The organism is Streptomyces sp. NPDC057137, from assembly GCF_042670825.1.
GTDB lineage: Bacteria > Actinomycetota > Actinomycetes > Streptomycetales > Streptomycetaceae > Streptomyces.
This window is the reverse complement of sequence record NZ_JBHUUW010000022.1, coordinates 1-113,559: the sequence shown is the minus strand read 5'-3', so window position 1 is coordinate 113,559 and position 113,559 is coordinate 1. Positions and strand designations below refer to the sequence as shown.

Genomic DNA, 113,559 nt, shown 5'->3' with positions numbered 1-113,559 from the left:
CCGTGTTTTCCCGCCGCGGGGGGCTCTTTGGTTTTTCTGTTGTTTGTGCGCGGGGCCGCCAGATTGGTATCCGGGCCTGCCCCACTACTGAATCCGGACATCAATTCGTTCGGACTGATCACCCTGCCCGAGGAGAAGCAGGCGTCGTACCGCGTACGCGCGTTCGTCTACGGCGAGCAGTCCAACGTCGTTCATCTCACGACCGGTTCGGACCCGACGGTCTAGGCGTCGGCCTTGACGTCAACCTTGGCGTCGGTTGTCGCGCCGGTCTTGAGGTCAGCCTTCGCGGCCGTCTTCTCCCTGATCGGGGCGCCCGCGTCGTGCAGGCTCCGCAGGGCCTGGCTGTACGAGGTGATCAGGCCGGTCTCCAGATAGCTGACGCCCAGTTCCTCGCAGTGCTGCCGGACGATCGGCTGCGCCTCGCGCAGCTGCGGCGACGGCATGTTCGGGAACAGGTGGTGCTCGATCTGGTAGTTGAGGCCGCCGAGCGCGATGTCGATGAACCAACCGCCGCGCACATTGCGCGAGGTGAGCACCTGACGCCGCAGGAAGTCCGGGCGGTCGTCGCCGGTCAGGGTCGGCATTCCCTTGTGGTTGGGCGCGAAGATCGAGCCCAGGTAGAGACCGAACAGGCACTGGTGGACGGCGGGGAAGGCGATCGCCTTGCCGGGCGGCAGCACCACGAACAGCGCGCCGAGGTAGAGCGCGAAGTGCGTGAAGAGCAGAATGCCCTCCGAAGTGCGCTGCTTCAGTGAGCGGTTGGCCAGCGCGCGCACACCGGCGACATGCAGATTGAAGCCCTCAAGCGTGAGGAGCGGGAAGAACAGGAAGGCCTGCGAACGGCCGATGAAGCGAGGAAGCCCCTTGGCGGCCTTGGCCTGTCCCTGCGTCCATACGAGGATGTCGGGGACGACGTCCGGGTCCAACTCCGTGTGGTTGGGGTTGGCGTGGTGCCTGGAGTGCTTGTCCTGCCACCAGCCGTAACCCATGCCGATGCCGAGGTTCCCGGCGAGCTTGCCGGCGCGCATGCTGGCCTTGCGCAGCCGGAACACCTGACGGTGGCCCACGTCGTGCGTGACGAGCGCCACTTGACCGAAGACCACGGCGAGGAAGGCGGCGACGGCGAGCGTCCACCAGCTGTCGCCGACGAGCACGAAGGCGACCCAGCCGGCGGCGAAGAGGCCGGCGACAATGCCCGTCCGAAGGGCGTAGTACCAGGGCCGGCGTCGCATCAGACCGGCCGCGTTGATCTTCTTGGAGAGCCGGGCGAAGTCGCTGCCCGTCTCCCTGCACGCCTGTTCCGCGGCCTCACCCGCGAGATCGGCGCCTGGTTCCAGTACCGCGGAGTCCTCCACGGTACTGACGGTGTTGACTGACATGCGGCCACGCCTTTCGAATGTGTCACGACCGTGTGCCGGTGTATGACGGCTCGGCAGGCAGGGTGGCTGGTGAGGAACACAAGCCCAGGGGGACGTCGCTGCCGGTCGTGGACGGGTGGGCAACTGCGGCGGACAGCTCGATCGCTGCCTGCGGTTGGACGTGGTCCACTCCGGTGACGCGACAACTGGGTATGGCCGCTACGAATGCCGCTGACATCCTCACCGAGGACCAGTGCTGCTGCCCACACTCATGGGACAGCGGGAAGTCAGGGGCTGGGGCCTCCTAATCATCAGTGTAGCCTGCGCGCGAATTGCGCTGCTTACACTGCGCTGACAAGTGGCCGCAAACAGTTTCTGAACAGCGCGAATACCGTCACGGTGGTTGTTCAAAGGTCGTTGCGCGTTATTAATTTTGCAGAGCCTGCAGATTTGCATACCATGCAATGCGTGACGACCAAAGGTGCCGGAGCCGGACCAGGACTCCGTGAACGCAAGAAGCAAGCCACGCGCGCGGCGCTGGGCGAGGCGGCCGTACGGCTCGCCGCGGAGCACGGCGCGGAGAACGTCACCGTCGAGGCCATCAGCAACGCCGCCGGTGTCTCCGCGCGGACGTTCTTCAACTACTTCGACAGTCACGACGACGCGTTCGTCATGCTCGACACCCAGATCGGCGAACGGATCCGGTGCGCGGTACGGGACGCCCCGGCCGAGCTGTCCCCCCTCGACGCGGTACGCGAGGCCATGGCCGGCGAGCTGGCCGATGTCGAGGAGCGGCACGAGGTGTGGAGCCTGCGCGCCAAGGTCCTCCAGAAGTCCCCGCATCTGCTGGCCCGGGGCCTCGGTCTGCACATGGCCGAGGAGCGCGACCTGGCGCGGACGATCGCGTACCGGCTCACTCCCGGCGGCGGCGGTTCGGAGAGTGACCGCCGTGTCGGCCCCGACACGGGGACCGACACCGGCCCCTGCGACGACTCGGACATCGCGCTGTACCCGCGGCTGCTGGCCGCCGTCGCCGGCACGGCGGTACGGGTCTCCGTCGAGCACTGGTACTCCCAGTCCCCGCCGGTCGCGTTCCCCGACATCTTCCGGGACGTCTTCACGCAGCTGTCCGCCGGGCTGCCCCGGCCGACCCCACAGACCGACGACCGTCCGTCCGGCGGTCGTTCCACGGAATCATAAGAAGGCCACCTTGACCGCAATCGAGGCGCCCGACCAGGCGCCCACCTCCATGACCAACCGACAGATACTCCAGGCCATGTCGGGCCTTATGGCCGGCATGTTCGTCGCCATCCTGGCGGGCACCGTGGTGGCCAACGCGCTGCCGCGCATCATCGCCGACCTGGGCGGCAGCCAGTCCGCGTACACCTGGGTCGTCACCTCCGAACTGCTCGCGATGACCGCGACGGTGCCCCTGTGGGGCAAGCTCTCCGACCTCTACAACAAGAAGCTGCTGCTCCAGCTGTCGCTCGGCATGTTCGTCGTCGGGTCCCTGCTGGCCGGGTTCTCGCAGGGCATCGAACTGCTCATCTTCAGCCGGGTGATGCAGGGCATCGGCGCCGGCGGTCTGACCGCGCTCGCGCAGGTCGTGATGGCGGCCGTGATCCCGCCGCGCCGGCTCGGCAAGTACGCGGGCATGTTCGGCGCGGTGTTCGCCGTCGGCACCGTCGCGGGACCGCTGGTCGGTGGCGTCATGGTCGACACCTCGTGGCTCGGCTGGCGCTGGTGCTTCTTCATCGGTGTGCCGTTCGCGCTGATCGCGATCGCGCTGCTGCAGCGCACGCTGCACCTGCCGACCGTCCGCAGGGACGTGAAGATCGACTACCTGGGCGCCTTCCTGATCGTCGCCGGTGTCTCCTCGATCCTCATCTGGACCTCCCTGGCGGGCAACCAGTTCGACTGGGCGTCCTGGCAGACGGCCGCGCTGACCGGCGGTGGTGTGCTGCTGCTCGTCGCCGCGGTCTATGTGGAGGCGCGGGTGCCGGAACCGATCATCCCGCTCACCATCTTCCGCAACCGCACCGTCACGCTGACCACGATCGCGAGCCTGCTCGTCGGTGTCGCGATGTTCGGCGGCACCGTCTTCCTCTCGCAGTACTTCCAGATCGCGCTCGGCAAGTCGCCCACCGTGGCGGGGCTGATGGGGCTGCCGATGATTCTGGGTCTGCTCGTGTCGTCCACGGTCGCGGGCCAGATCATCAGCGCCACCGGCAAGTGGAAGGTCTATCTGGTCGCGGGCGGCGTCATCATGACCGCCGGTCTGGCCATGCTGGCCACCATCGACGCCAACACCGGCTTCGGACTGCTCAGCCTCTACATGGCCGTTCTCGGTGTCGGCGTGGGCCTGCTGATGCAGAACCTGGTCCTCGCGGCCCAGAACGACGTGCCCGCCTCCGAGTTGGGCGCCGCCACCTCCGTACTGTCGTTCTTCCGCAGCATGGGCGGCACGATCGGCACCAGCGTCCTGGGCGCGATCCTGGCCAACCGGGTGGCCTCGGAGATGGCCAAGAGCCTGGGCACGGACGCGTCCGCCGGCGGGTCGAGCGAATCCGTGCCGGACGTGACGAAGCTCCCCGCGCCGATGCGGGAGATCGTGGAGCACGCGTACGGGCTGGCGACGGCCGAACTGTTCCTGGTGGCCACCCCGTTCGCCGCGCTCGCGCTGGTGGCCGTGCTGTTCATCAAGGAGAAGCCGCTCAAGACGACCAGCGGCATGGAACGGCTCGCCGAGGAGGCCAAGCAGGCGGTGGCGGACGGCGACAAGCCGTCCTCGCCGACGCCGGTGAGCTGAGGCGGGGCAGTTGAGGCCGGGCAGTTGGGGCCGGTGAACTGACGCCAGTGAGCTGACGCCGGTCAACTGAGGCCGGCAGGACCGTACGAGGGCAGTCGTTGCCCCTGTCGCCGACGGGCGGCGGGGGGAACGGCTGCCCTCGCGCCATTCGGCCGGTGGCCGGGCGATCACGGGCCGAATGTCGTCTGGCGTCCGCCGCGTGGGGCGGGTTGGCTGATGACCGTAGGAACATCAGTTCGCCGCCCCCACCGCCAAGGACCTCAGATGACCACGGGTACGTCTTCCCCGACCGGCCATGACACGCCCGCACCGAGCCCCTCCGCCACGCCGGTGCCCGGCCCCCGGCAACTGCCCCTGATCGGCAATCTCCCGGCCTTCTCGCGCGACCCGCTCGGGTTCTTCGCCAAGCTGCGCGGCCACGGCGACGTCGTCTCCTGGCGGCTCGGCCCGCAGCGCGCGCTGTTCCTGTCGCAGCCGGAGCACATAGGGGAACTGCTCACCGGGGTCGAGACGCAGTACCGCCACCCCGAACTCGGCTGGGCGTTCAAGCTGGTGCTCGGCGAGGGCGTCGTCACCTCGGAAGGCGCCGCGTGGCGCCGTAAGCGCGCGCTGGTGCAGCCGGTGGTCCGGCCCCGCCAGGTCCGCGCCTACGCGGAGACCATGACCGACTGCGCGTCCTCGCTCGCGGAGACCTGGCAGCCGGGCCAGCACATCGACGTACGGCGGGAGATGCTGGGCCTCACCCAGCGCATCGCCGTACGGACCCTGTTCGGCACGGACACGGCGGGCCGCGAAGGCACGATCGGACCGGCCATGGACATCGCGCAGGCGGCCATCGGCGACGAGTTCCGGGGCCTCACCCTGTTCCTCCCGGCGTGGATACCGACCCCGGGGCGGCAGCGGCTCAAGAAGGCCGTCGCGGTCATCGACAGCGAGGTCAACCGGGTGACGGAGGAACGGCACCGCAACGGCGCGGACCGCGACGACCTCCTCAGCAGGCTGCTCGCCGCCCGCGACGAGCAGGGCGACCGGCTGACCGACAAGGAGATCCGGGACGAGGCGGTCACGCTCTACATCGGGGGCCACGAGACGACGGGTACGACGCTGACCTGGGCCTGGTATCTGCTCTCGCGCAACCCGGAGGCGCGGGAGCGTCTCGCCGAGGAGCTGACCACCGTCCTTCAGGGCCGTACGCCCGGCTTCGACGACTTCAAGGAGCTGCGCTGGACGGAGCAGATCATCAGGGAGACGCTGCGGCTCTACCCTCCCGTGTGGCTGATGACGGGCATCGCGAAGGAGGGCTCGACGCTGGGCGGCCGGCCGGTGGCGGAGGGGACGGTGCTGTGGGCGAGCCAGTGGAGCGCGCAGCGCGACGAACGCTGGTTCCCGGAGCCGGACGCGTTCCGCCCCGAGCGCTGGGACGAGGAGGCACGGCCGGTGCCGGACCACGCGTGGTTCCCGTTCGGCGGCGGCGCCAGGGCCTGCCTGGGCGCGCGCTTCGCGACGGTCGAGGCGGTTCTGGTCCTGGCCACGCTCGCGCAGCGGTTCCGGTTCGACCTGGACCCGGGTGAGATCCCGCCGAAGACGGGCCTGACACTCCAGCCGGGCCGCCCGGTGGAGGCGACGCTGCGGAGCGCGTGAGGCCGGGCCGGCCGGCGCGGTGTCCCGCCCCGCGGGCGGACGCCGCTGCTTTCCGGACACTCCCTTGGGGGTGTCTGGTGGATCAGGCCGGGTCAGGGAGCGCCCGCCGCGGCAGCGGCCTGGTGTCACGTTGGTGCGTGCGTGCGATCGCAAGGCGGAAGAGAGGGGGCATGGCGGAGCCATGCCGACCACGACAACGGAGGGGGCACCTCCCGTGCCCCCTCGGGGCTACGGGCCCCTAGCCCTGTCTTCAAAGTCCCGCCTGGCCCGCAACGCCTGGACGGCACCTCTCCCCCGTAGGCCCCGAGGGGGCCACGGGGGTGCCCCCTGCGTTGTCGGAATCGACCAAGTACGCCCAGCACGAAGGCGATCCTCCGCCTTGCGATGCACCGCACCAGACGCCGCAGGCCCCGCCCTACGGGCGGACGGCGCTACTTTGAAGACAGGCCCTAGGATCGGCCGCATGACGGACAGCGCAGGTGGGAGCCCGGACGACGAGGCGGCCCGAGGCGGCCGGGCCGGCGGCGACGGGGCCGGGCGGGTGTACTTCGACGCCGACCCGACCTCGCGGAGTCTGGGTATCGCGCTCGTGGGCACCGGGCCCGGCTGGGCCACCCTGCGGATGAGCGTGCGCGGGGACATGGTGAACGGGCACGGGACGGCCCACGGCGGCTATCTCTTCCTCCTCGCCGACAGCGCCTTCGCGTGCGCCTGCAACAGCCATGGACCCGTGACCGTCGCGGCGGGCGCCGACATCGACTTCGTACGGCCGGCGCACGAGGGGGACGTCCTGACCGCGACGGCGCGGGAGCGGACCCGGCTCGGGCGTGGCGGGATCTACGACGTCACGGTCACGCGCGGGGACGACGTACTGGCCGAGTTCCGCGGGCGCAGCCGCGCCCTCAGAACCTGACCGGGCCCGCACCCGGCGACGCGGGGTGCGGGCCCTTCCTGGGGGGTGTCTTGTCGATCAGGCCGGATCGGGGAGGGCCCCGCCGCGGCAGCGGCTGATGTCACGTAGGTGCCCTGGATCGCAAGGCATCGCAAGGCGGAGGAGAGAGGCATGGCGGGAGCCGTGCCTCCCCGACTCCACCGACAACGAGGGGGCGCACCTCCCGTAGCCCCCTCGGGGGCCACCCGCGACACCAGGACGTGCCAGGGACCGCGAGCCCGGCAAGATCGGCAGGACACCCCCAGGCCGTGTCAGACAATCCCGCCCGGCGCGCGACACCCGGCACGCCCTGGCACCGTACGTACCTACGCCGCGGGCCGGACCGCCGCGGCGATCCGGATCTCCGCCCGTCGCGTGACGCCGTTGACCGTCACCGTGACCGTGGCCGCGCCCCGGCGCAGCGCCGTCAGCGTCCCGGTGGCCGGGTCGAACGCCGCCACGTCGCGGCGGTTCGCCCTGCTCGGGTCACCGATGTGCACGTTCGGCGAGCCCGTCCAGTCCGCGCTCATCGGGAAGCCGACCGGCACCTCCCTGGTCCCCTGGGTGACGGTCGCCGAGACCGCCGCCTCCTCTCCGGGCGCCAGCGTGGCGGGCGCGTCGAGCGACAGTGCGTCGGTGTGCGCGCGTGTCTGTACGGAGACCCAGTCGGGCCCGCCCTCCCACGGCTCGCGCCGGGCCTCGGACTGCTCGTTCCTGGACACCTTGTCGACGCCGACGAGCGACCAGCCGGTGAACCCGCCCTCGTCGGCCGGGGCCGCCGGGTTCTTCCCGGAGTTGCCGTTGATCAGATACGGGACGCCGTCGACGCGCGAGGCGTCGAAGACCCCCACGTGGCTGCCGATGAAGCCGACGCCCTTGCCGCTCGTACGGCGGAAGCCGGCGAGCCAGTCCTCCAGCAGCGCCGCCTCCTTGCGGTCGCCGAGCTGGCTGCCCTTCTGCACGGTGGGATCGCGCGGCGGCACATGCTCGATGACCATCACCGAGCTGACGCGGGGGTCGTCGGCCGCGGCGTCCAACTGGGCGCGCAGGGCCTTGATCTGGGCGAAGCCGCCGCCGCGCAGGGAGAGGCTGGAGGTGTCGAGCGTGACGAAGCGTGTCCCGCCGTGGTCGAACACCCGTTGCGCGGGGCCGAATTCGCCGACGAAGTTGTCGATCTTCCCGCCCATCACCTCGTGGTTGCCCGGCACGTAGTACCAGGGCAGTTCGTCTCCCAGCTCCTCGGTGAGCACCTGCCGCGCGAAGGCGAGGTCCGCGGGCGAACCCTCGTCGACCAGGTCGCCGTTGACGACGAGGAAGTCGGGCTTCGCCGCCTTGATCTCGCGCAGCGTCCGGCGGGCCTGCCGCACGATCGCGCTGTCCGGCTCGCGGGCCACGAACTGCGCGTCGGACATCACGGCGAACTGCCAGTCCCGGCCCTCCGTCTCGGCGGCCGGGTCGATCAACGGGTCGGCGGCGGGCCGCTGTTCGGGCAGGTCGACGGTGGGCGGCACCTGCGCCGTCAGCCCGTCGATCACGATCTCCCCGGTGTACTGCTTGTCGGCCGCGGTCTCCGCGAGATAGAAGCGGAACACGGACAGCGGCATCGCGGCCCCCTGCGGCACCGCGAACGTCACCTGGCGCCAGCCGGTCCAGGTGACGTACGGCCCTCGGAGCAACTGGTCAGATCCGGCGGCGTCCTTGAGATGCAGCGTCGGCCAGGCCCCCTTCCCGTCGCCCTTGATCCACATCGTGAAGGACTGCGGCTGGCCGGGCACGGTGATCTGCTGCGGCGGGCTCGCGTAGGCCGCGCGGGTCGCCGTCGAGAGTCCGAAGTCGTACGTCAGCCTCAGGCCGGTGCCGGTCTGCCCCTCGGGTGTCGCCGCGACCGATCCCGCGGCGCGGGCGTGGCTGAACTTCCAGGCGGCGGCGTCGTCGAAGGTGGAGACCTGCTGCTCCTGGAGCCCGACGCTCACCGCGAGCGCGGTGGTGACGCCGTCGACGGTCGCCGTGATCCGTCCCGCGCCACCGCCGGTCCTGGAGGTGACGGTGAAGGCACCCTTGCCGTCGTCGGCGACGGCGAACAGGGCGCGGTCGTACTCCAGCTTCACGTCGCGCGGCTCCACGGGCGCGGACGCCCCGTGCGCGTCGAGGCCGACGATGCCGAAGGTGCCGGTCGCCCTGCCGTCGGCGAGGCCGACGCGGGTGGTGGTCGGCCGGATCCGCGCGAGGTCGTCGAGGACGGTCAACTCGATGGATCCGGCGGCTCGTCCGCGTTCCGCGCGGACCTCGGTGGTGCCGCTGCGGCGGGCGGTGAACAGCCCGTCGTCGTCGACCCGGCCGACCGAGGACCGTTCGGTCCGCCAGCGCGGGTCGCCCTGCGCGGGGCCGTACGTCTCGTCGTAACCGGCCGCCGTGAGGGCGCGGGTCAGTCCGGGGAAGACGCGTTCGGGGTGGCCGCCCTTGACGGGGTCGTCGCCGGGCGCGGCTCCGGCAGGCGTACGGGTCTCGACCCAGAAGCCGTCGAGGCGCCCGCTGCCGTCGGGCGCGGTGAGGGCGAGGCCGTTGGGGACGGTGCGCTCGCTGCCGTCGGACGGGGCGTTCTCCACCTGGAGCGCGTCGCTGCCGGGCTCGCGGGCGACGAGCGTCGAGGAGCCGCCGCCGTCGAGGTTGAGCGCGTTGTACGCGCCGGCCTGCTTCATCATCACGGCCAGCTCGGTGAGGGTGACACCACCGCTGTCGGCCTGCCGGCCGTCGACGGTGATCACCCGCATCTCGCTGCCGTCCTTGGAGAATCCGACGGCGGTGCGGGGCGCGGCGGTGTTGTTGCCCTGGCCCTCGTGGTTCTGCGCCACGCCGTCGACGACGAGGAGTTCGCGTCCGCCGACGGCGGTGCGCGGCACGGGCCCGCCGTTGGTGCGCGGGCTGTACTCGACGGCCACCGGGTCCCCGGGGCGCAGTGCCTGGAGCTGTACGGCGCCGGCCTCCCGCCCGATCAGAACGGTGGTGCCGGACTCGATCGGTCCGGTGCCGGGGGTGTCGGTGACGGTGACGACCTTGCCGTCCCGGACGGCCACCTCGGCCACGGGTCTCGCGGTGTCCACGGTGAGCGCCCGGTTGGCCTGGCCCCACGCGGCGGTGTACGCGCCGATGCCGCCGGCCGGTACGTTCGCGGCGTTGTAAGCGGCGAGGGGCCGCGGTCCGGTGGGCAGTGTCAGGGTGCCGTCGAAGTACAGCTCCAGGACGCGCCCGGCGTTCTCGGGGCCGATACCGACGGCCCTGTTGGCACCGGCGGCGGGCGACTGGGTCAGGGCGCCGTCCTTGATGCCGGGCCCCTGCGGCGCGCCGGTCTCGTTGATGTCGAAGAAGTCGGCGTTGATGGCGGCGACGGTGCGGCGGCCCTTGCCGGGGTCGTGCCCGGCGGCGAGTTCGGAGACGCTGCGGCGGTCGGCGACCTTGCCCGAGGAGAGGTAGTCGGCCCGGACGCCGCCGCCGTCGAGGTCGACGGACAGCGCGTCGACGCGCAGCCACTTGTCGGATTCGAGGCGGTCGTACGAGGTGAGGCTGACGCCCGGCGCGACGGGGCGGGAGCTGCGCGCGGTCTCGATGCCGTCGCCGTCGACGACAGATCTGGGGTCACCGGCCGGTCTGCTGGCCGGTGGTGGCGCGACGGGGCGCAGCACCTCGGCGGCGTTGCGCGGACGGGGGTCGGGGGTGGAGTCGGCGACGGACGGGGTGATGGCTCCCGTTGTCAGTGCGGTGACCGCCGCGAGCAGCACGACGGACCGGCGGGCAATACCTGGGCCCACAAGTTCTCCTGGAGTAAGGGGGGTTGGCGCGGGTAGTAAGCGCTGTCAGCCGCCCAGCATCGCCGTGTCTGCCCCGGTTCGCCAGAGGTTCACGGACACGTCGGGGAGAACAGGGGGCACCGTGGAAGTGACGTGGGATGGCCGCCGAAATGGCGGAGGCACCCGCCGAATTAGCTGATGATGCGTCAGAAAGAGGCGAGGGACGCTCAGATCGGTCGACGGTTCGTCATATGTCGCGGGGCGGGGGTTCCCTGCGCATGAGCAGCAGGGCCATGTCGTCACCGCCGCCGTGCTCCCCCACCAGGTCGCCGAGACGGTCCGCCAGTTCCTGGGTGTCCCGGGGGCCGTCCTGTACGGCCCGCGCGAGCCGGTCGAGACCCGCGTCGAGCGTGGCTCCCGGCCGCTCCACCAGCCCGTCGGTGTAGATGAGCAGGGTGTCGCCGGGAGCGAGAGTCGCCCGCGTGACCGGGTAGTCGGTGCCGCCGCGCCGATCGGGCCCGTTCACGATCCCGAGCGGCAGGCCGCCCTCGGTGTCGATGGTGACGCACCTGCCGTCGCGGCGGCGCACCATCGGTTCGAGGTGGCCCGCCCGGACGATCTGGAGTGCTCCTGTCGACAGGTCGACTTCCGCGTATGTGCAGGTGGCGAAGCGTTCGGTGTCCAGCTCGTGGAGGAAGGCGGAGGCGCGCGCCATCGCCGTGGCGGGCGAGTGCCCCTCGGAGACGTACGCCCACAGCCCTATCCTCAGCTGTCCCATCACGGCGGCGGCGTCCGTGTCGTGCCCCTGGACGTCACCGATCATCAGACCGACCCGGCCGCCGGGCAGCGGGATCACGTCGTACCAGTCGCCGCCGATGTCACGTCCGGCCCTGGCCGCGCGGTAGCGGACGGCGATCCGGGCGCCGGGGACCTCGGGGATACGGTGCGGCAGCATGGCCTGTTGCAGGCTCTCGGCGAGATCGTGCTCCTGCTCGAAGAGCATCGCGCGCTGGAGACTCTGGGCGATGCTGCTGCTGAGCGTGACCAGGAGGTTGCGTTCCTCGCCGGTGAAACCGCCGTGCCGGGCGTAGAGCAGTCCGAGGGCGCCGATGGTCCGGCCCTGGACGATCAGGGGCAGATAGGCGCCCGATGCCACCGGGAGGTGTTCGATGTGCTCCCAGAGCGGCGGGAAACAGCGCCGGAACTCCTCGCGTGAGGTGATGTAGCGGGGCCGTACCGTCCGGACGACCTCGCTCATCGGGAATGGCGCGTCGATCCGCGTGTACTGGAGTTCCGGGACGTACAGACCCAGCCGCCCCTCGGTGACCGTATGGACACGTCCGTTCTCGACGACGCCGAGCATGACGCTCACCGCGCCGAGGTTGCTCAGCGCCTCGGTGTCCTTCAGCGCGTCGGTGACGTCGTTCATGGTGGTCGCGCGGGCGAGCAGGGCGGTGACACGGCGGACCATGCTGGTGAGCCGGCGACGGGTCTCGACCAGTTCGGTGCGCAGGGCGGCGTCGTCCAGCTCGCGGGTGGCGTCGCGCACGATGCCGATGACCCGGTACGGGTCGCCTGTCGTACCGCGTACGAGACGGCCCTGGGTGTGGAGCCAGCGGGGCGATCCGTCGCGGCAGCGGATCCGGAAGTACGCCCCGTAGATCTCCCTGCCGCTCTCCAGCGCCCGCCGGATCAGCGTGTCCAGGCGCTCCAGCTCATCGGCGGGCACGCGGTTGGCGACCGCCATGTGGCCGTCGTACTCGTCGGGGCGCAGATCGAACGCGTCGAGGGCGCCGGGATCCAGATGCATGCGCTCGCTGCGGAGGTCGATGTCGAAGCTGCCCATGCGGTTGAACGCGAGGGTCAGGTCGGGGCCGGCGGGCCAGTCCGGTGCGAACGGACCGGGCTGATCGGACTGGTCGGGCCGGTCGGGGAGGGGGAGGCCGGGTGGCGGGTCGACACTCACGGGCCCCTCTTCCCAGTCGCGGGCACGGCAGGTCGGTTTGTTCCCTACCTTCTGCTGTCAATTGTGTGCGCGGCACCGGTACGGACCGCAAGCGGACGATATGGGCCGGTACGAAATGGTACGAGCCGGTGCCCGGTTCCGCGCGCGCTCAGTGACCGGTGATCAGCCGTTGGAGCGCGGGCGCGTAGAGGTCCGCCAGCTGTTCGGGGGTGGCGCGCTCACCGGCTCCGGGGCGGTGGAGGCTGAGGGTGGCACCGAGACCGAGGAGCTGGCCGGTGATCAGCTCCGCCCGCAGCTCACGCTGCTCCCCGCCGATGAGACCGGCCAGCCGTGCGGTGACCTGCTCGCGGAAGCGCTCGCGCAGCAGGGTCCGCTCGTCCATGTTGCCGAGCGAGAAGACGACGCGCAGGAGGGGGTCGGAGTGGTTCTCGCGCCGTAGCCGGACCATGGTCAGCACGAGGTGTCTGCCGAGGTCGGCGGGCGGCGCGGCGAAGAGTCTGTCCGCGGCGGGACCGAAGTCGGCGACGGTGTTGAAGAGGCGTTCCTTGGTGCCGAAGCGTTTGACGATGAGCGAGGCGCTGACGCCCGCGTCGGCGGCGATGCCCCGCATGGTCACCTCGGCGTACGGACGCTGGGTGAACGCGCGCCGCGCGGCCCGCAGAATCGCGAGACGACCGGTACCGGGTTCCGCGGCGGAGTCGTCTGCGGGGTCCGCGCCGTTCGACTTCGCCGCGCCGCTCTCCGTGCCGCTCTCCGCGCCGGACTCCTCGCCCGGGTCCGTCGTCTCGTCGGCCGCACGCCCGGTCGTCGTCATGCGCTCTCCTCGGCCAACGTACGGCTTGCTGTGTGCTCCTTGCCGACGGTACCCGGCTCGGCCGCCATCGCCCGGCCCGGCAGGCACAGGGTGACCGCCAGGGCGAGCAGGGCCGCGCCTGCGGCGATGAGAAAGACCAGCAGGTAAGCGTGGAGGGTCGGGGCGGTACGGCCGCCGGCCTGGAAGGTGATGTTGGCGAGCACGGCCGCGACCACCGCGCTGCAGAAGGCCTGCCCCACGGACCGCATCAGGGTGTTGAGGCCGTTGGCGGCGCCGGTCTCGCCCGCCGGCACCGCGCGCATGACGAGCGCGGGCAGGGCGGAGTAGGCGATGGCGGTGCCCGCCGCGACGACGGTCGCGCCACCGATGATCGGCCACAGGCTGTGACTGGTGAAGAAGCGCACCACGTACCCGACCGCCATCACGGCGGCGGCCAGCGCCAGCGCCGTCTTGGGGCCGTACTTCGCGGAGATCCTGGCCGACACCGGCGACAGCGCCACCATGGCGAGACCACCGGGCAGCAGACACAGCCCGCCGACGACGATGGACGCGCCGATTCCGTAGCCGGTACTTGTGGGCTCCTGCACCATCTGCGCGGTGACCAGGGAGTTCGCGTAGAAGGCGAAGCCGATGAGAAGGGCGGCGATGTTCGTCAGCAGCACGGCCGGGCGCGCGGACACCCGCAGGTCGACCATGGGGGACGTGGTGCGCAGCTCGTACGCCCCCCAGAGCAGACCGATGACGAGGGCCGCCACCAGCAGGCCGACGGTGCGCACGGAGGTCCAGCCCCAGTCCGCGCCCTGGGTGACGGCGAGCAGCAGGCTGACGAGGGTCGCGGAGAGGCCGAGCGTGCCGATGACGTCGAACCGGCCCCGGGAGTGGAGTGGGGACTCCGGAACGCAGCACAGGACGAGGACGATGTCGACCAGCCCCAGAACGGCCGAGGCCCAGAACATGGTGTGCCAGTCGAAGTTCTGTACGACGAGGGCGGCGACGGGCAGTCCCACGGCGGCGCCGATCCCGAGGGTCGAGCTCATGAGGGCGACGGAGGACAGCAGCCGCGCGGGCGGGAGTTCGTCGCGCATGATGCTGATGCCGAGCGGTACGACGGCGAGCGCCGCGCCCTGGAGGGCCCGGCCGGCGATCAGCACACCGATGTGGGAGCTGACGGCGCACAGGACCGAACCGGCGACGAGCACACCGAGCGAGGCGATGAGGACCCTGCGCTTGCCGTACATGTCGCCGACGCGGCCGAGTACGGGCGTGAAGACCGCGCCGGTCAGCAGTGTGATCGTGACGAGCCAGCTCGCCGCCGCCGGTGTGCTGCCCGTCAGGGCGGGGACATGCGGCAGGAGGGGCACGACCAGCGTCTGCATCACGGCGACCACGACGCCGCAGAAGGCCAGTACGGCGACGAGGCAGCGCCGGCGCTGCCCTTCCACGGGCTCCGGCTTCGGTATCTCTCCTGCGGGCATCTGGTCTCCGTTGTTCTGCCGCGGCCTCCGTGACCGCACATCGCGAAGGGGGTGCACAAGCGTTCACCCCGAGGGTAAACAGCCGTGCACCCCTTTGTCACATGCCGTTCTCTCACCGATTGGCTCAATTTCGTTACCGAGGGTGAGTTTGCGCGTTGAACGTGCGTGAAGGCCGCGCATCGTGCGGCTGTGCTCGAAACGTTCAAGGAGAAACTTGATGTCGCGTATTGCGAAGGCCGCTGCTGTTCTCGCCGGCACGGGCGCCGTGCTGGCCGGCGGTGCCGGTATGGCCTCTGCCAACGCCGGCGCCGAGGCCGCGGCCGTCGGTTCGCCCGGAGTCCTTTCCGGCAACCTGGTCCAGGTCCCCGTGCACATCCCGGTGAACCTCTGCGGCAACACCATCGACGTGATCGGCCTGCTCAACCCGGCGTTCGGCAACCAGTGCGTCAACGTCGACAGCAAGCACCACGAGGGTGGCTACGGCCGCTGAGCCTCCGTCACCCGGGGACGTACGTCCCCGGGTGTGACTGAGACATGAGGCAATGGCCTCCCGCATCTCATGCGGGAGGCCATTGTGCGTGGGAGCCGGGGACCCGCCCGACTCAGGCGTCGTAGCGGTAGAGACTCTGGTGGCTGAGCATCTCCGACGGCTTCGTCCCCCACGGCGGCATCGGCTCGTCCACGCTGATCGCCCGGCCGCGCTGTGGATCGTCGCCGCCCAGCTTGCGCTGCGGCTGATAGGCCGACTTCGGGTGCTTCTTCTGCCAGCGGTCCCAGAGAAGGTCGACAAAGGCGTGATGGAGCCAGAAGACCGGGTCATGGGGCGCGGTCGCACCCAGCATCTGGCCGCCCACCCACCGGTGGACACGGTTGTGGTTGCGCCACCGCGTCTTGTCGTTGCCCGCCGTCCAGCCTTCGAGGCGGTTGCGGAAACCGCGCGTGACGGTGGAGTCCCAGGGCGCGGCGTCGTAGACCGACTCGTCCATCGCCCAGGCCAGTTCGTCCTTGGTGGGCAGCGCGATCGGGGAGGTGGGGCGGCCGAAGGCCCGGACGAGGAACCTCCGCTCCAGCACCCCGTCATTGATGTTCCAGTTGCCCGCCCCGTAGGCGAACGCCCCTGTCGTGACCTGCCCGTCGGACGAACGGCCGTCGCCGCCGAGGAAGTCCTCGGACCAGAGGGACGCGGCCGGTGTGTTGTCGGTCGTCCAGTCCCAGTACGGCACCGTCACCTTGGGGTCGACGCGCTGAAGCGCCCGCTCGAACTCCAGGAGGTACTTGCGGTGCCACGGCAGGAACGAGGGCGCCATATGTCCGGACCGGAGCCCGTCGTCGCCGTCGGCCCGGTAGTACTGGACATGCTGGCGGACGAAGCCGTCGTAGTCCCCCTGGCGTTTGAGTTCCAGGACTGCGGCGACGAAGCGCTTCTTCTCCGCGCTGGTGAGATTCCGCTGATTCTTTCTGATGTGCACCGTGGAGGGTCCTCCCTGCGGTCAGTGAAGTGCCGGTCCGGCGAGCGAGAGCTGGGCACCGCCGAGGTCGTCGACCGCCGCGCGGGCGGTCGCGAGCGCCGTCGGGAACGACTCGAAGTGATTGACCACGCTGACGTAGCTGCTGTCGGCGCGGCGCATGAGATGCAGGGGCCGGCCGTCGATACGGACGTCGGCCTCCGTCCCCTGGATGTGCCGGCCGCCGTACATCTCGTCGAAGCGCTCCCCGGGCGGTGGGCCGTCGGCAGCCGCGCCATCCGTGGCCGGTGCGGCCGGTGCGGCGGTCCTGCGGGGGTCGGCCCGGAAGATGGGCGTCAGGGCCGCGGCCGTTCCGCCGATCGCCCCGAGGGCGAATGCCGCGCGCAGGAAGAGACGCCGGGTGCGGCTGGGCGGAGGCGGGGGCGAGGGCTGTGGCATCGGTGACGCGGGCGGCTCATGGGGCTGGTGCGACTGGGGTGGCACGAGGGCCAGGGACTCCGCGGGCCGTGCCCCAACGGGCCCCGGCTCCAGCTTGGTACCGCCTGCCATGGCGAACCTCCACTCGTCGGCCGTGCCCCGCCACACGTACGCGGCGGGGCACGGACACTGATCTGGTTCGGGGCAGATGGGCCTCTGCCCCGAACCAGTCAACGAGGAGGTCGCAGAACAGTTCTCTGAACTACGTCCGATTGTCGTAGTGACGCTCCGGACTCAGCAGCTGAGGTTGCCGCCGGGCGTGGTGCCGAGGATCTGGACGAAACTCTGGTACTTGGCGATCCGGCTCTGGACCTGACCGGGGTTGCCCCCGTTGCATTCGAGACTTCCGTTGATGCTGCGGATGGTCTCGCCGAATCCACGGCTGTTGACCATCGCGTTGTGCGGGGTCATGGTGCCGGGGCCGTTCTGGGTGTTCCAGTACCAGAGGCCGGTCTTCCAGGCGACGGCCGCGTCGTTCTGGACGAGCCAGGGGTTGTTCAGCAGGTCGATGCCGAGGGCGTCACCCGCGGCCTTGTAGTTGAAGTTCCAGCTGAGCTGGATCGGGCCGCGGCCGTAGTACGCGGCCTGGCCGGCCGGGCAGCCGTACGACTGCGAAGTGTCGCAGTAGTGCGGGTAGTTGGCCGTGTTCTGCTCCACGATGTGGACGAGGCCGCCGGTCTCGTGGCTGACGTTGGCGAGGAAGGCCGCGGCCTCCTGGCGCTTGATGGTGTCGCTGCCGGTGTTCGCGAAGGCCGGGTAGGCGCTCAGCGCGGCCTTGAGACCGTTGTAGGTGTAGAAGGAATTCCGGCTCGGGAACATCTGGTTGAACTGCGACTCGCTGACCACGAAGCCACCCGTGGGCGGCGGGTCCGTCGGGCCGCCACCACAGGCGCCGTTGTCGGCCCAGACGTCAACCGTGCCGGGTCTCTCGTTCTGGGTCCACCACTTCGCCGTCCAATTGCGGCCGTTGTACGACGCGGTGTCGCCGCCCCAGTAGACGGTGGACGCGTTCCAGCCGGTGGTACACGCGGCGGCCGAGGTGGCTGCCGCCGAGGTCGAGGCGGGTAGGAACACCGCGAGGGCCATGGCCGAGACCAGTGCGGTGAACAGTGCAAGGATTCGCTGTCGCAAGCGACTCACTCCTTCGCGCGGCCGTCGTTGAGCGACGGCCGCCATGGGGGTGAGGGAACCAAACCGGAATCGCTACTACCTGTCAAGGTCTAGACCAACTGACGATTTTCGGCCGGTCCGCTCGCGAATCGGCCGACGCGCGCCGCCTGTTCGATATCGGTGAGCAGGGCATGTCCGCCACGCCGGTCACCGTGAGGCGGAACCGCGTCCTTCAACTGACCCTCACCGCAAGGGGAGTTGGCTGGGTCGCGCCACGGATGTGACGCGATCTCGCCCCTGGCCGGCAGGCGGCGCCGGATGTACGACTGCCCGCCGTCAGTGAGCGGCCGGGTCCGACTCCCCCGCAGGCGCCGGGATGGCGCTGCCGCCCGGTTCGGGATACCAGCAGTAGCGGACGTCCGGTTCGTTCTCCTCGTTGCCCCTGCCGTCGGTCTTCTCGACCGGGACGAAGCCGTGGCGCTCGTAGAAGCGCCGGGCCGGGCCGTTGATCTGGAACGTCCACAGGGACAGTCCGTCCGGCCGGCGCCGCTTCGCCAGGTCGATCAGGCGGGCGCCGATGCCGCAGCCCCGGTGGTCCGGATCGAGATACAGCTGGTCGACATCGCCGCCCTCGATCACCATCATGCCGACGACCGCCTCCCCGGCGGTCGCCACCCAGGTCTCCTGGGTCGGCAGGACGATGTCTCGGATCCAGGCGTGCACCTGCTGCTCGCTGTGGGGGCGTGTGACGCTCGGGAGGGCGGCCGCGAAGGATCTCAGCCACAGTCCGGAGATGTCGGACGCGTCGGCGGTCACCGCGCGACGGACGACAAGTGTGTTGGTCTGCACAGCGAGCCATCCTGTCATCAATCGGGAATCAGGGAACGATCGAGTCGATGTATCCACCGTCGACACGGACCGCGGCCCCGGTGGTCGCCGACGCGAAAGGCGAGCTGAGGTAGACGACCATGTTCGCGATCTCCTCCGGCTCGATGAGGCGTTGGAGCAGCGACTGCGGCCGGTGCTTGAGCATGAACTCGCGCTGGGCCTCCTCCCAGGGAAGGGACTTGTCGACGAGTTCGTAGACGAAGTCCTCGACGCCGCCGGTGTGGGTGGGCCCCGCGAGTACGGAGTTCACTGTGACGCCGCTCCCCGCCGCCGCCTTCGCGAAGCCTCGCGAGACCCCGAGCAGGGCGGTCTTGGAGACTCCGTAGTGGATCATCTCGGCGGGGACGACGATCGCGGAGTCGCTCGCGATGTACTGGATCCGCCCCCAGCCGCGTTCGGTCATCCCGCCGAGGCAGGCGCGCGTGAGGCGGACGGCGGCGAGGACATTGACCTCGAAGTAGCGCCGCCACTCGTCGTCACTGATCTCCAGCGCGGGCCGGGAACCGAAGATGCCCAGATTGTTGATGAGGATGTCCACTTGTGGCACGGCTTCGAGGACCTGCTCGGCGCCGCTCTCTGTGGAGACGTCACCGGGTGCGGCCAGGAACTCGGCGTCGGGGGACGCGGCGCGCTGTTTGTCGAGGGCGGCGGCCACGGACTTCTCGGAGCGTCCGTTCACCGCGACGCGCGCTCCGGCGCGGGCGAGCCCGGTCGCGATGGCCGCCCCGATGCCCTGGGTGGAGCCGGTGACCAGAGCGGTCTTGCCTGCGAGGTCGATCTGCACGTTCAGTTCCTTCCGGCTGTCTGGTGGGCCAAGGTCATTGTGCGCGGGGGCCCGTGTGCGGCACGGTCGGTGGGGCCGTGGTGGAGTGTCGGCCTCCGTTGAGTTCGGATTACGACTGGCACTGCCTCTTGAAGTGAACCCGACAGTGTGTCATATATGTCTAGACCATTGCCCCTTGCTTTCGACGGAGGAGACGATCGTGCGACGGACCCCCACCCAGGTCGCGCTCGTTACCGCTACCGCCCTCACTCTCGTCGCCTGCGGCGGCGGTGACGACAAGGACTCGCAGGCGCCATCGGCACCGACCGGCCTCAGCGTTCAGGCCGGCAGCGCGCTGTCCGCACACGTCATGTGGGCCCAGGCCAAGGACAATGTCGCGGTCAGTGGCTACGTCGTCTACCGCGGGAAGGACAAGGTCAAGGACGTTCCCGCCGACACGACGATGATCGATGTCACGGGCCTCAAGCCGTCCACCGCCTACTCGTTCTCCGTGCGGGCCAAGGACGCAGCCGGCAACCTCTCGCCGCACAGCCAGAAGAAACCCGTCACCACGCCCGCGGTGACCGCCGAGGACAAGAAGGCTCCGGCGAAACCGGTGAAGCTGCGCGGCAAGCACGACGGTTCGAAGGGCGCCGAGCTGACCTGGAGCGCACCGGGCAAGGGCCAGGGCATCACCTCGTACGACATCCTTCAGGGCGGCTCGAAAATCCACAGCGTGAGCGGCGGTGAGACCAGGGCCAAGGTCACGGGGCTACGCCCGGGCACCGCCTACTCCTTCACCCTCCAGGCCCGCGACGCCGCCGACAACACCTCGCCGGCCAGCGACCCGGTGAAGATCAGCACCCCGAAGGGGCCGGGCGACGACCCCGACACCGCACCGCTCAGCTTCAAGGTCGCGCGCCACAAGAACGTCAAGGAGGGCGCGTATTACCTCGATCTGTCGTGGCTGCCGCCCGAGGTCGACGGTGAGGTGCCCTCGTACGAGATCCATCTCAACGGGAAGCTGACCACCACACTGGTCTGGGGCAACAAGCCGCCCGTGGGAAAGACGACCGAGAGCGTCTTCGCGGGCAAGAAGCCCGGCGTCAGCTACAAGGTGAAGATCCGCGCGAAGCTGCCGGACGGAGAGTGGGGCAGCTTCTCCCCTGAACTCACCATGGTCACCGGCGAGAAAGCCAAGTCCTGACCGAGCGGGACCGAACCAGTCGGGTCGGGTCGATTCAGTTCGGGTCGGGCTGGGCCTCACCCGTCGGCGTTGCCGCCGCGAAGCACGGCGGCAGCCTCCCGGTCCCGGTTCCGCCTGATCCTCAGCCGGGTCAGCAACGGACGCCCCCGCCCGCCACTATGCAGGACCGGTTCAACTGTCCGTACCGGCACGGAAGCCGGTGCCGGTGCGGATGCCCGTACCGGTTCGGGCGTTCGTGCCGGCTCGGACGTCGTGCCGCTCGGGCGTGGCGCCTCCCGGTCCCGCCGGGCGTCGGCCAGCAGCGCCGTCAGGCTGGACCGGTGCCAGCTGATCTCGTCCGGATCATCGGCGGTCAGCAGCCGTTGTACGGCCTCGCGCCCCGCCTCCGATCCCGGACGGCCCGGCGCGAGGTCCGGCCGCAGACGGTTCAGAGACGCGCGCTCGTACGGATCCGGTACCAGCTCGGCGAGTTGGACCGGATCGAGCACGGAACCGACGATCGCCGCACGCTCCCACCGGTCGTCGCTCTCGTGCAGCAGAAGACCGATGCGACGGCCACGCCAGTTGCGCGGACGACAGTCCTCCCCCGCCGTCGCCTCGGCCGGTTCAGCCGCATCGATGTCGGCGTCGGAACCGCCGGTCGGCGTCCGTGGCTCCGAGCGCGCTCGTGAGTGCGTCTTCCCCTGTGGCAACCGGCCCGTCAGCAGACCCGGTTCACTGCTCGCGAGTGCCCGCAGCTCCTCGGCCAGATAGAGCCAGACGACCGCTCGATACCGATTGAGATAGAAGCGCACCGGCACCAGATACCCCGCACGCGCGAGCCGGGTGAAGCGGCCGGGGCTGATGTCCATCAGCTCCGCCCCCTCGGCCGTACCCACCGTCCGCACCCGCTCGCGCAGCGCGTCGGGGAAGCCCGCCGCCCGCCGAAGCCGCTCGACCTCACCCCGCGCGACCCTGCGCCGGCCGCTCACGGACCCACCGACGGTACGGACATGGCCCAACTGCGTGGCCAGTTCGAACTCGCCCCGCCTCAGGCGTAGTTCCTGCGCCGCCCGGCCGGCGGCGAGTGTTTCCGAGATTTCCATGACAGACATCGACGTCTCCCCCGCGAGTGATTGACTACTCTCGGTGACGATCGTATCTCCGCGTCAAGAATCCCGCTTGCCCTGTGGATAACTTCCCCGCAGCGCTCAGGCGTCCGTGACCGTCGTGTGCGTGGGCCCCGACTGCCGCACCGCGATACCGAGATGCTCACCGACGCGATTCACCATCAGAGTCATCTCGTAGGCGATCTGGCCGACATCGGCGTCCGCGTCGCTCAGCACGCACAAGCAACTGCCGTCCCCGGCGGCCGTGACGAACAGCAGCGCGTCATCGAACTCGATCATGGTCTGCCGCGCCCTGCCCGCGTTGAAGTGCCGACCGGATCCCCGCGCGAGGCTGTGCAGACCGGACGAGACCGCCGCCAGGTGCTCGGCGTCCTCACGCGCCAGACCGGAACTGCTCCCGGTCACCAGCCCGTCGTTGGACAGCACGAGCGCGTGTCGTATCGGCTCGACCCGACCGGTCAGATCCTCCAGAAGCCAGTCAAGTCCGTCTTCCAACGCCATTCGTGACCACTCTCCCCGTTCAGACAGGTACCGCGCCCTGTGCCCCGTATCTCCCCCGTCGGTCGCCCAGCCTCGCGCACCGACTGCTCACGGGCAAGCGGTCCAGGGACCTCGGAGCGTCAGACGGAACCGGCCGTTCCCGTCGGTCGGAACGATCATCACCGGGCCCGGCTGTATGCCTTCGCAACTCCTCGCCCCACCACCGACGACAGACCGCTCCCCCTCCGCAGCCTCCGGCGCCAAGGCGCCGCTTCCGCCAATTCACCACCGCAACGCCGTCCCTCGATCGGGCCACTTGTCACACGGGAGTGAAGCGAACACAGGATTACGGCCACTTTCACGCACGTCTGTTCATCTCTGCGGTCAACGCGAGATTTCCGTCGAGAATTCGCACCACTCCCCCCGTTACGGCCACTTGATCAGCAGCGTTCATCCAACGCCCCGCACATCGACGTCGCTCCCGGAGGAACCATGAAGCTCACTTCCCTGCCTTTCGACGTTCACCGCGCGTTCGAGAGACGGTCGCGCTCCGCCCGGCCCGCGATGCGTCAGGTTGACGCCGGGGGTGGCGCGTCATGAGGCTGCTGAAGCGTCCCAGGCCCGCCGAGAGCGCGGTGTCGGACAGCGAACGCGAGCTGTTCGGCGGACCACTCCGCTACGACACCGGCTGGGCCGACCACGAGTGGGCCTATCTCGAAGTCAGCATGCTGTCCGCCGTTCGCTCGATGCCGAGAATGGTCGCGGGCACCCTGCGGCTCGCGTGGCGGACGGACCGGCCGGCGCTGGTGACCGTCGGTGTCGCCGAGGCCGGCCAGGGGCTGACGGCCGCGCTGGGTCTGCTGGTGGTCAACTCCGTACTCGGCTCGCTCCTGGCCGGCGGAAGCGCCGCCGACCGTGTCTCCGACGCGGTGCCCGCCCTGATCGTGGGCGCGGTGGTCGCGGTGGCGGGCGCGCTCCTGGCGTCGTGGTCGACGTCGGCGGCCGGCCGGCTGGAGCCCAAGGTGGAACGAGCCGCGAACGAGCAGTACTTACGCGCCGCGGCCCGGGTGGAGCTGGAGGCGATCGAGGACGGCGAGTTCCGCCGCCTGATCGACACCGCGCAGCACGGTCCGCCGTCGGCGAGGCGGATGGTCGGTGCCTGCGTCGCCACCATGAACGGCGTCATCTCGCTGCTCGCCGTCGGCGGTGTGCTGACCGTGCTGCACCCGCTGTTGCTGCCGATGCTCCTGCTGATCGCGGCGCCGCGCGGCTGGGGCGCGATGCGGGTGTCCCAGCGGCGGTATCTGTCGGTGATGTCCTGGGTGGAGCATCTGCGCGCCAGCCGTCTCATCGCCGGCCTCCTCATCTCCCGCTCCGCCGCGCACGAGGTACGGGTGCACGGTGTGGGGCGCTTCCTCCTGCGGCACTACCGCAACATGGCCGAGAGCGCGGAGACCGAGGCGACGCGGCTGGCCAAGGACAAGGCCGCCACCGAACTGCTCGCCGCGGCACTGTCGGGCGTGGCCGCGCTCATCACGTACGGGGCGATGGCCGCGCTCATCATGTCGGGGCGGATGGAGCTGGCCGTCGCGGGCACCGCCGTGATCGCCGTCCGCTCGGGTTCGGCGAGCCTGGGCGCTCTCGTGCTGACCACGAACTCGCTGCACGAGGAGTCTCTGTACGTACGTGACATGGAACGGTTCCTCGCGGAAGCGGGCAACAGGTCCATCCCGTCCGGCGGCCTCCCGATCCCCGAGCCCACGACGGTGATCACCCTGGAAGGGGTGTCCTTCAGCTATCCGGACCGGGAGACACCCGCGCTCACCGAGCTGTCCCTCACGATCCCGATGGGCTCGGTGGTCGCCCTGGTCGGTGAGAACGGTTCCGGGAAGAGCACGCTCGTGAAGCTCCTCGCCGGGCTGCACCTCCCCGACAGCGGACGGTTGGCGTGGGACGGCGTGGACGTCGCCGAGGCGGACCGCGAGCAGATCTTCGACCGGGTGTCACTGCTCACCCAGGACTTCGAGCGCTGGCCGGTGACCGCCGGGGCGAACATCGAGATCGGCCGGCCCGACGCCGCCGACGGCGACCTGGCCGCGGCGGCGCGGTACTCGGGGGCGGACCGGATCGCCGAGAGTCTGCCGAAGGGCTTCCACACCCTGCTGGCCCGCGTGTTCCGCGGGGCGTCCGAGCTGTCCGGCGGGCAGTGGCAGAAGTTCGGCCTGGCCCGTGCCCACTACCGGGACGCCCAGGTGATCGTGGTGGACGAGCCCACGTCGGCCCTCGATCCGGGCTCGGAGATCGCGGCCTTCGACCGGATCCGGGGGCTGGCCGACGAGCGGAGGGCCGTCGTGCTCGTCACGCACCGCATGTCCGGGGTGCGGTACGCGGACCTCATCTACGTGCTGCACGAGGGCCGGCTGGTCGAACAGGGCGACCACGAGAGCCTGTTGGCGACCGGTGGCCGATACGCCTCGATGTTCCACATGCAGGCGGAGCAGTACGGCCACGGGGAAGGCGCCGGACCCGGTGTCCCGCACCAGGGCGGATCCGCCGCGAAACCGTCCTGACCCGCCGGTTCGTCCTTGGGCGCCGCACGGTCGGCGCTCAGGGACGAACCGGCCACCACACGGCAGCGGCGGACCGACGCCCGTCGCCGGCCTACGCGGCGTCCCGCAGCACATCCCTACGGATGCGCGCGCAGGAGTCGTTGATCAGCCGGGAGACGTGCATCTGTGAGATCCCCAGGTCCTCGGCGATGCTGCTCTGGGTCATCCCGCGGAAGAACCTCAGATAGAGGATCTTCTTCTCCCGGTCGGGCAGCCTGCGCAGCCGCGGCTTGACCGACTCGCGGTCGATCACCGCGTCCAGCGCCTCGTCCCAGGCGCCGAGGGAGTCACCGAGTGTGGGGCCCTCGTCCGCGGCGGCGGACAGGCTCGCGTCGAGCGACAGCACGCTGAAGCAGTCCATCGCCTCCACACCCATGACCACTTCGCCCTCGGTCATCCCCGTGTGGAAGGCGATCTCCTCGACCGTCGGTGCCATGATCCCGTGCCGCTGGGCCAGTTCGTCGCGGGCGTCACGCACGCGGCTCCGCAACTCCTGCACCCGCCGGGGCACATGGACGGACCAGAGCCGGTCCCGGAAGTGCCGCTTGAGTTCCCCGGTGATCGTGGGAACGGCGAAACTCTCGAACGCGGTGCCCCGATGCGGGTCGTACCGTTCCACGGCCTTCACCAGTCCGATCGCGGCGACCTGCCGCAGATCCTCCAGGGCTTCGCCCCGGTGCCGGAACCTGCCTGCCAGCCGGTCGGCCATCGGGAGCCAGGCGCAGACGATCTCCCCGCGCGTCCGGTCCTTCTCGGGGCCGTCCGGCAGTCCGGCGGCCCGCTCGAAGGCCTCGGAGGTGTCCGGCACGTCCTCGTGCCGCACCCGGTAGGCCATCACCCGAGGGGTCATGATGTTCTTCAGCTCCTCGCTCGACGCGGCCGTCGACACCGGGGGAGCACACGGCCGGCCGCCGGGCGACGCCCGGAGCGGTACGCCGCTCCACGGACGTGCCTCCTGTCCGAAGCACGAACAGCGTGTGCCCCTGAACATCCCAGGCAAACAGGGGGTGTTCAGGGGCGGTTCACGTGCGGGTCCGAGTCCGAGGGTGAGTTCGCGGCGCGCCGGCGCGGCCGGTCCGTCAGCCGTTGTCGTCCGGCTCGGCACCGTGCCAGACGGTCGTGACGTTGCAGAATTCGCGGATCCCGTGTTCCGACAACTCCCGCCCGTAGCCGGAGCGCTTGACGCCGCCGAAGGGGAGCGCGGGGTGGGAGGCGGTCATCCCGTTGAAGAAGACACCGCCGGCCTGGAGGTCGGTCACGAAGCGCCGCACCTCCTCGTCGTCGCGCGTCCACACGTTGGAGCTGAGACCGAACGGGGTGTCGTTGGCGACGCTCACCGCCTCGTCGAGATCGGCCACGCGGTACAGGGTGGCCACCGGACCGAACGCCTCCTCGTGGTGGATACGCATGTCGGCGGAGACATCCGTAAGGACGGTGGGTTCGTAGTACCAGCCGCGGCTCAGCCCGTCGGGACGCCGCCCGCCGCAGCGGGCCATCGCGCCTCGGTTGACCGCGTCGTCGACCAGTTCCTCCAGGTCGGCGCGGCCTTGTTCGCTGGCGAGCGGGCCGACATCGGTGGACTCGTCCATCGGGTCGCCGACGGTCAGCTTCCGCATCCCGGCGACGAAGCGTTCACCGAACGCGTCGTAGACGTCGGCGTGCACGATGAAGCGTTTGGCCGCGATGCAGGACTGCCCGTTGTTCTGCACCCGGGCGGTCACCGCGATCCGCGCGGCCCGGTCGATGTCCGCGGACGGCATCACGATGTACGGGTCGCTGCCGCCGAGTTCCAGTACGGTCCGCTTCACCTCGTCGCCGGCGACGGCGGCGACGGCGCGCCCGGCCGGCTCACTGCCGGTCAGGGTCGCCGCGGCCACCCGGCTGTCGCGCAGGATGCCCTCGATCGCGTCGGACCCCACGAGCAGCGTCTGGAAGCAGCCCTCGGGGAAACCCGCCCTCCTGAAGAGGCCGTCGAGATACAGCGCGGTCTGCGGGACGTTCGACGCGTGCTTGAGCAGACCGACGTTGCCCGCCATGAGGGCGGGGGCGGCGAACCGTACGACCTGCCAGAGCGGGAAGTTCCACGGCATGACCGCCAGCACGACGCCCAGGGGGCGGTAGCGGACGTACGCGCGTGCGGCGCCGGAGTCCTGGACGTCGGCGGCCGACGGGTGCTCGTCGGCGAGCAGTTCCCGCGCGTGCCGCGCGTACCAGCGCATCGACTTGGCACACTTCGCCGCCTCCGCGCGCGCGGCGCCGATCGGCTTGCCCATCTCGGTGGTCATGGTGCGGGCGATCTCGTCCTGATCCTCTTCAAGAAGGTCGGCGGCGCGGTTCATCAGCGTGGCCCGGCGGTCGAAGTCCGTGGTGCGGTACCGGTCGAAGGCCGCGGCAGCCGCGGCCAGCCGCCGCTCGATCTCGTCGGACCCCAGGGCGTCGAACGTCTTCAGGGTCTCGCCGGTGGCGGGATCGACCGTGGCGATGGGCATGGGACAGTCCTCCTCTGACTCGGTGCTTCGACACTCGCGCGGCAGGCGCGGGCCCGCAACGCGGGCAGGGCGGGGCGGGGCAGGCCGTACGCGGCGGGGGATCATGTACCCATGGCCCACGACCACACGCACGTACAGGAATTCTTCGGTGTCCGGGCGGCGGACTGGGACGCGCGCTTCCCCGACGACGGCCCGGCCTATGCCGCCGCGGCGGCCGGCATGGGGCTGCGTAGCGGCGACAGCGTCCTGGACGCGGGCTGCGGCACCGGGCGCGCGCTGACGGCCCTACGGGACGCCGTGGGGCCACAGGGCACGGTGCTGGGCGCCGATCTCACCCCCGAGATGCTCGCGGCGGCCGTTCGGAGCGGTCGCGACGCGGTCGGCACCCTGCTGCTCGCCGACGTGGCACGCCTGCCTCTGCGCGCGGACTCCCTCGACGCGGTCTTCGCCGCCGGGCTGATCGCCCATCTGCCGGAGCCCGCCACAAATCTGCGGGAGCTGGCCAGGGTCGTACGGCCCGGTGGGCGGCTGGCGCTCTTCCACCCCATCGGGCGGGCCGCGCTGGCCGCCCGGCAGGGCCGGCGGATCACACCGGACGATCTCCGCGCCGAGGGCATGCTGCGTCCGCTGCTCGCGGGGGCGGGCTGGCGGCTCGTCTCGTACGTTGACGAGGACGACCGCTTCCTCGCGCTCGCCGTACACGAGGGCTGAGCCACCCGGTCGGCCGGGACGAGCCGTACCGAGTGCACCGCCACGTGAACGGGTATCGAACCTACGTAGGAGGCGGGGTCCCCGAGGGATGTGCGGAAGGTGGACGGACGATGTTCGACAAGCTGCGTCGGTTGTTCGTATCGAACCGGACCGCCGCGCCGGTCGCCGAGCCGGCCGCGTCGTCCCGGAGCCGGACACGGCAGCCCAACCTCTTCGAGGCGGCAGCCACCTATGTCGCGGCGACCGCCGACGACGACCAGGACCGGATGGACGAGGCGTCCGGCTGGGTCTCCCCCGAGGCGCTGTCCTTCGGGGTCAGCGAGCTGGCGTGCCGGGCCGTGATCGCGCTGGCGCGGGAGCGGGACGAGTCGCCCCAGACGGTGGCACGCAGCCTCCTGGGGCTGCCCGCCGCGTGACGGCGGGACCCGGACGCGCGCGGGCCGCCCACCAACCTCTCGACGGCCGGGCGGCCGACTGGCTAAGGTGCGCCGACGACCGATCGGACACGACCGATCGGATGGGGAGGTGCCGTGACAGGTACGGACGAATCCGCCGATGAGGACGCACTGTTCGTGCTGTCGGCCGTACTGCTGACACCCGCGCAGTTCCCCAGCGTGCTCGGCGACGATTTCCCCGAGGCGTGCGCGGCGCTTGCGCTGGAGCCGTACGACCGCGGGTACGGGCTGGTGCTCGGCCAGGACGGCACCGGTGCGCGCTGGACGGTGGCCGTCGACGACGTGTCGCTGGTGGCCGTCGCCATCGCCGCGTGGGACTGCGGCATGGAGTACGACCTGTCTCCCGACGAACGGACGGTGGTCGCGGCGCTTCCCGGCTGGCCGCTGGCGCTCTCGGTCGCGGCGCCGGGGATCCCCGCGCCGCACGATCCCGATCCGGAGCCGGGCGCGGACGACGACGGGGCGAGACCGCCGCTCGCACCGCCCGACACGGCGAGCTGGGGGGCGGCGCAGCGCCGTCTCGGCGCGGACGAGATCGCGCTTCAGTGGGAGGCGTGGCGCGCGCAGTTCGACTCCGAGGACGAGCAGCAGCGCGCGGACGCTCGGCAGCCGGACGAGGACACGGACACGGACGGTGATGCGGATACGGATACGGCATCCGCCGAGAACGAGGGCGGCGACGGTGACCCCGATGAGGCCGCCGCGGAGAAGCCCTCGTCGGACGCGACGGAGGACGGCGGCCCAGGTGGCCCCGGGAACCTCGGGGGCCTCCACGACGGCGTACGCCGCGTACTGAAGGAGCTGCACGGCTACCTGGAGTCGTCTCCTCCGCCGGGCCGGGTCCGCTCCGGCTTCGCGCCCGCCGGCGCGCGGATGCTGCGGGCCGACGGACCGGGCTGGTCCCTCGTCGCCAGGACCGACGACATCGCCTACATCCTGCTGGACGACGAACCGAACGACGTACTGCCGGTGGGCCGCGGGCCCGAGCTGCCGAAGCTCCTCGAAGCGCTCGACAAGATCGCTGTCCGCCCGTCCTGACCGGCGCCGCAGTTCACGAGGCCCCGTACGCGTACCGGACCAATGGCACGGTCCGGTGTGCGGACGGGGCCCTCCGCGGGTCAGCGCCGGGTCAGCGGCCGATCTCCTTGCGCGTGATGCGCTTGAGCCGACGACGCTGCGACGGGTCGAGCATCAGATAGGCCACCGCGGGCACGCCGAGCACCACCAGCAGCGACATCCAGAATCCGATGAATGGAATCAGGAGAAGACCGACGGCCACTCCCCCGACAGCGATCTTTGCCCTAGTCGACATTTTCGACGCCTCCTCCGCGGCCGAAGCCGCTCACTGCTGATAGAACGCTCGCGGGCGTCCGCCAGTTCCACTATGCGCCGCGGACGTGCGCGGCGCCCCGGTGAGCGGCTCTCGGTCTCGCGGAGTCAGGCCGCCTCGCGCAGCGGCGCGCCTACCTCGTGCAGATGTCCGAGTGCCTGCCGGTACGAGTCGACCAGGCTCGTCTCCACGTAGGCGACCTCCATCTCCTCGCAGTACGCGCGGACCACCGGCTGGGCGAGCTTCAGGTGGGGACGGGGCATGCTCGGGAAGAGGTGGTGCTCGACCTGGTAGTTCAGGCCGCCCAGGAACCAGTCGGTGAAGAACCCGCCCCGGATGTTGCGGGAGGTCAGGACCTGCTTCCGCAGGTGGCCCCAGCTCGCGAACTCCTCCTCGGTCGGGATCGTCATGCCCTTGTGGTTCGGCGCGAACGCCATGCCCAGGTGGAGGCCGTAGATCATCTGGTGGATGAGCAAGAAGACGACGGCCTGGCCGACGCTCAGCGTCGTGAACAGCAGCGCCAGGTAGGCGATGACGTGCACCACGAGCAGTGAGCCTTCGAGGAAGCGCTCACGCGGCTTCTGACGCTGATTGGCGCGGGAGAAGACGGACTGGAATCCGTACACCTTGAGGGCGATGCCCTCCAGCGTCGTCAGCGGGAAGAACATCACGGCCTGGTGGCGGGTGAGCCAGCGGCGGAATCCCTTGCGGCCGCCGGTCTGGTGCTGCGCGAAGACGAGGATGTCGGCACCGACGTCCGGGTCCTTCTCCAGGTGGTTGGGGTTGGCGTGGTGCCGGTTGTGCTTGTCGTTCCACCAGTCTTGGCTCATTCCGAGCAGAAGATTGGCGTGGAAAAGCTGTACGAGACGGTTCCTACCGCGAGTGGTCGCTATCTGCATGTGGCCCGCGTCGTGCGCGATGAACGACATCTGGGCCGACACGAGCGCCAGTGCCGGGGCCAGGAGCAGCGCCCACCAGGAGTCCCCGATCAGCACCAGGCCGGTCACGATCGCCGCCAGTTCGATCAGGTTGACGGCGATACCCCGGGCGTACCAGGCGGTCCGCCGTTCGAGGAGGCCCTGCTCCCGGATCGTCCGCAGAAGGGGCGCGAAGTCGCTGCCGCCTGTGCGGGCGGCGGGGGGGCCGGGGTTGGTGGTCTCCGCGACTTCTGCGGGGGCCTGGGACATGTCGGTCTCCGGTCTGTAGGCCGACGATCGTGTAGATCGTTTAGGTAGAAAATGGCAGGGCTGTGGGGCTGTTCGAGTGGCGCTGTTGGAGCTTGATCGCGCCGATCGGGAGAAACGTACGCGGAGTTGGCCCTCCAAAGCCATGCGGCCAACACCCCGAGGCGATGGGGGTTATTCCCGCCCAGGGGGGTGGTGCTGCCTACACCCCCGTCCCGGCCCATGATTCTTGTCACTGTCCGGTGCCACCCAACGGCGTTCCGCGCGAGGTACCCTCGGCCGCTCCACCTTCACTAGTCAAACTTGAGGAATGTGTCATCGCCGTACACAGGCCCCCTGCGGCTACGCCCTCCCAGATCGCCGAACTCGCCCGCTGCCACGCGCTCTTCGTGCCCGCCGACCCCGCCCGCGCCGGCCGGATCGCCTTCTGGCACCCGGACGGCGACGCTCTGCCCGACCTGCCCGGCGCGCCCGCCCTGCCGGACACAGCGGCCTCGCAGAACTCACCGCGCTCGCCGGACCCGTCCGGGTCGACCGGGTCGACCGGTTCCGTCGAGGACCTGACCGTCGTCGGCGACGACGTACGGCTCCGTACCGTCCCGGCACTGTCCCTGCCCGTACGGGACGCGCTGCCCGTGCTGACCCGCGCCAGGGCCTCGGCGCACGCCTCGCCCGCGGCGGCCTTCTGGGGCGCCGCGTCCCTGCTCGCCCTGCAACTCGCCGCGCGCGGCAAGTTGTTGCCCGGGCTCTCGACGGACGGCCACGACGCCTGGCGGGCCGGGCCCGTCGCCGCCGACGACCTGGAGCGCATCCGCGCGCTCGCCGCCTCGATGCCGCCCGCCGCGCACGCCGTACCGCTCGACGCCACGGCGACGGGCCCGCTCCTGCTCCCCGAGCCGGAACGGCTGCTGCGGCAGTTCCTCGACGCGGTCGCCGACGGTCTCGTACGCACTCCCGCCGCGCCGATCGCCACCGGATCGCCCGCCTTCGCCGCGCCGGAGCCGCGTCGGCTGCCCGAACTGCGCGGCTGGGCCGCCGACGTGGCGGCCGGGCACGACGCGGGCGTGCGGCTGTCACTCCGGATCGAGCTGCCAGGCCTGGCCGCCGTACCGAACAGTGGCCGTGGGGACGGCGACCGTTACGACGGCGCCTCCACTGAAGGCGACTTCCCCGACAGCGACGTTCTCGGATCCGCCCCCGCGTTCCGGGCTGTCCTACAGATGCACAGCGTCAGCGATCCGACGGTCGTCGCCGACGCCGGCGAGGTGTGGGCCGGTACGGGGGCCAGGGACGCCTCGGGCGAGGCGTTCGGCCCCCGGGCCCGGATGGACGCCCTTCTGGCGCTCAGGCGCGCCGCACGCGCCTGGCCCCCGCTGGCGCCTCTCCTGTCGGCCACGGTGCCCGATGCCATCGACCTCGCCGACGAGGAGGTCACCGAACTGCTCGGGGAGGCCTCGCGCGCGCTGGCCGCCACCGGTGTCCAGGTGCACTGGCCGAAGGCACTGGCCCGGAAGCTGACGGCGCGTGCCGTCATCGGTCCGCCCGGCGACGACGGGCCCGGCTCCTGGCGGCACGACACGCCGGACGGAGCCCACGGCGACGAGGACGACACGCCCGGGGGCGGGCGCTCGGACAACGGCGGTTCGGACCTGCCGTCCTTCCTGTCCGCCGACGCGCTGCTCGCCTTCAACTGGCGGTTCGCGCTGGGCGACCAGGAACTCACCCGCGCCGAGCTGGACCGGCTCGCCGAGGCGACCCGCCCCGTCGTACGGTTGCGCGACCAGTGGGTCCTCATCGACCCCGAGGAGGCCAGGCGGGCCCGGGAGAGCCAGGACCGCAAGCTCACCCCGGTCGACGCGCTCGGAGCCGTACTCACCGGGTCCACCGAGGTGGACGGGCGCCGGGTCGAGGTGGAGGCGTCGGGCTGGCTCGCGGCGCTGCGCGACCGCCTCGCCGACCCGGAAGGCACGGACTTGGAGATCGGCCAGCCGGCGGCCCTGACGGCGACGCTGCGCGACTACCAGCTGCGCGGCCTCAACTGGCTGCACCGGATGACCTCACTGGGTCTCGGCGGCTGTCTCGCCGACGACATGGGGCTCGGCAAGACCATCACGGTCATCGCGCTCCATCTGCACCGGCAGAGCGACGAGTCGGCGGCGGGACCCACCCTGGTGGTCTGTCCGACGTCGCTGATGGGCAACTGGCAGCGCGAGATCGAGCGGTTCGCACCCGGCACACCGGTGCGTCGCTTCCACGGCGCGTCGCGCGGCCTGGACGACCTCGCGGACGGCGAGTTCGTGCTCACGACGTACGGCACGATGCGCCTGGACGCGCCGAAGCTCGCCGCGGCCGAGTGGGGCATGGTCGTCGCCGACGAGGCGCAGCACGTGAAGAATCCGTACTCGTCGACCGCCGGTCAGCTGCGCACCATCGGTGCCAAGGCGCGCGTCGCCCTGTCCGGCACCCCGGTGGAGAACAACCTCTCCGAGCTGTGGGCGATCCTGGACTGGACGACGCCGGGCCTCCTCGGCCGGCTCGCCACCTTCCGTACGCGTTACGCGCAGGCGGTCGAGGGCGGCGACCCCGGTGCGGCGGAGCGGCTCTCCGCGCTGGTACGGCCGTTCCTGCTGCGGCGCCGCAAGTCGGATCCGGGCATCGCGCCCGAACTGCCGCCGAAGACGGAGACCGACCGCGCGGTGTCACTCACCACGGAGCAGGCGGGACTCTACGAGGCCGTCGTACGCGAAACCCTCGCGGCGATCTCGGAGGCGGACGGCATGGAACGCCGCGGCCTCGTCATGAAGCTGCTGACATCGCTCAAGCAGATCTGCAACCACCCCGCGCAGTTCCTGAAGGAGAACGACTCGCCGCGTGTCGCCGGGCGTTCGGGGAAGGTCGAGCTGCTCGACGAACTGCTCGACACGATCCTCGCCGAGGAGGCGAGCGTGCTCGTCTTCACGCAGTACGTACAGATGGCGCGGCTCCTCGAAGGGCATCTGGCCGCACGCGGCGTCTCGACGCAGTTCCTGCACGGCGGCACACCTGTTCAGCAGCGCGAAGTGATGGTGCGGCGGTTCCAGGAGGGTGAGGTCCCCGTCTTCCTGCTGTCGTTGAAGGCGGCGGGCACCGGTCTCAATCTGACCCGCGCCGAGCATGTCGTGCACTTCGACCGCTGGTGGAACCCGGCCGTCGAGGCACAGGCGACGGACCGCGCCTACCGCATCGGCCAGAACCGGCCGGTGCAGGTTCACCGCATGATCGCCGAGGGCACGATCGAGGACCGCATCGCCGACATGCTGGCGCGCAAGCAGCAACTGGCCGACTCCGTCCTCGGCACCGGCGGCGAGGCGGCACTGACCGAACTGACCGACGACGAGCTGGCCGATCTGGTCGAGCTGCGAGGGAGTGCGCGATGAGCGGAGCCGACAGCCGTAGTGGCGGTCGCGGTGGGGACGGGACCGAGCGCGTCTTCGCCGCCCTGCCGCCCGCGCAGGGGCGCGCCTTCGCGCAGACCTGGTGGGGACGGGCCTGGCTGAAGGCCCTTGAGGACACGGCGCTCGACTTGCAGCAGCTGAAGAAGGGACGCAAGCAGGCCCGTGCCGGGGCGGTCGGCGCGGTGTCCGTACGGCCCGGGAGGATCACGGCCGTCGTACGGGACACGGACGGCACGGCGCAGCGCAGCGACGTGCTGCTGCAGCAGCTCAGTACGGAGGAGTGGGACCGGTTCCTGGACATGGCGGTCGAGCGCGCGGGGCACATCGCCGCGCTGCTGGACCGGGACATGCCGCCGCATCTTGTGGAGGACGCGGCGGGCGCCGGGGTGGAACTGCTGCCCGGCATCGGCGACCTGGAGCCGGAATGCGCCTGCGACGCCTGGGACTTGTGTCCGCACGCGGCGGCCCTGTGCTATCAGGTGGCGCGGCTGTTGGACGAGGATCCGTTCGTCCTCCTACTGATGCGTGGTCGGGGCGAGCGGCAGCTGCTCGACGAGTTGCAGGTGCGCTCGGCGCGGGCCGCGCGCACGCACCAGAGCCCGGCCGAGGGCACGGCCGAAGCCGGCGGGAGCGCCGAGGAGCCGGCGGGGATACGCGCGGACGAGGCCTTCGCGGCGCGGGACATCCTCCCGCCGCTGCCGCCTCCCCCGCCGGTCCCGGAGGAGCCGGGCCTGCCGCCGTCCCTGGACACGGAGGCGGAGCCACCGCCCGGGATCGACGCGGACGCCCTGGAGTTCCTGGCGGGCGACGCGGCGGGCCGCGCGCTGCGGCTGCTGGTCGACGCGGTCGCCGCCGGGCACGAACGGCAGCCGCTCGACGTGGAGTTGACACCCGGCCAGGACGCCGTCCGGCTGGCGGCCTCGTGCGGCGATCCGCTGATCGCGGTACGGCTCGCCGGGGGCACGGGCCGGCAGCGCGCCGAACTGGACCTGGCGGTGGACGCCTGGCGCCACGGCGGCGCGGCGGCCCTCGCCGTACTGGAGGAGGAGTGGCAGCCGGAGCCGGAGGCGCTGGCGCGCGCGAAGGCGGACCTGGCGGGGGCCTGGGAGGACAGCGAACGGCCGCGACTGCGCCCGGGGGTGGCGGGCCGCTGGACGGTCGTGGGAGGGGACGCACAGCTCCGCTACGGGCGCGACGGGCGCTGGTGGCCGTACCGCAAGGTCCGGGCCCGCTGGGCCCCTTCGGGGCCGCCTGCCCTCGATCCGGCGTCGGCGTTGGCGAGCCTGGGGGCGGAGGTCTGACGGCGGCGGTCTGACTGTGCCGGTCCGACGGTCCCGGAACGCTGAAGGCGTAGGAGGTGGGGTGGGGCGCTGCGCGGGCCTGTTTCCCCTACCCGCCCCTTCCCACAACCGGGGCTCCGCCCCGGACCCCGCTCCTCAAACGCCGGAGAGGCTGAAGATGCCCGGCCCCGCGACCTCAAACGCCGGCGGGGCTGAACAGGTCCATCGGGCTCAAGGCGCCGGCGGGGCTGAATCGGCCGGCGGGAGCCTTGCCCGGTGGCGTGCGCGGGGCGAATATGGGGAGGCCGGTGCAGTCGTGGCCTCGGGAGGCCGAGTTGACCGACACATGGGTGGCCCTGGAAGAAGGAGCGGATCCGGCGGAGCGGCGCGGAGCGCTGCGTCGCGCGTACGAGTCGTTCGCGACCGCCGGCCGGGTCGACCGTCCCGTACGCCCCGTGGTGGCCGACTCCTGGCAGCGTTCCGCCCGCGCGCGCGTCCGTCCCGAAGGGACGGCCAGTGTCGAGCTGTCCGACGACGATCTCGGCGGCTATCGGGACGCGCACCCGCTGGCACGCGTGATGCCGCTCTTCCGCGAACTGATGGGCGTCTACGCGTCGGACGGCGAGCACCTGATCGCGGTGTGCGACGCGCACGGGCGGCTCCTGTGGGTCGAGGGGCACGCCGCGACCCGCGCACAGGCGGGCACGATGAACTTCGTGCCCGGTGCCCGCTGGTCCGAGGCGGCCGCCGGCACGAACGCGCCGGGCACCGCCATCGCCGTCGACCGGCCCGTCCAGGTGTTCGCCGCCGAGCACTTCCTCCGCCCCGTGCACCCCTGGACCTGCGCCGCCGCGCCCATCCACGACCCGCGCACCGGACGGCTGCTGGGCGCCGTTGACATCACCGGCGGTGACCGGCTGGCCCATCCGCACAGCCTGGCGTTCGTGGGCGCCGTCGCCAGGGCCGCCGAGTCCCAGCTCGCCCTGCTGGCCCCACCCCCGGCCCCCGGATCCGTACAGCTGTCGGTCCTCGGACGGGACGAGGGGCTGCTCGTCGTGGACGGCCGCAAGACGCGGCTCAGCCGCCGCCACAGCGAGATCCTGACGGTGCTCTCCACCCGCCCCGAGGGCATCTGCGGCGACGAACTGCTCATGGAGCTGTACGAGGACGAGTCCGTCACGCCCGTCACCCTGCGCGCGGAACTGTTCCGGCTGCGCGGACTGCTCGGCCCCGATCTGCTGCGCTCGCGGCCGTACCGGCTGACGGCCCGCGTCGACACGGACTTCGACACCGTCACCCGGAAGCTGGCGTCCGGGGCGGTCACCGGTGCCATGGGCGCGTACGCGGGGCCGCTGCTGCCCTCCTCCCTGTCCCCCGCCGTCGTACGTCTGCGACGCAGGCTCGCCGACCAGCTCAGGGCGGCGCTGATCGCCCGCGGGGATCCCGCGCTGCTGGCCGACTGGACCTACAGCCCCTGGGGCGAGGACGACCTCCCGGCGTGGCGCGCCCTGGCCGGCGCGCTCCCCGCGCGGCAGCGCCCCGCCGCCCTCGCGCGCGTGCGTGAGCTCGACGCGTGGCAGGGGTCCTGACCCGTACCGCCGAGTCCTGCGCCGCACGGTCCTCCGGCAGCGGCCGCCCCCGGCCGCCCCCGCGCGCTCCCGGCCGTCCTCCCCGGTCCCTCCGGTCCCTCCCGGAAGGCGGACCCGGCCTCGGCTCCTTACTCTCTGTTGATAGAGCACCACAGTCGACTCTCGCGGTGCCCATTCGTCCGAACCCGAGGAGTCCGCGATGCCGGAGCTGTTCATCGGTGGCAAGTGGACCACCGCCGTCGGCGGTCAGGTCCGTGAGATCCGCTGCCCGGCGGACGGCACACTCGTCGCGACCGTCGACGAGGCGGACCAGAAGGACGCGGCTGCCGCGATCGAGGCCGCCCGTGACGCCTTCGACCGCGGCCCCTGGCCGGGCACGCCCGCCGCCGATCGAGGCAGGCTGCTGCTGCGCGTCGCCGAGCTGCTGGAGCGCGACAAGGCGGCGTTCGCGCGGGCCGAGTCCCTGGACACGGGGAAGCGGCTCGTCGAGAGCGAGTACGACATGGACGACATCGCGAACTGCTTCCGCTACTTCGGCAACCTGACGGCCGCGGGCGGCACCGACCGGGTCGTCCACACGGGCGACCCGGGCGTGGACAGCCGCGTCGTGCACGAACCGGTCGGCGTCTGCGCGCTGATCACCCCGTGGAACTATCCGCTGCTCCAGACTTCCTGGAAGGTGGCGCCCGCGCTCGGCGCCGGCAACACCTTCGTACTGAAGCCGAGCGAACTGACCCCCCACACCGCGATCATGCTGATGCGGCTGCTGACCGAGGCCGGGCTGCCCGACGGCGTGGCGAATCTCGTCCTCGGCGCCGGTCCCACAGCGGGCGCGCCGCTCAGCGAGGACCCGCGTGTCGACATGGTATCCTTCACCGGCGGTCTGGTCACGGGCCGCCGCATCATGGCGGCCGCCGCGCCCACGGTGAAGAAGATCGCCCTGGAGCTGGGCGGCAAGAATCCCAACATCGTCTTCGCGGACGCCGACTTCGAGAGCGCGGTCGACTACGCGCTGACGGCGGTGTTCCTGCACTCCGGGCAGGTCTGCTCGGCCGGGGCGCGGCTGCTGGTCCAGGACGAGCTGCACGACTCGTTCGTGGACGAGCTGGTACGCCGGGCCAAGACGATCCCGATGGGCGGTCCGTTCGACGAGCACGCCCGCACCGGGCCGCTGATCTCGGCGGCGCACCGCGACAAGGTCGAGGCGTACGTGGCGGCGGGGCTCGCCGAAGGCGCCGTACTGCGCTGCGGCGGCAAACGCCCCGCCGACCCGGAGCTGCGCAACGGGTTCTTCTACCCGCCGACCGTGCTGGACGACTGCGCTCCGGGGATGTCGGTGGTGCGCGACGAATCGTTCGGCCCCGTGCTCACCGTCGAGCGGTTCAGGGACGAGGACGAGGCGGTCGCGCTCGCCAACGACACCGTGTACGGCCTGACCGGGGCGGTCTGGTCGCAGGACACCGGGCGTGGGCAGCGCGTGGCGTCGCGGATGCGGGCGGGCACCGTCTGGATCAACGACTTCCACCCGTACGTGCCTCAGGCCGAATGGGGCGGGATGAAGCAGTCCGGCTTCGGGCGGGAGCTGGGGCCGGCCGGGCTGGGCGAGTACCAGGAGGCCAAGCACGTGTGGCGCAATCTCTCGCCGAGTCCTCAGGGGTGGTTCGAGTGAGTGAACCAGGTGCGCCTGACACGCCGGACACACCGGGGACACCAGGGACGCCGGACACACCGGGGACGCCGGGCACCCCGACGGGACCGGGCGACACGGGCCGGACAGATCCCACGGCCCCCGCGAGCCCCACGACCCCTACCGCCCCCACCGCCCCCGCGAGGACCCAGACCCAGGACGACGACGACGTTCTCGGCGCGCTCGGCTACCGCCCCGAACTGAAGCGGACCCTCGGCAACTTCCACACCTTCGCCGCCGGAATCAGCTACATCTCGATCCTCACCGGCACCTTCCAGCTCTTCTACTTCGGCGTCAGCTTCGGCGGCCCCGCCTACTGGTGGTCCTGGCCGATGGTCTTCGTCGGCCAGCTGATGGTGGCCCTGTGCTTCTGCGAGCTCGCCGCCCGCTACCCGGTCGCCGGCTCCATCTACAACTGGGCCAAGAACATGGGCGGTCCGCACATCGGCTGGCTCGGCGGCTGGATGATGATGACGGCCACCATGGTGACGCTGTCGGCCGTGGCGCTGGCGTACCAGATCACGTTGCCGCAGATCGACAGCCGGTTCCAGTTCATCGGTGACGGCAGCGGCAAGTACGACGCCGCGGGCAACGCCGTGCTCCTCGGCTCGGTCCTCATCCTCTTCTCCACCACCGTCAACGCCTTCGGCGTCAAGCTCATGGCGCGGATCAACTCCGCCGGTGTCTTCATCGAGCTGCTCGCCGCCGTCGCGCTGATCATCTTCCTGGCCGCCCACATCACCCGTGGCCCCGGCACCGTACTGACCGACACCCACGGACATGGCACCGGCCAGACGCTCGGGTACTTCGGCGCGTTCCTCACCGCGTCGCTGGCGTCCGCGTATGTCATGTACGGCTTCGACACGGCCTCGTCGCTCGGCGAGGAGTCGCACAACCCGCGCCGCAACGCGCCGCGCGCGATTCTGCGCGCGCTCATCGCCTCCTTCTTCATCGGCGGGCTCATCCTGCTCTTCGCCCTGCTGGCGGTGCCGAATCTGGCGGACAAACAGCTCTCGACGGGCGGTCTCCAGTTCGTCGTGCTCGACACGCTCGGGTCGACCATCGGTGATGTGTTCCTGTGGTGCGTGGTCATCGCGATCACCGTCTGCGTGCTGGCGGTTCAGGCGGCCGGGATCCGGCTGATGTTCGCCATGGCCCGGGACAACAACCTGCCCGCGGGCTCGAAACTCGCCCGCGTCAGCCCGCGTTTCCGCACACCGGTCGTGCCCGCGGTGGTGATCGGTGTCGTGGGCGTCGTCATCCTGCTGGTCAACGTCAACCAGCCGCAGATCTTCTCGGTGATCACGAGCATCGCGATCATCATGATCTATCTGGCGTATCTGCTGGTCACCGCGCCCATGCTGGTCAAACGGCTGCGCGGCCGGTGGCAGCCGATGGAGGGCAGCTTCTCACTGGGCCGGTTCGGACTGCCCGTCAACATCGTCGCCGTGGTCTGGGGCGCCGCGATGTCGCTCAACCTCGCCTGGCCGCGCGCCGAGGTGTACAACGCGACCGGCCCGCAGCACTGGTATCTGCGCTGGGGCGCGTTCGTGTTCATCGGCATCGTCGCGGTCGGCGGCTTCGCCTACTACTGGTTCGTCCAGCGGCACAAGACGGGCGTGCTGGCGGAGCACCGTTTCGAGACGGCCGACCCGACGGCACCCGCCGAGCCACCGACCAGCTGAGGCCCCCGCCCCCTGCACCCCCACGCCCCTGGATCCCTGCACCTGGAGAAGCGATGTCCGCAGCACGCCCCGTGGCCGAGTTCGACTACGTCGTCGTAGGCGGTGGTACCGCCGGGGCCGTCGTCGCCGCGCGCCTGACCGAGGACCCCGACGTCACCGTCTGCGTACTCGAAGCCGGCCCTTCGGACGTCGGCGACGACAGCATCCTGAAGCTGGACCGGTGGATGGCGCTCCTGGAGTCGGGCTACGACTGGGACTACCCGGTCGAACCTCAGGAGAACGGCAACGACTTCATGCGGCACGCCCGTGCCAAGGTCCTGGGCGGCTGCTCGTCGCACAACTCGTGCATCGCCTTCTGGGCGCCGGCCGAGGATCTCGACGAGTGGGGCGCCCTCGGCTGCACCGGCTGGAGCGCGGCCGACTGCTTCCCGCTCTATCAGCGGCTGGAGACGAACGACGCGCCCGGCGACCACCACGGCCGCTCGGGCCCGGTGAACATCATGACGATCCCGCCGAACGACCCTTGTGGCAGTGCCCTGTTGGAGGCGTGTGCGGCGGCCGGGATCCCCACCACACCGTTCAACACGGGTCGGACGGTGCTGCGGGGAGCGCACTGGTTCCAGATCAACTCCCATCCGGACGGCACGCGTTCGTCCGCCTCCGTGTCGTATCTGCACCCGATCCTCGGCAAGCGGCCCAATCTGGAGGTACGCACCGGCCTCCAGGCGAAGCGGCTGCTGTTCGACGACGCCACCGACCGGCGCCGGTGCACGGGAGTGGAGTATCTGGAGCCGGACACCGTCCACAGCGGCGCCGTCTCCGCGCGCCGTGAGGTCGTGGTCTCCTGCGGGTCGATCGATTCGCCGAAGCTGCTGATGCTGTCGGGCATCGGCCCGGCCGGGCATCTGCGGGAGAACGGTGTCGACGTACGGGTGGACTCCCCCGGAGTCGGTTCCCATCTCCAGGACCACCCGGAGGGCGTGATCATGTGGGAGGCGCAGCGGCCCATGGTCACCAGGTCCACGCAGTGGTGGGAGATCGGGATCTTCGCCGACACCGAGCCGGGCCTGGACCGGCCCGACCTGATGTTCCACTACGGCTCGGTGCCTTTCGACCTGAACACCTACCGGCGCGGCTATCCGACCACCGACAACGCCTTCTGTCTGACGCCGAACGTGACCCGCGCCCGCTCGCTCGGCACGGTCCGGTTGCGTACGCGCGACTTCCGGGACAAGCCGAGGGTCGATCCTCGCTACTTCACCCATGAGCACGACGTCCGGGTGATGACGTACGGGCTGCGGCTCGCCCGCGAGATCGTCGCGCAGGAACCGCTTGCGCCATGGAGGGGACAGGAGTTGGCGCCGGGGCCGGACGCGCGGTCCGACGAGGAGCTGCTGGACTACATCCGTAAGACGCACAACACCGTCTACCACCCGGCGGGCACCGTGCGGATGGGGCGCGTGGACGACGCCGACTCGCCGCTCGACCCGCAGTTGAAGGTGAAGGGCGTGACCGGGCTGAGGGTGGCCGACGCGTCGGTGATGCCGTTCCTGCCGGCGGTCAATCCGTGCATCACGACGATGATGATCGGCGAGAAGTGCGCGGACATGATCAGAGCGACCTGAGCCGTACGTCGTGGAACGCGGCGCAACCTGGTCGCAACGTCCGCGCTCCTAGCCTCGCGGTGAGCGCCGTCCAAAGGCGGGCGGCACCCTCACCGGGAGGCCACAGAGATGACCCGATACGCAGCGCCGGGCACCGACGGCGCGATCGTCTCGTACGAGTCCCGCTACGACCACTGGATCGGCGGCGAGTACGTCCCGCCGGCCCAGGGCAAGTACTTCGAGAACCCGAGCCCGGTCAACGGTCGCCCCTTCACCGAGATCGCCCGAGGCACCGCCGCCGACGTCGAGCGCGCGCTGGACGCGGCCCACGGCGCCGCTCCGGCCTGGGGAAAGACGTCGGTGGAGATACGCGCGGGCATCCTCAACAAGATCGCCGACCGGATGGAGGCGCATCTGGAGGAGCTGGCCGTCGCCGAGAGCTGGGAGAACGGCAAGCCGGTACGCGAGACACTGGCCGCCGACATCCCGCTGGCCATCGACCACTTCCGCTACTTCGCGGGCGCGCTCCGGGCCCAGGAGGGCTCGCTGAGCGAACTGGACGACGACACCGTCGCGTACCACTTCCACGAGCCGCTCGGCGTGGTCGCGCAGATCATCCCGTGGAACTTCCCCATCCTGATGGCGACATGGAAGCTGGCACCCGCGCTGGCGGCGGGGAACGCCGTCGTCATCAAGCCCGCCGAACAGACCCCGGCGTCGATCCACTTCTGGATGAGTCTGGTCGCCGACCTGCTGCCACCGGGTGTGGTCAACATCGTCAACGGCTTCGGCGTCGAGGCGGGCAAACCACTCGCCTCCAGCGCACGGGTGGCGAAGGTCGCGTTCACGGGCGAGACCACCACGGGGCGGCTGATCATGCAGTACGCCTCCGAGAACATCAAACCCGTCACTCTGGAGCTGGGCGGCAAGAGCCCGAACATCTTCTTCGACGACGTCTGGTCGTCCGACGACGACTTCCGCGACAAGGCACTTGAGGGCTTCACGATGTTCGCCCTCAACCAGGGCGAGGTGTGCACGTGCCCGTCACGCGCGCTGATCCAGCGCGGGCACTACAGCGAGCTCCTGGAGGCGGGCATCGCCCGCACCGAGGCGATCGTGCCGGGCCACCCGCTGGACACGGACACGATGATCGGCGCCCAGGCGTCCAACGACCAGCTCCAGAAGATCCTTTCGTATCTGGACATCGGCCAGCAGGAAGGCGCGAAGATCCTGACGGGCGGTCAGCGGATTGAGTACGAGGGTGAGTTGGCCGGGGGTTACTACGTCCAGCCCACGATCTTCGAGGGCGACAACCGGATGCGGGTCTTCCAGGAGGAGATCTTCGGCCCGGTGCTCGCGGTGACGTCCTTCAGCGACTTCGACGACGCGATCAAAACGGCGAACGACACGCTGTACGGCCTCGGCGCGGGAGTCTGGACGCGCGACATGAACACCGCGTACCGCGCGGGCCGCGCGATCCAGGCGGGCCGGGTCTGGACGAACTGCTACCACGCCTACCCGGCACACGCGGCGTTCGGCGGCTACAAACAGTCGGGCATCGGCCGCGAGAACCACCGCATGATGCTGGACCACTACCAGCAGACGAAGAACTTGCTGGTGTCGTATTCGCCGAAGAAGCTGGGCTTCTTCTAGGCGCCGGGAAAGGGCACCTGACCGGGGCTGATGCCGGTCAGGTGCCCTCCTCGTCGTCCGTGGGTTCCTCCCACCGCCGCATGGAGGTCTCGATCAGGTGGTTGGCATGATCCCTCGTCTCCGCCAGGAACTTGGCGTAGTGGCGGAAGAGAACCTGAATGCTCTGCCCTGCCCGGCGCGCACACTCTGCGGGATCGACGCCGGAGGCAAGCCAGAACGAGATGCCGGCGTGCCGCAGGTCGTAGGGGCGCTTCGCCAGCTCCAGGACATGCTCGTCGAGAGTGAGAGCAGCCTCGCGCGCTCGTCCCCACGTGATGCCGTACGCAGAGGCGTCGATGTACTTTCCCGCGGCGTTGCGGAAGAGCCGGCCATCCGGTGCAACGCCGAACTGTCGTATGTGTTCACGCAGCATGCGGACGAGCACCGGAGGGATGGGCACCGCCCGCGTGGCCTTGGCTGCCCGCCTCTTGAGCGAGTGGGTCTCGTGGACGGCGACGTTGTCTGTCCACTGCTTGCCGGCGGTCACGACACCGCCCTTCAAATTCAGGAGTCCCCAACCGCCGTCCGGCAAGCGGCACTGGGATTTCTGCAGGTGGATGACCTCAGCCGGGCGCATGCCAGCGTGGTACATACAGCCGAAGAAGGCGTACAGATGGGGACTGCGACCGGGTAGTGCCCTGACGGCGGCACGCAGTCGGGGTCGACCTCTTCCGCGACTTGTGGTGCCGTCCAGCGAAGCCCGCCGAGTGGGTTCTGTGCGAAGTACCCTCGTTCAACGGCCGTGCCGAACACCTCGTTGGCTGCGGCCTTCTTCCGCTTCACGGTCTTCGCGGCAGCGGCCGTCCCGTCGACCTTGCGGCACAGGGCGTCGAGACCCCGCCGCAGGACGTCGGGTTCTTCCAACTCACTGACCGGCAGCGAATGGCGCTGCAGCCATCGTCACCGCCGACGGGCAACTCCGCAGCGTCAACGCTCATTCCCCCGGTGCCGACCGCGATCTCCACTGGGCCATGCTGGGCGGTGGCGGAGGCTACTTCGGCGTGGTCACCGCACTGGACTACACAACCGTCGACATCAGCGACATGGCCTTCACCAGCATCGTCATGCGCTGGCCCATGAAGGACATGTCCGCCCTCATCCAGGGCTGGACAGCCTGGAACGCCGACCCGAACCTGCCGCGCGAACTGCGCACCGCCATCGAACAGCTCAGCGACAGAGGCGCACCCTCCGAACTCGTTGTCACCGGAACCTTCATCGGCACCCCCCGCGAAGTCCAGCCGCTCCTCGACAGCCTGGTCACCGCCGTCGGCAGGCCCGAGAGCGACCGCGTCACCCACCCCGTCAGCTACGTCCAGGCGGCAGCCGAACCGGAGCGCTGGGGCGGGGGAACCGTCGGGCCCCGCGTTGCCTTCGCAGCCAAGTCGCATATCGTCCGCCGGCCCATGACCCCGGCGGCAGCCGACGACATGGTCGCCGCGGTCAACCGGCTCCACCGGCTCAACGGCGTCACCGGAGCCGGAGGGCTGCTCATCGACTCCATGGGCGGGGCGGTCAACGACGTGGCACCGGACGCCACCGCCTTCCCCCACCGGTCGGCCGTCGGTGTCGTCCAATACCACTCCTACTGGCACGAGTTCACCCCGCAGCCCCACATCGAACAGCGCATGCAGTGGCTCCGCGACATCCACACCACCATGCACCCCCACCTGGGCACCGGCGGCTACGTGAACGGCATGGACCCCGAACTCGACGACTGGGAAACCGCCTATCACGGCGACAACCACCCCCGCCTGCAACGAGTCAAGGCCGCAGTGGACCCGGACCAGTTCTTCACCCAGCCCCAGGCCATCACCCCCGCCACGACACCTTCCACCGGTACGGTCACGACGCATACCGGATCGCGCCCCACCGTCCGGGCCCACGGGCACCGCTCCGACGCTGAGCTCACCCGGCTGGCACGAAGGCTTCACGGGCGGCTCCTGCGCCCGGGTGACCCGAACTACGACAAAGCCCGCGTGCTGCACAACCAGCGCTACGACAGCGTCATGCCTGCAGCCATCGCCCACATCGCAGACGAGGACGATGCCGCGGCGTGCCTGGCCTACGCCGCCGAGACCGGCACAGCGACCGCTGTCCGCGCGGGTGGCCACAACTACGCAGACTTCTCCACCACCCCAGGGCTGGTGATCGATGTCGCCGCCCTGAACAGCATCACCGTCTCACGCGACAGGGTGCGCCTGGGCGCCGGTGTCAGCAGCACGAGCGCCGGACAGACCCTCGCACGCTCCAACCTGGCGATCGCAGCAGGGCGGTGGGCATCGGTCGGGGTCGCCGGCTTGACCCTCGGCGGCGGCAAGAGTGCCTTCACCCGCGCTTGGGGACTGTCCTGCGACCGGCTCACCGGAGCGACCATCGTCACTCCGGACGGACGCACACGCCACCTCACCTGCGCACCCGAGGATCCCGACCGCGAACTGTTCTGGGCCCTGCGTGGCGCAGGCGGAGGCAACTTCGGCGTCGTCACGGCCCTGGATTTCCAACCGGTCGACATCACCGGCCGGTCGTTCGCGCACTTCCAGATCCAGTGGGCGCACGCCGACATGGCGAGCGCGCTGCGCGGATGGCAGCACTGGATCATCGACCCCCGCACACCGCGCGAGGTCTCCTGCGACGTACGGATCCTGCTCGATGGCAGCGGGCCCTCCCAACCCATCGTGCACGGCGCCTGGATCGGCGGCACCGCCTCGCTTCTCCGCGTGATCGACCGACTGATCGCAGCCGTCGGACGCCCGCCGAAACGGATCAGCATCACACCCGGCAGCTACATCGAGTCCGCCATGGTCACCGACCACCCCCTGCGGGACAGCGCGACGGCGTTTCCACACCGAAACGCCCTGGCAGTCCTTCAATACATCACCACATGGCCCCGGACATGCCCGCCCTCCGACTCCGCCGCCCGGCTGGATTCGACGCGAAACACCCACGCCGCCATGCAGGTGCACCTGGGCCCCGGGGCCTACGTCAACGACACCGACCCCGAACTCCTGGGCTGGGAACACACCTATTACGCCGACAACTACCCCCAGCTGCAAAGGGTCAAGGCGACCTACGACCCCGGCCAGGTGCTCGACTTTCCCCAGGCCGTCCGAGTCCCCTCCCTGCCGGCCTTCCCCACTCAGCCACAGGACACAGTCGACACCCGCTCCACGGACGGACCCCACAGCACATCCTCTGCCACCGCCAACCAGCAGCCCTGATGCGTACCTCCACTCCGTGGCCAACCAGCAGGGGCGAGCCCGTGCCAACAGCCGACACAGGCGCCGGACAGGCGAGCCGGCCGCACGGCGACTGGGCGCCCGGGACGGTGGCGGGGCCGCTCAGTGAGCGGCCTGGTAGCCCGAGTAGAACGTGAAGGAGCCGGCCTGGCGCTGTTCGATCTCGGCGGCGCGCCGACTGCCCGCGAGAGCCTCAAGTGTGCGGGGGTAGGCGGTCAGCGGGTCCCGCTGGTCGGTCTCGAAGATCTCCAGCCACGTCGGCGGCTCGGGAAAGGAGATCCGCCTGCCGTTGACCAGCGCCTCCCCGCGCGCAGCCTCCTCGATGAGTTTCAAGCGCGACGCCGCGTAGAAGAGACCGGTGTCCAGTACCTGGGATGCCCACCGCTCGCGGGACGCGTCGTCGGCACCGTCGGAGAGGATGATGTGCACACCGGTGACCGCACCGCGGCTGCCGTTCTTCGCCAGCGACCCGACGTGCGCCCACGACCCGCGCATCGCGGGAGACACCAGTTGGGCCCTCGGGTCGTCGTACAGGTAGCGCGGGTAGCCCTCGGAGCTCTCGGTCGCCGGCCAGGCGGTGGCGGGGTCGGGCGTGACGATGTCGTAGATCGCGACGGAACGCGGATCCTCCACGCTCCCAGCGGCGGCCGGGTTCTCGAACCGGAAGCAGTTCACGAGGTGACCCAGGTGCGTGACGACGGTCCCGTACACGTCGTACCAGGCGTGATAGTCGCCGATCCGGTCCGGATCACTGGGACTGGACATGACGAACCGCACGCCGGTCCGTTCGACTCCGTACATAGCGGCTCGCCTTTCGCTCACAACGAAACAGTCGCGGCTTCGAACAGTTCGCCTGTGCACCTTGCACCTTCAAGTCACGATATGGACGTCACGTCCGGCCCGCAGCCCAGGGCTTCCGATCGGGTAGCGGTCGCTGTGCCGTTCCCTGAACGGAATCCTGATCGCCCTGCCTGGCGCGAGTGCCGGCGGTGAACCGGGCCTCGATCCGGCTCGGTCAGCGCGCTGACCGGGCGCCCGGTGTTGGCGTACGACGCCCGGTCCGCGCGGAGCACGGGCCCGGTGTCAGGCTCGCAGTCCCTGGACCACGAGGTCCAGGAGCGGCGCCTGCGCGCCTCCCGTCGCCGCGTCCTTAGGAAGGGCGGCGACCAGGGAGAGAACCTGCTCGGCGGTGATGTCGGGCCGTACGAGAGCCAACTCGCGGGCACGGTCGAGAAGTTCGGCGAAGGCGGTCCGCATGGGCCGGCAGGCGCCGGCGAGCGGGGACGCCCCGACCAGACCGGCGCCGACGTGGTCGCTGGCACCCCGGTAGCGGGCGAGGCTCTCGTCGTAGAGCCGCAGCCAGGCGACGATGCCGTCCCAGACGGGCCCCTCGGCCAGCAGGCGGCGGGCCTCGGTGGCCAGGCGGGCGGCTTGTTCCTCCATGAGGGCGCCGAGGAGATGCTCACGGCTCGGGAAGTGCCGGTAGAGGGTGCCACGGCCGACGCCCGCTTCCTGTGCGACCTCCTCCATCGGCACGTTCACACCGCGGCGGGCGAAGACACGTCCTCCCGCGGCGAGCAGTGCCGAACGGTTGCGCACGGCATCCGCGCGCCGGGCCGAGCTGTGGGGTGCTGCGTTCATGGGATGACCCTATTTGACAACCGGACACGGTGTCCATATCGTCGAAACGGATAAACGGGCAGCTTGTCCGTTTACTCTTTTCGCAGCTCAGCACCACTTTCAACCCTGAGGAGGAGTACCGTGACGCGATCCGGCAAGGAAGTGGTCGCCGTGGTGACCGGCGCCAGCCGAGGCGCCGGGAAGGGTATCGCCGAGGCGCTCGGGGGCACCGGGGCCACGGTCTATGTGACCGGGCGGTCCCAGGGTGGCGGGGACTCGTCGTACGGCGGGTCCGTGCACGAGACCGCCGAGGAAATCACCCGGGCGGGCGGCACCGGCATCCCCGTCGTCGTCGACCACGCGGACGACGCCGCCGTCGCCGAGCTGTTCATGCGGGTGCGGGCCGAGCACGAGCGGCTCGACATCCTGGTGAACAACGCAGCGACGGTCGCCTCCCCGGCTCCCGGCGGCTTCTGGGAGCGCCCGCTGTCCACCGCCGACGTGCTGACCGTCGGTCTGCGCTCGCACTACGTCGCCGCCTGGCACGCCGCACCGCTGCTCATCGCCAACGGCCGCGGCCTGATCGTCAACACCGGCCACTACGGCGCCGTCTCGTACCACCAGGGCCCCGCGTACGGTGCGCAGAAGGCCGGCGCCGACAAGATGGCCGCCGACATGGCGAAGGAGCTGCACCCGTACGGCGTCGCCGCGCTGTCGGTCTGGATGGGCGGCCTCGACACCGAACGCGCCCGCGCCTACCTGGAGTCACTGACGCAGGAGCAGCGCGCGGCGCTCCCGCCGCGCGAGTCGACCCGATTCACGGGGTGCGTGATCGCGGCACTCTACGCGTCCGACGAGCTGATGGCGTTCACCGGGCGCACGGTCATCGGCGCCGAACTCGGCGCGTACCTCGACGTCACCGATGTCGACGGCAGCCGCCCTCGCTCCAGGCGGCACGTGCTCGGCGGCCCGCCGGAGCCCCACGCGAGCCTGCGGCAGGAGGAGTCATGACACATCAACCGGCGGGCGCCGCAGACCACTTCGCCCTGACGCGGCTCCTCACCGAGACCGCGTGGCGCATCGACCACGGCCGCGCGGACACGGTGTGGGAACTGTTCACCGAGGACGGCGAGATGCTCCTCGGCGGAACGGCGCTGCGCGGCCGGGACGCGATCAGGCGGTGGGGCGCCGAACGCGGCGCCGCGCGGACCCGGCATGTCCACACCAACATGCGCTTCGACCTCACGGGCGAGAACACGGCCGAGGGCGTGTGCGTCCTGACCGTGTACATGGACGACGGCAGGGACGGCGCCGCGCCGTTCGCCGTCAACGAGGAGACCGGCCGCTACGTGCGGACCGAGGACGGCTGGCGATTCGCCTCGCGGGTCTCGGACGTGCTGTTCGGCGGGCCGAACGCCCCGGCGAAGCAAGCGAACTGAATCATGAACAGGATCTGGCACACCTGCCTTGGGCGCCCGATCCGGAGGAGAGAACGGCAGTCCTCGAACTCGCCATCCGCGGCGAACCCGGTGCCCTTACGCGGCTCCACCCGCCCGTTGACCAACGTGTTGCGCTGCGGGTACTGAGCCCGAGACCAGCCGCCCCCGGCGCGGTCGGCCATCAGACGAACTGACGTACCGTCAGCAATATGGCGCCCGCAGTCGCCGGCACTGTCGCGACCGCTCTGGCCCGCCCGACGTTCAGCTCGTCGGACGGCGGGTGCTCAGCAGTACGCCGCAGCGGGAGCGAGCAGGGCCGAGTAGCGCAGGCTGTCGGTGTGCACCGCGCCGACAGCCGCGAGCGCGGCCAGGCTCATCGGCGAACCGGCCAGGAAGAACCCGCTCATCGTGGAGCGCAGTTCCGGCCCGGTCACGCGCTGCCGGACCAGGGCCATCTGCGGGCCTCCGACGGAGGTCGCCGCACTCATCAGTCCAGACGCCATCCCCGCCAGCGTCACAGCGCGCCCGGCCGGCGTCCGCCGGAAGCCGCGCACAGCCGATCACCGACGCTCCACCAGTTTTCCATCCGGACCCACCACAGACCCCGTGACGAGCGCCCCCCTCGGGCCGCGGCCTGCAACCGCTGGCGGGGTTTCGGCAATGCCCAGTGGGCCTCGGTCGTCGTCGGGTCTTCGGCTCCTGGCTCGCGCGTGCCGCCCTGTCCTCGCTCCTCAAGTTTGGCGAGGCGCCGAGAAACCTCGGCAACCTGCCCGGCCAACGCTTCCCACGATGGCGCACCATCACTCGTCCAGCAAGCCTATCCTCGGACGCGCACACGGCCTTTCACCGTCGAAGCAGTTCCGCAGACTCAACGCGAACGCGAACGCAGCCGCGTCCCCAACGGTGCGCGTCAGACCGGGCATGGACCGTATCGACGCAACGCAGATTCCAGAGCCCGGCCTGGTCGTTCTGGACGTCACCGCTCACGACGACGCGACCGCGCACGCCGTGATGGCACAGCTGGAGCGATTGTGCGCCACCCTGCATCGCCCCTACGACGGGAGCCTGAGGTGCCGGGAGTCCTCGCCCGCGTGTATGCGAACATCCGGCTCCCCGCCTGGCTCGTCGACCACCTGGAATCTTCGGCAACCTCTACGCACTGGTGACCGAGCCGGGCACGCGAGGCCGTACGACTGCTGCAGGCGCGGGGTAGGGCACTCAGCGACGGCGTCGGTTCGGGCGTCCAGGCCCGGGAGTTGGCTACCATCAGTAATCGGTCACGCAACAGTTCCCTCGCGCTGGTCCGACCCTCCATGAGCCGCCCCTTCCCGGGCCGGGCAGGACGACCGACCCGATGCGGCGTCCCCGCCTCTCTTCTCTGAGTGTCGAAGCAGTAGCCCAAAACACACAAGACGGCATACCTCGACCACGGGCTTCAACAGTCTGGGCCTGAGGGCGAACTCGAAGAGAACAAGCCAGAGGAGCCCGAGCAGTTGCCGGGGAGGGACGCGAACTGGTGTGCCAGCACCCACAGGGGGATGGCCCCAGCCACAGGCAGCTCCCAAGGCATCTCCACCGCCGCTCCCCGCGCCCGCGGGGAAGGTCTCTTCTCCCCGGCAACGCGCATGCCACCCAACTTGCTCTGCTAGTAAGAGATTTGAATGCTATGCACTGTTTGGCCGATTCGCTGAAACTACTCGAGAATGACCCCAGGCGCCGCTAGTGCTGTGACCGCATAGGTTCGCCGGTTTGGTGGTCGCGGCGGTTGGATGTGGGGTGACGTCCGATCCGACCGTTGGAGGCGCGGTGGCTGAACCCGTCCGTGCGCGCAGACTGACCGATCAGGAGGGGCAGAAGCTGCAGCAGGGTCGGCCGGTGTCCGCGTCGAACGTCACGGCCCGGGTGTGTCCGGTGAGTCCGCCCGACGGGCCCTGGTGGAGCCGATGATGACGAGCCGGCGGGACGGCAAGGCCCGCCACGGACTCAACATCGGGACCCCGCCCCCAGCACAACACCCGACCTCGTCGGTGCGTGCGGAGATCGCGAACCTCGCGCGCCGCTTTACTCGTACTTTACCAACTCTTGGGTAAGACCGTACTGTTGGCGGTTCGTGCCACAGGGAGGGAACAGAGTTGGACGCCTCAACGACCATGTGGGTACTCACAGTCGCCACGCTGCTGGTACTCATCGCGGCCGACTTCTTCATCGGCGGTCGCAAGCCACACGAAGTTTCGATGAAGGAGGCGGGTGTCTGGTCGATCGTCTGGCTCACCCTCGCCGTGCTCTTCGGTGCCGGACTGGCCCTCTGGGGTGAGGGGCAGGCGTCCGGTGAGTTCTTCGCGGGCTACATCACCGAGAAGTCGCTCAGCGTCGACAATCTGTTCGTGTTCGTGCTGATCATGGCGAAGTTCTCGGTCCCGTTGATCTACCAGCAGCGTGTGCTGTTGATCGGTGTGCTGCTCGCGCTGGTGTTGCGTGCGGTCTTCATCGCCCTGGGCGCCGCCGCGATCAGCCAGTTCGCCTGGGTCTTCTACGTCTTCGGCGCCTTCCTCATCTACACCGCCTGGAAGTTCATCCAGGAGGCGCGCGCGGACGAGGACGACGACTGGGAGGAGGGTCGTCTTCTCAAGGCCGTTCAGCGACGGGTACCTTCCACCGGGCAGTGGCACGGCACGAAGATGATCATTCGCGAGAACGGCAAGAAGCTTGCCACGCCGATGCTGATCGTCATGGTGGCGATCGGCATCACGGATCTGCTCTTCGCGGTGGACTCGATCCCGGCGATCTTCGGCCTGACCCAGGACCCGTACATCGTGTTCACGGCGAACGCCTTCGCGCTGATGGGTCTGCGGCAGCTGTATTTCCTCATCGTCGGGCTGCTGAAGAAGCTGGTTCACCTGTCGTACGGGCTGTCGGCCATCCTCGGCTTCATCGGCGTGAAGCTGGTCCTGCACGGTGTCCACGAGACGACGAGCCTGCATGTGCCGGAGATCTCCACTCCGGTCTCCCTGGCCGTCATCGGCGGCGTGCTGGCCATCACAACGATCACCAGCGTTATGGCGACGAAGAAGGCGGCCAAGCAGCATCCCGGAACCGCCGATCAGCAGGAGCCGGCCGAGAAGGCGGACACCCAAGGCTGAGCCCAGGGCGGGAGGACTTCCAGTCTCGGACAACGGTTCGTCTGCGGAGGGCGATGTCTCTACGCTCAGCGGAGCGGGTCGGCGCGCCTTCCCACAGGTTGCGGTGGTGTGGCAGAGCGGCCCATTGCGATCGGCGTGGGGAGGCCCCCTCACGCCGACCGACGGAGAGGGGCGGGCCTGCTCCTGTCTGTCCACGGGTTCGAATCCGGTCGCCACCGCGCCGCCTGCAGAGTTTGGACCAGTACTCAACTCGTGTACATGGTCACACGCGGACAGATAGGAGCCAGGTGGCGGCTGTAGTCGCCAACTCGGCCGGGGTGACCGGGGGATGGGAGCACTCGGCGCGGCATCGAGCTCCGTTGAGAGGGTCCTGGTGGTCTCCCTGCCCAGGGAAGGGCGGCGGCCTCGTACGAAGCGGCGCGCACCGAAGCCGAACGGAACGGCGTCGCGGGCGAACGCGCCACCGCCAGGCCCAGCGCGCTTTCGTGCCGGCCTTCACCGACCCGGCCCGGGCCGACGACCACATCGAACTCGCCCAGCAGCTGCTGACCGGCCTGATCTGCGCGCCACCGACCTCACCACTCAGATCGCCGGCCTCGTCCGCGACGCCGGCACCACCGGAAACCTGCTGGACCGCCTCAGCGTGCTGCGCACCGAGATCAGCGTCGCCGGCCTGGCCTCCATGGAAGCCACCCTTGAGCTGGCCGAGTGCTTCCACCATGCCGTCCGAGGCGCACACGAGGACCTGACGGCCGGTATCGCACGGCTCCGCGACCTGACCCGCGACGGCGACTACGCCTACTACGTCGACATCGCCCGCTTCATGGGCGCACTCCCCCTAGGCGCCGTTTCAACGGCCCGGTGAGCACCGAGGCCAGGACGTCGACCTTCGCGCGCTGGCGCCACGCGGTTCCGCCGGGCACCGGTCCGTCCGTACCGAGGCCCGGCGGCGGCCAGGGGTCGGGTCACATGGCGCGTGGCACCAGGCCGCCTTTGGCGAGCGGTCAGATGAGGGCGAAGCCGGCTGTGGCCACTCCCACTCCTGCGGCGAAGCAGAGCAACCAGATCCCGATCCGGCGGCCGGTGGAGTTCCGTCCGTAGGTGCGGGCAGTCAGCCGGCCCACTGCGCCGATACCCACGCCGACGCCGATCAGGATCACTCCCAGGACAGTGGTCATCTCATTGCCCCCGGCCGTACTTGTTCCAGATTCCCCAGGCGAACATGCCGAGGATGAAGCCAAAGATGAGCAGGACGACCACGACTCCGGCCGTCCCCTCCGGGATCCACGCACCACGGCCTTCTGCCATTTCCACCGGACACTCCCTTCAGGCGTGCCGCACCCGCCAAGCGTGAAGGGGCCGACCGCCGATCGCGTTATCCCCTTCTGCGCAAACGCCTACCCGGTTCCAACGCCCCAACGCAGCGGTCGCCACCGTCGACCGGACTCTGCTCGCTCCGGGTGGCCATCACCTCGTTCCCGGCGCTCATGCCGTGCCGTCCTTCACCGCGGCGGCCGCCGGTGCGGCGCCTGGTGTCAGTACCAGTCTCTGAACATCGAATCAGCAGGCCAAACCGCTGCTGCCCGAAACCGGGGGTCCGCCGCGCCCGTGACCGCGCCCGCGCGGCGGGCGCCCACCGGTGAACCGGGCCGGGCGTCGGCGGGGTGAATCGCGCTTCAACGCGCGGGCGTGGGGCACCCGCAGGACCAGAGTGATCTTCGGGTTGTGAGCCCCGGCAGCTTCTCCTCGCCGTGCGCGGGCATCTCCTCGCTCCGGGGCTCTCAGCGATCGGTGGCGGAAGGGCAGTGATGGTGCGGAGTGTGGGTGTGGAGGAGGAGCTTCTCCTGGTGGACGGGGAGAGTGGTGAGCCACGCGCGCTGGCGACGGCTGTGCTGGCGGCCGCCTCACGTGAGGCCGGCGGCGAGGAGGAGGTGTTCGAGGCGGAACTGCACCGCCAGCAGCTGGAGTTCGCCACCCGGCCCCAGACCGACATGGGCGAATTGGCGGAGGAGATCGACCGCTGCCGGGCCGAGGCCGCCCGGCACGCCGAACGGCTGGGCGCGACGGTCGCCGCACTCGCCACCTCACCGCTCCCCGTCAGCCCTTCCATCGGCTTCGGCGAAAGGCACCGCTGGCTGGCAGAGCACTTCGGACTGACCACCCAGGAGCAGCTCACCTGCGGCTGCCACGTTCATGTGTCGGTCGAGTCCGACGAGGAGGGTGTGGCGGTCCTCGACCGGATCCGCCCCTGGCTGGCCGTACTGCTCGCGCTCAGCTCGAACTCGCCCTTCTGGCAGGGCCAGGACAGCAAATACAGCAGCTACCGCAGTCGGGTGTGGGGAAGGTGGCCGTCGGCGGGACCGGTCGAACCCTTCGGCTCGGCCGACCGCTACCACCAGCAGGTACGCGAGATGATCGGCACCGGGGCCCTGCTGGACGAGGGGATGATCTACTTCGACGCGCGGCTCTCCCACTCCTTTCCCACCGTCGAGGTCCGGGTCGCCGACGTCTGCCTGGACTCCTCCACCACTGTGCTCCTGGCCACCTTGGTCCGCGCCCTGGTGGAGACCGCCTCCCGGCAGTGGAAAGCGGGCGAACCGCCGCCCCGGCACCGGGTGGAACTGCTCCGGCTCGCCTCCTGGCGCTCCGCACGGTCGGGGCTGGAGGACCAGCTGATTCACCCCCTCACCATGGAGCCCGCGCCCGCCGAGGCCGTCCTGCGCGCCCTGTTCGAACACGTCCGGAACGCTCTGGAGGACAGCAACGACACCCTGGCCGCGCAGGAAGCGCTGGCCACGCTCCTGGAGACCGGCAGCGGAGCACGGATCCAGCGCGAACTCATGGCCCGCACGGGTGATCTGCGCACCATGGTCACCGCGTGCGCCCGACGCACCCTTGGGGAGAGGTGAGCGACTGGCTGCGAGCTGCGGCCGGACCGGTGGCAAATCCCCCGCGTGGTCAGCCGGATCCCGGCCGGAGAGGGTCGGTGCGGATCACCGTCACGCCGCTCGGGCCGGCACGCGACCAGCAGCTGACCATCGCGCTCAACCAGGCCGTGCGGCTGCGCGTGCAGACCCAGGCCGGTCCTCGACACCACCCGCACCGGCTCCGGGCGTCCCTCCCACAGCCCCGTCAGGTCAAGTACGGCGACCGAGCCCGCGCCCCGTTCACAGATGAAGGCGACCCTGCCGTCGCCGGAAACTGTCAGTGCACCCGGCTCTCGGCCCACGACCAGCCGGGCCACTTACCGCCCGGCCTCACCGTCCACGACCGACACCGCGTCCGAACCGGCGCAGGAAACCAGCACATACGGCGTACCCGCAACCACCACTCCCCGCGGCGCCCACCCGACTCTTGCCCGCCCCGCGACACGGCCCCGCACGAGATCCAGCACCAGCACCTCGTCCGACACCGACAGCGCGACGAACGCCACTCCCCCGCCGCTTCCGGCCACCGCCAGCGGCCGTGCCGGGGCCGGCCACCGCGGGTGCGGGCGGCAGGGTGTGCGGGGCTCGGACGTTCGCGCCCGGTACCCGCTCGTTGGCCGCCGCCATCAGCTTCGGTGTGATCCAGAGCAGTTGGGTGCCGTACGCAGAGGCATCGATGTACTTTCCCGCAGCGTTGCGGAGGATCCGCCCATCCGGTGCAACGCCGAACTGTCGTATGTGTTCACGCGGCATGCGGACGAGCGCCGGAGGGATGGGCACCGCCCACGTGGCCTTGGCTGCCCGCCTTTTGGGCGAGTGGGTCTCGTGGACGGCGCCGTTGTCGGTCCACTGCTTGCTGGCGGTCACGACCCGTTCAGCCGGATCGAACCCTCGTCGGCCCCGCCACCCTGAACGAACTGACCCGCGCCTGCGACCGGGCCCGAAGGCCCGGTTCGGTCAGCCGGAGGGCTTGAGCGCTTGTGTCTCCAGTAGGGGGAGACAGCAAGGTGGAGCATATGAACGGCAACGCGCTGTACGCGATCGGTGACCTTGCCCGGCGAACCGGGTTGACGGTGAAGACCATTCGGTTCTACTCCGACGCGGGAATCGTGCCGCCGACCGACCGAAGCCCGGCCGGCTACCGGCTCTACGACATCGACGAGGTGGCTTCGGCGCATGCCGATGCCCTGGACGTGCAGATTCGTACGCTCCGTCTGCGGCGATCCGTGCTGAGAGCGGTAGCCAAGCGTGGCCCCACACCTGAGGAGTTGGATCTCATGCACAAACTCGCCAAGCTCTCCGACGGCGAACGACAGCGGCTGGTCAACGACTTCATCGATGACACCTTCGGCGACCTTGACGCCAATCCGGAGTTCGTGGCCATGATGCGTTCGGCCATGCCCCAACTCCCCGACGATCCGTCCCCCGAACAGGTCGAGGCATGGGTCGAACTCGGAGAGCTCTGCCAGGACACGGGCTTCCGGGCCGCAGTCCGCAGGGATGGCCGAACACCAGGCAGCGGAGCGGGCGCAGGGCGACACGACCGGCCTGCACCATGATCTGACCACAGCGGTCCGTGAACAGGTCGGCGAAGCTCTCGCAACAGGAATCCAGCCGACGTCCGACCGGGCGGTGCCCGTTGTCGATTCCCTCACCGGTCTCTATGCCAAGACTTTCGGACGCACCGACAACACCGACCTGCGGCGATGGGCTGGCCGGTACCGCCTACCCTCGCGCCGGTCTTCAGTTGGTTCATCACCGCTCTGCGCTCGCAGCTGAGCCGATAGCACGCCGCGCAGCCCCGGACACATCTGCCGCAAGGATGGCGGACCGTGACTATCCGGTTTGGGGGCGTCAGTTGGACTTTGCCTGCTCTTCGGCGCGGGCGCGCGTGCCGGCCGGCCGGCCGGCCGCCTCCCGATCAGCGTCTCGGCCGTCGCCCGGCAAGCCGGAGCAGACCGCAGCTTCCACCACCACCGCGACCTGCTCGAATCGTCCACGCCGCCGAACTCGAAGTTCGGGCCGCCGCCCTTCCGGCGAGCCGGTCATCGAATCGACCGGCCGCCCTGGCTCGGCGGGCCGGTCGGCGCTGCGGTCGGGTCGGTCTCGGGCGAGCGTTGGCGGGCGAGAGCGAGGCCGGCCATAGCCGTGATCGCCATCGCGGCAATGCCCACCAGCGCTGCCGTGGTGTAGGCGCCGTCGGTCGGGAAGAGATGCCCGGTGTCCGTGCCGGCGGCCAGGACCAGGCCGCCTATGGCGCTGCCCAGGGAGTAACCGACGCTACGGACGACATAGTTGAAGCTCATGGCACTCGACGTCTCGCTCTTGGGGGTGACGGCCAGGATGACGCCGGGCATGGCGGCCGAGAAGCTGCCGACACCGAAGCCCAGCACGCCAATTGCTACGAACAGTTCGGCCAGGTTCGACCGGGCCGCCGCGAAGAGGACGAACCCGCCACCGACGACGACGGCGCTGCCGGCCAAGAGGAAGGGGGCGTCGACCCGTTCGCGAACCCGAGGCGTGAGCTTGCCGGCGACGAACCCCAGCACAGAGAAGGGGACAAGGACCAGCCCGGCGACGAAGGTGGTCAGCCCGAAGCCGTAGCCGGCGCTGTGCGGCGTCTGCGCGTACCGGGTGATGAGCGTGAGCAGGAGGTACATACCGATCCCGCCGACGAACATGGCGATATTCGCCCCGGCCACCGCCGGGTGCCGCACCGCCCGGACATCGACCAGGGGCGTCTTGCTGCGCAGCTCGTAGACGGTCCAGACGTAGAGCAGGAGCACGGCAACGATGGCGAGTACCACCGCCACGGCGAGGTGATGGCTCCATAGACTCGTCTCGCTTGCGAGGAACAGGACGAGGAACAGTCCACCCGCCAGGACGAGCGCGCCCACTACGTCCACGTGAGCGGAGCGGCCCTCGGGAGCTACGGGGATGGAGCGCCACGCGGCCAGGAAAGCGACAGCGGTGACGAACAGACCGAGGCCGTAGGCGGCCCGTACCCCGCCGAACTCGGCCAACAGCCCGGCGAGCGGGTAACCGACGCCGGCCCCGATGATCGAGACCACCGAGATCAGGGCGATCGTGGCCGCGCCGCGCCCCTCGGGAAGATGGTCACGGGCCACGCCCATCATCAGCGCCGTCAGACCGAGCCCGACGCCTTGGGCCGCTCTACCGACTAGCAGCCACGCGAACGGCAGCGGCAGCACGGTGAGCGCACTGCCGACGACGACGACCGCCAGCGTGACGAGAATCGTGGCTCGTCGGAGTGGGCCGGCTCCGAGCCGGCCGAGGACGGGCGTAGCGACGGCGCCGCTCAGCAGCGCGATGGTCAGCGTCCACTGCGCGCTGTCGAGTGAGACGTCGAACGTGGTCGCCACGCTGGTGATGAGCGGCGTCCCGAGGCTGGCGACCGCCGCCACGACCAGGGCGATGAACATCAGGGAGGGGACCAGCAGCCGCGCCTCGGAGTGCTCCGGGGTCGTGCTCATCGGTCGGTCCCGGTCGTGACGTGGTCGAAAAGGAAGTCGGCGAAGCGAGGCGCGCCGGGCTCGTGCGGCAAGCGCGTGGCGCGCGCGGCGAAGCTGACGGCGTGGTACCACCCGCACAGCAGAAGTAGATCGAGCAGTTGGAGCTCGTCGAAGACCGACACGAGCCGAGTCCACAGCGCGTCATCGATGTCGGAACGCTCGTGCAGCGCGTCGGCGGCGAGGACGAGCAGCCGTTCCCGCTCGGACGTCCAGCACTCGTCAGCGGGGCCGCCGTGCACCAGGGATGCCGCCTGCTCGCGGGAGAGCCCGACCCGTTCGGCGAACAGCATCATGTGCACGCCCCACTCGTACTCGCAGCCGCACAGCACGCATGTCCGGGCGATGGCGATCTCGCGTTCCCTCATGGTCAGGGTCAGTTGTCGGCCCAGCTCATAGCGTCCCCATCCGTGCATGGCGCCGGCCATCGGGAGGTTTCTGGCGAACATCCGGAACAGCCCGATCGGCGGCACGCCCCCCGGCATCATGCGCGCGAGCAGCGCGCCGGCCTGGTCGGTGTACGGCGGTTCCAGCAGGGCTATTCGCGACATCGGCGCTCCCGTTGAGGTTGTTTCTAAATCAGAAACACGGGACGGATGCTAGTGTTTCGAATAACGAAACACAAGGAGGGTCATGTCGACACCGCGCCCAGGAGCCCCGGTTCGTGGATCGACCACCGGCCGTCCGATCATGGCCGCGATGGATCTCTTCGGCCGTCGGTGGGCGCTGCGAATTCTCTGGGAGCTGCGTGCGGGTCCGCTCGGTGCGCGTGCGCTGCTGGCACGGTGCGCAGGTCTGTCATCCAGCGTCCTCTACCAGCGGCTTCGCGAACTCACGTCGAGCGGGATCATCGCCCCCTCAGCCGATGGCTACGAGCTCACCCGGCTTGGGACAGCACTCGGTTACGCCCTCCAACCGCTCGACGAATGGGCGATCACCTGGGCGCGGGCGCAAGAGGAGAACGATCAGAATCCCGCGGAGGGATGAAGGTCGCGGGCCCTTCGATCGTTTCCGGGCGCGGATGGCCTGGGCCCCGGGTTCCGCCGTGCCGCAGCGCGGAAGCCGGGCGCGGGTCGTAGGAGGCCGGTTCATCGCCGAGTTCTGGGGTGGAGTTCTCGCCGAAGCGGCGGATGCGCCCGGTCGGGCCCGGTAGCGCGAGGCGACCCAGGGAGACGTGCCCGCGTCCTGCCCGGATCCGGCGGGACGCCTCCCGGCCAAGCTCGGTGTCGCCGTCAACGGCTGTTCGCGGATGCCTCGTTCGAGGTGATGACCGCACCTGGATCGGTGGAACGTCGCGGCGCCCCGGAGCCTTCCGCGGGCTTGGACCTCGCCAGCCACAGGCCGGTGAACACCGCGGTGGCCAAAGTGACGGCGCCGGCAGCAAGGAAGGCGCTGTTGAGGCCGGTCTCGAAGGAGGCGCCGCCGGATTGCCGGGTGCGGACGACGGCTCCGAGTACCGCCACGCCGAGCACCGCGCCGATCTGCCGGGTGGTGCTGCTGATGCCTGACGCGAGGCCGCCTTCCTGCGGGCCGACCGCTTGGATGGCGGCTCCCGTGAGTGGGGACATCGTCAGGGCGAAGCCGATGCCGATGACTCCGAGCCGCCACCACACGTTCCCGTAGCCGGTGTCGGCGTGCACCATGCCGAGCGCCAGCAGTCCCAGGCCGGCCAGGGCCAGGCCGGCGGTAACAACGATTCGGAAGCCGTACCGGGCGGCGAGCCGGCCCGCGTACGGGCTGACGATCACCATGGCGACGGATGCCGGCAGGGTCTGCAGGCCGGCACGCAGGATCGAGCTGCCCTGGACGTACACGAAGAACTGGGAGAAGAAGAACGACGAACCCATGAGCGCGAATCCCACCACGACCATGGCGGTGTTGGACACGGTGAACAGCCGCTGCCGGAACAGCCCCAGCGGCAGCATCGGAGCGGAACGACGCGCTTCGACGGCGACGAATGCGGCGAGGAGGATCACCGCGGCGGCGAAGCTGCCCAGGATCACCGGCGACGTCCACCCGCGGGCACCACCCTCGATCAGCCCGTAGGCCAGCGCCCCCACCCCCAGAACGGACAGCACCGTTCCCGGGACATCGATCGCGGGGGCGCTCGGATTGCGGGCCTCTTCAAGGCTGCGCAGACCGACCAGCAGAAGGACCACGCCGATGGGCAGATTGACCAGGAAGATGGCGGGCCAGCCGAAGGCATCTGTCAGCACGCCGCCGGCCACGGGGCCCGCGGCCAGACCGATTCCGCTGAATCCGGCCCACAGCCCGATCGCCTTGATTCGTTCCTGCGGCACGGGATAGGCGGCGGCGAGCAGGGCGAGCGAGGCAGGGCTCAGCGCCGCGGCCCCGATGCCCTGCAGCACCCGGCCGGCGACCAGCCAGCCGACGGAGGGCGCGAGGCTGCACAGCACCGACGCGGTGGTGAACACCGCCACGCCGATCAGGTACACCCGCTTGCGGCCGAACCGGTCGGCGAAGACACCGCCGGACAGCAGCAGCATGGCGACCAGCAGTACGTACGCGTCGACGATCCATTGCAGACCGGTCAGTTGAGTGTGCAGCCGGTGCTGCATATCGGGCAGCGCCGCTCCAACAATCGTGTTGTCGAGCAGGACCATGAATTGGCCCAGGCAGGTCACCGTGAGCAGCACGGCCCGGTTCGATCGACTGCCTACTGCCGCAGGCGATGCAGCCATGGGGATTCCTCACAATCGTTGATTGCGCCTCTCCGCGGCCGACGTGGTCAGCCTCCGGGAGTTTTAAAGCAGTCAGTGGCTGCGTTAGGCGACTGTAAAGAGGGTCGGCTCACAAACGCAAGTCACGACTGCGTTAAGGTGGGGGCATGAACGAGCGACAGCGAGCCCGGCGGCCCGGCGGGCGCAGTGCCCGCGTCGGCGCGGAGGTGCACCAGGCCGTCACCGACCTGATCAGCGAGCGCGGCTACGGCAACTTCACCGTCGGCGAGGTCGCAGCCCGCGCGGGCGTGGCCGACAGCAGCATCTACCGCCGGTGGGGCAGCCTGGAAACCCTGCTCACCGACGTGGCGCTCACCCGCCTCAACGCGCAGTCGCCGATGCCCGACACCGGGAGCCTGGCCGGCGACCTGCGCACTTACGCGGCCAACGTGGCCCGCGAGATCACCGGACCCGACGGTCTGGCGGTGGTGCGCCTGGCCGTCGCCCTGTCGAGCAACGGTCAGCAGGCGGGCCTGCAGGCGCGTGACGACCTCCGCACCGAACGCACCCGGCAACTGCAGTCCATGCTCGATCGCGCCCGCGAACGTGGCGAACACGCACCCGACGCATTCGACGTGCTGGACCACATCCTGGCCCCGATGTACATCCGCGTCTTGTTCGGCATGGGGATCACCCCGGACTACGTCGACGGGCTGGTCGACCGAATGCTGTGACCTCCGGGCCGGCGCGCGCCTGCCCGCCGCGGCCGTCCGTGCCGGGGCCGTCCATGCCGGGGCCGTCCTCATGTCCAGCCCCGGGGACTCGCTGCTGCCTTCGGCCGGCCTGGGGGCAGTCCCCGCCGGATGGTGAGCCGGATTCCGGCAGGAGGCTACCGGTGCAGATCACCGTCACGATCGTCAAGGACCCCTACGGCCATGGGTCCACCGCGCCGCGCCCGCGCGCGGGCGGGACTGCCGCGAGGTCGCTCGCCCGGCCGCCGGCGCGATCGTCGTGTATTTCGTCAGCGCCCCGGCCGCCCTGGCCATCACCGCTGTCAGGCCGGCTCAGGGGACCCGTACACAAGAGTCGAGCCCGTACCTCGCCGGGGGTACGGGCTCGCTGCCGGCCGGTCAGGGCATGGTGGCCGCTACGCGTCTCGCTGGATTGCGGCCTCGATGTGGGCGAGTTGGGCGGCGAGGATCTCTTCGAACGCCGCGCGGCGATCCACCCCGAGGGGACGGACGTCGCGGGCGAAGTGGGCCAGGGTCGGGAAGCGTTCGGGGTCGGCACCCAGAACCGCCACGCGGAACAGCTCCATACCCTGCTCGTACTCGCCGGGGGTGACGGTGCTGACTCCGGCCTCGGAGGCGATCAACGCGGCGATGAGGACCGCGATCCGGTGGTAGCGCGCCGGGATCTCCTCGTCGGGCAGCCCCGACGCGCGCAGGGCCTGCAGCACCTCTTCCATGACCATCCGGGAACCGGTGCCGCTGGACGCGTAGCGTCCCCAGACCGCGGCAAGTTGGGGCTGCTGACCGAAGGCCTCTCTCACGCGCAGGGCCAGGGATGTGATGCGCTGCTTCCAGTCGCCCTCGGGGCGGTAGCCGTCCATCGCGGCCAGGAGGATCCGGTCGGCGACCGCGCGCAGCAGCTCGGTCTTGCTGCGGAAGTGCCGGTAGAGGCTGGAGGAATCGGTCCCGAGGACCGCGGCCAGCTTGCGCACGCTGAACGAATCCGCGTCGCTCGTGCGCAGCAGTTCCGCCGCCGTGTCCAGGATCTCTTCGGTTGCCCAACGCCTTCGGCCTGCCATCTCGCTCCTCTCGCCGGATCTCAGCCTAACCTATGCACTTGGTGTTGCACGCACCGCGTGCATAATGAGGACATGGGCGTGCCGGACCCCTCGTCACGCCGCTCGTGCCCTGTTGCCCGGGTCAGCGACCGTTGCGGAGCCCACCCGGGGAAGACGGAAGACGAAAGGACTTATGACGTGCAGAGCTCACTGGATTGCGCGGCAATGAACGCCGCCGTTGAGAACGTCCACCGCGCCGGGATGCCGGGCCTGTTCGCCGAGGTACGAGACGGCGACCAGGTCTGGCGCGGCGCCGCCGGGGTCGCCGATGTCGTCACCGGCCGCCCCGTCACCGCCGACATGCGGCACCGGGTCGGCAGCATCACCAAGACCTTCACCGCTGCCGCGGTTCTGCAGCAGGTCGAGAGCGGTCAGATCGGTCTCGACACACCGATCGGCCGGTACCTTCCGAAGCTGGTTCCCGGAGAACGCGGTGCCGCGATCACGGTCCGGATGCTGATCAACCACACCAGCGGCCTCGCCGAGTATCTCCCGTACGCCTACCCCTCCCTCAGAGCGTTCCCCGCCCTGGCGGCCACAGGGCCCCAGAGCCTGGACGACCACCGGCTCACGCGGTTCGACCCCGCCGAACTGATCGAGATGGGGGTCACCGCACCCGCCGTCGGCACTCCGGGCGGTGCTCCGGGGGTGTACTCCAACACCAACTACCTGCTCCTCGGCGAACTTCTGGAACAGGTGACCGGCACCACGGCCGAGCGGTGCATCACCCGGAACGTCATCGAGCGCGCCGGGCTGCGGGACACCGAACTCCCCGCCGGACCGTACGTCGACGGACCCCACTCGCAGCTCTACGAGGCGTGGTTCGGCATGATCGACCCACCGCGCGACTACAGCGTCTTCGACATGTCATGGGTGGGGCCGTCAGCCTCGCTGATATCGACCGTCGCGGACCTCAACCGCTTCTTCGGCCTGCTGCTGGCCGGAGAGATCGTCAGTCCGTCGTCGCTGGCGCAGATGCGACGCACCGTCCCGGTCATCTCCCAAGAGGGAAAGACGATCGACTACGGCCTCGGCCTGCACCCGATGGCGGGTCCCGGTCAGGGCATCTTCTGGGGCCATGGCGGCACGGTCTGGGGTGGTGGAGCGCTGGCCATGACCCGTGCCGACGGCAAGCGGCAGATGTCCCTCGCGGTGAACCTGCAGAGGTGGAACAGGCTCGACTCCTCCGGCAGGCCGCAGCCCCACCCCGTCGACGACGCGCTTGCAACTCTGCACCGCGTGGCGATGTACGGCTGACCGGGCCCACCTGCTGAACCCGTTGGCCGCCCTCATTTCTCTCCGTCCTCGTCGAGACCGCCCGCACCCGGGTCGCACAGCGGACGCAGGCCGCCGTCGACCGGGGTGGAGGCGCGGAGGCTGCAGGGGCCGAGCACCTCGATCTCCCGGTCGAGTTCGGCGGTCCTGTCCTCGTCCATGGTGGCGCGCACGGCCGCGATCGTGCCGGGCAGCTCGACGAACTCGCACACCACAAACGGCGCGTGCGTTTCAAGTCCAGAGCGATGCCAGTTCCGCGGAAGGCTCCGTGAGCGCTGTCTGCCGAGGGGCTTGTCAGTCCCCGTTCATAGGATCGCGGCATGTCTGATGCCTTCACCGTCTTGTGGACCCATGACACCTGCCGCGCGCTGCGCAGGGCGGGCCGGGTCGGCGAGCGACCACCGGTCGCCTTCAGCGGCGCTCACTCCTCCCTGCCGGCGTGGACAGGTGCACGTGCTGGGGACGGGGTGTACGCGCTGCACGTCAACCAGCGCGAGGTGTTCGTGGTGAGTCGGATGCGAGTGATCGACGTGGAGCGACGCGACTGCTGCGGCACGGCCCCCGCAACCTGGGAGGACCCTGCGTATCCCGGGCACGGCGACTGGTCGATGCTCGGCGCCGGCGGCTGCGGCGCCGAGGCGGTGCATGTGGACGCGACGCCCGTACGGTTCGATGTGACCATCCCCGGTGAACTGCTCGCGAGGCTTACCTGGCGAAACCGCCGAGGTCAGACCCGCGGCCTGAAGTACGTGGTGGATGGCCGCCTCGAGAACTCGGTCAGCCTTCAGGGGTTCTACCGTCTGGCCCCAGAGGCCGCTGAGGAGTTGACGGAAGTCATCAGCAGCCCTGCCCCTTGATGCGACCGAGAATGGTCGGGCCCCAGACGGCCCCCAGCGGTGAGTGTGCTGCGCGAACCCCGAACTTTTCCGCCAGTACGTCAACCGTCTGTTCCTCTACGCGCAGCAGCGGCTCAACCGTGTCGGCCAGAATGCCTGAGATGCGGAGCAGCATGGCGTCCACTTCTCGGCGGCGGGCTGCCTCGGCGCTCTGAGGGTGGCAGCCCTCGACTGCACACTCCAAACTGGTCGTCCGCCGCCCGTACGGGCGGCACAGGCCGCGGCTCCAGAGCTAGATGTGTTGTCTCATGAGATTGGCGCCATGGAACCGCCCGGCCGTCTGTGATCCGGCGGCAGCGGTCATGTGGCTCGCCCTCCTTGGGATGTGAAGGGGCTGTTCCTGAGGTTCCGCCCCGGTGCGGAGCGAGTTGGGCTTCACGTGTATCCGCGGGCCCCGGTTCTCTCGTCGGGCCACCTCTGCCCCTGCGGCGGCGCCTGCGCCACTTCCGGCCAGGACGTGTGCAGGTTGTCGCCGCCGAGCGCCGCCGGTGGAGCGTGGGTGATCGCGTGCAGCACTCCGTCGATGCCGGTCAGGTGCGGGGCAAGCCGGTCGCGAGCGTGGCCACGTGGCGGGTCGCACACATCGAGTTCCGCCCACAGGCGGCACCGTGGGGAGGGCGGCGGCTGCCCTCTCGACCCGGCTCATCCGGCCGTAGCCGGTGAGGACCACCTGGGCGCCCTCCAGTTGGGCAATCCGCGCGGTGTTGAAGGCGATGGATCGGGTCGTGACAACCCCGGTTGGGGGTGTCAGTGCCCGTTCGTGGTGGGGGCGTCAGTTCCCCATGCCGTGTCCGCCGTCGACGGCGATCACGGCGCCGGTAATGGCGGCGGCGCCCGGACCGGCCAGGAAGGCGACCGTGGCGGCGACCTCCTCGGCGGTGGCGTGACGTCCCAGGGGGCCCGCAGGAGTGCGTCACGCTGGGCACCGGTGAGGTCGGTGAGCATCGGCGTCTCGACCGGGCCGGGTGCCACGACGTTCACGGTCACGGCGGGGGGCGAACTGGCGGGCCACGGAGCGGGCCAGGCCGGTCAACCCGGCGTTGGCCACCAGGACCCGTACGGTGCCCAGGGCCGCCTCGACCTTGCTGAACGCCTCGTCGATCCGCGCGGGGTCGGGGGTCGGTGATGCCGCAGGGCACGCCGTCGTGCTCGGGCGAAGGCTCCCCGCCGCGGTGGGTGATCGCGACGGTGTGTCCGGTGTCCTGGAGGGTGGTGGCGGTGGCGAGGCCTGTGCCGTGGGGGCCACCGGTGACCAGGGCGACGCTCAAGGCAGTCGGACGACTTGGGCGGCCCAGGTGATGCCCACGCCGTAGCCGAGGAGCAGGGCGAGGCCGCCCGAGGGGGCCCGGCCGGTGGAGAGCAGGTGCTCGATGGCCAGGGGGATGGAGGCCGAGCCGGTGTTCCCGTCGGTGATGATCGCCTCGGCGACGGCGACGTGGGGCGGGGGCCGTAGTTCGGCGAGGATGCGTCGGGTGAGGCGCAGGTTGCCCTGGTGCGGGATAAACGCGTCGATGTCGTCCCAGGTCGTACCGGCCTTTTCGAGGGCCTGTCCGGCGATGGGCGCCATGTGGCTGCCGAACCAGCGGGCGAGCCCGGGGCCGTCCATTCGCAGTCCGGGGCGGGTGGCGGGGTCGTGGCCGGGGGTGCGGGACCATCGCGGTTGGAGGATGAGCAGGTCCTCCGCGGTGCCGTCGCTGCCCCAGGCGACGCGGCCGAAGCCGGGGGCGTCCCCGGCGCTGACGATCATGGCTCCGGCGCCGTCGGCGAAGACGGCAGCGGTGTTGCGGTCGTTGGGGTCCACGATGTCGCTCAGGCGTTCGGAGGCGACGACCAGCACGTGGTCGGCGTTGCCCAGGGCGATCTGGCCGGCCGCCATGAGCAGGCCGTAAGTGGAGCCCGCACACGTGGCGTTGAGGTCGATGGCACCGGCGCTGAGGGCGCCCAGTTCGCGGCCGACGGCCGGTGCCAGCCCGGGCACCTGTCGGGTGTCGGTGAAGCTGGAGAACACCACGCAGTCCAGCTCGGCCGGGTCCAGTCCGGCCTGGGCGAGGGCTTTGCGGGAGGCCTCGGTCGCCATCCACATCAGGGTCTCGTGCTCTTGTGCGCGCCCGCGCCGCTCGATGCCTGTACGCGACCGGATCCAGCCCGGCTCCAGACCCAGGCGTCGGCCGAGATCGTCGCTGGTCTCGGTGTGGGCGGGGCGGTAGGCGCCGACACCGGTCATCCGGGCGGGGCGGCCCAGCGCGGGACGTCGGATGACGCCGCGCCGGGTGGGGGGACCGGTCATGACGCCTTCTTGGCGAACCCGTCGAAGGGGCGTCGGTTGACGAAGTCCAGGGACCGGCGGGGGGTGCGCAGGTCTTCCAGGACGTCGTCGGGTTCCGGCATGCCGAAGGCCGTCCCCAGGCGCGAGGAGAGCTCGACGATCGACAGCGAGTCGACACCCAGGCCGGCGAACGCGGTGTCCAGGTCGGCCTCGGTGAGGTGTACGAGGATGTCGTCGTCGGTGGATTCGTTCAGGAACGCGGACAGGTCGTCCAGGGTGAGGCGGGGCATGGCGGGTCCTTCGGTGAGCTCGGTGAGGCGGCAGTTGCGGTCGCGCTCGATGTGGCGGACGAGGGTGAGCAGGATGTCGGCGTTGCCGACCTCGACGAAGTCGACGCGGTGGTAGGTGTCCAGCAGCCATTCGACGCTTTCCTGCCAGCGCACCGGACGGGTCAGGTGCTGGACCAGCAGCTGACCTGTCCGTCCCACGGTGTGCGGCCTGGCCGTGGTGTTGGCGATCACCGGAATCCGCGGGGGACGCAGGAGCGCGTACGGCACCGCGGCCGCGAACGCGGGCACGCACGGGGTCATGAGGCGGGAGTGGAACGGGCCGCTGACATTGAGCCGTACCGCCAGCTTGGCGCCGGCGGCGCGCAGCAGCGGGCGGGCGGCGGCGATCTCGCCGGTGGGGCCGGCCAGGACGGTCTGCAGGTCGCTGTTCAGGTTGACGGTCTCGACGCCGGACAGGTTCGCCTGCTCCAGAACACCGCTGATGCGGGTGCGGGTGAGGCCGAGGACGGCGAGCATCGCTCCGGCGACATCGGCGGTGGCCCGCGCCCGGGCCTGCACCAGGGCCATGCCGACGGTGAAGTCGACCACTCCGGCCGCTTCCAGCGCGTTGTACTCGCCCAGGCTGTGGCCCAGGACGACATCGGGCGCAGGGGTGCCGTCGGCCAGCCTGGCGCGGTACCCGAGGGCATTGACCAGGTAGACCGCGGGCTGGGAGTAGAGGGTCTGGGTGAGCCGGTCGCCCGCGGGATCCAGACACAATCGTTCGACCGAGTAGCCCAGCAGGGCGTCGGCCTCGGCGACCAGGTCGGGGAAGCGCTGGAACAGTCCCTCTCCCATTCCGGGACGCTGGACGCCCTGGCCGGGGAAGAGGTACGCGGTGGTCGTCATACCCGGTCCCCTGAGGGCAGTTGGGCGAGCAGAAGGCGAAAGTAGTCCTGGTCGAGCGTCGGCGGCCGAAGGCGGCTGCCGAGCAGGCGGACGAGGTTGTCGGTGGCCGCGTGGGCCGTTCCCTGGCTGCCGGGCAGGATGTGAGGCAGGTTCTCCGCGAGTTGGAGCGTGCCCACGGGCAGGTCCTGTCCGACGTGCCGCACGGACTTGAGCCAGTGCTCGTAGGGCACCGCGGGGAGCGGCTGCCCGCAGGCCGCGACCCGTCGGAAGTACTCGCCCAGCGGCATCGGTTGCGGGTCCACGACATGGAAGGCGTGCCCCGCCGCCGCCGGATCCAGGGACAGGTCCACGATGCAGCGGCTGGTGTAGTCCACTGTGCCCACCGGCAGTTGGAAGGCGTAGTCGGGGCTGCACCCGACCCGGATGCTGGCTGCGGTCAGCAGCAGGAACCAGTCTGCGGGGGCGGAACGGCCGGTGCGGCTGTCCGGAAGGACGACCGCGGGGCGGTGCACCGTCACCGGCGTTCCGCGTTGCGCGGCGCGGGCCACCAGGTGCTCGGCCACCCACTTGCTCTGGCAGTAGCCCACGCTCACGGGAGGGGGAAGCTGCCGGTCCTCGCCGACCGCGCTGTCGCCGGTGCGGAAGGCGTTCGTCAGTACCGTGAGTGTGGAGACGTGGTGGACCGGGATCCGGCGTACGTGGGTGGCGAAGCGCAGTACCTCGACCGTCCCGCCGACATTGCTGCCCCGCAGATAGGAGTAGTCCACAACGAGGTTCACCCAGGCGCCGCAGTGGTAGACCGCGTCCACCTCTTGGGCGAGTCGCTCGTAGGTGGCCGGGTCCATCCCCAAGCGGGGTCTGGCCAGCGAGCCGTCCACGATGTGGATCCGCCCGAGCTGCGCGCGGTCCACACCCAGTGCGGTCACGGTCGCGGCCAGCTCCGCATGTGCGTCACGCCCCGGCCGCTGCCGTACCAGGCAGTGGACATGCGCCGGAGTGCGCACCAGAAGGTCGGCGAGAAGAGAGCCGCCGAGATATCCGGTGGCACCGGTGAGCAGCACGGAGCGTGGCGGGCCGGGGTCGACGTCCGGCAATCCGGCAGCGTCGATGTCCGTCGGGAGAGCGGTATCCGCAATCAGTTCCGGCAGAACTTCCTTTGAGGCAGGTTCCGTTGAGGCAGGTTCCGTTGAGGCTTTCATATCAATCAGCTCTCGTGGATGTTCCGGCGTTGAGGCAGTCGGTCGGCGGGGGAAAGACCGCCGGTCCGGCAGGTTCTCGGTCATGAACGGCAGGCGGGGCGTTGGTCCCCCGCCTTTCCTGCCGACGGGCCTGCCAGAGCGGCAGACAACCCATCCGCACCACCCGTCAGGCAGGAGGGCTGCTCCGCCCGGACCGTTCAGGGCGTGCGAGGGCGTACCCGGACGCGCCCTCGTCCGGGCGCAGTCGGTGTCTGCCTGTGGTGGCCGTGCGGTGCGGCCTGCCAGTGGTGTGGCGTGACGCTCGCGCCACACATCGTCTGCCCCCGCGCTCCCTGGCGGCTGGTGGAGCAGTACTGGAAACATCTCCATCACACATGCTGGAGCGCACAGAAGACAGGCGTTCTGCCTGCCGCCATGTTGAGCGTGTTGAACGCCTGTGACGCTCTCCCTCGTGTCGATCTGTTGAGGACCGACACGAGGAGCCCGTGACCTGCGCATTCGTGGGGGAACACCGCCCGATCGGCAACTCGACGCGCACAATTTGCCGCCCCGATGCCTGGCCCGCGCAGCGGCGTGGAAGCAAGATTTGCCGTCCGGTGCTCCGCCGTACGCCGTGGGTGTCGCGGGCCTGACGGGGCAAGCGGTGAGGCTGCGCGGCTGACCGACGGCGGGAGAATGATCGAAGTGACCAGTGCAGTCGGCGAGTTGCCGAAGCGCATGCCTACACACGTCATCGAGTCCATGCTGTGCGCGCTGTGGCGGGAGCATTTCGGCCGCCCCGCCGACCCCGACGACGACTTCTTCGAACTCGGCGGCGACTCACTGTCCGTCCTCGAGATCGTGCTTCAGGCGCGCAAGCGCGGGCTGGAGCTGCGAGCGTCGCAGGCGCTTCGTCACCCGACGCCGGCGCGGCTGGCGGAGTCGGTCACCTTGCGATCCGCCGACCGCGCTCCGGAACGGCTGCATGCCCTGGTGAGCGCGGCGACAGACATGGCGCGGCCGGGCCCTGCGCCTGCGCCTGCGTCTGCGTCTGCGTCTGCGTCTGCGTCTGCGTCTGCGTCTGCCGGACAAGACAGCGCCGTGGCCGCGCGGACCGGCAATGAGGAATCTCGAAGCCCGCTGTTCGTGGTCCACTCGGACAGCCACCGCGTGGCCGAGCAAGCGGCGCTGCTTCGTTGGAGACTCGGACGTCCGGTCCGCAGCCTTGGCCTGCCTGGCCTCGACGGTTCGGTGACGGACAGCACGGGCATCGTCCGCTCCTCGCGCGTCCTCGCCGAGGCGCTGCGCACGGAGCAGTCGGGCGGGGCGGTGTCGATAGCGGGGTTCGGCCTCGGTGCGGTGTTCGCCTACGAGGTGGCCCGGGCGCTCCGGGGGGCAGGGAGGCAGGTCGAACTGCTCGCGCTGCTGTCGCCCGCGATGCCGGGAGTCGCGGTGCCGGACACCGCCGCCTTGTTGCGCCGGCGGGTCGCGGTGCTCGGTGCCCGGTTCGGGCTGGGGGACAGTGCTGACGCGAGCGATCTGCTCCTGCAGGCGCACGCGGCCGGCTGGTTCGAGGACGTCGATTCACCCGAGGATCTGGTTCACCGGCAAGCGACCTGGGTCAAGCTCACGTCCGCCGTCGCAGAGCATCGGCTCGACGGCTTCGACGGCTTCGACGGACCGGCGCTGCTGGCCGTGGACCGCGCGGGCCTGGCGGTGGCCGGCGAGGCGTGGGGCGCCGGATTGGCCTCTTCGGTGGTGTCCCCGTTGGACAACGAGCTGGAGTCGCCGTCGGGTGCGCTGCGTGACCCCGGTCTCGCTGAGGCGCTGCGGAAGGAGTGCGCATCGTGAACTCCGTTCCGTCATCAGTCGGACGGGCCGCGTCCGACGCTGCCTCGGTCGGTTCGAGTACGGTGCGCCGCTGGTTCGCACGACCGCGGGCGATCCCCGATCCGTCGCTGCGGCTGGTGTGCTTTCCACACGTCGGCGCCGGCGGTGCGGCGTTCAACGCCTGGGCGGACCTGCTCCCCGCCGGAGTGGAGCTGTGCACCGTCCGGTTCCCCGGACGCGAGAACCGTTTGCGGGAGCCGCTGCTGGACGAACCCCGGCAGGCGGTTGACGCGACGCTTGCCGCGATGCTCCCTCTGCTCGACCGGCCGTTCGTGCTGCTCGGCCACTGTTCCGGCAGTGTGCTGGCGTATGAATGCGCCCGTCGGCTGCAGCGCTCGGGTGGCCCGAAGCCGGCCCTGGTGGTCGTCTCGTCCGCGGAGGGGCCCTCGGTGCGGCGCGTCACCGATCCGCTGCACAAGCTGCCCCGGGAGGAGTTGCTGGCCCGGGTGGTGGGTTATGGCGGGATGGCGCCCCAAGTGCTTGCCGACCCGGATCTCATGACGATGCTCGAACGAGTGATGCGTGCGGACTACCGCGTGGTCGAGCGGCTGCGGTACTCGCCCGGACCGCCGCTCACGACCCCCCTCGCGGTCCTCGGCGGACGGCAGGATCGGTTCGTCTCGGAGCAAGCACTCAGGGCCTGGGCCGCGGAGACGACCGCCGGCTTCTCGGTGCACATGCTGGACGCTCCGCACTACCTGCTTCAGCACGCGGGTGCGCTGGTGGGCGAGCTGCTCGCTGAGCTGATTGACGCGGGGCTTCAGGAGTGACCCGGTCTCAGGTGGTGTCCTTGCCGACGGCCTGGCGGCCGGTGGACTCCGCGGACGCGGGCAAGCGGCTCGAGGCGACACTGTCGGCAGACCGGCTGGTCGGCGTCGGCGTCGGCATCGGCATCGGCGAAGGCCGTACGGAGCAGGACGCACCCCTGTCGGCGCTGTTCGCGGTGCACGTCAAGGTCCTGGGCACGCTGTGGGAGGACCGCAGGTTCCGTACCGCCATCCGGACGGCCGGCGGTACGGAGCGCGAGATGGAGGTGGATCTGCGGCCGGCGCGCACGTGGCGCGAACTCACCTCGGCGTCGGGCGCCTTGCTGGGCGGTCCCGACGGCGCCTCGGACCGTCCGGTCGAGTTGACGGCCGCCGGTCCGGCGCCGGAGAACTCACGAGTGGGCGTTCTCTTCGATATCGAGGGACGTCCCGCATCCGTCTGTTCCGCTGCCGCTTCGGCCCAGGACGTCGTAGGTACGCCTGAGCCCGGGTACGGGCTGGTGGTCTCAGTACGGAAGGACGGGCTGCTGTTGTCCGCGGACAGCCGTGTGCTGTCCCCCGGCGCGTTCGGCAGGCTCGTCGACCTCTATCGGTGCGCGATGGCGGCGGCCGCGGATGATCCGGACGGGGACGCGAGCGCGGCCTGCCTGCCGGACGCAGAACGGCGAGCGGTACTCGGGCGGTGGAGCTCCGGCCGCCGTGTGGAGCGGTCAGGAGAAACGGTCCTCGACCTGTTCCAGGCCCAGGCGCGACAAAGCCCTGACGCCGTGGCGGTACGGTGCGGCGACACGGTCCTCACCTACCGGGAACTGGACGAGCGATCCGACCTCGTCGCCGAGTCGCTGACAGAGCTCGAGGCGGGCCGGGAACTGCCGGTGGGCGTGTCCCTGCGCAGCGGGCCCGGCCTGCTGCCGGTGCTGTTCGGCGTGTGGAAGACAGGCGCACCCTATCTGCCACTGGACGTCGGCCTGCCCGCCGCCCGACTGCACGCGATGGTCGCCGCCGCCCGATGCCGGCACGTGATCGCGTCGACCGGCGGTCTGCCGATGTGGGACGGCGCCGAAGGCGTGAAAACCCTTACGCTCGAAACCGTACTGTCGCCGGACCGGCGACGTTCGTACGGAACCGCGGGATCCGCCGGCCCCGCGGTGCGGCCGGGCCCGGGGGGCCCGGCGTACGTGATGTACACCTCCGGATCCACCGGTCGTCCCAAGGGTGTGCTGGTGCACCACGCGGGTCTGGTCAACTACCTGCTGTGGACGGCCGAGAGTTATGCCTCCCGGGGGTCCGGCGGTTCGCCCTTCTTCAGTTCCATCGGCTTCGACCTCGGTGTGCCCAGTCTGTTCGCGCCGCTCATGGTCGGACAGGCGGTGCACCTGCTGCCCGACCCGCTCGACCCCGCTGACCTGGGCGCGATCCTCACGGCCAACGGCCCGTACAGCTTCGTCAAGTGCACCCCCGGACACCTCAACATGCTGAGCCTGGAGCTGGATCAGGCGGAGGCGCACGACCTGGCCGGTGTGTTGATCGCGGCCGGGGACGCCTTCACCGGCGAACTGGCTCGGCGTTGGATCGACCTCGCCGGGCCCGGGGGGACCCCCGTGGCGACCGAGTACGGCCCGACCGAGATCACGGTGGGAAACTCGGGCCGGCCGGTGGACGATCCCGACCCGAACGGTCTGATACCCCTGGGCCGGCCCATTCCGAATACGACGATGTATGTGCTCGACGAGCTGCTTGAGCCGGTTCCTGTCGGCGTTCCAGGTGAAGTGCACGTCGGCGGTGCGGGTGTCGCGTACGGATATCTGGGCGACCCCTCGCTCACGGCGGAGCGCTTCCTGCCCGACCCGTACGGCGCCGACGGGTCGCGGCTGTACCGGACCGGCGATCGCGCGCGCTGGACGGACTCGGGTGAGCTGGACTTCCTCGGCCGCGCCGACCACCAGGTGAAGATCCGCGGCTACCGGATCGAGGTGGGGGAGGTACGTGAGACCTTGCGCCGCACACCGGGGATCGCCGACGCGGTCGTGACAGCGGTCGGACAGCCGGCTCGTTTGGCCGCCTTCGTCGTCCCGCTGCCGGATCACGCGCCGGACTCGGCGGACGTACGGGCCCAACTCTCCCGCGAACTCCCGGACTACATGCTTCCGTCCGACCTGGTGGTGGTGGACGCCCTTCCACTGACGGCCAACGGCAAGGTCGACAGAGACGCGCTGGAGGCCATCCTGCCGGGCCTCGGCACGGCAGCCCCGCCGCGGTGCCGGCCGTCAGGACCGATGAACGAGGACGCCAGTGAAGGGAGCACGGTGAACGAGAACCCGTCCGCGTACGAAGCCCTCACGGAACCGCTCTACCAGGTGGTGTTCAACCAGGAGCAGCAGTACTCCGTGTGGTCGGCCCACCGCGAGCCGCCGGCCGGCTGGCAGCGCGAGGGCTACACAGGCACCAAACAGGCCTGCCTCACCAGGATCGCCTCGGTGTGGCGAGACCTGCGTCCGCTCAGCGTCCGCGACACGGAGGGCCCGGCCTCGTCCGCGTCCTCCCCGGGGAGGTAGCACATGCCCGTCATGCTGCCGGAACTCATCCTGGACTCGATCCGGCGATATCCCGACTCCCCCGCCGTGATCGCCGGGGACCGAGTCGTCAGCTATCGCGAGCTGGCGGCCCGGGCGAGGCAGGTGGCAGCCGCCCTGCGCGCGACCGGCCTCGGCACCGAGTCGACGGTCGGCATTCTGATGGCCCCGGGTCCCGGACTGGTCACCGCACTGGTGGGGTCGTGGATGGCGGGTGCCTGTTATGTGCCGGTCGACCCGCTCGCACCTGTGGAACGCCAGGCCTGGCTGATTGAACTGGCCGGCCTCTCGGCCTTGCTGACCGACAGTCGGTCGGCCGTCGCGGCCTTTGGGGCGCAGCTCCCGGTCATACGGGTCGACGCGCCGAACCCGGTGCCGGGCGCCGCGACTGCGGCCGGCGCTTCCGCCGGCAGCACCCCGCCCCGCAGCGCCGCGTACATGATGTTCACCTCCGGCTCGACCGGTACACCCAAGAGGGTCGTCGTCGAGCACGCGGCGATCGCCAACCGCGTGCGGTGGGGAATCCGGGCGTTCGGCATGACGGCGGAGGATCGATTCCTGCAGAAGACTCCGCTCACCTTCGACCCCGCGGTCAGCGAGATCATGACTCCGCTCGTCACCGGTGCGCCAGTGGTGTTCGGTCGTCCGGACGCCGGGCAGGACGCCGCCGCATTGGTGGCGTCCCTTGCCGAGACCGGCGCGACGGTGGTCCAGGTGGTTCCTTCCATGCTGCGTCTGCTGGCGGTGGAACCTGGTCTGGAGGACTGTCACACGCTGCGCGTCGTGATCAGCGCCGGCGAACCGCTCCACGCCGAACTGTTCCAGCAGGTCCGCACACGTATGGACGTCGAGATCTGGAACGCATACGGGCCCACGGAGTGCACGATCGATGTCACAGCAGCCCGGTGTGGGCCCGAGCAGAGGACCGGGCCGATGCCGATAGGCCACCCGATCGACAACGTGCACGTACGGTTGATCCCCGCCGGGACCGAGCCCGGCGAGACCCGGGAGCTTGGTGCGCCACACCCTGCCGACACGCTGTTCGAGCTGTACGTGGGCGGTGCCGGTGTCGCGCGTGGCTACGACAAGGACCCGGCCCGGACCGCCGAACGGTTCCTCCCCGACCCCCTGGGACTGCCCGGTGCCCGGATGTACCGCACCGGCGATCTGGTGCGTCAAGCCGCGGACGGCTCACTGACGTTCGCCGGGCGGGTGGACGCCCAGATGAAGATCAACGGCGTGCGAATCGAACCCGGCGACGTCGAGTCGGTGCTGGAACGCCACCCTCAAGTGGTCGCGGCCGCGGTCGCTCCGCTGGACGACTCACGAGGCCACCGCCGGCTCGGTGCGTGGATCGTGACCGCCGACGGTGACGAGCCGGACAGCCTGATGACCTTTCTGCGCAGCCGGCTTCCCGCCTCTCTTGTGCCGTCGGTCGTCACCACTGCCGTGGAGCTGCCCGTTCTCACCAGCGGCAAGATCGATCGCTCCCGGCTGCCGGAACCGGCCCCGGCCGGACAGCCGTCGGCGAGCGGCTCGGCGACGACCGCGGCCGCGGTGCCCGCCCGCGACCCGGACCCGGACCCGGACCCGGACGGCCCGGTGACAGCCGAGCAGGCACTGGTACTCGCGGCCTGGCGGGAAGTGCTGGGCATCGACCAGGTCGCGCTCCACGATGACTTCTTCCGCCTCGGCGGGCACTCCCTGCTCATAGCCAAGCTCGCCGCTGTCCTGGCCGAGACCTCGGGCGTGGCGCCAGAGTTTCGAGAGCTGCATCTTCATGCCACTCCCCGGGCCCAGGCTCAGTTGCTGGTGGAGGCGGTACGGGCCCGGCCGATCGAGGCGCTGCCCGAGGGGGCCCGCATCCCGCTCTCCCCCGGCCAGGAGCGTTTCTGGGTGCAGGATCGAATGGACCCCGGCAGCGGCGAATACCTGCTGCCGGTCATGCTGTGGATATCCGCCGACATCAGCGAACTGACGCTGCGCCGGGCGGTGGGGCACCTGGTGGCTCGCCACGAGCCGCTGCGGACGCGCTACGCCATGGACGCCGCCGGGCTGCACGCCGTTGTCCTGCCTGTCAGCGAGCCACACACCCCTGAGGTAACCGGGTCCGCCCCGACGGAGCCTGGGTTCACCCCGGACTTCGAAGCCGTCGACACGACTCCGCCCGGCGTCGTCGGTCAGGTCCGGGCCGCTCTCAAGGAGGGTTTCGACCTGGCCTCGGCGCCCCCTGCGCGCTATCGCTTGATACGCGACGGGGGCGACGAGCAGCTCCTGCTCGTGGTGAGCCACCACATCGCCGGAGACGGGTGGTCCGTACGGTTGCTGGAACGGGACCTCCGTGAGTTGATCGAGGCCACCCACGCAGACCGGCCGGCCACCCTGCCCGTGCTGCCCGTCAGATACCGGGACGCTGTCGCCTGGCAACGGAGGCTCCTCACCCCGCAGGTGGTCGCGGAGCAGCTCGGCCATTGGCGTCGCACTCTGGACGGTGTCCCACCGCTGGTGCTGCCCGGTTCACCGACCCGGCAGTCCTTTCGCGACATCGAGGGTGCGGCCGTGGAGACAGCGGTGCCGGCCGATGTCGCCTCGGCCCTGCTCGCGGTGGCCCGGGATACGGGCGCGTCTGCGCACACCCTGTTCCTCACCCTGTGGACCGTGCTGCTGGCTCGCTCCGGCGGGGCCTGGGACTTCGGCGTGGGGACACCGCACGTCGGTCGTGACCGGACCGAACTGCTCGACGTTGTCGGCCTTTTCATCAACGTCGTGGTCATCCGCGCGGGACTGACCCCGGACATGCCCTTCCGCGTGGCCGTCGAACGTGTGGGGCGGGTGCACCAGGAGTCGATCGCCCAGGCCCTGGTGCCGTTCGAGCAGGTGTCGGACGCTGTGGAGCCGGACCGCGACCGCTCGCGCACCCCGGTGTTTCAGACGTTGTTCTCGCTGACCGGGGACGGGCTGGTCGGCCAGGAGGTCGGTGATCGGGACCTGCGCATACTGTCCGAGGCGTGGCGAGTCGCGCGGACCGATGTCGCGTTGACGCTGTGGCCACGAGCGGCCGGTGGTTTCGGGGGGCTCTTGGAGTACGCGGTGAACGTGGTACCGGAAGGCACCGCGCTCGACCTGGCCGAGCAGTTTCAGACGCTGGCACGTCGGTTCGCCGCTGCCCCGGACACCGCGGTCGGCGCCGGCTTCGCGGACGAGCCCGGCACGAATGACGGAGCAGCCGCCGTGGAGGACCCGGAGGCGCCTCCACTGGCCGCCACGGTGCTCGACATCGTGCGTGAGGTGCTCCAGCAGGACGACGTGGGCGTCGACGACGACGTACTGAGCCGCGGCGGCAATTCACTGAAGGTCGCCCGGCTCCTGTGGAGCGTCCAGAACATCTTCGACGTCGAGGTGTCCATGCGGACGTTCTTCGACGACCCGACCGCTGCCGCGCTCATCGGCGAGGTCGAGCGTCTGCTGGTCGCACAGGACGCGTCGGCCGGCTGACGCCGCAGCCGCGATCGACCGAGCCGATCCCCGGGCCGGCGGCCGGCATTCATGCACGGGAAAGGGTGGGATCACGATGACGTCCAATCAGAGCGACTCTGGATCGAGGGCTCTCCCACACCGGACGGCGGATCGGCCGGCTCGCCCGCGGCGGCAAGCGGCTGCGACGCGGACGGTCGTTCCCAGGACGGACCACGACCGACCGTGTCCTCTCTCGGCCGGGCAGCGGCAGATGTGGTCCTTGCAGCAGCTGAACCCCCGCAGCCCGGCGTACCTGATGCCGTGGGCGCTGCGTGTCACCGGCCCGCTGGATCACGAGGCCCTGCGGCTCGCGTGGCAGGACCTGGCCGCCCGGCACGAAGTACTGCGGACCTTCTACACGGACGCCGGGGCGGGAAGCCCGGAGGAGGTCGTCCAGACCGTCGCCCCCACTGCCGACCCGGCATGGCAGGAGATCGATCTGACACCCCTGCCGGCGCCTCGCCGTGAGGAGCGGGCGCGGGAGATAGCCAACTGGGTGCGCCGTCGTCCGTTCGACCTGACGGTGGAACAGCCGCTGCGAGTGACCTTGATCAAGGTGAACGACCTGCTCCATGTGATGGTGGTGACGGTCCACCACATCGCCTGTGACGGATCGGGCCAGATCGATCGTGAGCTGGGCGAGCTGTACGAGGCGCGGGTGACCGGGAGGACAGCCCGGCTGCCCGATGTGGCGGTTCAGTACGCGGACTTCGCGATCTGGGAGCACGCCGGTCTGACCGAAGGACGGCTGGAACCGCATCTGGACTACTGGCGCTCCGCTCTGGCCGGCGTGGGAGAGCTGCCGCTTCCGCTCGACCAGCCGCGTCCGAGCCGGCCGGACGCACGCGGCGGGTTCGTGACGGTGGAGTTCTCGGCGGGAACGTCGGACGCGGTGCGGGCACTCGCCGCGGCGCGTCGGACCACCCCGTTCACCGTGTTGCTCACCGCCTTCCACGCGGCTCTGGGACGTATCGCGGAAACCGACGATGTCACGGTCGGGCTGCCCTGCTCGCTCCGTACGCTGCCCGAGCTGGCCGACACGGTCGGATACCTGGTGAACACGGTGGTCGTGCGGGCACATCCGCGTGCGGGTGTGACGTTCGGTGAGCTGCTGGACGAGGTGCGTGCCGGACTGCTGGAAGGGCTGGATCACCGAGCGGTCCCGTTCGCCCAGGTGGTCAATGACCTCAACCCGGAACGTACGCCGGGTGTGAACCCGCTCTTTCAAGCGATGTTCGACATGCCCGCTCACGACGACGACTCGTTGCGCCTGCCCGGCCTCGTGGTGGAGAAGCTGGATCTCGCACAGTCGCCGGTGGCCAAGTTTGATGTGAACCTGCATGCCGCTGTGCTGCCGGACGGCCGGTTCACCGGGCGTCTGGACTATGCGGCAGCGGTGATCGAGGAAGGTACGGCCGCCGAGTGGGCCGAGTGCTGGCGTTCGGTGGTCGAGGACGGGGTACGCGATCCGGGAACGCCGCCGGCGGACCCGAGGGATGCGTACGCCGCCGATGAGCGGCACCCCACCCGTCAGAACACCGGCGGACCCCGCGTTGAACCGTCGGAGGCCGCGCCGCGTACGCCACCTCCGTCAGAGCCGCGGGAAGTGCGGCCCCACCATGAGATGTCGCCGGAGCGTACGGCCGCACTGGTGGCGCAGGCCTGGGCGGAGGTTCTGGGGGTCGACGACGACCCGGATCCGGACGAGAACTTCTTCGACGCGGGTGGCGACTCGCTCCGTGCGGTCACTCTGGCCGGTCGGCTGCGCGGTGCGGGACTGGACGTGGCGGCGGCGGACCTGTTCGCGTTCCAGTCGGTGGCCGAACTGGTCGCGGCTCTGTCGGGTCGCGGAGGGATCGGGCCCATGCCGGATCCGGTCGAGCCGTACGCCCTGATCGGATCCGAGGACCGGGCGGCGCTGCCGGCGGACGTGGTCGACGCGTATCCGCTGGCCGCGGTACAGCTCGGCATGCTGGTCGAGTTGCACTCGCGGCCGCTGATCAGCACCTACCAGGACACCACGTGCTACCTCGTCCGCGACGACGCCCCACTCCGTGTCGCGCTGCTGAAGCAGGCCATGCAGACCGTGGTGGACCGGCACGAGGCACTGCGTACGTCCTTCGACCTGTCGGGCTACTCGGTCCCGCTGCAGCTTGTGCACCGCGACGCGGAGATCGCGGTGAGGTCGACCACGATGGCGGACGGCGAACCGGAGGACTGGCTGTCGGTACTCAAGGAGTTCTGTGCGGCCGAACGGCTGGCGCCGATGGACGTGGCGTCGGCCCCGCTCATCCGGGTGCACGCACACGCACGCCCCGACCGGACGCGGTGGTGGCTCAGCATCACCGAGTGCCATCCCATCCTGGAGGGGTGGAGCTTCAATTCCATGATCATCGAGGCCCTCACCCTGTATCGCACGCTGCGCGACGGGGAACGGCCGACGCAGCCGGAACCGGTGCCGTTCCGGTACGCGGACTACATCGCCGCCGAGGCGAAAGCCAGGCGGAGCGAGGAGGACCGCGCCTACTGGAGGCGGACCGTGGAGGGGTGCTCGGAGCCGGCCCTCCCCGTGGGCTGGCAGGACCTGCCAGACGTCGCCAGGCGGCGGGACCAGTACGTGGTGGACCTGCGCGACCTCGACGTCGAACTGCGACGGCTGGCCGAACAGACCCACACATCGCACAAGGCGGTGTTGCTCGCCCTCCACGTCACCGTGATGCGGATCGTGACCGGTTCGGAGAGCTTCTTCACCGGTCTCGCGTGCGACGCGCGGCCGGAGGCGGTGGGGGCCGACCGGGTGTACGGCATGTACCTCAACACCCTGCCGTTCCGGATGCCGGAGGGACGGCAGACGTGGGGCGACCTGGTGCGTGCCACCTACGACCGGCTGACCGAACTGTGGCCGCACCGTGTGTACCCGATGCCGCTGCTGCAGCAGGAATTCGGTTGCGCCGACCGTATGTTGAACGTGATCTTCAACTACCTGGACTTCCATCAGATCGGGATGGACCTCGTCGATGGTGAACTGATCTACAACGACAACGTGAACGAGTTCGGTCTGCACGTCTTCACCTGGCGTGGCGGCCTGTGCCTCAATGTGGACAATCACCTGCTGAGTCCGGACGCCGCCCCGGTGCTGCTGGCGCTGTACCGGCTCGTGGCCGAGGAAATGGCGCTGGGGCCGGACGGTCCGGTCCATCACGCCGAGTTGCGGCTCGCCGCCGATCAGCCCGGTCCGGGACAGCCGGTCCGGTGGGCCGGTGGAGTCGGCGTCGGCGGGGTCCGGGTCGCGGCCGCGCTGAGGCAATTGGCCAGCCTCTCGCCGACGGCATCCCCCGGCAACAGGACGGTCCCTTGCCCTGAACGAGTTGCCGCCGGAGTGACTGCCCGAGTACTGGGCCCGGACCGGCTACCGGTACCGCGTGGCGTCCCGGGGGACCTCTGGGTCGGCGGCGCGGACCGTGCGCTGCCGGACGCTCATCGGACCGGACTGGCAGCCCGCATGGGACTCGACGGCGCCCTGGAGATCCTTGGCGTCGCGGACCTCGACCCACCGGACGCGGTGCTGTGGCCAGGAGGGTCGGCCACAGTGCTCCTGCAGATACGTGAACTGATCGACCGCCATCCGTCGGTGCGCGACAGCCGGGTGCTGGTCCGCCCGGACTCCCAGGAGACATCACGCCTGACCGCCTACGTGCGGTCGGCCGGTACGACGGAGGTCGATGTCGCCTCGGTCCGGCGCTGGCTCATCGACCGGAAACTGCCCCGGCGTCTCATCCCGGAGTCGTGGATCACCATCGAGGAATGGCCACTTCGCCCGGACGGCGCGCTGCTGGTCGACGATCTCCCGGAACCCGTCGCGCGTTCTGCGGAAGAGGCGGATCAGCGCCCCTGGGACGACGTGTTCGACAAGCTGCTGCGGGAGGCACTGGACCCGGCGCTCGACACCGTCGCGGATGTCCCTCTCGCCGAGAGGGGGCTGGACTCGCTGGGCAGCGTCGGCCTGTTGGTGGCAATTGAACAGGCGTACGACATCACCATCATGGAGGACCTTCCCTTGATGGAGATCATGCGAACCCCTCGGACACTGTGGGAAGCGGTGGATCGAATTCGCCAGGAGGAAGACAGCGCCAACTGAGATGAGGCGCCGCCGGCCCTGACCGGACACGGCGAAACCAGGCAACGGGCGGCACGTTCCAGGACTCCAATTGCCGGTGCCATGCCTTCTACGTCGCATCGCCCCTGGCCACAGTGGAACGGCAGCCCTGCGATCGCGGCTTCCACGACCGGAGACGACCATGTCCAAGACCGATGTCACCGCCCTGAGCACCACGGAGACGCAGCTCATACCTTTCGCGGCGCCTGCCGTACACACGTCGGCAGCCGGTCCGCTCACCTGGGGTCAGCTGTGCATTTGGGATGTACTTCGGCGGCTGCCCGCCGGGGACGACTCGCTCAACATGGCCGAGTGGCGTCCGGTCGTGGCTCCGCTGTCCGTTTCCCAGGTCGCCGGACTTCTTGGGCAACTGCTGGAACGCCATGAGGCCTTGCGGTCGCACTACTTTCCCGATGCCGATGGTGAGCCCGCACAGCGCGTACTCCCGGAAGGGGAGTTGGAGGCACTGCTCGTGGAGTGCGGCCCCGGGGATCTGGCTGAACGGGCGGAGGACATCGGTGGGCGTATGCGGCGGGGGGCCTTTGACGAAGCGTCAGAGCTTCCGTTGCGCGTCGCGATTCTCACCAGGGCCGGGGCTCCGGTCGCGGTGGTTCTCGTGATCAGTCATATGGCCGTGGACCGGTGGAGCATGTCGCTGCTCGCCGAAGAGCTGGCCGATTGCCTGACGAGCGGTAGTGCCGACACGCTGCCCCCGCGCGCCCGCCAGCCCCTGGAACGCGCGGCCTTCGAGGGATCAGCGGCCGGGATCCGACGTGAGCGCTCGACTCTCGACTACTGGGCACGCTCCCTGCGCCGCACGCCCCAGGCTCTGCTCGCCGCGACGTCGACGCCGGACGAGGCACAACGCGACTGGGCGGCCATCGAGTCACCTGCCATGGCCCGAGCGGTGCGGGCCCTGGCCGCTCGGGCGGCGACCACCACCGGCATGGTGCTGATCGGTGCGGTCACACTGCTCCTGGCGCTCCGTGCCGGCACAGCGGCCGGCTCGATGCGCCTCATCGTCTCCACTCGGTCCGATCCGCGGGACCGCGGATTCGTGGGACCGATCAATCAGAACGCTCTGCTGCGACTGGACCTGGAGAATGAGAGCTTCGACGAGTGGCTGCGCCGGTCGTCAGCCGCGACTCTCCTGGCATACCGGCGCTGCGAAGCCGATCCGCGGAAGGTCGAGGCGCTGGCGGCCGAGGTGGCCCGCGAGGCCGGCTTCCAGGCGGACGGCTACTGCTTCCTCAACGACGTCCGCACCGGCGAGACACAGCGGTCCCATGCCCTCGAACCAGCAGGGCCCGGTTCTCATGACGAACCGTCCGGCCCGACCCGACTGGTCCGACTGGACCTACCCGGACGGCAGGTCGGGGCAAAGTTCTTCCTGTATCTGGAGCGACTGGACGAGACATGCCTGCTGAAGCTTTGCAAGGACCCCGAATTCCTCGGCGAGTCCACGGCGCTCGACTTCCTCGCCGACCTGGAGCGGCTGCTGATCCAGGCGGCCGACACGCCCTCGCTGCGTATTGAAGAATTGGCATCGTGGCCGGTAGAGCCTGGAACCGCGGCGGCAAATGGGCGTCGTGGACTTGCCGGTGACGTGCCTGGATCCGAATTGGCGCACACGCGAGAATAATCAGGCACACCTGACACCGCGATTCTCCGCCGTTGCCTCACTTCGGGCAGGACGAGAAGACTTACGCACTCACGTCAACACGGGAGCGTCGTCATGACTGTCGATTCGATAACCAACGTCAAGGAATCTCTCCTCGACGGCTCGAGCATACGACTCGACGCGGATGAGCAATACATTATGGCGTCGCTGGCAGAAGCCTTGGCAGATACCCCTCCGGCTCTTGTGGACGACGCGGAGTGGCTGGCGCAGGCTCGCGCGTCGAGCTGCCGACTGCCGACTCGCATCGCGCAGACAATCAGGCATTACCGCCACGACTCAGGTATCGACGGGATGTTGGAGATAACCAACCTCCCCCTTGATTTTTCATCACTGCCCCCAACTCCCAGTTGCCGGGATTCAGTGGAACGTGACGCCTCCAAGCCGGCCGCCATCGCGATTATGATCGCTCAGCAACTCGGCGAGATCGTCGCCTATCGCGATGAAAAGATGGGAGCTCTGGTGCAGAATGTCGTACCGGTCGCCTCTCTGGCGCGATCACAGAGTAACGGCGGCTCCGTACCACTGAAGCTGCACACCGAGAACGCCTTCCATCCGTACCGTCCTGACTACGTGGGCCTCCTGTGTCTGCGACCCGCAGAAGAATCGACAGTCGGGACCCAGATCGCGTCTGTCCGCAACGCGTTGCCGCTGCTTGATGAGCCGCACACGTCGATCTTGCACCAGGCCCGCTTTGTCACCACCGCTCCACCCTCCTTTCGACGTGCGGGCGACGTAGAGCCGCACCCTGTTCTCGGAGGGGCACCCGATGACCCCGATATACGGGTGGACTTCAATGCGACGTCCGGCGTGGATCAAGACGCGAAGGAAGCTCTGCACAGGTTGCATCAAGCGTTGACAGAGACATCCTCCGAACTCGTGCTGAGCCCGGGAGACATGGTCTTCCTCGACAATCGCCTCGTTGTGCACGGACGTTCCGCCTTCACACCCCGATACGACGGTAACGACCGATGGCTCCACCGAGTGTTCGTACACCTGGACACTCGACGAAGCCGGCTGTCTCGGCCCGCGAACGGCCCGGTGCTTGTATAGCTGGTCGACGACCTCTAAATAGCTTCCAACGCGTCCTTCACATAGGGCAGCAGACGGAAACGATAGGGCTCGGCGGCATCCGCGAGGATGAGGGAGGACTCCAGAAGGTCGGAGACCAGAGTCATGGCACCGGCCCGCCCAGTGGTAGTCAGCATGTCGCCCTGAGTGACCCCGCCTCGCAGATCGACGTGCCGGCCGTCCAGGGCGACCATGTCAGCCAGCATCTCGCGGTGCCGGCAGGAGAGCAGATCAAGGCTCCACCGCACACTGCTGATCAGGGATCGCTGGTGCTCAAGAAGCGCGTGGTCGTTGGTGCGTAGCGTCTGAAGTACCTGTTCGGTGGCGAGCAAGGAGCGAATGGGAACGGTTCGCAGACGCTCGGCCGCGAACTCAAGATATCTGGGGATCCCACTGAGCCGCTCGCAGAGTTCGTCCAGGGCGGGCAGATCCCGCAGCACATGGGCAGCCACGGGCGAGTCCTTGCCGAGACGCTGCAGAACGAGTTCCCCCGCGGGCGTCAACCGAGGGCTCACCGTGCCGTCCGCATGGAGACCGAGGGGCTGTATCTCCCTGTTCACACCCAACCGGTCCGTCAACTGACGGCGCGTTGTGATCAGAATATGCAGAAAGGGAAGTGCGCCCAGCAGTTCCCTCGCCGCGGCGGTGACACCGCCGGCGACATGCTCGGCGTTGTCGAGAATGACGAGTCGATTCATGCCGCACACATTGTTCTCCGCGGCAGCAACGGCGAGCGATTCCAGCGTGGGCGTCAGACCGATCCGCCGGCGCACTCGGTCAAGCACTTCGGCTGCTTGCTCCGAGGTGGACCCTCTCTCGGGTTCCATGTCCCCCAGTTCCACGACAACGACGCCGTCACGGAAGGAGTAATAGCTCTCGTACGCCGCGTTCAGGGCGTGCCGGGTCTTTCCCACGCCACCGGTTCCGACGAAGGTGGTCAGCCGGTTCGCGCATATGGTGCGGGCGAGCTCAATGTGAAGCGCGCGGCTCCCGATCATCGGCGTGACTGGTGGTTGCAGACCCTGCCACTGACTGAGATCAGGCATTCCGGAAGATTCCGGCGCGCGATCCTCTTCCACTCCGAGCGCCCGGATCAACAGGTCGACGGATGTTCGGCGAGGATTCTGCACTTGGCTGCGTTCAAGATTCCTGATCGTTCGCACACTCAAGCCGGACACCTCGGACAGCTTCTCCTGTGTCCAGCCTCGTATATTTCTCAGCTCTGCAAGATCTCTTCCCAGATTCACGGAACCCCCCGTTCCTGTGCGGATTGCATCCTCAAGTCTTCCCCTGACACCGTCAGGGTTTGGTCGAAAGATTCAGCAATGGAACCCGCAAGGCTGTTCTCGCCCAATTGCGCTGCCGCCTACGGCGGCTCGCCCCCGTCAAACCGTATTGCGCGCACTTCGCCGGACCGAGCGCCGGGGAGGCAGACCCAGGTCGATCGGTCGGCCCCAACGACATAAGAGCTGTCCGATGCCCATTCTCCGTTCCCCCCGTTGCTCGTAGGCGATCACGACAAGAACTCGGAGCCTGACCTCGGGGAGTCCCGAGATTACTGTCGGCGCGCCAGACCGTAGCATCACGACGCATCAGTTGGAAGGAATCGCGCAAACATAGTCGGATACGCGATAGCCTCACCTCACTTCCGCGACGGAAGGCTTACGCAAGGTGACTTGTGGGGCATTTACCCAGATCGAAAACTACGCTCGGTAGGCTTGGAAGTGCATGGGAGCAGAATATTCCGCTTTGCGTGATTGGATCTGCCGTAAGTCTTACGTGATTTTCCGCGGAACAGTTGCAATATCTGAGCGAGGAATCGCCGCAGTGCCCGGCCAGTCGGCCGGCGTATCGCCGTGCTGGTGTACGAGCGCCAGGACGATGCGCTCCAGGCCGAAGGCGGCGCAACTGCTGTGCGCCGGGCCACCGCCCGGAGCCCCGATGGCGAAGCGCAGCCCGAGGTGATCCTTGTGCAGGTTCACCGAGGCGATCGCGGTGCCGGCGTCACTGTCCGACACCTGGGCGACGAACTCGTACTTCAGACTCTGCTGAAGCTGACTGGAGCGCATGAAACGAGCACCCGGTCCGAAGAAGGGATCACTGGCGGCCTCAACCCGTACCGCCAGTCCGAGGCCCGCGAAAAGCGCCCGGCAGCGCTCCATCCAGTCCTCACGCCAGGCGAGTGCGGTGTCTTCGGCGCCCACGGCAACGAACTCCCGCATCCGGAACGAGCGGAACCGGCCGACCTCGCTGGTCTCCTCATGCCGGTAGCAGGAACCGGCCACATCGAAGTACCGGGGGGCGTCCAGGGTGCGGTCGGCCAGGGCTGGATAGAGGCTGTAGCAGGCGGCGGGGGCCAGTACCGCATCGGTAGGCACACGGACGTCCTCGCCGAGCACGCCGGACCCGCCGGTCCCCGGCGGGAGTGCGTGCACCGAGGCCAGAAGGTGCGGGAAGCCTTCGGCGTACTCGGCTCGCTCGATGTGGCTGCGAGGAACCACCGGGGCGAGAAAGGAAGGGCCAGGAGTGCCCGTCGGATGGGCACGCGTGAGTGCTTCCTGCAGCGCGGAAACGGCGGACTCGAACTTCGCCGTGAAGCCGAGCAGGCCGGCGGCGCCGGTGGGCAGCAACCAGTCGGCGTCGACGAGGCGGGCAAGGGGCACATCCGCACGCGCCTCCTCGACCGGCTCGACCGGCTCGACCGGCTCGACCGGCTCGGTCGGCTCGGTCGGCTCGGTCGGCGAGAAGCCAGCTGCTGACCCCGCCGTGGCATGGGAAGTCATCGTCTCCGAACTCCTTCAATCGGTCCGTACAGGGCATGCACTTGAGCGTCGGGGGCGTGGTCCTCGGAGACGAGGAATCGACCGGAGAGTCGCGGCACAGCTGTGGTGCGCGCGGCCGCAGAGCGCCAGGGAGTGATCGCCCCCGTTCTGTCCGCTCGGGTCCGTGGACTGTGTCTTCCGGCCCAGTAGGACACGGGGATACCGGGGCGGGCCAGGCAGTGCGGCGGCAATTCAGCTGCCTGGCCGTGATCCGCGGCTCCGCCGCGGCCGGGGGCGGTGCGACGGAGAAGGCGCGGCACCGGCAAGTGACGGAGGGCAACTTGCCTCCCTGGTGCCTGGCTTACTCCGTACCCGGCCACCACGCTTGTTGACTACCTCCGGCAGCACGCGCGGCAGCTGCCACCCATGGTCGGGCGCCTCGGGGCGCGGCCGTCCGGTGGCAGACAACGGGAGAAGGTGACCGAACTGATCGGCGCGGCAGGCGACATACCTGGCTCAGTGTCTCCCCTCCATCCCTGGTACCAGGAACCGGGCAGCCGGCACATCTCTTCAGTGTTGTACGCGTTCGGCAACCCGGGCCGTGGGGACGCGTCATGACCGTCCCGGCCACCAAGGGGACCGGCAAACGGCCGTCCTTGTGGCGCAACCGCGAGTTCGTCGCCCTGTGGAGCGGTCAGGTCATCTCGACCCTGGGCACACAGATCAGCGGGACGGCGATGCCGCTGCTGGTGCTCGCGACCACCGGATCGCCCTCTGACGCCGGACTGGTCGGAGCCGCCGGCACGCTTCCCTTCCTCCTGGGTCACCTGCCCGCCGGCCCGCTGGTGGACCGGTGGAATCGCCGCAAGATCCTTCTCGTCAGTCAGCTCGTCGCGGGTCTGGCACTGTCCACTGTTCCGATCGCCATGTGGTTGGGCGTCTTCACGATCGCGCATCTCGCTGTGGCCGCCTTCGTACAGGGGATGTGCTTCGTCTTCTTCGGGCTGGCCGAGCGCGCCGCCCTCCCCCTGATCGTCCCGGCCTCGCTCCTGCCCACCGCGATTGCCCACAACGAGGCCAGGAGCCGCGGCGCGGCTCTGATCGGTCCTCCCCTCGGCGGCATGCTCTTCGGCCTCGGCCGAGCCGTGCCGTTCGTGGCCGACGCGGTCTCCTTCCTCATCGCCTCGGTCGGAATGCTGTTCATCCGGAGCGACCTGCAGAGTCGTACGGCGAAACCGGTGGAATCACTGTGGCAAGCCACCACCGCGGGCCTGCGCTGGATCTGGCGTCATCCGTTCATCCGCGCCGCGGTCGTGCTGATCGCTGTCAGCAACCTGGTCTTTCACGCCCTCATATTGATCATCGTCGTCCTCGCCCAGCAGCACGGCGCCACACCCACCGACATCGGCACGATGCTCGGCATCTACAGCGGTGGCGGTCTGGTCGGAGCACTCGCGGCAGGCAAGTTGCATCGTCACTTCACGCCCAAGGCCGTCATCATCGGGGTCAACTGGATCTGGGCCGCGCTCCTGCCCCTCTTCGTATTCACGTCCAGTCCGCTGATGATCGGCGTCATCGGTGCCGCAAGCGCCTTCGTCGGACCGCTGTGGAACGTCGTGATCATCAGCTACACGACGCTCCTGGTTCCCAACGAGCTGCTGGGACGCGTCATGAGCGCGGCCATGACCCTGTCCTGGGGGGTTATGCCCCTGGCCTCCGTCGGTGCCGGCCTTCTGCTCACGACTGTCGGACCGACTAGCTCCGTACTCGTGCTGTCCGCGCTGATGCTCATCACCGCCGTCGCGGCCACCGCCAGTCCGGCCCTCCGGCATGCGCCACCACTCCCCGCACACGACGAGGTACTGGGCGGGCGATGAGATCCCCCGGAACCACCACCAGGCGTCCAGCAGGCAAGATTCCCACCCCCTTCTTGCCGGGCAAGCTTCCTGGCTCCCAGAGGGGATGTCACTGGAGAGTTCCAGACATCGGCGATCACACCCCACTCGGAGGACGTCTGTGACCACCACATCTCAAGTTGTCGACCTCATCTACTTTGACCTGGACCCAGTTGATCTGCGGACGATCGACAAGCTTCTGGCCAGAACAAGCGCTCAGTATCCGCACCCGGAAGCACCGGAGTTGCTGCGGGACGCGCCGCGGATAGCCGCCGGCCTCCCTGACGATCTGACGCGTTTCCTGAGAACGTTCCAGCTTACCGAGCCGGCTGCGGCTGTCGTGGTGCGCGGCTTCCAGGTGGACGATGCCCTGATCGGGTCGACGCCGCCGCACTGGTCGAGGCAGGCGGATCCGGCGTCGACCCGGCGTGAGGAGTTCTTCTTCATGCTGGTGGCCTCTCTGTTGGGTGAGCCGTTCGGCTGGTCGACGCTCCAGCGCGGCAATCTGGTCCACAACGTCGTTCCCATCAGCGGAGAGGAGCACCAGCAGAGCGGCCATGGCAGTGCCGACCATCTTGAGTGGCACACCGAGGACGGTTTCCACCCGTACCGCTGTGACTATCTGAGCCTGATGGGCATGCGCAATCACGGTGCGGTGCCCACCACGTACGCGAGTGTCGCCTCGCTGGACCTGCCCGAGGAGGTGACGCGGGTGCTGTCCGAGCCGCGATTCCTGATCCGGCCCGACGACGAGCACGTGCGCAACGCCCGCGCGGACACCATGCGTCCGCGCTCCACCATCCAGCAGGCCGCTGACGCGCCGGTCCCGGCGGCGATTCTCTTCGGCGGGGCCGACCTTCCCTATCTGCGTATCGATCCGTACTTCATGTCGGCGCTGCCGGGCGACAGCCGGGCCGCGGATGCCCTGGAACTGGTGACCAAGCAGCTCGAAGCAAGCCTCCAGCACATCGTCGTGCACGCCGGAGAGATCCTCTTCATCGACAACTTCCGGGCGGTGCACGGCCGTCGCTCCTTCCATGCCACCTACGACGGCACCGACCGATGGCTGAAGAAGATCGTCGTCAGCAGCGACCTGCGCAAGTCACGCGCCATCCGTGTCAGTGCCGACTCCCGAATCCTCCAGTAAGCGCATCGACGTGTGCAGCGACAAGAAGGAGCAGAGTATGGCTGATGCCGATCCTCCGTCCGGTTCACCGCGATCGCTGAAGAGATTCCTCCTCTGCAGCCCTGACCATTTCGACGTCACCTTCGAGATCAATCCGTGGATGTCGGCCGAGCGCCGTCCCGATCGGAAGAAGAGCTGGCAGGAATGGAAGGATCTCGTGGCCAACCTGCGGGCCGCCGGTGCCGAGGTCCATCATTTCCCCTCGCTGCCCGGACTCTCGGACATGGTCTTTCCGACGGATGTGGGGATTGTGGCCGGAGACCATTTCGTGCGCGGCCGTTTCCGGCATGCCGAGCGCCGGGACGAAGCCGCGTACGGGGCGAGATGGCTTCTGGAACACGGATTCACCGAGATTCCCTGGCCCGACAACCCCGACCTGTTCCTGGAAGGCGGTGACGTCGTCCGATTCGGCGATGTGCTGCTGTGCGGAAACGGTCCACGCACCTCACCTGCCACGGCGACGTACCTGTCCCGCGTGCTCGACAGGCCGGTGGTGACCGTCCCGATCGTCGACCCGCGCTTCTACCACCTCGACATGTCCTTCTTCCCGCTCGACGACCGCCGGGCGATCTACGCGCCCGACGTCTGGGACCTCGAAGGACAGCGGGCCGTCGAGAGACTCGTACCGGAACCACTGGTCATCAGTATCGACGAAGCGCTGTCCTTCTGCGCCAACTCTGTCGTGGTCGGAGACACCGTGGTGATGCCCTTCTGCCCGCCACGCGTTCGGTCGGCGCTCGTGGACTGGGGATTCACCGTCTGCGTCTCCCCCGTCGACGAATTCCTCAAGGCCGGCGGTGGAATTCGTTGCATGTCGCTCGATCTCGACCTGCTCGCCACACGGGTACCGCAGCAGTGAGTCCCGATCTATGCCGCGCGGGCCTGGCCGCGGCGGGTTCCGACGGGCCCCTGCCTCTGTCCGCCGCACAACAAGAAGTGTGGTTCGCCCACCAGTTGGACGCCGGCGGCGCCTTTCACAACTGCGGTGGATACATCGAGATCCATGGGCGACTTGAGGAGGCGCACCTGGCTGAGGCGGTCCGGCGGGCCGTCGGCGAGACCGACGCCCTGCGAGTTCGTTTCGCCGCGGACGCGAAGGGCGCCCCCTGGCAGTGGCCGGCCGATGTCGATGCCCCGCTGCATGTGCGCGATTTCAGCGAGGAGAACGAGCCGCGTCGTGCCGCGGTGGAGTGGGTACGGGCGGATCTGGGCACGCCGGTCGATCTTGAGAAGGGCGTGCTGTTCACCCACACCTTGCTCCGTCTGGCCCCGGACCACTTCCTCTTCCACCTCCGCTACCACCACATCGTCCTGGACGGTTACGGCCAGGTCCTCCACTGGCGCAGGCTGGCACAGCTCTATACGGCGTTGGCGGAGGGGGTGACAGTCTCCCGGACGAGTGCGGGTACGCTGCGTGATCTTCTCGCGGAGGAAGCCGAGTACCGGGCGTCATCGGCCCTTGAGAGCGACCGCGCTCATTGGCTGAGCGGCGTGGACGAGTGGCCCGCTCGCATCAGCCTGAGTCACAGAAGGGTCGGAACGTCCCGGCCGGCCGAGCGGTTCCCGGCCCCGGTCCCGGTTGAGCGAATCAACGAGACGGCGGCGAAGTACCGGGTGCCGTGGGCGGTTGTCGTGCTGGCGTCGACAGCGGCGTACTTGCACCGGATCACCCAGCAGGACGAGATCGTCATCGGGCTGCCGGTGCGAGCCCGGACCACCCGCACCGCGCTGACCACGCCGGGCATGCTGGCCAATGTGCTGCCGTTGCGGCTGTCCGTACGCTCCGACATGCCGTTCCGTGATCTTGTGCGGCATGTCTCCGCGCAGGTGAGCGAGGTGCTGGCGCACCAGCGATTCCGTGGTGAGGACATCCAGCGGGAGCTCAGGCGGACCGGGGCGGCCAAGGAGCCCCCCGGCGTGGTTGTCAACGTACTGCCGTTCGACGGCCGGTTGGCCTTCGGTGCGCTGAAGGGCACGCTTCACCAGTTGTCCTCGGGACCCGTACGCGACCTCTCGATCCAGTTTCTCGGTGACGCCGAGGGTGCCGACCTCCGGTTGTCGTTCGACCCCAATCCAGACCTGCACGACGCCGCTACGGTGGCCGCCCACCGTGATCAGCTCGCGTCCTTCCTGAGCAACCTCGTCCGAGCGGACGAGGGGTCGCCCGTGGGGAAGATCGAGATCCTCACCTCCTCCGAGCAGGCCTTCACGGCATCCGCGAACTGCCCGCCACCTGGTGACCAGCGGGTGCTCCCCAGTAATGCCACCTACTTCGCGAAGGACGCATGATGGCGGTTGAAACTGTCTTCCTCCTGCCCGGCCAAGGGGGTTACACCCCGGGGAACCTCGCCGGTGACGACTCGCCCGACGTCAGAGAGGTCCTCGACGCGGCGGACCGGGTCGCGGCCGAGTTCGGACGCGAGGGCGTCTCGCACCTGATGACCAACGCCGACGCGCCCTCCGCGGCCGACCTGATGCGCTCGGACTCCTTCGCGCTGCAACTCGCCGTGTTCACCTCGGCCGTGGCCGGTTTCCGCATCGCGGAGAGACAGGGCGGGCCGGACGTCGTGGTCGGGCACAGCATGGGTGAGATCGCCGCCTTGACGGTGGCCGGAGCGTTCAGCCTGACCGACGGCGCACGCCTGGTGTGCCACCGCTCGGAAGCCCTCCTCGCACACTGCCCCTCGAACGGCGGCATGGTTGCCCTGGAACTGCCGGCCGGCCGCACGGCGCACCTGGTGGGTGCCGTCGCCGACCGCGGCCTGGCCGTCGCCGTCTCCAACGCGCCGCGCCAGACCGTGGTGTCGGGACCCGACGAGGCGATCGGCACGATCGCGCGGCTGGCCGGCGCGATGGGCGTGCGGGCCACTCGGCTGAATGCTCCCTTCCCGTTCCACAGCCCGATGCTGGCCCTCGCCGCTCACGCGTTCGGCGAAGCGGTCACCGGCATCCGGCAGCGTCCGCTGCGCCGGGCCGTGTACTCGCCGGTGGCCGGCGGCTACGTCCACGACGACTCCGACCTCAGGGCACTGATCGCGCGGCAGCTCACCGCCCCGGTGCGGTTCACGGCCGCCATTCGTCAGCTCCACGCCGACGGCGCGCAGCACTTCGTGGAGTGCGGTCGGGCAGGACTGTCCGGACTCGTCGGGCGCACCGTGCCGGACGTCAGCACCGCCCACACCGTTCGGGTGCGAGGCACCGACAGCACGCCGGCCCCCACGCTCGACGAGACCGTTCCGGCCGAGCCCGCGCGGACAGCTGAGGTGACTCCGGCGGCGACGCCCGCTCCAGTCGGCGTGGATGTGCTGGACGAGTTGAGGGAGTTGTACGCGTCGACGCTGGGCTACCCGGTGGAGGTGATCACGGGGGATGCCGATCTGGAGGCGGACCTGGGGATCGATTCGCTGAAGCGTGCCGAGATGTTGGGAAAGGTGTCGGCTCAATTCGGGCTGGGGGAAGCGGCCTTGGGCGGCCGGTTCCTCGCCCAGCCCACGCTCGCCGACCTCGCCGACCTCATCGCCACCACTCAGGCGTCCACGCGCTGATCTACGAAAACGGGAGCCAGCATGTCCCTCGATCTCTCCGGCCGCGTCATCCTGGTCACCGGTGCGGGCAAGCCGCTGAGCAGGTCCTTGGCGGATCACCTCAGGCGGCTCGGCGCGCATGTCGTGACGTGTGAAGCGTACGACGCACCCCGGATACGAGCCGTGCTCGGCCGGTCCGGCGCCCGGTACGGCCGGGTCGACGCGCTCGTGAACATCGTGGTCGGAGAGGAAGGACTGGGCGACGCCCGCACCGCGACGGCCACGACCATGGAATTCATGGCACCGCACGAGCACGGTGCGATCGTGCACGTGGCCGCCGCCCCGCTGGAGCGGGAACCGGTGGCGGAGCTCGTGCGCGGACTCGGTGCCGGCAGGCCGGACGGTATCCGCGTCAACGCCGTGGTCGTCCAGGAGGACGCGGAGCGGTCGTTGGCGGAGGGCGCCGCGCGGCTCGTCGCGTTTCTGGCCTCCGACGACGCCGTGTCCATCGACTGCCGGACGCTGCTGGTCAGCGGGGCCCCTGCCGAAGTGCCACCCGCCGATGACGCGGTCGTCGTCGTGGGCATGGGACTCGCCGTCCCGGGGGCGAGTTCACCCGAGCAGTTCTGGGAACTGCTGAGGAGCGGCGAGCCGGTGTTCCGCGAACCGGGGGACCGAATGGACCTGGACACCATGTGGTCCGCGGACGCCACCGCCGAGGACAAGACCTACACCCGTGTGTCCAACTTCATGACCGGCTTCGAACCCCACCCGCGCCTCAAGGACGAGCTGGCGTCCGGTGCCTTCGACTGCGAGGAGTACACGGCCCTCTGGCTCCGGCACTCCCTGCTGAGCGCCACCGAGAAGGTCACGGTCCGTCCCGGGGACCGGCAGTTGTTCGCCGTCGGCCTCACCCCCGACGGCAGCCCCCACCTGGAGCACAGCCTGGTCTCCGCCGGGGTGCGGGCCCTCCTCACCGAAGCCGGTGTCGAGACGCCGGGCGGGCTCGACACGCTCTACCCGCTGGCCTCCGAATCACCGGAGGACATGCTTCCGTACCGCATCGCCCGGATGGCCGCCCCCGATCTCCCCGATTCCGCGGAGATCGTCGTCGTCGACACCGCCTGTTCCTCCTCCCTGTACACCATCGACGTGGGCGTCCGGGCGCTCCGCGCGGGCGAGACCGACGTGGCGCTGTGCGGCGGGGCCTTCGCGGTCGGCGCTCAGACCCTGGTGCTGTTCTCCAAGCTCCGCGGCCTGTCCCGGTCCGGCCGGGTGCGGTCCCTGGACCGGGACGCCGACGGCGTGGTGTTCAGCGACGGAGCCGCGGTGCTGGCCCTGAAGACGTATGCCAGAGCGACCGCCGACGGCGATCCCGTCCTCGGGTTCGTCGCCGGTTTCGGCGGATCGTCCGACGGGCGCGGTAAGGCGATCTACACCCCGAACGCCTCGGGCCAGATGGTCGCCCTCGACCGGGCGTGGCGCGCCGCCGGGGTCACACCCGAGGACGTGGACTGGATCCTCGCGCACGCGACGGGCACGCGGACCGGTGACCGTACCGAGCTGAGTGCCCTCGGCCAGAGCGCGGAACCGGGTAAGACGTGGACGGTGACCGCCAACAAGTCGCTGGTCGGGCACACGGCCTGGGCGGCCGGTGCGGTATCGGTGATCCACGCGCTGCTGGCCATGGAGCACGAGGTCATCCCGGAACAACAGCAGTTCAGCGCGTTGCCCGAGGGCGTGACGACCTCCGTACACGTGCCTGTCGACGACGTGCCGTGGATCAGAACGCCTGGGCGTCGCCGCACCGTCGGCGTGTCGGCCATGGGCTTCGGCGGCACCAACGGCCATCTCGTCCTCACGGATCAGCCACCGGCCCGCGATGTGGCCGCCGCCCCGCGGCCGCACACGGAGGACGACCCGATCGTCGTCGTCGCCCAGGGCACGCACTTCCCCGGCGATCCGGACGAGGAACGCGTCGCCCGCTGGCTCTCGGGAGGCACCGCCGACTGGCCGTCGTCCTTCGGCGAGGCCCACCCGCTTCCGTCGCCCGTGGAGGCCCGGCTGGCGCCCTCGACCATCGCGGTCATGGACCGCGGTCAGCTGATGGCCCTGCGATGTGCCGACCTTCTCGCCGGGGAGTGGACGAAGGACGAAAGGCTGTCGAAGCGTGCCGGCGTGATTGTCGGCCACACCGGGCCTACCAGGTCCGCGCTCGGCTACGACCTGCGCTGTTATCGCGAGGACCTCGTGGCCAAGCTGGTCGGACCCGCCGGCCTACCGCCCGGGATGTTCGATGACGCGGTGCGCGCGATGACGCGCCCCATCAACGAGGACGCCTATCCCGGGTTGATGCCGAGCATCATCGCGGCCCGAGTGTTGCAGCGGCTGGACCTGCACGGACCGAACATGACACTCGACGCGGGCCGGGACTCCACCAACTCCGCCCTGGCCACCGCCATCCGGTACCTGCGGGACGGCGATATGGAGATGGCCGTGGTCATCGGTGTCAACGCCATGACGGACCATGTCTCCCGCCACGGAAGCAGGGAGATCGCGGAGGCCGCGGTCGGCTTTGTACTGACCCGGCTGAGTGTCGCCGAGGAACACGACATGGTCGTCCTGGGCCAGGTTGGGCTGGCGGCGAGCGACACCCCCGCGCAGCCTTCGGGGAACGCGTTTTCGCGTGCGCGCAACTTCCGCGGCGCTCAGGGAGCTGTCGCACTTCTGCACGCCTTGCACTCCTCGGCAGAGCGGACGGTCATCCGGCCCGTGGAGGACGACCACACGCCCGCGATCGTCGTGACACCCCGGTCGGCCGACGCACCCGCACCCGAACCGGCGCGAGGGGAAGCCTCATTGAGCGGCCGGCTCCAGCGGCACTCGCTCACCCTGCGTCCCGTCCCTGCCCGGAGCGTCCGTCCCCGCGTGGAGGCGCTGCCCGCGGGGAGCCTGGTACTGACAGACGATCCGCGAGTACTGACCGACGTGCGCATACCGACGGACTGCCTGCTCGTCGCTCCCGGGAGCGCACCACGTGAAACCGCCCTGCCGTTCCCGGTGGCCTATCTCGACGAGCCGGAGGACCTGGAGCGGCTGCTGGCCAGGGACGGCCGGTCGTTCGGCCAGGTCCGCGTCATCGTCGCGGGATCCCGTTCCACCCCGGCCGCCTGGGATGTACCCGCGCGCGTCCTGGACCTCCATGACCTGGCGTTCATGGCGGCCAAGCACTGCGCCGCGCCGCTCGACGACGGCGGCTGCCTGGCGGTACTCGCGCTGGACTCGGTCGAGGCCGCGGCTCCCGTCCCGGTCGCGGGCCTCTTCGGCGGACTGGTGCGGAGTCTGTCGCAGGAACTCCCCGGCTGTCTGATGTTCGCGCTGGTCACCGATGGCAAGGACGCGTCGGCCGGCCTGGCGCTGCTGGCCGAGGAGTCGGCGGCACACCGCTACATCCCGGTCGCCCACCAGATGGGTGGCGTGCGCCACGAGCTGATGCTGCTGCCTGTCGAGACGCCGCCGGACGACACGGGGCTCGGCCTGCCGGACGACCCGGTGATCGTCGCCACCGGTGGTGCCCGCGGAATCACCGCCCATCTGGTGCACGAACTCGTGGCGGAACGCGCGCCCCGCGGCGTCTGGCTGCTCGGTACGGGCCCCGCGCCCGACCCGTCCGCGATCGCCTTGGCGCGCCTGCCGCGCCCCGACGCGCTGCGTGAACTCATGGCGCTGCACCCGTCCGAGACTCCCGCGGCACTCAGCCGTCGCTACGACCGTGCGGTCCAGCAGGCCGAACGCGGCGAAACACTCCAGGAGTTGGAGCGCTCCTGCGGCGCCGCGCGGGTTCACTACCGGCAGTGCGACGTCCTGGACGAGGAAGCCGTACGCGGGGTGGTCGACGAGATCCTGGCCGTGGAGGGCCGTGTTGACGTCCTGGTGCACGGTGCCGGTCTGACGCGCTCCGCCGGGCTCACCCGTAAGAGGCTCGCCGACTTCCGGGCCGTACGGGACGTGAAGGTCCGCGGATACGCACACCTGCGCGCCGCCCTGGGCGACCGGCGACCTGCCCTGTGGTGCAGCGTCAGCTCCACCGCGTCGTTCCTCGGGGTCCCCGGCGACTCCGACTACGGCGCGGCCAACGAGTTCCTGCTCCTCGCCGCCGCCCACGCACGGGCGACCGAAGGCGCGGACGAGGTCGCGCTGGCCTCCGCACTGTGGGTCGAGTCGGGCATGGCGTCACTCAACTCCAAGAACGGCGCTTTCCTGATCCAGCGGGGAGACACCGGCCAGCTGACCGACACCCAGGGCCGGGAGTTCTTCCGCACCGAACTCCGCGGGCGCGGCGATGGCGGGCTGGCGACGGCCTGGATCGGCGACGCGGACTGGACGACCCTGCAGCGCGGGGCACCCGGATTCCGCGCGGCCTGCGAGGAGGCCGCCGGGACGGTCGCCGAACCGCCGCGCACCCCGGCGCCGGCCGCTCGGCGGGCGTTCCTGACGGGGCCCGCGCGGTACGACGGGGAGGCGGCGACCTGGACCTGCGAGGTCGGCCTCGACGAGCATGCGTACCTGCTGGAACACCTGGTCGACGGCAGGCCGACCGTACCCGCGACCTTCATCCTGGAGATGGCGGCCGAAGCCGCGGCCGAGCTGGCCCCGGGCCTGCTCCCGGCGCGCATCACCGACATCGTCCTGTCGCAGTTCATCCGGGCCGCGCGGCATCGCTGGCCGCGCACACTGCGCGTCTTCGCCGTACGCGAAGGCGACCGGGTACGCGTACGGATCACGTCACCGGCGGTCGGCCCCGTGCCCGAGCGCGAACACACCCGCATGGTGGTCCATCTGGCCCGGGCGCTCCCGGCCGGCCCTTGGTGCGCACCCGCGCCGACCGGCGGCCACGATGCCCCGAACACATACGAAACGCCCGGCACACCGGTCGAGTTGAGCGGTGTGTTCAGGGCGATGCGCCGCCCCCGGCTGGTGGCGGACGGCGGCTCCGCGGACTTGCGTCTCACCCTTCCGCGGGACGGCGGCGTCTTCTCCCGCTTCATCCTCCCGAGCGTCGCTCTCGACTGCCTGCTGCGCACCTCCGTTCTCGACGGCAGGCAGCCGGGAGCTGTGCCGGTGATGATTCCCACCGGGCTGGCCTCCGTGGACCTCCACACCTCGGCCAACGACGCCGAGCTGGCCGCCGGTTGGCCGGACGGACTGCTGCTGCGCCACTGGTTCGACTCCGGGTCGGGAGAGGAGCGCTGTGCCGTGGTCGGACCGGACAGCCGCGCCCTCATCCAGGTGACCGGCATCTCGGGAGCGGAGAAGGGCGCCTACGACCCCGCGACGGACACCTGGCGTTCCGGGCCGCGCCAGAGCCGCGAGGGGGTGCCCGTGTGACAGTCGTCGGCAAACGGGCGGAGGACGGGCCGCCGGTGGACCTCGCCGGCACGCACGCGCGCCCGTCGGCGGCGCGGCACACCACCGGCATCGAGGCCGTGCCTTCGGCCTGCGGGTGAGCACGCACGCGGTGAGCCGCATCGCCACGAAGCCCACCGGGCGTCCGCTCGTACACGGAGCCGTCACCTGCCCACGGCCCGTCCCAGGAGCCGCGCTGCGGCTGTTCCTGTTCCACCACGCCGGTGGCTCCCACCTTCTCTACAAGGACTGGGAGGCCGAGTTACCGGCCGACTGGGAAGTGTGTCTGCTGGACGCCCCCGGTCGGGGGAATCTGCGTGACACTCCTCCGATCGACAACAGTGTTGAACTGGTGGACTTCTTCTCCAGAGAGATCCTTCGGTGGACGAGCCGTCCCTTCGCCTTCTTCGGGCACAGCATGGGGGCCCTGGTCGCGTACGAACTGACCCGGCATCTGGCGGCCGAGAAGCGCCGTCTCCCTCTCTGGCTGGGCCTGTCCGCCTGCGGCGCACCACGACCCGCTCATGATGACGCGGAGGAAACAGGTGCGCGCCCCGCGCTCACCGACGACGAACTACGGCGCCTGCTCAGGTCGTTGGGCGGGACGCCCGACGTGGTCCTGAACGAAGGCGCTCTGTGGCGCCTGTTCAGCCCGATCTTCCGGAACGACTTCACGCTTGTCGACACCTGGCGTCCCGAGGCGGACGCGGAGCCGCTGCGAGTGCCCACATCCGTGTTCGGCGGCGACAACGACCCCATGGTCCGGCGGGAGTCCCTGGCCGCCTGGACGGACCGTACGGAACACTTCCTCGGCCTGAACATGTTCGACGGCGGTCACTTCTACCTCGACAGCCGGCGTCGGTCGACCGTCCGGCGCATCACCGCGGCGGTGGCCGCGGCACGGCGGACGGCTCAGGAACACATCGACTGACGAGGACCGACGGCCGCACGGGAGCACGGTCGGTCAGGGCTTCAGCGCGTGGCCTGTTGGGGGATACGCGCATGGGCCCACCGTGAGAGGTCCGGTTCGGCGAGCGAGGAGACCCACAGGTCGACCATGGCCGTGGTGCGTTCCCCGGGCCAGGGGCCGACGCCGAGCACCCGCATACCGGCTCGGGACGCGGCTTCGACACCACACAGGGAGTCCTCCACGGCGAGCGTGTCGACCGGGTCGACCCCGCAGTGGCGCGCGGCGGCCAGGTAGACGTCGGGCTGCGGTTTGGGCTGAATTCTGGCGTCGGGGACCACGATGTGGTCGAAGTAGTCGCGCAGGTCCGCCGTGGCCAGGCAGGACTCGACGACCTCGCGCGGGCAGTTGCTGGCCACGGCAAGCGGGGCGAACGTGGCTACGGACAGGACGAGTTCACGGGCTCCGGGCATGGTCATGGGGTTCTCGGCGACCAGGTCGCGAAAGATCCGAAGCAGGTTCCCGGTCATGTCCTCGGCGAGGTCGGGCCGGCCGCTCTCCACGGCCATGAGCCGGCCGCATTCGGTGTAGTGGAGGCCCTTGGCCCGGTCCGCGAAGCCGGGCGCGGCAGCGAGGCCGTACTCACCGAGCGTGTGTTCCCTCGCGTCCTGCCAGTGCTTTTCGGTGTCCATGAGGGTGCCGTCGCAGTCGAACACGATGGCCGAGGGGGTCCAGGAGAGGACGCGTTCAGAGGTCATGGGATGGGTTTTCCGTTCCGGAATGCCGAGGAGCGGGAACTGCGAGCACCGTGCCGCCTCGCACGGTCGCCGCGTTGGTCGCCCGCTCCCGGGGCGAGATCGGTTCCCGGTGGGCGGACGCGAGGAGGAAGCCTCTTCCTCGAACTCATCCAGGAACATAACGATCGCTACGTTATGAACCATCACGAAAAGTAGTCAAGTAGGTGCACATAGTGACGAAGGTGTGTCTATCGGTACTCAAGGGCGCCGTAGGCGACGTAGCGGCTGCCCTGCAGAACACGAAAACCGCAGGTCCGGTGGTGCGGCACGCACAGAACCAGCGGAGCGGGCGAGAACTCGGCGAAGCTCACCGCTTTCAGCCGACCGGCGGTAGGGCGCACACGCCGGCCGTCGCTCGCCAGCGCGCCGGCCTGCCGCGCCGCCTCCAGCAGGACCATGCCCGGCACATGGTCCGAGGAGTGGTCGAAGAAGAACGGGTGCCGTAGGTCGGCCGGTCGCAGCCGCACGGCGCCGCCGCCGACCGCGATCATCACATCGCGTGCGTGGTCCGCTCCGATTCGCCCGGTGTCGGGCCGAACGCAGTGTCCGGCGGGCATTCTCGGACGCACGGTCGCCCTGGCGCCACGCATGGCGGCATACCGCTCCGGGCTCACGAAGCGCGCCCCGCCGCCGGCCCGCGCGAACACCTGCGAACCGACGCGGATGGAGACCTCCATCCGCAGTCCGGTGACAGCGCCGTCCGCCCCGTTGCGTATGTCGGTCACCGCCGCGCGGCAGCTGACATCGGTGCAATTCGCCGTGGCGCGAGGTTCCTTGTCCGGATCGATCCGGAAGAACAGGTCGGTGATCAGCAGCCGGAATTGGGACGGCACGCCATAATGGCGCAATGGCAGGTAGATGCCGAGCTGGCGCATTGTTTCGACGATGATCAGCGGACTGTGCAGGTCCGCTCCGCCCCGTGGGAACGTGGGATGCGACCGCGGCCAGGACGCCGCCGCGTCGAATACGTTCCGCTGCCTGCCGGGACGCACATCGGTGAGCAGCACCTCGGCCGCCGACGTGCGGTGCACCAGTTCACGAGGGACGGTCCTCGACCAGCTCAGTCGGGATTCACCGGTGAGCGCTCCCGCCGCCGAATTCTCCATGTAATCAGAAGAACTCATGTGCTGCGGGTCCGCACTCCCGCTTTTCGATCATGACCGCGGTATGCATTAGATTTCCGTGCTGTAACGCGACGGCGCGGCATCGGGGTAAATATGCAGGGACGGGCAAAGGCAACGCGGCGTTCTCTTCTGGAGGCGGCTTCGCGACTGTTCGAGGAGCGAGGCTACGCCGGCACGAGCATCAGTGACATCAGCGCGCTCTCCGGCCGGACCAGCGGCGCGATCTACTTCCACTACGCGGGAAAGGAGAAGCTCGCCCTCGCGGTGATGGAGGAGTTGTTCGCGACATGGCCCGCGCTGATCACCCGTCACCGCGGGGCGGACCTCACCGCACTGGAGAAGCTCGTCGCGCTGAGTTTCTCGGTCGCCCGCGCGTTCCGGGACGACGTCGTGGTGCGGGGCGGCGCACGGCTCTGGGCGGAACGCAAGTCCGTCGACGCCTCCCTGCCGTCTCCGTTCGAGGGCTGGATCGAGACTGTCGCCGGCCTGCTGGAGGAGGCGCACGCCGAAGGCGCGCTCGCCCCGTCCGTGATTCCGCGAAGAGCCGGGAATGCCGTCGTGTACGCGTTCTTCGGACTGCACACCGTCTCCGACGCGTTGGACGGGCGGAAGCACATCGAGGAGAGCCTTCACGACCTGTGGCACCTCCTGCTGCCCGCTCTCCAGGCGGAACCCCGGCCGACCCCGCTGCTCGACCGGGTACACGCTCATCTCGACGGCGCCGACGCGGCACCATGTACGAAGCCACCGTGCCGGTAGCTCTGTACGTCGCGAGGGCGAGCACCATTCAGGCGAAGGCGCCGCCCTCGATGAGGATGAGCAGGCCGATGGCGATCAGAACCAGAGGCAGCAGGATGTGGCCCCAGCGGGTGAGAACCTTGGCGATGACCGGACGCGTGGCGAAGTAGCGGCCCGCGAGGCACCACACAGCCACCAGCACGAGGAACACCACGGCGTACACGCTCATTGCGCCGATGCCCGCGGTGGCGAAGACCGGCACGTAGACGCCGATGTTGTCGCCGCCGTTGGCGAAGGTGACCGCCGCGACCTCCAGCGGGCTCGGCCCGCCCTCCTCGGTCTGCGCCTTCTCCTCGTCCCCACCGCCCTCGCGATGGCTGTTCCACGCCTGCCAGGCGGCCTTGAGGCCGAGCACGAGCGGCAGCAGGCCGAGGTAGGGGATGGCGGACTCAGGCAGGAAGGTGGCGCCGAAAGCGGCGGCCACCGCGACCGCGAGGATCGCGGCGAAGCCGAGGTACTGGCCGAGCACGATGCGGCGGGCGGAGCCTCGGTGTCCGGCGCCCCGCGCGAAGAACAGCGCCAGGATCAGGATGTCGTCGATGTTGGTGACGGCGAACAGTCCGGCCGCCTGCCCGATGATGCCCAGGCTCACGAGTGGGCGCTCTCCTCCGATGTGGGTGTCCCGGTGACGCTACCGGGAGCCCGTACCGCTCCGCTCGCGGGTCGGGGCTCAGTGCTGTTCCTTCTCGTGAACATCGATCACGACGCCGTCGCGGGGACCGAGTTCTCGCCGGTGTGACTCAATGCATCGATCCTGTAACCGAGTTGGGCACGCATACACACGGCACGCCGTCCATGGCGACAATGTGATCGTGTCCACTTCGACTGACCTCGAACTCGATGACGGTACGCCGATCCGATTCGTACTGACTCCGGTCGAGGGCGCGGTGGCCCCCGTGCCGGACCGGGACCTGCCCGAGGGGATGGGGCAAGCCGTGCCCGTGGCCGCCGGGGGGCGGACAGTGGCCAGCTTCGCTTCGGGGGCTCTGCGCGGGGCGCTCAAGCCGCTCGGGCCGCTGCTGCAAGAGGTGCACGATGTCGTCGCGGGCGTGCCCGATCCGCCCAGCGAGGTGAGTGTGACCTTCGGGGTGCAGGTCGGTCAGGATCTCAAGTTCGGGATCGTGGGCGCCAACGGCCTGGCCCATCTCACCGTCACCGCCTGCTGGAAACCGGACCAGGCGGCCAACGGCGGTCCGCCGACCGCGGCGGAGTGACGGTGGGGTGGTTCGGAGCCGCTCGGGGCGAGGACGACGAGCCGTACCGGTATGTCGCGTCCGTACGCAGAGCCGAGGACGGCGTTCTGGCGGGGGCGGGCTTCGTCCTGAGTGCCGACCTCGTGCTGACCTGCGCCCACGTTGTCAACGACGCTTTGGGCCGAGCCATGTTCGAGTCGCGGTCACCGGGGCTCGACGAGCTCTCGGTGGAAGTGCGCGACACGTCCGGGACGCAGCGCTACCCCGCACGCGTGGCGCACTGGATCCCGCCACGTGCCGGGGACGGTGGCACGGTGCGCACGGGGGACGACGAGTGGTTCGGCGACCTCGCCGTGCTGCGCGTCGACGGGCCCGCAGGGGGCCTTCCTTTCAGCCCCGACCGGACCGCCATGACGGTGGATCAGGAGGTGAGCGCTTGGCACGGCGGAGGCCGGGGGGCCACTATCGCCCGCCTCACCGTCGCCTCGCTCCATCGTTCACTGGGCTATCTGGACGGCGAGGCCACCGGTATGGCGGTGGGTGCCGGTTACAGCGGCGGTCCGTTGTGGTGCCGGGACGAGGAAGCCGTGGTCGGACTCGTCGTCGCCCACTTCATGCCTCCCCGGGACCCTGCCGGGGCTTTGCTCCCGCCCAGCCCCCAGCACCTGATCAGGCGTAGCTGGGCCGTTCCCTGGCAGAGCATCGAAGCCGAACTGCGGCCCCTGGGCGTCCTCGATGCCGTGACCACCGCTCCCCTCGATTTCGAGGATCCCGCCTTCCTGCTGCTCGTGGAGGTGGTCGAGGAGGTCCTGCCCGTGATGAGCGAGCGCATCGACCGCGCCCAGCGGCTGGCCCGCATGTGCGGCGTCGAGGCCGCCAGCAGTGTCACCCCGCCCACCTCCGAGGAGTTGGCGGCGTTCCTCCTCACGCATCCGCGCGCCCTCGCGGTCCTCTCGGGTCTCCTGCGGCGTGACAGCCCGGAGGCCGCCGACCGTGTGCTGGCGACGGGCGGCCTCTCTCACGTACCGAGACTCCTGTCCCCGCAGGAGTACGCCGAACTGCGCAGGCGTCTGGGGGCCTTGGACCGGGCCGTGCTCGGGCGATTCCCGGAGGCGGTGCGTGCCGCGCTGCCGCACCTGGCGGCCCTGCCCGGCGGGGATTCCCTGGACGCGCTGCTCGACCAGTTGGAGACACTGCCCGGGGACAGCCGCTCCGTCGGCGGGGAGCGGCGGGTCCCGGCGCTGATCCGCGTTGTGGAGTACGTGGGCGCCTTGTGTCCCGGGGCCAGGCGGGCGGAGTTACGCCTGTGGGCGGACGGCGTCGCCCGGCGTCTGGGCATTCCGCGGGCGGCGCTGGGCGAGCGCCGGTCGGATGCCCAGGTGTGGGCACGCGCGGCGCGGGACCGTTCCGCGCGTGTACGTGTCCTGGTGCAGGTGAACGGGGCCGAGCGCGGCCGTCATCGGCTGCGGAGCTGGTGCGACGAGGGTGCGGGGCCTCGGCAGGTGTCGACGGACAGCGTCGTGTCGTACTCGGCGTCGGAGGCGGCGCGCGAGGTCCTGCGCGTCCTGGACACCCTCAAGTCCCCTGACGGAGACGAGAGATCGCCCCTCGTAGAGGTACTCGTGGACCGCACCAGTCTCAACCTGCCCATCGACGAGTGGGAGGCACGGGACCCGGACGAGATCGTGCCGGGAGTGCTCGGAGTGGAGTTCCCGCTGGTCGTGCACTGCCCGGAACTCCTCCGTCGGCACGGCCGATTCATGGCCCACTGGCGCAGCAGGTGGAGCCGGCTGGACTCGGGGAAGACGTTCGTCGTCTCGGAGTCCATGGACCGCGAGGCGATCTACTCCCGGCTGGTCAACCAACTCGACACGGTTCGCGTCTCCGTGGACGTACCTCCCGCTGTGCGGGACGGCGTCGTGCAAACCTGCCTCGCGCTGGGCATACCCGTGGTGGTGTGGGACCGCAGCCGGGACGGGGCGTCGCACGTCACGAAGCACATGGCGGAGGTCGCCACCCGGGAGCTGCCCGACGGAATACGGAACTACCGCGCCAATGCCAAGGCAAGCCCGCCCGAGTTCCCCGGCCGTCCGGTCCTCGCCTGGGCCGACGCCGACCGCACCGTGCCCCGACTGCACCTGACCGAACCACAGGAGAGCGCATGACATCCGCGCCCGAGGCCGACTGGCGTCTCTTCCGCGGTGACGGTGTACCGCGGGCCGTCACCCTGCCTTCCGCCCCGCCCTGGCGGCGCTTCACGCCTGTCCGGTCGGCGCGGCCCGAACTGCCGTACCTGATCGAGGAGAAGCACGCCGATGTCGTCAACGCGGCTCTGCATCTGCGCCGTCCGCTGCTGGTGACCGGGCCGGCCGGCACCGGCAAGTCGTCGCTCGCCCGAGCCGTCGCGCGCGAGTTGTGTCTCGGCGAGTTGCTGCGATGGCCCGTCAACAGCCGTTCCACCGTGAAGGACGCCCTCTACCAGTACGACGCGATCGGCCGGCTCCGTGAGACGACGCTCAGCCGGGACCGCGGCGAACGCGAGCCGTCCATCGGGACATTCATCCGGCTCGGCCCGCTCGGCACCGCTCTCGTGCCGTCCGCCACCCCACGCGCCCTGCTCATCGACGAGATGGACAAGGGCGACGTCGACCTGCCCAACGACCTGCTGACCGTGTTCGAGGACGGCGTCTTCGACATCCCGGAGCTGACCCGCCTCCCGGAGGACATGGCCGACGTGGAGGTGCAGAACCTGGACCACCACGGCACGGTCCGCGTGCACCAAGGTCTGGTCCAGTGCGCCGAGTTCCCCGTCGTCGTCATCACCAGCAACGGCGAACGCGACTTTCCCCCCGCCTTCCTGCGCCGCTGTGTCCGCCTCGACCTCCCGGTACCGGACGAGGAGCGGCTGCGCGCCATCGTCACCGCGCACCTGGGCCCCACAGCGCTGCGGGAGGCGGATGACCTGATCGAGGCCTTCCTGCGCCGCCGGGCCCCAGGTGAACTCGCCACCGATCAGCTGCTCAACGCCGTGTTCCTGCGCACCGGTGGCGTCGACCTGGACGCGGAGGGCCTGCTGGACGCCGTACTGCACCAGCTCACCGGGTCGATGTGAGCAGGTCGATGTGAGCAGGGAGGACGGTGCGAGCAACGGGGGCGACGCCGGGCGGCTCGCCGAGGCCCTGCGGGTCCTCAGGGCCTGCGGCCACGAACTGGACACGGACCAGATTCTCGACGTGCTGTGGCTGGCCCACCGACTGCCCGCAGGCTCGCAGGCGCCGCTCCACCGGGACTCCCCCGCCACCCAGCAGCTCCCCGAGCCGCCGCCCGCGCCGGAACCCAACCGGGCCCCACAGCAGCCCGTGCCCGAATCCGACGATCCGGAGCTGCCCGACCTCACCACCCCGGCCCTCTACGCCGCCGCCCGCCGCACCCCGGCCCCCGAAGCTCTGTCGACACGGGCGGGCCGGCAGCCCCGCAAGGCCATGCCCCTACGGATCCCCGAGGACAAAGCCCTCGCCGACGAGCTCGAACTCGGCCGGGCGCTGCGCCCGTTACGCCGCCGGCGCGACAGCCGGCACCGCACGGAGATCGACGAGGAGCGCACAGCGGCCGAACTCGCCGAGACCAGTCTGGCCGACGTCGTGGAACGGCCGGTACGAGAACGCTGGCTGAACCTCGTCCTGCTCGTCGACGACGGCCTGTCCATGCTGCTGTGGCACCGGCTCGGCACCGAGCTGCGCACGCTGATGGAGCGCCTCGGAGCCTTCGCCGGCAACCGCGTCCTCGGTCTCGACACCCGTGACGCCCGTCAACCACGCCTGCACGCACGCCCGTTCCGGCCCGACAGCACCGAGTTGCCGCTGAGCACGGTCAACGACCCCTCGGGTCGTACCCTTCTGCTGGTCGTCAGCGACGGCATGGGCGCCGCCTGGCGGGCCGGCACGATGCACGAGTTTCTGGGCGAACGAGCGGCGCTCGGCCCGGTCGCGGTCCTGCACACCCTGCCGCCCGACATGTGGGAGGCATCCGGCATCGCCGCCGAGCGCTGGCAGGCCACCACCCGGCGGATCGGCGGCGCCAACACCTCCTGGGAGATCTCCGACCCGGTCCTGCCGTGGGGCCTGGCCGAATTCGACGGGGTGCCGGTGCCGGTCCTGGAGCCGACGTCCGCCTCGCTGCGGGAGTGGGCGCGCCTCCTCGCCTCGCCCGGGACCACCGTGGCGCTGCCGCTGCTGACCCGACCCAGCCGGTACGGGGCCGTGGCCCCCTCGCGGGACCTGAGCAGCACCCAGCACTTCCGGGACGCGGCCACGCCGGAGGCGTACCGGCTCGCGGCCCATCTCGCCGCGGTCTCCCCGCTGTCGGTGCCGGTGATGCGGCTGGTGCAGAGCGCCGTACCGTGGCCGGCCAGCACTTCCCATCTCGCGGAGGTGTTCCTCGGCGGCCTCGTCCGGCCGCACCCGGCACCCGTGCCGGGGCCGCTGCCCGCCAAACACCGGGTCTTCGACTTCTCGGACGCGTCCAAGACGGTGCTTCTGGACGCGGTGCCGCAGGCAGAACTCCTCCGCACGAGCCGGCAGATCGGACGACGTCTCGAGGAACTGGCGGGCAACTCGCCCGACTTCCCCGCGTGGCTGGCTCACCCCGACGGTTCCGCCGAACTGCCGGATTCGCACCAGCCGTTCACCACCGTCGAACGACGGCTGCTGACCCGGTTCGGCGTGTCGTTCGGCGAGGCACCGTCCATACCTGGCCCGGAACACGGCCAGACCGACCCCGACATCGACGGCTGGGAGCCGCTCTCGGCGGACGACCCCCAACGGATCGGCGGATACCAGCTACGGGGCCGCCGCCACGGGCGCCGCACGGTGGTGTACCGCGGCGTCGACGAGAACGGGGCAGAAGCCGTACTGAGGATCCCACGCCCCGATCTCCCCGCCGTCAACGTCCGGTTGATCGAGGTGGAAGCCGAAGCGCTCGCCCGGCTCCAGGGGCAGTACGCGCCCATGCCGCTCGCCACCGGGCTCGGTGACGATCCGCCCTGGCTCGCGATGACGCCGATCGCGGACGCGGACGCGCCGGACGCACAGCCTCCCCGGCTGGGCGAGATCTTCGGTCACGCGCTGTCGGACGGCACAGCCCCCTTCGACATCCTCCGCGGGCTCCTCGTCGCCTGCTACCTCGCGAACGCCCTCGCCGCGTGCCACCTCAACGGCCTCGTGCCCGCCGACTTCAACGCCGACAGCATCTTCGTCCTACGGCGCACCGTGGTCCTCGGTGACCTGTCGGACTGCGTCATCGACGGGGAGTACCTCGGCGCGGGCACGATCCCGACTCGCAAGGACAATCTGCGCTCGCTCGGAGAACTGCTGCAGCTCATCAGCAGCAAGGCCGGCTGGGACATGCCGAACCTGCCGGAGGGCATGCACCTGTGGCAGGGCGACACCTGGGAACAGCTGCGGCACCTCGTGCTGCGCTGCCTCGACCCCGATCCGGCACAGCGCCCTCCCGCAAGCGAGGTCGCCGAGCTCCTGGCCCGCTACGTCGCCCGGGCCCGCCTCCAGCGCGGAACCGGTGAGCCGCAGTTCCAGCTCTCCTTCGACCATCCGCCGGCGCCGGTACCGCTCACCCCGCCACCGGACGCCCAAGCGCCCGGCGCGGCCGACCGCCGCCTGCGCCTGCCCCGTTTCGGCACCGCCCGCCGGGAAACGCAGGCCCGGCTGGAGCGGCTGCGAGAGCCGCTGCCGCACAGCAGACGGCTGACCCTGGTCGGCGCCTACCACTACAGCGGACGCGCCACGACCACGATGGCGCTCGGTTCCCTGCTCGCCGCTGTGCGGGGCGAGCCGGTCCTGGCCATCGACGGCGCCGCCTCGGAAGGGGCGCTCGACGCCTTCCTCGGCCATCAGCGCAACCCGGCTGTCGTACGCGATCTGGCGGCCCTGCCGCCCAGACCTGCCTACAGCGAAATCCGTGCTCTCACCACGCGCCTGACGTCGGGCCTCGAAGTGGTGGCGCATCGCGCGGGCCACTTCAGCCTGAACCCCGCGCACGCGCAGGAATACGCCCGCGTGCTGGCACAGACCGCGCCCTACTACGCATGCGTACTGACCGACTGGTCCCCGCTGAGGTTCGACCGGTCGGCCGATGTCGTCCTGGCCCACACGGACCGGCTGATCCTGTGCTGCGGTACCGCCGACTGGTTCCTCGACGCGGCGGCGCGAGTCCTCGAATCGCTACGCGAAGCCGGACACGACCAGCTTGCCCGCGAGGCGATCGTGGTGGCCTGCGAGGTCGGGGGCCCCTCGGGCCGATACGCACCCGAGGCCCTCGCCCGTCGCCTGCTCATCGCGCCGGACCAGGTGGTGCACGTCCCCTTCGACGTCGCGCTGCAGTCACGCGGCTGGGAGCTGCGCCAGCTCCGGGCGGCCACGACGAACGCCTTCCTGGAACTCGCCGAGCTGGCCCTGGAGCCGGGCAATGCCTCCGGGGCCGCGATCGAGACATAGGCCGCGGACGTGCCGGGCCACGCGCCCGTCGTCGGCCCGGTAACGCCCACCTGCCCCGGGCGGGCGGCGAGAAGGTTGGTGGGCGGGGCCGACGGAACCGGGTAACGTCTTTGTCATGTTCTTCCAGACGCCGATTTACGAGTGAGAGCGTGACGGGCTCCCGCTGACGTCCCTCGATGTCGCCGCCTGTCCCCCACCGATGCATCCGTAGATCACTTCACACCATTACCGGGAGAACCCGTGACCGTGAGCAAGAACATCAACAACCCCGTGGGCATGGGCGGCGGCCAGCGTAAGCGGCTGTCCCGTACCGAGCGGCAGAACAACGGTCCGCACCGCAACCTCGACCGCCAGGGTGCGGCCGACCAGAAGGCGGAGCTGGTGCGCAAGATGCGCGAGAAGGCAGGCGCAGCCGAGGGTGCCGAGCCCGAGCAGGCGGACGACGACACCGAGCAGAGCTGACGCTGTCTCTTATACACCGTGGAGGGCGAGGACACGGCCGAGGACGAGGCGGGAGCCCTGGCCGAGGGAGTGCTGCGCGCCTTCCGCAGCTACCAGAAACGC

The 113,559-nt window shown here is 69.9% G+C and carries 84 protein-coding genes, 1 tRNA gene and 4 pseudogenes; 52 read left to right on the top strand and 37 right to left on the bottom strand.

What is annotated here, in order from left to right:
* A pseudogene (locus tag ACFT9I_RS19550) lies at positions 1-225 on the top strand (hypothetical protein); the annotation flags it as partial.
* Here the strand turns inward: ACFT9I_RS19550 and ACFT9I_RS19545 are convergent.
* Positions 222-1,379 (bottom strand): fatty acid desaturase family protein, encoded by a 1,158-nt coding sequence (locus ACFT9I_RS19545; RefSeq protein ID WP_382565791.1) that lies wholly within the window; start codon positions 1,377-1,379, stop codon positions 222-224. The pseudogene ACFT9I_RS19550 and the gene ACFT9I_RS19545 overlap by 4 nt on opposite strands.
* A 438-nt stretch (positions 1,380-1,817) precedes the next feature.
* Here ACFT9I_RS19545 and ACFT9I_RS19540 point away from each other — a divergent pair, with 438 nt between their 5' ends.
* The 4 genes from ACFT9I_RS19540 to paaI all read left to right on the top strand — a co-directional run bounded on the left by ACFT9I_RS19540 (position 1,818) and on the right by paaI (position 6,721).
* Complete coding sequence (locus ACFT9I_RS19540; RefSeq protein WP_382565789.1) at positions 1,818-2,558, top strand: TetR/AcrR family transcriptional regulator; 741 nt, start codon at positions 1,818-1,820, stop codon at positions 2,556-2,558.
* A gap of 49 nt (positions 2,559-2,607) precedes the next feature.
* Positions 2,608-4,167 carry an MDR family MFS transporter gene (locus tag ACFT9I_RS19535; protein WP_382565817.1) on the top strand — a complete coding sequence of 520 codons (1,560 nt, stop codon included), beginning with the start codon at positions 2,608-2,610 and terminating at the stop codon, positions 4,165-4,167.
* A gap of 264 nt (positions 4,168-4,431) precedes the next feature.
* The gene (locus ACFT9I_RS19530) at positions 4,432-5,808 is read left to right on the top strand and encodes a cytochrome P450 (RefSeq protein WP_382565787.1); all 1,377 of its coding nucleotides are present in this window, start codon (positions 4,432-4,434) and stop codon (positions 5,806-5,808) included.
* A 463-nt stretch (positions 5,809-6,271) separates the two neighbouring features.
* On the top strand, positions 6,272-6,721 hold the full coding sequence (gene paaI, locus ACFT9I_RS19525; protein ID WP_382565785.1) for a hydroxyphenylacetyl-CoA thioesterase PaaI: 450 nt from the start codon (positions 6,272-6,274) through the stop codon (positions 6,719-6,721).
* A gap of 344 nt (positions 6,722-7,065) precedes the next feature.
* On the opposite strand, the gene ACFT9I_RS19520 is transcribed toward paaI, so the two are convergent.
* The 4 genes and pseudogenes from ACFT9I_RS19520 to ACFT9I_RS19505 all read right to left on the bottom strand — a co-directional run bounded on the left by ACFT9I_RS19520 (position 7,066) and on the right by ACFT9I_RS19505 (position 14,779).
* Positions 7,066-10,545 (bottom strand): phosphodiester glycosidase family protein, encoded by a 3,480-nt coding sequence (locus ACFT9I_RS19520; protein WP_382565783.1) that lies wholly within the window; start codon positions 10,543-10,545, stop codon positions 7,066-7,068.
* A 250-nt stretch (positions 10,546-10,795) separates the two neighbouring features.
* Positions 10,796-12,391: pseudogene (locus ACFT9I_RS19515) on the bottom strand (SpoIIE family protein phosphatase); the annotation flags it as partial.
* Between the two features lie 247 nt (positions 12,392-12,638).
* Entirely contained in the window at positions 12,639-13,304 is a 666-nt protein-coding gene (locus tag ACFT9I_RS19510) for a TetR family transcriptional regulator (protein ID WP_382565781.1), read from the bottom strand.
* Positions 13,301-14,779 carry an MFS transporter gene (locus tag ACFT9I_RS19505; RefSeq protein WP_382565779.1) on the bottom strand — a complete coding sequence of 493 codons (1,479 nt, stop codon included), beginning with the start codon at positions 14,777-14,779 and terminating at the stop codon, positions 13,301-13,303. Before ACFT9I_RS19505 ends, ACFT9I_RS19510 begins: the two co-directional genes overlap by 4 nt.
* Before the next feature lie 217 nt (positions 14,780-14,996).
* On the opposite strand from ACFT9I_RS19505, the gene ACFT9I_RS19500 reads away from it, so the two are divergent.
* Positions 14,997-15,269: a chaplin gene (locus ACFT9I_RS19500; protein ID WP_382565776.1), complete on the top strand. Its 273-nt coding sequence runs from the start codon at positions 14,997-14,999 to the stop codon at positions 15,267-15,269.
* A gap of 112 nt (positions 15,270-15,381) precedes the next feature.
* Here the strand turns inward: ACFT9I_RS19500 and ACFT9I_RS19495 are convergent, their stop codons facing one another.
* The 5 genes from ACFT9I_RS19495 to ACFT9I_RS19475 form a co-directional block, all read right to left on the bottom strand.
* Positions 15,382-16,248: a tyrosinase family protein gene (locus ACFT9I_RS19495; RefSeq protein ID WP_382565774.1), complete on the bottom strand. Its 867-nt coding sequence runs from the start codon at positions 16,246-16,248 to the stop codon at positions 15,382-15,384.
* 21 nt (positions 16,249-16,269) lie between these two features.
* Positions 16,270-16,794 (bottom strand): tyrosinase family oxidase copper chaperone, encoded by a 525-nt coding sequence (locus ACFT9I_RS19490; RefSeq protein WP_382565772.1) that lies wholly within the window; start codon positions 16,792-16,794, stop codon positions 16,270-16,272.
* Positions 16,795-16,956: 162 nt separating this feature from the next.
* On the bottom strand, positions 16,957-17,808 hold the full coding sequence (locus ACFT9I_RS19485; RefSeq protein ID WP_382565815.1) for a glycoside hydrolase family 19 protein: 852 nt from the start codon (positions 17,806-17,808) through the stop codon (positions 16,957-16,959).
* Between the two features lie 360 nt (positions 17,809-18,168).
* Positions 18,169-18,699, bottom strand: coding sequence for a GNAT family N-acetyltransferase (locus tag ACFT9I_RS19480; RefSeq protein WP_382565770.1), 531 nt, complete (start codon positions 18,697-18,699; stop codon positions 18,169-18,171).
* A 10-nt stretch (positions 18,700-18,709) separates the two neighbouring features.
* Complete coding sequence (locus tag ACFT9I_RS19475) at positions 18,710-19,504, bottom strand: SDR family NAD(P)-dependent oxidoreductase (protein ID WP_382565769.1); 795 nt, start codon at positions 19,502-19,504, stop codon at positions 18,710-18,712.
* 199 nt (positions 19,505-19,703) lie between these two features.
* On the opposite strand from ACFT9I_RS19475, the gene ACFT9I_RS19470 reads away from it, so the two are divergent.
* Positions 19,704-20,690, top strand: coding sequence for a fibronectin type III domain-containing protein (locus ACFT9I_RS19470; protein WP_382565767.1), 987 nt, complete (start codon positions 19,704-19,706; stop codon positions 20,688-20,690).
* A gap of 56 nt (positions 20,691-20,746) precedes the next feature.
* On the opposite strand, the gene ACFT9I_RS19465 is transcribed toward ACFT9I_RS19470, so the two are convergent.
* Both ACFT9I_RS19465 and ACFT9I_RS19460 read right to left on the bottom strand, forming a co-directional pair.
* Positions 20,747-21,784 (bottom strand): DUF6397 family protein, encoded by a 1,038-nt coding sequence (locus ACFT9I_RS19465; protein WP_382565765.1) that lies wholly within the window; start codon positions 21,782-21,784, stop codon positions 20,747-20,749.
* Between the two features lie 96 nt (positions 21,785-21,880).
* A complete protein-coding gene (locus tag ACFT9I_RS19460; protein ID WP_382565763.1) occupies positions 21,881-22,300 on the bottom strand; it encodes a roadblock/LC7 domain-containing protein in 420 nt (139 codons plus the stop codon).
* 575 nt (positions 22,301-22,875) lie between these two features.
* On the opposite strand from ACFT9I_RS19460, the gene ACFT9I_RS19455 reads away from it, so the two are divergent.
* Positions 22,876-24,849, top strand: a complete 1,974-nt coding sequence (locus tag ACFT9I_RS19455) for an ATP-binding cassette domain-containing protein (protein WP_382565761.1) — start codon at positions 22,876-22,878, stop codon at positions 24,847-24,849.
* Between the two features lie 91 nt (positions 24,850-24,940).
* Here ACFT9I_RS19455 and ACFT9I_RS19450 read toward each other — a convergent pair whose 3' ends face one another.
* Both ACFT9I_RS19450 and ACFT9I_RS19445 read right to left on the bottom strand, forming a co-directional pair.
* Positions 24,941-25,738: a SigB/SigF/SigG family RNA polymerase sigma factor gene (locus tag ACFT9I_RS19450; RefSeq protein ID WP_382565813.1), complete on the bottom strand. Its 798-nt coding sequence runs from the start codon at positions 25,736-25,738 to the stop codon at positions 24,941-24,943.
* Positions 25,739-25,967: 229 nt separating this feature from the next.
* The gene (locus ACFT9I_RS19445) at positions 25,968-27,377 is read right to left on the bottom strand and encodes an NADP-dependent succinic semialdehyde dehydrogenase (protein ID WP_382565759.1); all 1,410 of its coding nucleotides are present in this window, start codon (positions 27,375-27,377) and stop codon (positions 25,968-25,970) included.
* 111 nt (positions 27,378-27,488) lie between these two features.
* On the opposite strand from ACFT9I_RS19445, the gene ACFT9I_RS19440 reads away from it, so the two are divergent.
* The 3 genes from ACFT9I_RS19440 (at position 27,489) to ACFT9I_RS19430 (ending at position 29,581) form a co-directional block, all read left to right on the top strand.
* Positions 27,489-28,088 carry a class I SAM-dependent methyltransferase gene (locus tag ACFT9I_RS19440; protein WP_382565757.1) on the top strand — a complete coding sequence of 200 codons (600 nt, stop codon included), beginning with the start codon at positions 27,489-27,491 and terminating at the stop codon, positions 28,086-28,088.
* A gap of 110 nt (positions 28,089-28,198) precedes the next feature.
* Positions 28,199-28,504 (top strand): hypothetical protein, encoded by a 306-nt coding sequence (locus tag ACFT9I_RS19435; protein WP_382565756.1) that lies wholly within the window; start codon positions 28,199-28,201, stop codon positions 28,502-28,504.
* 114 nt (positions 28,505-28,618) lie between these two features.
* Entirely contained in the window at positions 28,619-29,581 is a 963-nt protein-coding gene (locus tag ACFT9I_RS19430) for a hypothetical protein (protein WP_382565754.1), read from the top strand.
* Between the two features lie 91 nt (positions 29,582-29,672).
* On the opposite strand, the gene ACFT9I_RS19425 is transcribed toward ACFT9I_RS19430, so the two are convergent.
* Positions 29,673-29,855, bottom strand: coding sequence for a hypothetical protein (locus tag ACFT9I_RS19425; RefSeq protein ID WP_031228443.1), 183 nt, complete (start codon positions 29,853-29,855; stop codon positions 29,673-29,675).
* 125 nt (positions 29,856-29,980) lie between these two features.
* Entirely contained in the window at positions 29,981-31,060 is a 1,080-nt protein-coding gene (locus tag ACFT9I_RS19420) for a fatty acid desaturase family protein (RefSeq protein ID WP_382565752.1), read from the bottom strand.
* A gap of 164 nt (positions 31,061-31,224) precedes the next feature.
* On the opposite strand from ACFT9I_RS19420, the gene ACFT9I_RS19415 reads away from it, so the two are divergent.
* From ACFT9I_RS19415 to ACFT9I_RS19385, 7 genes are all read left to right on the top strand, one after another.
* A complete protein-coding gene (locus ACFT9I_RS19415) occupies positions 31,225-34,473 on the top strand; it encodes an SNF2-related protein (RefSeq protein ID WP_382565750.1) in 3,249 nt (1,082 codons plus the stop codon).
* Positions 34,470-35,792: an SWF or SNF family helicase gene (locus ACFT9I_RS19410; protein ID WP_382565748.1), complete on the top strand. Its 1,323-nt coding sequence runs from the start codon at positions 34,470-34,472 to the stop codon at positions 35,790-35,792. Before ACFT9I_RS19415 ends, ACFT9I_RS19410 begins: the two co-directional genes overlap by 4 nt.
* 314 nt (positions 35,793-36,106) lie before the next feature.
* Positions 36,107-37,360, top strand: a complete 1,254-nt coding sequence (locus ACFT9I_RS19405; RefSeq protein WP_382565746.1) for a GAF domain-containing protein — start codon at positions 36,107-36,109, stop codon at positions 37,358-37,360.
* Between the two features lie 199 nt (positions 37,361-37,559).
* A complete protein-coding gene (locus tag ACFT9I_RS19400; RefSeq protein ID WP_382565744.1) occupies positions 37,560-39,029 on the top strand; it encodes an aldehyde dehydrogenase family protein in 1,470 nt (489 codons plus the stop codon).
* Positions 39,026-40,732 carry an APC family permease gene (locus tag ACFT9I_RS19395; protein ID WP_382565742.1) on the top strand — a complete coding sequence of 569 codons (1,707 nt, stop codon included), beginning with the start codon at positions 39,026-39,028 and terminating at the stop codon, positions 40,730-40,732. Before ACFT9I_RS19400 ends, ACFT9I_RS19395 begins: the two co-directional genes overlap by 4 nt.
* A 53-nt stretch (positions 40,733-40,785) precedes the next feature.
* Positions 40,786-42,357, top strand: coding sequence for a GMC family oxidoreductase (locus tag ACFT9I_RS19390; protein ID WP_382565740.1), 1,572 nt, complete (start codon positions 40,786-40,788; stop codon positions 42,355-42,357).
* A 108-nt stretch (positions 42,358-42,465) separates the two neighbouring features.
* A complete protein-coding gene (locus tag ACFT9I_RS19385; RefSeq protein WP_382565739.1) occupies positions 42,466-43,989 on the top strand; it encodes an aldehyde dehydrogenase family protein in 1,524 nt (507 codons plus the stop codon).
* A 37-nt stretch (positions 43,990-44,026) separates the two neighbouring features.
* Here the strand turns inward: ACFT9I_RS19385 and ACFT9I_RS19380 are convergent, their stop codons facing one another.
* Positions 44,027-44,605: a hypothetical protein gene (locus ACFT9I_RS19380; RefSeq protein ID WP_382565737.1), complete on the bottom strand. Its 579-nt coding sequence runs from the start codon at positions 44,603-44,605 to the stop codon at positions 44,027-44,029.
* A 424-nt stretch (positions 44,606-45,029) separates the two neighbouring features.
* Between ACFT9I_RS19380 and ACFT9I_RS19375 the strand changes: the two genes are divergently transcribed.
* On the top strand, positions 45,030-47,246 hold the full coding sequence (locus tag ACFT9I_RS19375; protein WP_382565735.1) for a BBE domain-containing protein: 2,217 nt from the start codon (positions 45,030-45,032) through the stop codon (positions 47,244-47,246).
* Positions 47,247-47,366: 120 nt separating this feature from the next.
* Here the strand turns inward: ACFT9I_RS19375 and ACFT9I_RS19370 are convergent, their stop codons facing one another.
* Positions 47,367-48,065, bottom strand: a complete 699-nt coding sequence (locus tag ACFT9I_RS19370; protein WP_382565733.1) for a hypothetical protein — start codon at positions 48,063-48,065, stop codon at positions 47,367-47,369.
* Between the two features lie 282 nt (positions 48,066-48,347).
* Complete coding sequence (locus ACFT9I_RS19365; RefSeq protein ID WP_382565732.1) at positions 48,348-48,905, bottom strand: TetR/AcrR family transcriptional regulator; 558 nt, start codon at positions 48,903-48,905, stop codon at positions 48,348-48,350.
* A gap of 120 nt (positions 48,906-49,025) precedes the next feature.
* On the opposite strand from ACFT9I_RS19365, the gene ACFT9I_RS19360 reads away from it, so the two are divergent.
* Complete coding sequence (locus tag ACFT9I_RS19360; protein ID WP_382565730.1) at positions 49,026-49,895, top strand: SDR family NAD(P)-dependent oxidoreductase; 870 nt, start codon at positions 49,026-49,028, stop codon at positions 49,893-49,895.
* Positions 49,892-50,323, top strand: coding sequence for a nuclear transport factor 2 family protein (locus ACFT9I_RS19355; protein ID WP_382565727.1), 432 nt, complete (start codon positions 49,892-49,894; stop codon positions 50,321-50,323). The genes ACFT9I_RS19360 and ACFT9I_RS19355 overlap by 4 nt, the downstream gene beginning before the upstream one ends.
* 284 nt (positions 50,324-50,607) lie before the next feature.
* Here the strand turns inward: ACFT9I_RS19355 and ACFT9I_RS19350 are convergent, their stop codons facing one another.
* Positions 50,608-50,826, bottom strand: a complete 219-nt coding sequence (locus tag ACFT9I_RS19350; protein ID WP_382565726.1) for a hypothetical protein — start codon at positions 50,824-50,826, stop codon at positions 50,608-50,610.
* A 157-nt stretch (positions 50,827-50,983) separates the two neighbouring features.
* Between ACFT9I_RS19350 and ACFT9I_RS19345 the strand changes: the two genes are divergently transcribed.
* The 4 genes from ACFT9I_RS19345 to ACFT9I_RS19330 all read left to right on the top strand — a co-directional run bounded on the left by ACFT9I_RS19345 (position 50,984) and on the right by ACFT9I_RS19330 (position 54,328).
* Entirely contained in the window at positions 50,984-51,640 is a 657-nt protein-coding gene (locus ACFT9I_RS19345; RefSeq protein WP_382565724.1) for a DUF6207 family protein, read from the top strand.
* Positions 51,641-52,455: 815 nt separating this feature from the next.
* Positions 52,456-53,463 (top strand): TerC family protein, encoded by a 1,008-nt coding sequence (locus ACFT9I_RS19340; protein ID WP_382565722.1) that lies wholly within the window; start codon positions 52,456-52,458, stop codon positions 53,461-53,463.
* Between the two features lie 102 nt (positions 53,464-53,565).
* Positions 53,566-53,681, top strand: a tRNA-OTHER gene (locus tag ACFT9I_RS19335).
* A gap of 425 nt (positions 53,682-54,106) precedes the next feature.
* Entirely contained in the window at positions 54,107-54,328 is a 222-nt protein-coding gene (locus ACFT9I_RS19330) for a hypothetical protein (RefSeq protein WP_382565720.1), read from the top strand.
* Positions 54,329-54,467: 139 nt separating this feature from the next.
* Here the strand turns inward: ACFT9I_RS19330 and ACFT9I_RS19325 are convergent, their stop codons facing one another.
* Entirely contained in the window at positions 54,468-54,641 is a 174-nt protein-coding gene (locus ACFT9I_RS19325; RefSeq protein WP_382565718.1) for a hypothetical protein, read from the bottom strand.
* A gap of 1 nt (position 54,642) precedes the next feature.
* Complete coding sequence (locus tag ACFT9I_RS19320) at positions 54,643-54,771, bottom strand: hypothetical protein (protein ID WP_382565715.1); 129 nt, start codon at positions 54,769-54,771, stop codon at positions 54,643-54,645.
* A gap of 503 nt (positions 54,772-55,274) precedes the next feature.
* Between ACFT9I_RS19320 and ACFT9I_RS19315 the strand changes: the two genes are divergently transcribed.
* Both ACFT9I_RS19315 and ACFT9I_RS19310 read left to right on the top strand, forming a co-directional pair.
* Positions 55,275-56,372 carry a glutamate--cysteine ligase gene (locus tag ACFT9I_RS19315; protein ID WP_382565811.1) on the top strand — a complete coding sequence of 366 codons (1,098 nt, stop codon included), beginning with the start codon at positions 55,275-55,277 and terminating at the stop codon, positions 56,370-56,372.
* A gap of 1,034 nt (positions 56,373-57,406) precedes the next feature.
* Positions 57,407-58,177, top strand: a pseudogene (locus ACFT9I_RS19310) (MerR family transcriptional regulator).
* A 258-nt stretch (positions 58,178-58,435) separates the two neighbouring features.
* Here ACFT9I_RS19310 and ACFT9I_RS19305 read toward each other — a convergent pair.
* Together ACFT9I_RS19305 and ACFT9I_RS19300 are read right to left on the bottom strand one after the other, a co-directional pair.
* Positions 58,436-59,884, bottom strand: a complete 1,449-nt coding sequence (locus tag ACFT9I_RS19305) for an MFS transporter (RefSeq protein ID WP_382565713.1) — start codon at positions 59,882-59,884, stop codon at positions 58,436-58,438.
* Entirely contained in the window at positions 59,881-60,471 is a 591-nt protein-coding gene (locus ACFT9I_RS19300) for a carboxymuconolactone decarboxylase family protein (RefSeq protein WP_382565711.1), read from the bottom strand. The genes ACFT9I_RS19305 and ACFT9I_RS19300 overlap by 4 nt, the downstream gene beginning before the upstream one ends.
* Positions 60,472-60,610: 139 nt before the next feature.
* Here ACFT9I_RS19300 and ACFT9I_RS19295 point away from each other — a divergent pair, with 139 nt between their 5' ends.
* Entirely contained in the window at positions 60,611-60,907 is a 297-nt protein-coding gene (locus ACFT9I_RS19295) for a winged helix-turn-helix transcriptional regulator (RefSeq protein WP_382565809.1), read from the top strand.
* Between the two features lie 245 nt (positions 60,908-61,152).
* Here the strand turns inward: ACFT9I_RS19295 and ACFT9I_RS19290 are convergent, their stop codons facing one another.
* Positions 61,153-62,622 carry an MFS transporter gene (locus ACFT9I_RS19290; protein WP_382565710.1) on the bottom strand — a complete coding sequence of 490 codons (1,470 nt, stop codon included), beginning with the start codon at positions 62,620-62,622 and terminating at the stop codon, positions 61,153-61,155.
* 146 nt (positions 62,623-62,768) lie between these two features.
* Between ACFT9I_RS19290 and ACFT9I_RS19285 the strand changes: the two genes are divergently transcribed.
* On the top strand, positions 62,769-63,335 hold the full coding sequence (locus ACFT9I_RS19285; protein WP_382565708.1) for a TetR/AcrR family transcriptional regulator: 567 nt from the start codon (positions 62,769-62,771) through the stop codon (positions 63,333-63,335).
* Between the two features lie 413 nt (positions 63,336-63,748).
* On the opposite strand, the gene ACFT9I_RS19280 is transcribed toward ACFT9I_RS19285, so the two are convergent.
* Positions 63,749-64,411 carry a TetR/AcrR family transcriptional regulator gene (locus ACFT9I_RS19280; RefSeq protein ID WP_382565706.1) on the bottom strand — a complete coding sequence of 221 codons (663 nt, stop codon included), beginning with the start codon at positions 64,409-64,411 and terminating at the stop codon, positions 63,749-63,751.
* 204 nt (positions 64,412-64,615) lie between these two features.
* On the opposite strand from ACFT9I_RS19280, the gene ACFT9I_RS19275 reads away from it, so the two are divergent.
* The gene (locus tag ACFT9I_RS19275; protein ID WP_382565704.1) at positions 64,616-65,707 is read left to right on the top strand and encodes a serine hydrolase domain-containing protein; all 1,092 of its coding nucleotides are present in this window, start codon (positions 64,616-64,618) and stop codon (positions 65,705-65,707) included.
* Between the two features lie 32 nt (positions 65,708-65,739).
* Here the strand turns inward: ACFT9I_RS19275 and ACFT9I_RS19270 are convergent, their stop codons facing one another.
* Positions 65,740-65,940: a hypothetical protein gene (locus ACFT9I_RS19270; RefSeq protein ID WP_382565702.1), complete on the bottom strand. Its 201-nt coding sequence runs from the start codon at positions 65,938-65,940 to the stop codon at positions 65,740-65,742.
* 105 nt (positions 65,941-66,045) lie between these two features.
* Here ACFT9I_RS19270 and ACFT9I_RS19265 point away from each other — a divergent pair, with 105 nt between their 5' ends.
* A complete protein-coding gene (locus ACFT9I_RS19265) occupies positions 66,046-66,582 on the top strand; it encodes a hypothetical protein (protein WP_382565700.1) in 537 nt (178 codons plus the stop codon).
* Here the strand turns inward: ACFT9I_RS19265 and ACFT9I_RS19260 are convergent.
* The 5 genes and pseudogenes from ACFT9I_RS19260 to ACFT9I_RS19240 form a co-directional block, all read right to left on the bottom strand.
* A complete protein-coding gene (locus tag ACFT9I_RS19260; RefSeq protein WP_382565699.1) occupies positions 66,563-66,736 on the bottom strand; it encodes a hypothetical protein in 174 nt (57 codons plus the stop codon). The two genes, ACFT9I_RS19265 and ACFT9I_RS19260, sit on opposite strands and share 20 nt — an antisense overlap.
* 657 nt (positions 66,737-67,393) lie before the next feature.
* Positions 67,394-67,889, bottom strand: a pseudogene (locus ACFT9I_RS19255) (SDR family oxidoreductase).
* Positions 67,886-68,908: a 3-oxoacyl-ACP synthase III family protein gene (locus ACFT9I_RS19250; protein WP_382565697.1), complete on the bottom strand. Its 1,023-nt coding sequence runs from the start codon at positions 68,906-68,908 to the stop codon at positions 67,886-67,888. Before ACFT9I_RS19250 ends, ACFT9I_RS19255 begins: the two are co-directional and overlap by 4 nt.
* Entirely contained in the window at positions 68,905-70,065 is a 1,161-nt protein-coding gene (locus tag ACFT9I_RS19245) for an acyltransferase domain-containing protein (protein WP_382565695.1), read from the bottom strand. Before ACFT9I_RS19245 ends, ACFT9I_RS19250 begins: the two co-directional genes overlap by 4 nt.
* Entirely contained in the window at positions 70,062-71,159 is a 1,098-nt protein-coding gene (locus ACFT9I_RS19240) for a thioester reductase domain-containing protein (protein WP_382565694.1), read from the bottom strand. The genes ACFT9I_RS19245 and ACFT9I_RS19240 overlap by 4 nt, the downstream gene beginning before the upstream one ends.
* A gap of 780 nt (positions 71,160-71,939) precedes the next feature.
* Between ACFT9I_RS19240 and ACFT9I_RS19235 the strand changes: the two genes are divergently transcribed.
* The 7 genes from ACFT9I_RS19235 (at position 71,940) to ACFT9I_RS19205 (ending at position 86,876) form a co-directional block, all read left to right on the top strand.
* Positions 71,940-73,094 (top strand): phosphopantetheine-binding protein, encoded by a 1,155-nt coding sequence (locus tag ACFT9I_RS19235; protein WP_382565693.1) that lies wholly within the window; start codon positions 71,940-71,942, stop codon positions 73,092-73,094.
* Positions 73,091-73,903, top strand: a complete 813-nt coding sequence (locus ACFT9I_RS19230) for a thioesterase II family protein (RefSeq protein ID WP_382565692.1) — start codon at positions 73,091-73,093, stop codon at positions 73,901-73,903. The genes ACFT9I_RS19235 and ACFT9I_RS19230 overlap by 4 nt, the downstream gene beginning before the upstream one ends.
* Before the next feature lie 20 nt (positions 73,904-73,923).
* Positions 73,924-76,455, top strand: coding sequence for an amino acid adenylation domain-containing protein (locus tag ACFT9I_RS19225; RefSeq protein ID WP_382565690.1), 2,532 nt, complete (start codon positions 73,924-73,926; stop codon positions 76,453-76,455).
* 3 nt (positions 76,456-76,458) lie between these two features.
* Complete coding sequence (locus ACFT9I_RS19220; RefSeq protein WP_382565687.1) at positions 76,459-79,968, top strand: amino acid adenylation domain-containing protein; 3,510 nt, start codon at positions 76,459-76,461, stop codon at positions 79,966-79,968.
* A gap of 76 nt (positions 79,969-80,044) precedes the next feature.
* Positions 80,045-84,127: a condensation domain-containing protein gene (locus tag ACFT9I_RS19215; RefSeq protein ID WP_382565685.1), complete on the top strand. Its 4,083-nt coding sequence runs from the start codon at positions 80,045-80,047 to the stop codon at positions 84,125-84,127.
* Between the two features lie 160 nt (positions 84,128-84,287).
* A complete protein-coding gene (locus ACFT9I_RS19210) occupies positions 84,288-85,787 on the top strand; it encodes a condensation domain-containing protein (RefSeq protein WP_382565683.1) in 1,500 nt (499 codons plus the stop codon).
* Positions 85,788-85,880: 93 nt separating this feature from the next.
* Positions 85,881-86,876, top strand: a complete 996-nt coding sequence (locus tag ACFT9I_RS19205; RefSeq protein WP_382565681.1) for a TauD/TfdA family dioxygenase — start codon at positions 85,881-85,883, stop codon at positions 86,874-86,876.
* 14 nt (positions 86,877-86,890) lie between these two features.
* On the opposite strand, the gene ACFT9I_RS19200 is transcribed toward ACFT9I_RS19205, so the two are convergent.
* Positions 86,891-88,141 (bottom strand): helix-turn-helix domain-containing protein, encoded by a 1,251-nt coding sequence (locus ACFT9I_RS19200; RefSeq protein ID WP_382565679.1) that lies wholly within the window; start codon positions 88,139-88,141, stop codon positions 86,891-86,893.
* Positions 88,142-88,669: 528 nt separating this feature from the next.
* Positions 88,670-89,677 carry an aminoacyl--tRNA ligase-related protein gene (locus tag ACFT9I_RS19195; protein ID WP_382565677.1) on the bottom strand — a complete coding sequence of 336 codons (1,008 nt, stop codon included), beginning with the start codon at positions 89,675-89,677 and terminating at the stop codon, positions 88,670-88,672.
* A 593-nt stretch (positions 89,678-90,270) separates the two neighbouring features.
* On the opposite strand from ACFT9I_RS19195, the gene ACFT9I_RS19190 reads away from it, so the two are divergent.
* The 8 genes from ACFT9I_RS19190 (at position 90,271) to ACFT9I_RS19155 (ending at position 102,598) form a co-directional block, all read left to right on the top strand.
* Positions 90,271-91,533: an MFS transporter gene (locus tag ACFT9I_RS19190; protein ID WP_382565675.1), complete on the top strand. Its 1,263-nt coding sequence runs from the start codon at positions 90,271-90,273 to the stop codon at positions 91,531-91,533.
* A gap of 139 nt (positions 91,534-91,672) precedes the next feature.
* Positions 91,673-92,698, top strand: a complete 1,026-nt coding sequence (gntD, locus tag ACFT9I_RS19185; RefSeq protein ID WP_382565673.1) for a guanitoxin biosynthesis L-enduracididine beta-hydroxylase GntD — start codon at positions 91,673-91,675, stop codon at positions 92,696-92,698.
* Positions 92,699-92,735: 37 nt separating this feature from the next.
* Entirely contained in the window at positions 92,736-93,596 is an 861-nt protein-coding gene (locus ACFT9I_RS19180; RefSeq protein ID WP_382565672.1) for a dimethylarginine dimethylaminohydrolase family protein, read from the top strand.
* The gene (locus ACFT9I_RS19175; protein WP_382565670.1) at positions 93,593-95,026 is read left to right on the top strand and encodes a condensation domain-containing protein; all 1,434 of its coding nucleotides are present in this window, start codon (positions 93,593-93,595) and stop codon (positions 95,024-95,026) included. The genes ACFT9I_RS19180 and ACFT9I_RS19175 overlap by 4 nt, the downstream gene beginning before the upstream one ends.
* Complete coding sequence (locus tag ACFT9I_RS19170) at positions 95,026-96,282, top strand: acyltransferase domain-containing protein (RefSeq protein WP_382565668.1); 1,257 nt, start codon at positions 95,026-95,028, stop codon at positions 96,280-96,282. The genes ACFT9I_RS19175 and ACFT9I_RS19170 overlap by 1 nt, the downstream gene beginning before the upstream one ends.
* Before the next feature lie 21 nt (positions 96,283-96,303).
* The gene (locus ACFT9I_RS19165) at positions 96,304-101,649 is read left to right on the top strand and encodes an SDR family NAD(P)-dependent oxidoreductase (RefSeq protein ID WP_382565666.1); all 5,346 of its coding nucleotides are present in this window, start codon (positions 96,304-96,306) and stop codon (positions 101,647-101,649) included.
* Positions 101,646-101,768 (top strand): hypothetical protein, encoded by a 123-nt coding sequence (locus ACFT9I_RS19160; RefSeq protein WP_382565665.1) that lies wholly within the window; start codon positions 101,646-101,648, stop codon positions 101,766-101,768. The genes ACFT9I_RS19165 and ACFT9I_RS19160 overlap by 4 nt, the downstream gene beginning before the upstream one ends.
* Entirely contained in the window at positions 101,765-102,598 is an 834-nt protein-coding gene (locus tag ACFT9I_RS19155) for a thioesterase II family protein (RefSeq protein WP_382565663.1), read from the top strand. The genes ACFT9I_RS19160 and ACFT9I_RS19155 overlap by 4 nt, the downstream gene beginning before the upstream one ends.
* Positions 102,599-102,639: 41 nt before the next feature.
* On the opposite strand, the gene ACFT9I_RS19150 is transcribed toward ACFT9I_RS19155, so the two are convergent.
* Positions 102,640-103,332: an HAD family hydrolase gene (locus ACFT9I_RS19150; protein ID WP_382565661.1), complete on the bottom strand. Its 693-nt coding sequence runs from the start codon at positions 103,330-103,332 to the stop codon at positions 102,640-102,642.
* Between the two features lie 227 nt (positions 103,333-103,559).
* Complete coding sequence (locus ACFT9I_RS19145) at positions 103,560-104,477, bottom strand: ScbA/BarX family gamma-butyrolactone biosynthesis protein (RefSeq protein WP_382565807.1); 918 nt, start codon at positions 104,475-104,477, stop codon at positions 103,560-103,562.
* Between the two features lie 111 nt (positions 104,478-104,588).
* Here ACFT9I_RS19145 and ACFT9I_RS19140 point away from each other — a divergent pair, with 111 nt between their 5' ends.
* The gene (locus ACFT9I_RS19140) at positions 104,589-105,254 is read left to right on the top strand and encodes a ScbR family autoregulator-binding transcription factor (RefSeq protein ID WP_382565660.1); all 666 of its coding nucleotides are present in this window, start codon (positions 104,589-104,591) and stop codon (positions 105,252-105,254) included.
* Positions 105,255-105,282: 28 nt separating this feature from the next.
* Here ACFT9I_RS19140 and ACFT9I_RS19135 read toward each other — a convergent pair whose 3' ends face one another.
* Positions 105,283-105,885, bottom strand: coding sequence for a cadmium resistance transporter (locus tag ACFT9I_RS19135; RefSeq protein WP_382565658.1), 603 nt, complete (start codon positions 105,883-105,885; stop codon positions 105,283-105,285).
* Positions 105,886-106,105: 220 nt separating this feature from the next.
* On the opposite strand from ACFT9I_RS19135, the gene ACFT9I_RS19130 reads away from it, so the two are divergent.
* The 5 genes from ACFT9I_RS19130 (at position 106,106) to ACFT9I_RS19110 (ending at position 113,457) form a co-directional block, all read left to right on the top strand.
* Positions 106,106-106,507, top strand: a complete 402-nt coding sequence (locus ACFT9I_RS19130) for a CU044_2847 family protein (protein WP_382565656.1) — start codon at positions 106,106-106,108, stop codon at positions 106,505-106,507.
* A 2-nt stretch (positions 106,508-106,509) separates the two neighbouring features.
* Positions 106,510-108,651 (top strand): trypsin-like peptidase domain-containing protein, encoded by a 2,142-nt coding sequence (locus tag ACFT9I_RS19125; protein WP_382565654.1) that lies wholly within the window; start codon positions 106,510-106,512, stop codon positions 108,649-108,651.
* Positions 108,648-109,598 carry an AAA family ATPase gene (locus ACFT9I_RS19120; protein WP_382565652.1) on the top strand — a complete coding sequence of 317 codons (951 nt, stop codon included), beginning with the start codon at positions 108,648-108,650 and terminating at the stop codon, positions 109,596-109,598. Before ACFT9I_RS19125 ends, ACFT9I_RS19120 begins: the two co-directional genes overlap by 4 nt.
* Before the next feature lie 10 nt (positions 109,599-109,608).
* A complete protein-coding gene (locus tag ACFT9I_RS19115; protein WP_382565651.1) occupies positions 109,609-112,995 on the top strand; it encodes an SAV_2336 N-terminal domain-related protein in 3,387 nt (1,128 codons plus the stop codon).
* A gap of 240 nt (positions 112,996-113,235) precedes the next feature.
* The gene (locus ACFT9I_RS19110; protein ID WP_382565649.1) at positions 113,236-113,457 is read left to right on the top strand and encodes a DUF6243 family protein; all 222 of its coding nucleotides are present in this window, start codon (positions 113,236-113,238) and stop codon (positions 113,455-113,457) included.
* The last annotated feature ends 102 nt before the right edge of the window (positions 113,458-113,559 follow it).

Bases quoted from the DNA above. Each gene is read 5' to 3' on its own strand.
- ACFT9I_RS19545 (WP_382565791.1), bottom strand. From the start codon at position 1,379: ATGTCAGTCAACACCGTCAGTACCGTGGAGGACTCCGCGGTACTGGAA.
- ACFT9I_RS19540 (WP_382565789.1), top strand. From the start codon at position 1,818: ATGCAATGCGTGACGACCAAAGGTGCCGGAGCCGGACCAGGACTCCGT.
- ACFT9I_RS19535 (WP_382565817.1), top strand. From the start codon at position 2,608: ATGACCAACCGACAGATACTCCAGGCCATGTCGGGCCTTATGGCCGGC.
- ACFT9I_RS19530 (WP_382565787.1), top strand. From the start codon at position 4,432: ATGACCACGGGTACGTCTTCCCCGACCGGCCATGACACGCCCGCACCG.
- paaI (WP_382565785.1), top strand. From the start codon at position 6,272: ATGACGGACAGCGCAGGTGGGAGCCCGGACGACGAGGCGGCCCGAGGC.
- ACFT9I_RS19510 (WP_382565781.1), bottom strand. From the start codon at position 13,304: ATGACGACGACCGGGCGTGCGGCCGACGAGACGACGGACCCGGGCGAG.
- ACFT9I_RS19505 (WP_382565779.1), bottom strand. From the start codon at position 14,779: ATGCCCGCAGGAGAGATACCGAAGCCGGAGCCCGTGGAAGGGCAGCGC.
- ACFT9I_RS19500 (WP_382565776.1), top strand. From the start codon at position 14,997: ATGTCGCGTATTGCGAAGGCCGCTGCTGTTCTCGCCGGCACGGGCGCC.
- ACFT9I_RS19490 (WP_382565772.1), bottom strand. From the start codon at position 16,794: ATGGCAGGCGGTACCAAGCTGGAGCCGGGGCCCGTTGGGGCACGGCCC.
- ACFT9I_RS19485 (WP_382565815.1), bottom strand. From the start codon at position 17,808: ATGGCCCTCGCGGTGTTCCTACCCGCCTCGACCTCGGCGGCAGCCACC.
- ACFT9I_RS19480 (WP_382565770.1), bottom strand. From the start codon at position 18,699: ATGACAGGATGGCTCGCTGTGCAGACCAACACACTTGTCGTCCGTCGC.
- ACFT9I_RS19465 (WP_382565765.1), bottom strand. From the start codon at position 21,784: ATGTCTGTCATGGAAATCTCGGAAACACTCGCCGCCGGCCGGGCGGCG.
- ACFT9I_RS19460 (WP_382565763.1), bottom strand. From the start codon at position 22,300: ATGGCGTTGGAAGACGGACTTGACTGGCTTCTGGAGGATCTGACCGGT.
- ACFT9I_RS19455 (WP_382565761.1), top strand. From the start codon at position 22,876: ATGAGGCTGCTGAAGCGTCCCAGGCCCGCCGAGAGCGCGGTGTCGGAC.
- ACFT9I_RS19450 (WP_382565813.1), bottom strand. From the start codon at position 25,738: ATGACCCCTCGGGTGATGGCCTACCGGGTGCGGCACGAGGACGTGCCG.
- ACFT9I_RS19445 (WP_382565759.1), bottom strand. From the start codon at position 27,377: ATGCCCATCGCCACGGTCGATCCCGCCACCGGCGAGACCCTGAAGACG.
- ACFT9I_RS19440 (WP_382565757.1), top strand. From the start codon at position 27,489: ATGGCCCACGACCACACGCACGTACAGGAATTCTTCGGTGTCCGGGCG.
- ACFT9I_RS19435 (WP_382565756.1), top strand. From the start codon at position 28,199: ATGTTCGACAAGCTGCGTCGGTTGTTCGTATCGAACCGGACCGCCGCG.
- ACFT9I_RS19425 (WP_031228443.1), bottom strand. From the start codon at position 29,855: ATGTCGACTAGGGCAAAGATCGCTGTCGGGGGAGTGGCCGTCGGTCTT.
- ACFT9I_RS19420 (WP_382565752.1), bottom strand. From the start codon at position 31,060: ATGTCCCAGGCCCCCGCAGAAGTCGCGGAGACCACCAACCCCGGCCCC.
- ACFT9I_RS19415 (WP_382565750.1), top strand. From the start codon at position 31,225: ATGGGGGTTATTCCCGCCCAGGGGGGTGGTGCTGCCTACACCCCCGTC.
- ACFT9I_RS19410 (WP_382565748.1), top strand. From the start codon at position 34,470: ATGAGCGGAGCCGACAGCCGTAGTGGCGGTCGCGGTGGGGACGGGACC.
- ACFT9I_RS19400 (WP_382565744.1), top strand. From the start codon at position 37,560: ATGCCGGAGCTGTTCATCGGTGGCAAGTGGACCACCGCCGTCGGCGGT.
- ACFT9I_RS19390 (WP_382565740.1), top strand. From the start codon at position 40,786: ATGTCCGCAGCACGCCCCGTGGCCGAGTTCGACTACGTCGTCGTAGGC.
- ACFT9I_RS19385 (WP_382565739.1), top strand. From the start codon at position 42,466: ATGACCCGATACGCAGCGCCGGGCACCGACGGCGCGATCGTCTCGTAC.
- ACFT9I_RS19380 (WP_382565737.1), bottom strand. From the start codon at position 44,605: ATGCGCCCGGCTGAGGTCATCCACCTGCAGAAATCCCAGTGCCGCTTG.
- ACFT9I_RS19370 (WP_382565733.1), bottom strand. From the start codon at position 48,065: ATGTACGGAGTCGAACGGACCGGCGTGCGGTTCGTCATGTCCAGTCCC.
- ACFT9I_RS19365 (WP_382565732.1), bottom strand. From the start codon at position 48,905: ATGAACGCAGCACCCCACAGCTCGGCCCGGCGCGCGGATGCCGTGCGC.
- ACFT9I_RS19355 (WP_382565727.1), top strand. From the start codon at position 49,892: ATGACACATCAACCGGCGGGCGCCGCAGACCACTTCGCCCTGACGCGG.
- ACFT9I_RS19350 (WP_382565726.1), bottom strand. From the start codon at position 50,826: ATGGCGTCTGGACTGATGAGTGCGGCGACCTCCGTCGGAGGCCCGCAG.
- ACFT9I_RS19345 (WP_382565724.1), top strand. From the start codon at position 50,984: ATGCCCAGTGGGCCTCGGTCGTCGTCGGGTCTTCGGCTCCTGGCTCGC.
- ACFT9I_RS19325 (WP_382565718.1), bottom strand. From the start codon at position 54,641: ATGACCACTGTCCTGGGAGTGATCCTGATCGGCGTCGGCGTGGGTATC.
- ACFT9I_RS19320 (WP_382565715.1), bottom strand. From the start codon at position 54,771: ATGGCAGAAGGCCGTGGTGCGTGGATCCCGGAGGGGACGGCCGGAGTC.
- ACFT9I_RS19305 (WP_382565713.1), bottom strand. From the start codon at position 59,884: ATGAGCACGACCCCGGAGCACTCCGAGGCGCGGCTGCTGGTCCCCTCC.
- ACFT9I_RS19300 (WP_382565711.1), bottom strand. From the start codon at position 60,471: ATGTCGCGAATAGCCCTGCTGGAACCGCCGTACACCGACCAGGCCGGC.
- ACFT9I_RS19295 (WP_382565809.1), top strand. From the start codon at position 60,611: ATGGCCGCGATGGATCTCTTCGGCCGTCGGTGGGCGCTGCGAATTCTC.
- ACFT9I_RS19290 (WP_382565710.1), bottom strand. From the start codon at position 62,622: ATGGCTGCATCGCCTGCGGCAGTAGGCAGTCGATCGAACCGGGCCGTG.
- ACFT9I_RS19285 (WP_382565708.1), top strand. From the start codon at position 62,769: ATGAACGAGCGACAGCGAGCCCGGCGGCCCGGCGGGCGCAGTGCCCGC.
- ACFT9I_RS19280 (WP_382565706.1), bottom strand. From the start codon at position 64,411: ATGGCAGGCCGAAGGCGTTGGGCAACCGAAGAGATCCTGGACACGGCG.
- ACFT9I_RS19275 (WP_382565704.1), top strand. From the start codon at position 64,616: ATGAACGCCGCCGTTGAGAACGTCCACCGCGCCGGGATGCCGGGCCTG.
- ACFT9I_RS19265 (WP_382565700.1), top strand. From the start codon at position 66,046: ATGTCTGATGCCTTCACCGTCTTGTGGACCCATGACACCTGCCGCGCG.
- ACFT9I_RS19260 (WP_382565699.1), bottom strand. From the start codon at position 66,736: ATGCTGCTCCGCATCTCAGGCATTCTGGCCGACACGGTTGAGCCGCTG.
- ACFT9I_RS19250 (WP_382565697.1), bottom strand. From the start codon at position 68,908: ATGACCGGTCCCCCCACCCGGCGCGGCGTCATCCGACGTCCCGCGCTG.
- ACFT9I_RS19245 (WP_382565695.1), bottom strand. From the start codon at position 70,065: ATGACGACCACCGCGTACCTCTTCCCCGGCCAGGGCGTCCAGCGTCCC.
- ACFT9I_RS19235 (WP_382565693.1), top strand. From the start codon at position 71,940: ATGATCGAAGTGACCAGTGCAGTCGGCGAGTTGCCGAAGCGCATGCCT.
- ACFT9I_RS19220 (WP_382565687.1), top strand. From the start codon at position 76,459: ATGCCCGTCATGCTGCCGGAACTCATCCTGGACTCGATCCGGCGATAT.
- ACFT9I_RS19215 (WP_382565685.1), top strand. From the start codon at position 80,045: ATGACGTCCAATCAGAGCGACTCTGGATCGAGGGCTCTCCCACACCGG.
- ACFT9I_RS19210 (WP_382565683.1), top strand. From the start codon at position 84,288: ATGTCCAAGACCGATGTCACCGCCCTGAGCACCACGGAGACGCAGCTC.
- ACFT9I_RS19205 (WP_382565681.1), top strand. From the start codon at position 85,881: ATGACTGTCGATTCGATAACCAACGTCAAGGAATCTCTCCTCGACGGC.
- ACFT9I_RS19195 (WP_382565677.1), bottom strand. From the start codon at position 89,677: ATGACTTCCCATGCCACGGCGGGGTCAGCAGCTGGCTTCTCGCCGACC.
- ACFT9I_RS19190 (WP_382565675.1), top strand. From the start codon at position 90,271: ATGACCGTCCCGGCCACCAAGGGGACCGGCAAACGGCCGTCCTTGTGG.
- ACFT9I_RS19180 (WP_382565672.1), top strand. From the start codon at position 92,736: ATGGCTGATGCCGATCCTCCGTCCGGTTCACCGCGATCGCTGAAGAGA.
- ACFT9I_RS19170 (WP_382565668.1), top strand. From the start codon at position 95,026: ATGGCGGTTGAAACTGTCTTCCTCCTGCCCGGCCAAGGGGGTTACACC.
- ACFT9I_RS19165 (WP_382565666.1), top strand. From the start codon at position 96,304: ATGTCCCTCGATCTCTCCGGCCGCGTCATCCTGGTCACCGGTGCGGGC.
- ACFT9I_RS19150 (WP_382565661.1), bottom strand. From the start codon at position 103,332: ATGACCTCTGAACGCGTCCTCTCCTGGACCCCCTCGGCCATCGTGTTC.
- ACFT9I_RS19145 (WP_382565807.1), bottom strand. From the start codon at position 104,477: ATGGAGAATTCGGCGGCGGGAGCGCTCACCGGTGAATCCCGACTGAGC.
- ACFT9I_RS19140 (WP_382565660.1), top strand. From the start codon at position 104,589: ATGCAGGGACGGGCAAAGGCAACGCGGCGTTCTCTTCTGGAGGCGGCT.
- ACFT9I_RS19120 (WP_382565652.1), top strand. From the start codon at position 108,648: ATGACATCCGCGCCCGAGGCCGACTGGCGTCTCTTCCGCGGTGACGGT.